General features: G+C 65.7%; 106 protein-coding genes and 1 pseudogene (1 of these 107 running past the window's edge). 56 read left to right on the top strand and 51 right to left on the bottom strand.

Going from position 1 to position 112,650, the window contains the following annotated elements:
• From BFD71_RS02995 to BFD71_RS02960, 8 genes are all read left to right on the top strand, one after another.
• Positions 1-599: the 3' end of a lactate permease LctP family transporter gene (locus BFD71_RS02995; protein WP_069261760.1), read on the top strand. 1,105 nt of this gene lie to the left of the window's left edge; only the last 599 of its 1,704 coding nucleotides appear in the window; the start codon falls outside the window, past its left edge; it ends in the stop codon at positions 597-599.
• 250 nt (positions 600-849) lie between these two features.
• Positions 850-3,663 (top strand): monovalent cation/H+ antiporter subunit A, encoded by a 2,814-nt coding sequence (locus BFD71_RS02990; protein WP_069261759.1) that lies wholly within the window; start codon positions 850-852, stop codon positions 3,661-3,663.
• Positions 3,663-4,016 (top strand): Na+/H+ antiporter subunit C, encoded by a 354-nt coding sequence (locus BFD71_RS02985; protein WP_069261758.1) that lies wholly within the window; start codon positions 3,663-3,665, stop codon positions 4,014-4,016. Before BFD71_RS02990 ends, BFD71_RS02985 begins: the two co-directional genes overlap by 1 nt.
• Positions 4,013-5,677, top strand: coding sequence for a monovalent cation/H+ antiporter subunit D (locus BFD71_RS02980; protein ID WP_069261757.1), 1,665 nt, complete (start codon positions 4,013-4,015; stop codon positions 5,675-5,677). The genes BFD71_RS02985 and BFD71_RS02980 overlap by 4 nt, the downstream gene beginning before the upstream one ends.
• Position 5,678: 1 nt before the next feature.
• Entirely contained in the window at positions 5,679-6,173 is a 495-nt protein-coding gene (locus BFD71_RS02975; RefSeq protein WP_069261756.1) for a Na+/H+ antiporter subunit E, read from the top strand.
• Positions 6,167-6,442 (top strand): K+/H+ antiporter subunit F, encoded by a 276-nt coding sequence (locus BFD71_RS02970; RefSeq protein WP_069261755.1) that lies wholly within the window; start codon positions 6,167-6,169, stop codon positions 6,440-6,442. Before BFD71_RS02975 ends, BFD71_RS02970 begins: the two co-directional genes overlap by 7 nt.
• A 9-nt stretch (positions 6,443-6,451) precedes the next feature.
• Positions 6,452-6,844, top strand: a complete 393-nt coding sequence (locus tag BFD71_RS02965; RefSeq protein ID WP_069261754.1) for a Na+/H+ antiporter subunit G — start codon at positions 6,452-6,454, stop codon at positions 6,842-6,844.
• 289 nt (positions 6,845-7,133) lie between these two features.
• Positions 7,134-7,925 (top strand): DUF4397 domain-containing protein, encoded by a 792-nt coding sequence (locus tag BFD71_RS02960; RefSeq protein WP_069261753.1) that lies wholly within the window; start codon positions 7,134-7,136, stop codon positions 7,923-7,925.
• Positions 7,926-7,977: 52 nt separating this feature from the next.
• Here the strand turns inward: BFD71_RS02960 and BFD71_RS02955 are convergent, their stop codons facing one another.
• Positions 7,978-8,886, bottom strand: a complete 909-nt coding sequence (locus BFD71_RS02955) for a LysR family transcriptional regulator (RefSeq protein ID WP_069261752.1) — start codon at positions 8,884-8,886, stop codon at positions 7,978-7,980.
• A 147-nt stretch (positions 8,887-9,033) separates the two neighbouring features.
• Here BFD71_RS02955 and BFD71_RS02950 point away from each other — a divergent pair, with 147 nt between their 5' ends.
• The 5 genes from BFD71_RS02950 to BFD71_RS02930 all read left to right on the top strand — a co-directional run bounded on the left by BFD71_RS02950 (position 9,034) and on the right by BFD71_RS02930 (position 17,158).
• On the top strand, positions 9,034-11,157 hold the full coding sequence (locus tag BFD71_RS02950) for a 3-hydroxyacyl-CoA dehydrogenase NAD-binding domain-containing protein (RefSeq protein WP_069261751.1): 2,124 nt from the start codon (positions 9,034-9,036) through the stop codon (positions 11,155-11,157).
• A 26-nt stretch (positions 11,158-11,183) separates the two neighbouring features.
• On the top strand, positions 11,184-12,380 hold the full coding sequence (locus BFD71_RS02945) for an acyl-CoA dehydrogenase family protein (RefSeq protein ID WP_069261750.1): 1,197 nt from the start codon (positions 11,184-11,186) through the stop codon (positions 12,378-12,380).
• A gap of 19 nt (positions 12,381-12,399) precedes the next feature.
• On the top strand, positions 12,400-13,536 hold the full coding sequence (locus tag BFD71_RS02940; protein WP_069261749.1) for an acyl-CoA dehydrogenase family protein: 1,137 nt from the start codon (positions 12,400-12,402) through the stop codon (positions 13,534-13,536).
• 57 nt (positions 13,537-13,593) lie between these two features.
• A complete protein-coding gene (locus BFD71_RS02935) occupies positions 13,594-14,808 on the top strand; it encodes a CaiB/BaiF CoA transferase family protein (RefSeq protein ID WP_069261748.1) in 1,215 nt (404 codons plus the stop codon).
• A gap of 271 nt (positions 14,809-15,079) precedes the next feature.
• Positions 15,080-17,158: a VTT domain-containing protein gene (locus BFD71_RS02930; RefSeq protein WP_069261747.1), complete on the top strand. Its 2,079-nt coding sequence runs from the start codon at positions 15,080-15,082 to the stop codon at positions 17,156-17,158.
• 16 nt (positions 17,159-17,174) lie between these two features.
• On the opposite strand, the gene BFD71_RS02925 is transcribed toward BFD71_RS02930, so the two are convergent.
• Positions 17,175-17,447, bottom strand: coding sequence for a hypothetical protein (locus tag BFD71_RS02925; protein ID WP_069261746.1), 273 nt, complete (start codon positions 17,445-17,447; stop codon positions 17,175-17,177).
• Positions 17,448-17,695: 248 nt separating this feature from the next.
• On the opposite strand from BFD71_RS02925, the gene BFD71_RS02920 reads away from it, so the two are divergent.
• A complete protein-coding gene (locus BFD71_RS02920) occupies positions 17,696-18,781 on the top strand; it encodes a Dyp-type peroxidase (protein WP_069261745.1) in 1,086 nt (361 codons plus the stop codon).
• On the top strand, positions 18,774-19,574 hold the full coding sequence (locus BFD71_RS02915; RefSeq protein WP_069261744.1) for a family 1 encapsulin nanocompartment shell protein: 801 nt from the start codon (positions 18,774-18,776) through the stop codon (positions 19,572-19,574). Before BFD71_RS02920 ends, BFD71_RS02915 begins: the two co-directional genes overlap by 8 nt.
• A gap of 98 nt (positions 19,575-19,672) precedes the next feature.
• On the opposite strand, the gene BFD71_RS02910 is transcribed toward BFD71_RS02915, so the two are convergent.
• Positions 19,673-21,934, bottom strand: coding sequence for a TonB-dependent receptor (locus tag BFD71_RS02910; RefSeq protein WP_069261743.1), 2,262 nt, complete (start codon positions 21,932-21,934; stop codon positions 19,673-19,675).
• A gap of 235 nt (positions 21,935-22,169) precedes the next feature.
• Here BFD71_RS02910 and ppnP point away from each other — a divergent pair, with 235 nt between their 5' ends.
• Positions 22,170-22,490 carry a pyrimidine/purine nucleoside phosphorylase gene (gene ppnP / locus BFD71_RS02905; protein ID WP_069261742.1) on the top strand — a complete coding sequence of 107 codons (321 nt, stop codon included), beginning with the start codon at positions 22,170-22,172 and terminating at the stop codon, positions 22,488-22,490.
• 274 nt (positions 22,491-22,764) lie between these two features.
• Positions 22,765-24,066, top strand: a complete 1,302-nt coding sequence (locus tag BFD71_RS02900) for a chloride channel protein (protein ID WP_069261741.1) — start codon at positions 22,765-22,767, stop codon at positions 24,064-24,066.
• Between the two features lie 4 nt (positions 24,067-24,070).
• On the opposite strand, the pseudogene BFD71_RS02895 reads toward BFD71_RS02900, so the two are convergent.
• From BFD71_RS02895 to BFD71_RS02880, 4 genes and pseudogenes are all read right to left on the bottom strand, one after another.
• Positions 24,071-25,218 (bottom strand): annotated as a pseudogene (locus BFD71_RS02895) (enoyl-CoA hydratase/isomerase family protein).
• A gap of 3 nt (positions 25,219-25,221) precedes the next feature.
• A complete protein-coding gene (locus BFD71_RS02890; RefSeq protein ID WP_069261740.1) occupies positions 25,222-26,007 on the bottom strand; it encodes an enoyl-CoA hydratase in 786 nt (261 codons plus the stop codon).
• A 19-nt stretch (positions 26,008-26,026) separates the two neighbouring features.
• The gene (locus tag BFD71_RS02885; protein ID WP_069261739.1) at positions 26,027-27,751 is read right to left on the bottom strand and encodes an AMP-binding protein; all 1,725 of its coding nucleotides are present in this window, start codon (positions 27,749-27,751) and stop codon (positions 26,027-26,029) included.
• A gap of 109 nt (positions 27,752-27,860) precedes the next feature.
• A complete protein-coding gene (locus tag BFD71_RS02880) occupies positions 27,861-28,994 on the bottom strand; it encodes an acyl-CoA dehydrogenase family protein (RefSeq protein WP_069261738.1) in 1,134 nt (377 codons plus the stop codon).
• 178 nt (positions 28,995-29,172) lie between these two features.
• Here BFD71_RS02880 and BFD71_RS02875 point away from each other — a divergent pair, with 178 nt between their 5' ends.
• From BFD71_RS02875 to BFD71_RS02865, 3 genes are all read left to right on the top strand, one after another.
• A complete protein-coding gene (locus BFD71_RS02875) occupies positions 29,173-30,231 on the top strand; it encodes an AraC family transcriptional regulator (RefSeq protein WP_069261737.1) in 1,059 nt (352 codons plus the stop codon).
• Between the two features lie 74 nt (positions 30,232-30,305).
• Positions 30,306-30,581: a DUF4148 domain-containing protein gene (locus tag BFD71_RS02870; RefSeq protein WP_069261736.1), complete on the top strand. Its 276-nt coding sequence runs from the start codon at positions 30,306-30,308 to the stop codon at positions 30,579-30,581.
• Positions 30,582-30,916: 335 nt separating this feature from the next.
• Positions 30,917-32,218, top strand: coding sequence for an NCS2 family permease (locus tag BFD71_RS02865; RefSeq protein ID WP_069261735.1), 1,302 nt, complete (start codon positions 30,917-30,919; stop codon positions 32,216-32,218).
• Between the two features lie 314 nt (positions 32,219-32,532).
• Here BFD71_RS02865 and BFD71_RS02860 read toward each other — a convergent pair whose 3' ends face one another.
• Together BFD71_RS02860 and BFD71_RS02855 are read right to left on the bottom strand one after the other, a co-directional pair.
• A complete protein-coding gene (locus tag BFD71_RS02860; protein WP_069261734.1) occupies positions 32,533-32,823 on the bottom strand; it encodes a DUF1488 domain-containing protein in 291 nt (96 codons plus the stop codon).
• Positions 32,824-33,167: 344 nt separating this feature from the next.
• Positions 33,168-33,389: a DUF2964 family protein gene (locus BFD71_RS02855; RefSeq protein ID WP_069261733.1), complete on the bottom strand. Its 222-nt coding sequence runs from the start codon at positions 33,387-33,389 to the stop codon at positions 33,168-33,170.
• Positions 33,390-33,633: 244 nt separating this feature from the next.
• On the opposite strand from BFD71_RS02855, the gene BFD71_RS02850 reads away from it, so the two are divergent.
• From BFD71_RS02850 to BFD71_RS02840, 3 genes are all read left to right on the top strand, one after another.
• Positions 33,634-35,604: a sigma-54-dependent Fis family transcriptional regulator gene (locus tag BFD71_RS02850; protein ID WP_069261732.1), complete on the top strand. Its 1,971-nt coding sequence runs from the start codon at positions 33,634-33,636 to the stop codon at positions 35,602-35,604.
• Between the two features lie 100 nt (positions 35,605-35,704).
• Positions 35,705-36,835, top strand: a complete 1,131-nt coding sequence (locus BFD71_RS02845) for a VIT1/CCC1 transporter family protein (RefSeq protein ID WP_069261731.1) — start codon at positions 35,705-35,707, stop codon at positions 36,833-36,835.
• Positions 36,832-37,158 (top strand): 2Fe-2S iron-sulfur cluster-binding protein, encoded by a 327-nt coding sequence (locus tag BFD71_RS02840; protein WP_069261730.1) that lies wholly within the window; start codon positions 36,832-36,834, stop codon positions 37,156-37,158. Before BFD71_RS02845 ends, BFD71_RS02840 begins: the two co-directional genes overlap by 4 nt.
• A gap of 84 nt (positions 37,159-37,242) precedes the next feature.
• Here the strand turns inward: BFD71_RS02840 and BFD71_RS02835 are convergent, their stop codons facing one another.
• On the bottom strand, positions 37,243-37,533 hold the full coding sequence (locus tag BFD71_RS02835; protein ID WP_069261729.1) for a DUF4148 domain-containing protein: 291 nt from the start codon (positions 37,531-37,533) through the stop codon (positions 37,243-37,245).
• Between the two features lie 388 nt (positions 37,534-37,921).
• On the opposite strand from BFD71_RS02835, the gene BFD71_RS02830 reads away from it, so the two are divergent.
• A complete protein-coding gene (locus BFD71_RS02830; protein ID WP_069261728.1) occupies positions 37,922-38,185 on the top strand; it encodes a DUF4148 domain-containing protein in 264 nt (87 codons plus the stop codon).
• A gap of 113 nt (positions 38,186-38,298) precedes the next feature.
• On the opposite strand, the gene BFD71_RS02825 is transcribed toward BFD71_RS02830, so the two are convergent.
• The 4 genes from BFD71_RS02825 to BFD71_RS02810 form a co-directional block, all read right to left on the bottom strand.
• Complete coding sequence (locus BFD71_RS02825) at positions 38,299-38,682, bottom strand: hypothetical protein (RefSeq protein WP_069261727.1); 384 nt, start codon at positions 38,680-38,682, stop codon at positions 38,299-38,301.
• Positions 38,683-38,809: 127 nt separating this feature from the next.
• A complete protein-coding gene (locus BFD71_RS02820) occupies positions 38,810-39,004 on the bottom strand; it encodes a YqaE/Pmp3 family membrane protein (protein WP_069261726.1) in 195 nt (64 codons plus the stop codon).
• Positions 39,005-39,049: 45 nt separating this feature from the next.
• Entirely contained in the window at positions 39,050-39,244 is a 195-nt protein-coding gene (locus BFD71_RS02815; RefSeq protein ID WP_069261725.1) for a DUF1653 domain-containing protein, read from the bottom strand.
• Positions 39,245-39,355: 111 nt separating this feature from the next.
• A complete protein-coding gene (locus BFD71_RS02810) occupies positions 39,356-40,024 on the bottom strand; it encodes a TetR/AcrR family transcriptional regulator (RefSeq protein ID WP_069261724.1) in 669 nt (222 codons plus the stop codon).
• A 79-nt stretch (positions 40,025-40,103) separates the two neighbouring features.
• Here BFD71_RS02810 and BFD71_RS02805 point away from each other — a divergent pair, with 79 nt between their 5' ends.
• Both BFD71_RS02805 and BFD71_RS02800 read left to right on the top strand, forming a co-directional pair.
• Positions 40,104-40,727, top strand: a complete 624-nt coding sequence (locus BFD71_RS02805) for a glutathione binding-like protein (protein WP_069261723.1) — start codon at positions 40,104-40,106, stop codon at positions 40,725-40,727.
• A 91-nt stretch (positions 40,728-40,818) separates the two neighbouring features.
• Positions 40,819-41,031: a hypothetical protein gene (locus BFD71_RS02800; protein ID WP_069261722.1), complete on the top strand. Its 213-nt coding sequence runs from the start codon at positions 40,819-40,821 to the stop codon at positions 41,029-41,031.
• Between the two features lie 16 nt (positions 41,032-41,047).
• Here the strand turns inward: BFD71_RS02800 and BFD71_RS02795 are convergent, their stop codons facing one another.
• Entirely contained in the window at positions 41,048-41,773 is a 726-nt protein-coding gene (locus BFD71_RS02795; RefSeq protein ID WP_069261721.1) for a GntR family transcriptional regulator, read from the bottom strand.
• A 216-nt stretch (positions 41,774-41,989) separates the two neighbouring features.
• Between BFD71_RS02795 and BFD71_RS02790 the strand changes: the two genes are divergently transcribed.
• The 10 genes from BFD71_RS02790 (at position 41,990) to BFD71_RS02745 (ending at position 51,460) form a co-directional block, all read left to right on the top strand.
• Positions 41,990-43,261, top strand: a complete 1,272-nt coding sequence (locus BFD71_RS02790; RefSeq protein ID WP_069261720.1) for a cyanate transporter — start codon at positions 41,990-41,992, stop codon at positions 43,259-43,261.
• 235 nt (positions 43,262-43,496) lie between these two features.
• On the top strand, positions 43,497-43,829 hold the full coding sequence (locus BFD71_RS02785) for a hypothetical protein (protein WP_141710545.1): 333 nt from the start codon (positions 43,497-43,499) through the stop codon (positions 43,827-43,829).
• Between the two features lie 411 nt (positions 43,830-44,240).
• Positions 44,241-44,927 (top strand): NADPH-dependent FMN reductase, encoded by a 687-nt coding sequence (locus BFD71_RS02780; RefSeq protein WP_069261718.1) that lies wholly within the window; start codon positions 44,241-44,243, stop codon positions 44,925-44,927.
• 356 nt (positions 44,928-45,283) lie between these two features.
• Positions 45,284-45,499 (top strand): transcriptional regulator, encoded by a 216-nt coding sequence (locus tag BFD71_RS02775; RefSeq protein WP_069261717.1) that lies wholly within the window; start codon positions 45,284-45,286, stop codon positions 45,497-45,499.
• A 62-nt stretch (positions 45,500-45,561) separates the two neighbouring features.
• Positions 45,562-46,512, top strand: coding sequence for a ferritin-like domain-containing protein (locus BFD71_RS02770; RefSeq protein WP_069261887.1), 951 nt, complete (start codon positions 45,562-45,564; stop codon positions 46,510-46,512).
• 33 nt (positions 46,513-46,545) lie between these two features.
• Positions 46,546-48,000 (top strand): indoleacetamide hydrolase, encoded by a 1,455-nt coding sequence (gene iaaH / locus BFD71_RS02765; protein WP_069261716.1) that lies wholly within the window; start codon positions 46,546-46,548, stop codon positions 47,998-48,000.
• A gap of 99 nt (positions 48,001-48,099) precedes the next feature.
• A complete protein-coding gene (locus BFD71_RS02760) occupies positions 48,100-48,393 on the top strand; it encodes a FeoA family protein (RefSeq protein ID WP_370684238.1) in 294 nt (97 codons plus the stop codon).
• On the top strand, positions 48,390-50,237 hold the full coding sequence (gene feoB / locus BFD71_RS02755) for a ferrous iron transporter B (RefSeq protein WP_069261714.1): 1,848 nt from the start codon (positions 48,390-48,392) through the stop codon (positions 50,235-50,237). The genes BFD71_RS02760 and feoB overlap by 4 nt, the downstream gene beginning before the upstream one ends.
• On the top strand, positions 50,234-50,536 hold the full coding sequence (locus BFD71_RS02750) for a DUF6587 family protein (protein WP_069261713.1): 303 nt from the start codon (positions 50,234-50,236) through the stop codon (positions 50,534-50,536). Before feoB ends, BFD71_RS02750 begins: the two co-directional genes overlap by 4 nt.
• A gap of 156 nt (positions 50,537-50,692) precedes the next feature.
• Positions 50,693-51,460, top strand: a complete 768-nt coding sequence (locus BFD71_RS02745; RefSeq protein ID WP_256094454.1) for a CDP-diacylglycerol diphosphatase — start codon at positions 50,693-50,695, stop codon at positions 51,458-51,460.
• 23 nt (positions 51,461-51,483) lie between these two features.
• Here the strand turns inward: BFD71_RS02745 and BFD71_RS02740 are convergent, their stop codons facing one another.
• Positions 51,484-51,990 carry a MarR family winged helix-turn-helix transcriptional regulator gene (locus tag BFD71_RS02740; protein ID WP_069261711.1) on the bottom strand — a complete coding sequence of 169 codons (507 nt, stop codon included), beginning with the start codon at positions 51,988-51,990 and terminating at the stop codon, positions 51,484-51,486.
• Between the two features lie 66 nt (positions 51,991-52,056).
• Between BFD71_RS02740 and BFD71_RS02735 the strand changes: the two genes are divergently transcribed.
• Both BFD71_RS02735 and BFD71_RS40250 read left to right on the top strand, forming a co-directional pair.
• Entirely contained in the window at positions 52,057-52,533 is a 477-nt protein-coding gene (locus BFD71_RS02735) for a carboxymuconolactone decarboxylase family protein (protein WP_069261710.1), read from the top strand.
• 257 nt (positions 52,534-52,790) lie between these two features.
• Positions 52,791-53,537, top strand: coding sequence for a hypothetical protein (locus BFD71_RS40250; RefSeq protein WP_141710544.1), 747 nt, complete (start codon positions 52,791-52,793; stop codon positions 53,535-53,537).
• A 90-nt stretch (positions 53,538-53,627) separates the two neighbouring features.
• Here BFD71_RS40250 and BFD71_RS02720 read toward each other — a convergent pair whose 3' ends face one another.
• From BFD71_RS02720 to galU, 3 genes are all read right to left on the bottom strand, one after another.
• A complete protein-coding gene (locus BFD71_RS02720) occupies positions 53,628-54,956 on the bottom strand; it encodes an ATP-binding protein (RefSeq protein WP_069261707.1) in 1,329 nt (442 codons plus the stop codon).
• A complete protein-coding gene (locus BFD71_RS02715; protein WP_028202613.1) occupies positions 54,953-55,690 on the bottom strand; it encodes a response regulator in 738 nt (245 codons plus the stop codon). Before BFD71_RS02715 ends, BFD71_RS02720 begins: the two co-directional genes overlap by 4 nt.
• A 178-nt stretch (positions 55,691-55,868) precedes the next feature.
• On the bottom strand, positions 55,869-56,813 hold the full coding sequence (gene galU, locus BFD71_RS02710; RefSeq protein ID WP_083245025.1) for a UTP--glucose-1-phosphate uridylyltransferase GalU: 945 nt from the start codon (positions 56,811-56,813) through the stop codon (positions 55,869-55,871).
• Positions 56,814-57,128: 315 nt separating this feature from the next.
• Between galU and BFD71_RS02705 the strand changes: the two genes are divergently transcribed.
• A complete protein-coding gene (locus BFD71_RS02705) occupies positions 57,129-57,974 on the top strand; it encodes a helix-turn-helix domain-containing protein (RefSeq protein WP_069261886.1) in 846 nt (281 codons plus the stop codon).
• 164 nt (positions 57,975-58,138) lie between these two features.
• Here the strand turns inward: BFD71_RS02705 and BFD71_RS02700 are convergent, their stop codons facing one another.
• From BFD71_RS02700 to BFD71_RS02685, 4 genes are read right to left on the bottom strand one after another with little or no spacing between them, the layout of a single operon-like run.
• Positions 58,139-60,148: an acetyl/propionyl/methylcrotonyl-CoA carboxylase subunit alpha gene (locus tag BFD71_RS02700; protein ID WP_069261706.1), complete on the bottom strand. Its 2,010-nt coding sequence runs from the start codon at positions 60,146-60,148 to the stop codon at positions 58,139-58,141.
• 33 nt (positions 60,149-60,181) lie between these two features.
• Entirely contained in the window at positions 60,182-60,970 is a 789-nt protein-coding gene (locus BFD71_RS02695) for an enoyl-CoA hydratase/isomerase family protein (protein WP_069261705.1), read from the bottom strand.
• 18 nt (positions 60,971-60,988) lie between these two features.
• A complete protein-coding gene (locus BFD71_RS02690) occupies positions 60,989-62,596 on the bottom strand; it encodes a carboxyl transferase domain-containing protein (protein ID WP_069261704.1) in 1,608 nt (535 codons plus the stop codon).
• A gap of 35 nt (positions 62,597-62,631) precedes the next feature.
• On the bottom strand, positions 62,632-63,813 hold the full coding sequence (locus BFD71_RS02685; RefSeq protein WP_069261703.1) for an isovaleryl-CoA dehydrogenase: 1,182 nt from the start codon (positions 63,811-63,813) through the stop codon (positions 62,632-62,634).
• Between the two features lie 194 nt (positions 63,814-64,007).
• Here BFD71_RS02685 and BFD71_RS02680 point away from each other — a divergent pair, with 194 nt between their 5' ends.
• Complete coding sequence (locus BFD71_RS02680; RefSeq protein ID WP_069261702.1) at positions 64,008-64,733, top strand: TetR/AcrR family transcriptional regulator; 726 nt, start codon at positions 64,008-64,010, stop codon at positions 64,731-64,733.
• Between the two features lie 21 nt (positions 64,734-64,754).
• Here the strand turns inward: BFD71_RS02680 and BFD71_RS41265 are convergent, their stop codons facing one another.
• Entirely contained in the window at positions 64,755-64,910 is a 156-nt protein-coding gene (locus tag BFD71_RS41265) for a hypothetical protein (RefSeq protein ID WP_176732809.1), read from the bottom strand.
• A gap of 331 nt (positions 64,911-65,241) precedes the next feature.
• On the opposite strand from BFD71_RS41265, the gene BFD71_RS02675 reads away from it, so the two are divergent.
• Together BFD71_RS02675 and BFD71_RS02670 are read left to right on the top strand one after the other, a co-directional pair.
• A complete protein-coding gene (locus BFD71_RS02675) occupies positions 65,242-65,631 on the top strand; it encodes a hypothetical protein (protein ID WP_069261701.1) in 390 nt (129 codons plus the stop codon).
• A 25-nt stretch (positions 65,632-65,656) separates the two neighbouring features.
• The gene (locus tag BFD71_RS02670; protein WP_069261700.1) at positions 65,657-66,205 is read left to right on the top strand and encodes a glycine zipper family protein; all 549 of its coding nucleotides are present in this window, start codon (positions 65,657-65,659) and stop codon (positions 66,203-66,205) included.
• 87 nt (positions 66,206-66,292) lie between these two features.
• On the opposite strand, the gene BFD71_RS02665 is transcribed toward BFD71_RS02670, so the two are convergent.
• Positions 66,293-69,466, bottom strand: coding sequence for a transglycosylase domain-containing protein (locus tag BFD71_RS02665; RefSeq protein ID WP_083245002.1), 3,174 nt, complete (start codon positions 69,464-69,466; stop codon positions 66,293-66,295).
• Positions 69,467-69,691: 225 nt separating this feature from the next.
• Here BFD71_RS02665 and BFD71_RS02660 point away from each other — a divergent pair, with 225 nt between their 5' ends.
• Both BFD71_RS02660 and BFD71_RS02655 read left to right on the top strand, forming a co-directional pair.
• Complete coding sequence (locus tag BFD71_RS02660) at positions 69,692-70,024, top strand: hypothetical protein (protein WP_069261699.1); 333 nt, start codon at positions 69,692-69,694, stop codon at positions 70,022-70,024.
• 219 nt (positions 70,025-70,243) lie between these two features.
• The gene (locus BFD71_RS02655) at positions 70,244-70,513 is read left to right on the top strand and encodes a hypothetical protein (protein WP_069261885.1); all 270 of its coding nucleotides are present in this window, start codon (positions 70,244-70,246) and stop codon (positions 70,511-70,513) included.
• A 108-nt stretch (positions 70,514-70,621) separates the two neighbouring features.
• Here the strand turns inward: BFD71_RS02655 and BFD71_RS02650 are convergent, their stop codons facing one another.
• Positions 70,622-71,356 (bottom strand): response regulator transcription factor, encoded by a 735-nt coding sequence (locus tag BFD71_RS02650; protein ID WP_069261698.1) that lies wholly within the window; start codon positions 71,354-71,356, stop codon positions 70,622-70,624.
• Between the two features lie 373 nt (positions 71,357-71,729).
• Between BFD71_RS02650 and BFD71_RS02645 the strand changes: the two genes are divergently transcribed.
• Positions 71,730-73,031 (top strand): MFS transporter, encoded by a 1,302-nt coding sequence (locus tag BFD71_RS02645; protein WP_069261697.1) that lies wholly within the window; start codon positions 71,730-71,732, stop codon positions 73,029-73,031.
• 127 nt (positions 73,032-73,158) lie between these two features.
• Positions 73,159-74,628 (top strand): MFS transporter, encoded by a 1,470-nt coding sequence (locus BFD71_RS02640; RefSeq protein ID WP_069261696.1) that lies wholly within the window; start codon positions 73,159-73,161, stop codon positions 74,626-74,628.
• Between the two features lie 25 nt (positions 74,629-74,653).
• On the opposite strand, the gene BFD71_RS02635 is transcribed toward BFD71_RS02640, so the two are convergent.
• From BFD71_RS02635 to BFD71_RS41260, 3 genes are all read right to left on the bottom strand, one after another.
• Positions 74,654-74,923 (bottom strand): hypothetical protein, encoded by a 270-nt coding sequence (locus BFD71_RS02635; RefSeq protein ID WP_069261695.1) that lies wholly within the window; start codon positions 74,921-74,923, stop codon positions 74,654-74,656.
• Positions 74,924-74,993: 70 nt separating this feature from the next.
• The gene (locus BFD71_RS02630) at positions 74,994-75,428 is read right to left on the bottom strand and encodes a DoxX family protein (RefSeq protein ID WP_069261694.1); all 435 of its coding nucleotides are present in this window, start codon (positions 75,426-75,428) and stop codon (positions 74,994-74,996) included.
• A 246-nt stretch (positions 75,429-75,674) separates the two neighbouring features.
• Complete coding sequence (locus tag BFD71_RS41260) at positions 75,675-75,836, bottom strand: hypothetical protein (RefSeq protein ID WP_165979491.1); 162 nt, start codon at positions 75,834-75,836, stop codon at positions 75,675-75,677.
• A 188-nt stretch (positions 75,837-76,024) separates the two neighbouring features.
• Here BFD71_RS41260 and BFD71_RS02625 point away from each other — a divergent pair, with 188 nt between their 5' ends.
• Positions 76,025-76,855: a helix-turn-helix domain-containing protein gene (locus BFD71_RS02625; protein ID WP_069261693.1), complete on the top strand. Its 831-nt coding sequence runs from the start codon at positions 76,025-76,027 to the stop codon at positions 76,853-76,855.
• 70 nt (positions 76,856-76,925) lie between these two features.
• Here BFD71_RS02625 and BFD71_RS02620 read toward each other — a convergent pair whose 3' ends face one another.
• Positions 76,926-77,387 carry a universal stress protein gene (locus BFD71_RS02620; protein ID WP_069261692.1) on the bottom strand — a complete coding sequence of 154 codons (462 nt, stop codon included), beginning with the start codon at positions 77,385-77,387 and terminating at the stop codon, positions 76,926-76,928.
• A 912-nt stretch (positions 77,388-78,299) separates the two neighbouring features.
• On the opposite strand from BFD71_RS02620, the gene flhD reads away from it, so the two are divergent.
• Positions 78,300-78,620 carry a flagellar transcriptional regulator FlhD gene (gene flhD / locus BFD71_RS02615; RefSeq protein WP_028202636.1) on the top strand — a complete coding sequence of 107 codons (321 nt, stop codon included), beginning with the start codon at positions 78,300-78,302 and terminating at the stop codon, positions 78,618-78,620.
• Positions 78,621-78,631: 11 nt separating this feature from the next.
• Positions 78,632-79,234 carry a flagellar transcriptional regulator FlhC gene (gene flhC / locus BFD71_RS02610; protein ID WP_069261691.1) on the top strand — a complete coding sequence of 201 codons (603 nt, stop codon included), beginning with the start codon at positions 78,632-78,634 and terminating at the stop codon, positions 79,232-79,234.
• A 161-nt stretch (positions 79,235-79,395) separates the two neighbouring features.
• On the opposite strand, the gene BFD71_RS02605 is transcribed toward flhC, so the two are convergent.
• From BFD71_RS02605 to BFD71_RS02565, 9 genes are all read right to left on the bottom strand, one after another.
• Entirely contained in the window at positions 79,396-80,721 is a 1,326-nt protein-coding gene (locus BFD71_RS02605; protein ID WP_069261690.1) for an Nramp family divalent metal transporter, read from the bottom strand.
• Positions 80,722-80,773: 52 nt separating this feature from the next.
• Positions 80,774-81,970, bottom strand: a complete 1,197-nt coding sequence (locus BFD71_RS02600; protein WP_370684237.1) for an acyl-CoA dehydrogenase family protein — start codon at positions 81,968-81,970, stop codon at positions 80,774-80,776.
• A gap of 78 nt (positions 81,971-82,048) precedes the next feature.
• Entirely contained in the window at positions 82,049-82,705 is a 657-nt protein-coding gene (locus BFD71_RS02595) for a methionine ABC transporter permease (RefSeq protein WP_069261688.1), read from the bottom strand.
• Positions 82,698-83,813, bottom strand: coding sequence for a methionine ABC transporter ATP-binding protein (locus BFD71_RS02590; protein ID WP_069261687.1), 1,116 nt, complete (start codon positions 83,811-83,813; stop codon positions 82,698-82,700). The genes BFD71_RS02595 and BFD71_RS02590 overlap by 8 nt, the downstream gene beginning before the upstream one ends.
• 33 nt (positions 83,814-83,846) lie before the next feature.
• Entirely contained in the window at positions 83,847-84,683 is an 837-nt protein-coding gene (locus tag BFD71_RS02585) for a MetQ/NlpA family ABC transporter substrate-binding protein (protein WP_069261686.1), read from the bottom strand.
• Positions 84,684-84,885: 202 nt separating this feature from the next.
• A complete protein-coding gene (locus BFD71_RS02580; protein ID WP_083245024.1) occupies positions 84,886-86,454 on the bottom strand; it encodes an efflux transporter outer membrane subunit in 1,569 nt (522 codons plus the stop codon).
• A gap of 23 nt (positions 86,455-86,477) precedes the next feature.
• Positions 86,478-89,663, bottom strand: coding sequence for an efflux RND transporter permease subunit (locus BFD71_RS02575; protein WP_069261685.1), 3,186 nt, complete (start codon positions 89,661-89,663; stop codon positions 86,478-86,480).
• A 103-nt stretch (positions 89,664-89,766) separates the two neighbouring features.
• Complete coding sequence (locus BFD71_RS02570; RefSeq protein WP_069261684.1) at positions 89,767-90,984, bottom strand: efflux RND transporter periplasmic adaptor subunit; 1,218 nt, start codon at positions 90,982-90,984, stop codon at positions 89,767-89,769.
• Between the two features lie 69 nt (positions 90,985-91,053).
• Entirely contained in the window at positions 91,054-91,947 is an 894-nt protein-coding gene (locus BFD71_RS02565) for an alpha/beta hydrolase (RefSeq protein WP_083245001.1), read from the bottom strand.
• A gap of 188 nt (positions 91,948-92,135) precedes the next feature.
• Between BFD71_RS02565 and BFD71_RS02560 the strand changes: the two genes are divergently transcribed.
• Positions 92,136-93,140 (top strand): LysR family transcriptional regulator, encoded by a 1,005-nt coding sequence (locus BFD71_RS02560; RefSeq protein WP_069261683.1) that lies wholly within the window; start codon positions 92,136-92,138, stop codon positions 93,138-93,140.
• A gap of 198 nt (positions 93,141-93,338) precedes the next feature.
• Positions 93,339-93,611: a DUF4148 domain-containing protein gene (locus BFD71_RS02555; protein ID WP_083245000.1), complete on the top strand. Its 273-nt coding sequence runs from the start codon at positions 93,339-93,341 to the stop codon at positions 93,609-93,611.
• Positions 93,612-93,813: 202 nt separating this feature from the next.
• On the opposite strand, the gene BFD71_RS02550 is transcribed toward BFD71_RS02555, so the two are convergent.
• The 4 genes from BFD71_RS02550 to BFD71_RS02535 all read right to left on the bottom strand — a co-directional run bounded on the left by BFD71_RS02550 (position 93,814) and on the right by BFD71_RS02535 (position 97,703).
• Entirely contained in the window at positions 93,814-94,719 is a 906-nt protein-coding gene (locus BFD71_RS02550; RefSeq protein ID WP_069261682.1) for a cation diffusion facilitator family transporter, read from the bottom strand.
• Between the two features lie 7 nt (positions 94,720-94,726).
• Complete coding sequence (gene selD / locus BFD71_RS02545) at positions 94,727-95,794, bottom strand: selenide, water dikinase SelD (RefSeq protein WP_069261681.1); 1,068 nt, start codon at positions 95,792-95,794, stop codon at positions 94,727-94,729.
• A gap of 95 nt (positions 95,795-95,889) precedes the next feature.
• Positions 95,890-96,672 carry an alpha/beta fold hydrolase gene (locus tag BFD71_RS02540; protein ID WP_069261680.1) on the bottom strand — a complete coding sequence of 261 codons (783 nt, stop codon included), beginning with the start codon at positions 96,670-96,672 and terminating at the stop codon, positions 95,890-95,892.
• Positions 96,669-97,703 (bottom strand): M14 family zinc carboxypeptidase, encoded by a 1,035-nt coding sequence (locus BFD71_RS02535; protein WP_069261679.1) that lies wholly within the window; start codon positions 97,701-97,703, stop codon positions 96,669-96,671. The genes BFD71_RS02540 and BFD71_RS02535 overlap by 4 nt, the downstream gene beginning before the upstream one ends.
• Positions 97,704-98,077: 374 nt before the next feature.
• Here BFD71_RS02535 and phnC point away from each other — a divergent pair, with 374 nt between their 5' ends.
• Genes phnC through phnE form a run of 3 tightly spaced genes read left to right on the top strand, consistent with a single transcriptional unit; the run spans position 98,078 to position 100,840 of the window.
• Positions 98,078-98,905, top strand: a complete 828-nt coding sequence (gene phnC / locus BFD71_RS02530; protein ID WP_069261678.1) for a phosphonate ABC transporter ATP-binding protein — start codon at positions 98,078-98,080, stop codon at positions 98,903-98,905.
• Positions 98,906-98,963: 58 nt separating this feature from the next.
• A complete protein-coding gene (phnD, locus tag BFD71_RS02525) occupies positions 98,964-99,950 on the top strand; it encodes a phosphonate ABC transporter substrate-binding protein (RefSeq protein ID WP_069261677.1) in 987 nt (328 codons plus the stop codon).
• A gap of 8 nt (positions 99,951-99,958) precedes the next feature.
• Positions 99,959-100,840 carry a phosphonate ABC transporter, permease protein PhnE gene (phnE, locus tag BFD71_RS02520; protein ID WP_083245023.1) on the top strand — a complete coding sequence of 294 codons (882 nt, stop codon included), beginning with the start codon at positions 99,959-99,961 and terminating at the stop codon, positions 100,838-100,840.
• Between the two features lie 98 nt (positions 100,841-100,938).
• Here the strand turns inward: phnE and BFD71_RS41255 are convergent, their stop codons facing one another.
• Positions 100,939-101,103, bottom strand: a complete 165-nt coding sequence (locus BFD71_RS41255; protein WP_176732807.1) for a hypothetical protein — start codon at positions 101,101-101,103, stop codon at positions 100,939-100,941.
• On the bottom strand, positions 101,100-102,716 hold the full coding sequence (gene pdxR, locus BFD71_RS02515) for a MocR-like pyridoxine biosynthesis transcription factor PdxR (protein WP_069261676.1): 1,617 nt from the start codon (positions 102,714-102,716) through the stop codon (positions 101,100-101,102). The genes BFD71_RS41255 and pdxR overlap by 4 nt, the downstream gene beginning before the upstream one ends.
• A gap of 127 nt (positions 102,717-102,843) precedes the next feature.
• On the opposite strand from pdxR, the gene gabT reads away from it, so the two are divergent.
• Both gabT and gabD read left to right on the top strand, forming a co-directional pair.
• Positions 102,844-104,136 (top strand): 4-aminobutyrate--2-oxoglutarate transaminase, encoded by a 1,293-nt coding sequence (gene gabT / locus BFD71_RS02510; RefSeq protein WP_069261675.1) that lies wholly within the window; start codon positions 102,844-102,846, stop codon positions 104,134-104,136.
• A 115-nt stretch (positions 104,137-104,251) separates the two neighbouring features.
• The gene (gabD, locus tag BFD71_RS02505) at positions 104,252-105,703 is read left to right on the top strand and encodes an NADP-dependent succinate-semialdehyde dehydrogenase (protein ID WP_069261674.1); all 1,452 of its coding nucleotides are present in this window, start codon (positions 104,252-104,254) and stop codon (positions 105,701-105,703) included.
• Between the two features lie 87 nt (positions 105,704-105,790).
• On the opposite strand, the gene BFD71_RS02500 is transcribed toward gabD, so the two are convergent.
• The 6 genes from BFD71_RS02500 to cyoA all read right to left on the bottom strand — a co-directional run bounded on the left by BFD71_RS02500 (position 105,791) and on the right by cyoA (position 112,041).
• A complete protein-coding gene (locus BFD71_RS02500; protein WP_141710543.1) occupies positions 105,791-106,408 on the bottom strand; it encodes a hypothetical protein in 618 nt (205 codons plus the stop codon).
• A 294-nt stretch (positions 106,409-106,702) separates the two neighbouring features.
• Entirely contained in the window at positions 106,703-107,905 is a 1,203-nt protein-coding gene (pcaF, locus tag BFD71_RS02495) for a 3-oxoadipyl-CoA thiolase (protein WP_069261673.1), read from the bottom strand.
• A 295-nt stretch (positions 107,906-108,200) separates the two neighbouring features.
• Positions 108,201-108,521: a cytochrome o ubiquinol oxidase subunit IV gene (cyoD, locus tag BFD71_RS02490; RefSeq protein WP_069261672.1), complete on the bottom strand. Its 321-nt coding sequence runs from the start codon at positions 108,519-108,521 to the stop codon at positions 108,201-108,203.
• Complete coding sequence (gene cyoC / locus BFD71_RS02485; protein ID WP_069261671.1) at positions 108,522-109,133, bottom strand: cytochrome o ubiquinol oxidase subunit III; 612 nt, start codon at positions 109,131-109,133, stop codon at positions 108,522-108,524. It lies immediately after the preceding gene.
• Positions 109,133-111,142 carry a cytochrome o ubiquinol oxidase subunit I gene (gene cyoB / locus BFD71_RS02480; RefSeq protein WP_069261670.1) on the bottom strand — a complete coding sequence of 670 codons (2,010 nt, stop codon included), beginning with the start codon at positions 111,140-111,142 and terminating at the stop codon, positions 109,133-109,135. Before cyoB ends, cyoC begins: the two co-directional genes overlap by 1 nt.
• A 5-nt stretch (positions 111,143-111,147) precedes the next feature.
• Entirely contained in the window at positions 111,148-112,041 is an 894-nt protein-coding gene (cyoA, locus tag BFD71_RS02475; RefSeq protein WP_069261669.1) for a ubiquinol oxidase subunit II, read from the bottom strand.
• Positions 112,042-112,650: the final 609 nt, after the last annotated feature.

The raw sequence follows: 112,650 nt of genomic DNA, 5'->3' as shown, positions 1-112,650 counted from the left end.
TCGCGTCGCCCAAGCCGTACGAAGCCGTGTTCAAGCTCGACTGGCTCTCGGCCGTAGGCACCGCGATCATGATCACCGCGATCCTCTCCGCGATCCTGCTGCGCATGAAGCCGCGCACCGCCGTGGCCGCGTTCTTCGAGACCCTCGGTGAACTGCGCCGCCCCGTGCTGTCCATCGGTCTCGTGCTCGCCTTCGCATTCGTCGCGAACTACTCGGGCATGTCGTCCACGCTGGCGCTCGCGCTTGCGGGCACGGGCGCCGCCTTCCCGTTCTTCTCGCCGTTCCTTGGCTGGCTCGGCGTGTTCCTCACGGGCTCCGATACGTCGTCGAACGCGCTGTTCTGCTCGCTGCAGCACACCACGGCGCACCAGATCAACGTTTCGGACACGCTGCTCGTCGCGGCCAACACCTCGGGCGGCGTGAGCGGCAAGATGATTTCGCCGCAGTCGATCGCGGTGGCCTGCGCGGCAACCGGCCTCGTCGGCAAGGAATCGTCGCTGTTCCGCTTCACCGTGCGTCATAGCCTGTTCTTCGCGGCTGTCGTGGGCGTGGTGACGCTGATTCAGGCGTATGTGCTGACCGGCATGATTCCGCAGTGATGGCGGAGTTGGCGGTGCAACGCGCCGTAACAAAGTGATGAGGGCCGTCGCCCGCGCGCGCGGGCGACGAACGTGCCCGTGAAGATCGTCGACGAGCCCCGAGGCCGGAGGACCTGACGCACGGTCATTTCCTGTGGCACCCCGTGGCCGCCTCGATGCCACATGAATGAACTCCGTCCCCGTTTGCGGCTATGATCGTGAACTGCGGCGCGGCGACTCGGCGCCCTGTCGGACCCACGGGGAGTGTCGAATGGCAATGGGGTGGCTCGTCGTATTACCGTTCGTCGCCGCAGCGCTCGTCGCGTTCGCGGGGCCGCTCGCCGGACGCTGGGCGTCCCCCTGCGGCACGTGGATCGCATTCGCGGCCGCGCTCTTCGGCCTGGGACTGCTGGGCAGCGAACGTGTAGGCATGGCCACCCATGGCGTACTGCACTGGCAGGCCGACTGGATCCCGCAGCTCGGCCTCTCGTTCGCGCTGCGCCTGGACGGTCTTTCGTTCATGTTTGCGCTGCTCGTGCTCGCAATCGGCCTGCTCGTTTTTATCTACGCACGCTACTACCTCGCGGGCAGCGAATCGCTGCCGCGCCTTTACGCGCTGCTGCTGCTCTTCATGGGCGCGATGCTCGGCGTGGTGCTGTCGGACAACCTGCTGCTGCTCGTGATCTTCTGGGAACTCACGAGCATCGTGTCGTTCCTGCTGATCGGCTTCTGGCCTTCGCGCCCCGAAGCACGGCGCGGCGCGCGCATGGCGCTCACCATCACGGGCGCGGGCGGTCTCGCGCTGCTGGCCGCCGTGCTGCTGCTTGGCCATGTCTGCGGCAGCTACGACCTCGATGTCGTGCTCGCGCATGCGGGTCTCGTACAGCGCAATCCGCTGTATCCCGCAATTCTCCTGCTCGTGCTTTTCGCGGCCTGCACGAAGTCGGCGCAGTTCCCGTTCCACTTCTGGCTGCCGCATGCGATGTCGGCACCCACGCCCGTTTCCGCATACCTGCATTCGGCGACCATGGTGAAGGCGGGCATCTTCCTCATCGCGCGCTTTTACCCCGTGCTCGAAGGCACCGACTGGTTCTTCTACGTGACGAGCCTGATCGGCCTCGTCACGCTCACGGGCGGTGCGGCCATGGCGCTCGTGCAGCGCGATCTCAAGGGACTGCTCGCGTATTCCACCATCAGCCATCTCGGGCTCATCGTGCTGCTGTTCGGCCTCGACACGCAGCTCTCCACCGTCGCCGCGCTCTTTCACACCTTCAATCACGCGGTGTTCAAGGCTTCGCTCTTCATGGCGGCGGGCATCATCGACCATGAGACGGGCACGCGCGACCTGGGCCGCCTGCGTGGCTTGCGCCGCTTCATGCCGCATACCGCCGCGCTAGCCGCCGTGGCATCGCTCGCCATGGCGGGCGTTCCGCTGCTCAACGGCTTCCTCTCGAAGGAGATGTTCTTCGGCGAAACGCTCGCACAAGGACTCCTCGGCGACTTCAACTGGATCATCCCCGCGCTCGCCGTCATCGCGGCGGGGCTCTCGGTCGCGTATTCGCTGCGCTTCGTGTGGGGCGTGTTCTTCGACGGAGAAACCCCGCACGACCTTCCACACTACCCGCCGCACGAACCGCCGCGTTTCATGAAGCTGCCCGTCGAGATTCTCGTCGTCATCTGTCTGCTCGTGGGCCTCGTGCCGGAGCAGACCATCGGCAGGATGCTCGAGTCCGCGGCATGGTTCGCGCTGGGCGGCAGCGTGCCCACGTACAGCCTGAGCTTGTGGCACGGCATCAATCTGCCGCTCCTGATGAGCTGCGTGTCGTTCGTGGGCGGCGCGCTGCTGTTCTTCTATCGCCGCGACGCGTTCCGCCATCATCGTTCGGTGCTCTCCGAAATGAACGCGAGCGAAGGCTTCGACCGCTTCGTGCAGCAGCTCGAAAAAGCCGCGGGCATCGTGGTCGATCTCTTCGAAACGCGCTCGCTGCCGGCGTATCTCGCGTGGATGATCGCGGCGATGCTGATCGTGCCGGGCTCGGCGCTCCTCGCGCTTACCTCGCTGGACGGCGCATACCGCTCGGCGCCGCTCGATGCGATGACGCTCGTCGGCCTCGTGCTGATGGCGTTGATGGCGGCAGGCGTCGTGCTCGTGCGCGCCAATACGCTCTATGCGCTCGTGATGCTGAGCACCTGCGGGTTGCTCGTCACGCTCGCGTTCGTGCGTTTTTCCGCGCCAGACCTCGCGCTCACGCAAATTTCAGTGGAAGTGGTCACGGTGCTGCTTCTCGTGCTCGCCATCTACTTTTTGCCTGTCGTGCAGCGCGCGCAGGAGCCTCCAGCCGCACGTACCCGCAACGCGGTGCTCGCACTCGCGGGCGGCGCGCTGATCGGCGCCGTGGCGTATGCCGTGATGACGCGCGCCCCCATCGGTGGCGTCGGCCAGTTCTTTCTCGCGAACGCGCTGCCGGGCAGCGGCGGCCACAACGTCGTGAACGTGATCCTCGTGGATTTCCGCGGCTTCGACACGATGGTCGAGATCAGCGTGCTGGTGGTGGCAGGGCTCGCCGTCAAGGCGCTGCTGCGCGGCCTGCGCCTGAAATCGCCCGATACGGGCCCGGGCGGCCTGCCGTGGTCTTCGCAGTCGCATCCGCTGCTGCTCGCCATTCTCGCGCGCCTCATGCTGCCGCTCACCCTGCTCGTTGCCGTGTTCATCTTTCTGCGTGGCCACAATCTGCCAGGCGGCGGCTTCATCGCCTCGCTCGTGATCTCCATTGCGCTGCTGCTGCAATACGTGGCGAGCGGCGTGCTGTGGACCGAGTCGCGCATCCGCATCAACTACCGCGGGCTCGCGGGCCTCGGCATTCTCGTCGCGGCCGCGACGGGCGTAGGCGCGATCGTGCTCGGCCACCCGTTCCTCACCAGCGCGTTCGGCCATCTGCACGTGCCGCTGATCGGCGAAATCGAACTAAGTACGGCCATGCTGTTCGACCTCGGCGTGCTCGGCGCCGTGGTCGGCACGACGCTCACGATCGTCTCGCACCTCGGCGTGCGCGACAAGGACATGCAATCCGTGGAGAAAAGCTGATGGAAGCCGCCTTCGCCATTACGCTCGGCGTGCTCTGCGCGAGCGGCCTCTACCTGCTGCTGTGCGCGCGCGTGCTGCCGGTGATCCTCGGCATCACGCTGTTCTCGTATGCGATCAACCTGTTCCTGCTCGCGATGGGCCGGCTCTCCACCGGCAAGCCGCCCGTGATCACGCCGGGGGCACAGTACGCGGACCCGGTGCCGCAGGCACTCGTGCTCACTGCGATCGTGATCGGCTTCGCCATGACGGCCTTCACGGTCGTGCTCGCGCTGCGCGCGCTCGCGATCGACGGCACCGACCACGTGGACGGCGACAACCCGCAGCGCAGCCGCCTGGAGATGCGCAGCGAATGAATCACGCTCTCATCCTTCCCATCCTGATTCCGCTGTTCGCGGCCGGCGCGATCGTCGCGCTGCCGCTGCGCGCGAAGCGCCTGCAGCGTGCGATCAACGTGTTTGCCACGCTCGCGCTGCTGCCCATCGCGGCGGCGCTCGCCGAATTCGCGGCGCAAGGACAGATTGCCGGCTATGCACTCGGCGCGTGGCCCGCGCCGTTCGGCATCGTGTTGCAGATCGACCGGCTCGGCGCACTCATGCTCGTGCTGACCGCGCTGCTCGCGTGTTGCTGCCTGCTCGGCACCACGAGCGCCGATGTCCGGCGCGGGCGCTACTATCGCGCGCTCGTGCAGTTCGAGCTGATGGGCCTGAACGGCGCGTTTCTCGCCGGCGATCTCTTCAACCTGTTCGTCTTCTTCGAGCTGCTGCTGATCGCCTCCTACGCGCTGCTGCTGCATGGCGGCGGCCGCCGCCGCGTGCGCAATGGCCTGCACTACATGCTGTTGAACCTCGTGGGCTCGTCGTTCTTCCTGATCGCACTGGGCGTGCTGTACGGCCTCACGGGCACGCTCAACATGGCCGATGCGGGCGAGCGGCTTGCGCATCTGGACCCCGCGTCGCTGCCCCTCGCGCAGTTCGCGGGCGCGACGCTCATGCTCGTATTCGGCCTGAAGGCCGCCGTCTTCCCCATGTCGTTCTGGTTGCCACAGGCGTATCGAAGCGCAATCGGGCCCGTGGCCGCGCTGTTCGCGATCATGACCAAGGTGGGCATCTACGCGATGCTTCGCTGCGACGCGCTCGTGTTCGGCGCGGCGGGCGGCGTACTCGACGCGTTCCTGCATCAATGGGCGTGGTGGCTCGCCATTGCGACGATCGTCTATGGCGCGCTCGGCGCGCTCGCGGTATCGAGCCTCAAGACCACGACCGGTTTTCTCGTGCTGGTCTCGGTCGGCCTGCTGATTGCGGCTGTCACGCTGCAGACCGTGCTCGCCTGGAGCGCGCTGCTGTACTACCTCATCAGCACGACGCTATGCACGGGTGCGCTGTTCATGCTCGCCGATACCCTGGAGTCCGAGCCAGGCGATCCGGCGGCCGTGCCCGCTGCAACCGAAACACGCGAGCCCGCCTCGCTGGAATCGCTCGACGACGCCACCGCGCCCGCCATCCCACCCGAAGCAGACAGCGAGCCGATCGCAACGGCTCCCAAGGCAACGGCCCCTGAAAAAGCCCCGAAGCCCTGGCCTTCGAACCTCGCCGGTGTGCTCTATCTCGCGGCAGCCGTTGGCGCCGTCGGCCTGCCGCCGCTCTCGGGTTTTCTCGGCAAGGCCATGGTGCTCGCCGCCACGCCGCTTGCGCAGGCCGTCGTGCTCTGGCCCGCCGTGCTGGTCGCGGGGCTGCTGTCGATCGTCGCGCTCAGCCGTACAGGCACACGCCTGTTGTGGGCGATACCCGCTGCACGCGCCTACGACGGCGCACCCGCCACCGCGCCGCGCGGCAGCCGCGCAAAGCTCGCCGCGTGTGCGCTGCTGCTCGCGGGCGTGGTGGCGGCAACGGTGTTTGCCGGCCCCCTCAAGCAGTATCTCGACGCCGCCGCCGCGCAGTTGCTCGACCGCACAGCCTACGTTCACGCGATCCTGCCCGCACAGGCCGCGCAAACGTCACAGGGCGCAGGAAGCTGACATGCTCAAGAGGCTCTTTCCACACCCCTGGCTCACCGTCGTGCTGCTCGTATGCTGGGTCTTGCTGATGAACGACGTGTCGCCGGGCAACCTGCTCCTTGGCTTCGTGCTCGGGACCGCCATCGCCTACCGCGTGGGCGAAGGGCTGTGGCTCGCGCCCGTGCGCTTCGGCAGACCGTGGCTGCTCGTACGGCTCTTCGGGCATGTGCTCTACGACATCCTCGTGGCGAATCTCGAAGTCGCATTGCTCGTGCTTGGCCCCACGAAGCGCCTGCGCCCCGCCTTCATCGACGTGCCGCTCGACAGCACCCACGAAATCGCGCTCTCGGCGCTCATCAGCATCGTCTCGCTGAGCCCCGGCACGCTGTGCGCCGAGCTTTCCGACGACCGCAGGCGCCTCGTCGTGCACGTGCTCGATCTCGAAGACGAAGCCGCGCTCGTCGCCTTGATCAAGTCCCGTTACGAAGCGCCCCTCATGGAGATCTTCGCATGCTAGCCATCGTCATTCCGGTTTCGTTCGCGATCCTCGGGCTCGCGTTCCTGCTCACGCTCGTGCGCCTCGTGCGCGGGCCTTCGCTGCCCGACCGGCTCGTTGCGCTCGACACGCTCAATATCAACGCGATCGCGCTCATCGTCGTCTACGGCATCATGCTGCGTTCGACGGTCTTCTTCGAAATCGCGCTGCTCATCGCGGTCATGGGGTTCGTGGCAACCGTCGCGTTCACGAAGTACCTGCAGCGCGGCGACATCATCGAACTGAACTAGGGCTTCGCCATGCAAACCGTCATCGAAGCGATTGTCTGCTTGCTGCTCCTGCTCGGCAGCGCATTCACGTTGATCGGCGCGATCGGCCTCGCACGCCTGCCCGACTTCTACATGCGCCTGCACGGGCCGACCAAATCGACCACGCTCGGCGTAGGCGGCGTCGTGCTCGCTTCCGTTGTGTACTTCAGTACGCACAACAATTTCGCGAGCCTGCACGAAGTGCTGATTCCGGCGTTCCTGTTTCTCACCGCGCCCATCAGCGCACATATGCTCTCCAAGGCCGGGATTCAGCAACGCGTCGCCGTTTCGTCCGTCACACGCGGACGGCCGGATGCCGCCGGCGCAAGTGCAGTCGGCAAGCAAGACGCGAACCCGGACAACAATTCTGCGCAGGACGCTTGAATATCGGCGCGGATCTTCGCGCCGCCGGTAAAAGCTGCCATCGAACGTCGCAAAAGTCGGGCGCGCCACGCTTCATCCGCGCGCCGCCCCCATCGCTCTCCTCTCCTCATCCCGTTGCGCGCGCATGCATCGCGTCGAATCCCCACGCACGGCACACCAATTGCTGATCGTGATCGCCCCTATGCAGCATCGCGCCGGCGTCCCGGCTCGCGCAGGGGCGCGATAACAACGCGCGGCCGCAATCGAGGCCGTACACCGTGCAGCTCGAACGAAACGAATGAGGTCAACAATGAAGACGATACGCACCCTGCTCGCGTTTGCGAGCGCGGCAGCCCTGCTCACGGCATGCGGCGGCGGCAGCAGCAGCAACGACGTCGGCAAGGAAATCGGCGTGCAGAACCCCGAGATACATTTCGTGCATGCGCTCCCCGGCGGCCCGAATGTCGATTTTCTGGTGAATGGCAGCGCCCTGCAGACGAACATCGCGTACAAGCAGGTCACGAACTTCGCCAACATCAACACCGGCAACACCAACGTCTCGTATGCAAGCACGGGCACGACCACGCCGATTGCAAGCGGCGCCTTCGCCGACGTGGCGAAGGGTCACGAGTACACCGTGCTCGCGTTGCCCGCGCTCACGGGCGGCGACATCGGCCTGATCGACGATCCGTTCGACAAGGGCCTGCTTTCCAGCAGCGCACGCCTGCGCGCGTTCAACGCCACCGTCAATGCGCAGAATCTCGACATCTACATCGTTGCGCCCGGCACGGATATCAACGCCGTGCAGCCGACCTTGCCGGCCGTGGGCTACAAGAACGCCGTGCCCGCAAGCGGACAGGACTCGATCTATATGAACGGCGGCAACTACGTGGCGATCGTCACGGCAGCGGGCAGCAAGACGGCGATCTACGAGTCGTCCTCTTTCAACCTCGCGAACAATGCGGACTGGCTCATTACGACCGTGCCGATCTCGGGTACGCTCTCGCAGCTCCTGCCGGGCCAGATTCATCTGCTCGTCGCGCAAGGCGGCAACACCTCGCAGCCCGCCGTGGAGTACAGCAACACGCTCACGGGCCAGTAGTCGGTTGCGCATGCACCCGGCGCGGCGAGTGGCGGCGTGCTGCCTGCGCCGCTCACGCGGCCGCGCCGCGCCCGGTTTTGCGGGCCTCGCCCAGCACGTAATCGATGAAGGTGGCCGCCGCCCGCGTGTGGTGGCGGTTCGGCATATAGAGCATGTACATATGCGTGCCGAATATGCTCAAACGCCACGCGTCGAGCGACGTGACGGCAGCGCCCTGGCGAATGTCGTCGTGCATCACGTAGTCGGGCACGATGCCCACGCCGAGTCCCGCGAGAATCGACTGGCGCAGAAATAGAAAGTTTTCCGAAATGATCGAGGGTTCGAGCAGCACTTCGTGCCGGTCCTCGTTTAGATAACCCGCAAGGCGCAATTGCCGCCCCACCACCGTTGCCGTGATGACGGGCGCACGCGCCAGATCCTCGAGCGTTTGCGGCATGCCGTGCTGTTCGGCCCACGCCGTACAGGCACATGCGATGTACTTCACCGGCCCCATGTCGCGCGCCACGAGATTCTGCGGCGGCTCGTGCATCACGCGCACGGCAATATCGACTTCGTCGCGCAGCAGGTCTTCCACGCGGTTTTCGAACATCACGTCGAGCACGATGCCGGGGTACATCCGCTTGAACTGGATGAGCCAGTCCGACATCACGAGCTGCCCGTAGCCGCTCGGCACCGAAAGCCGCACGCGCCCCTGCAGGCTCTGGCCGAGGGTGGAAACCGATTCGCGCGCGGCGAGCAGCGCGTTCTGGATCGCGCGGCCGTGCTCGTAGAGCTTCAAGCCGATTTCGGTCGGCTCGACACGGCGCGTGGTGCGACGCACGAGCTGCAGGCCGATCGACTTCTCCAGATGGTTGAGGTGGTAGCTGACGTTCGCGCGGCTCATCTTGAGCCGGCGCGCCGCCTCGCTGAGGTTGCCCGCGTCGAGAATTTCGACGAGCAGGGTTAGCGCATTGACGTCCATGGCACATCCACTGTCAAAAATACCTTGACAGTCTGTCAACGAGCGATGGGATTGTCAATTGCCCCTGTCACGCCGAGAATCGACGCGAACATGAAACATTGCCGTCTGGCCCGCCAGTCCGGCCCTCATTATGGAGACAGCATCGCCATGGCATCCGATCCCGTGAACGCCTCCCCCGTCACTCATGAACTGCGCGGCAAGGTGCTGCTCGTCACCGTGGACAATCCGCCCGTCAACGCGCTGGGCGTGGACGTGCGCCGCGGCCTCGCCGCCGCCATCGAGCATGCCGAGGCAAACGACGCCGTGCAGGCCGTGCTGATCGTCGGCGCGGGGCGCAATTTCATTGCCGGCGCGGACATCCGCGAGTTCGGCAAGCCGCCGCAGCCGCCCGCGCTGCCCGACGTGTGCAACCGCATCGAGGCCTGCCACAAGCCGGTGATCGCCGCCATTCACGGCGCGGCGCTCGGCGGCGGCCTCGAAGTGGCGCTCGCGGCGCACTACCGGCTCGCCGTGGCGGGCGCGAAGCTCGGCCTGCCCGAGGTGCAGCTGGGCCTGCTGCCTGGTGCCGGCGGCACGCAACGCACGCCGCGCCTGATCGGCGCCGAAGCGGCGCTCTCGCTGATGCTGAGCGGCCGTCACGCGAGCGCGCAGGAAGCGCACAAGCTGGGCCTCGTCGACCGCGTGGGCGCGAGCGACGACATACTCGCCGAAGGCCTCGCCTACGCGCAGGAACTGCTCGCGGGTCACGCGCCGGTGCGACGCACGCGCGACGCCCAGGCGCTCGCCGATCGCGCCCAGGCGCAAGCCGCAATCGACGCCGCCCGCGCCGAAACCGCGAAGAAGTCGCGTGGCCTGTTCTCGCCGCTGAAGATCGTCGATTGCGTGCAGGCCGCGCTCGATCTGTCGTTCGACGAAGGGCTGCGCTTCGAGCGCAAGCAGTTCCTCGAATGCCTCGAAAGCCCCCAGCGCGCGGGTCTCGTGCACGCATTCTTCGCGGAGCGCGAAGTGCAGAAGGCCCCAGAAACGAAGAGCGCGAAGCCGCGCGCGATCGACACCGTCGGCGTGATCGGCGGCGGCACGATGGGCGCGGGCATTGCCGTGGCCGTGCTCGACGCGGGCCTGCCCGTGACGATGATCGAGCGCGACGACGCCTCGCTCGCGCGCGGCCGCGCCCATGTGGAAAAGGTCTACGACGGCCTCATCGCCAAGGGCCGCATGAAGCGCGAAGCGAAAGCGCAGATCCTCGCGCGCCTTAGCGGCAGCACCTCGTACGACGCGCTCGGGAACACCGATCTCGTCATCGAAGCCGTGTTCGAGGACATGGCCGTCAAGCAGGCCGTGTTCGCCGAACTCGACCGCGTGTGCAAGTCCGGCGCCGTGCTCGCGACCAACACCTCGTATCTCGACATCGACGCCATTGCGGCCAGCATCGAACGCCCGCAGGACGTGGTGGGCCTGCACTTCTTCTCGCCCGCCAACATCATGAAGCTGCTGGAAATCGTGGTGCCGAAGCAGGTGAGCGCCGATGTCGTGGCCACCGCGTTCGAGCTGGCGAAGAAGCTGCGCAAGGTGCCGGTGCGCGCCGGCGTGTGCGACGGCTTCATCGGCAACCGCATTCTCGCGGTGTTCCGCACGGCTGCGGATCATCTGATGGAAGACGGCGCTTCGCCCTATCAGATCGACAAGGCAGTGCGCGACTTCGGTTTTCCGATGGGCCCGTACCAGGTGGTCGATCTCGCGGGCGGCGACATCGGCTGGGCCACGCGCAAGCGCCGCGCCGCCACGCGCGACCCGAAGGCGCGCTACGTGCAGATCGCCGACCGCATCTGCGAGCGCGGCTGGTTCGGTCAGAAGACGGGCCGCGGCTTCTATCTCTACCCCGAAGGCGCACGCACGGGCACGCCCGATCCCGAAGTCGAGTCCATCATCCGCGCCGAGCGCGAGCGCGCCGGCATCGAACCGCGCAGCTTCAGCGACGAAGCCATCATGCGCCGCTACATGGCGGCGATGATCAACGAAGGCGCGAACGTCGTGCATGAAAAGATCGCCCTGCGCCCGCTCGATGTCGATGTCACGCTGCTTTACGGCTACGGCTTCCCGCGCTATCGCGGCGGCCCGATGAAGTACGCCGATACCGTGGGCCTCGCCAACGTGCTCGCCGATATCCGCGAGTATGCGAAGGCAGATCCGCTGTTCTGGCGTCCTTCGCCGCTGCTCGTCGAACTGGTCGAGCGCGGCGAGAATTTCGCGAGCCTCAATCAATCGGCCTGAATGTGCCCTGAAGGAGCTTTTCACACATGGACCTGAAATTCACCGCCGAAGAAGAGGCGTTTCGCAGCGAAGTGCTCGCATTCCTGAGCGAGCGCCTGCCACAGCGCCTCGCCAGCAAGGTGAGCAATGGGCGGCACCTCACGCGCGACGACATGGCGCAATGGCACGCCATCCTAAACGAAAAAGGCTGGCTCGCGAATCACTGGCCGCGGGAATACGGCGGCCCCGGCTGGAGCGCCGTGCAGAAGTTCATCTTCGAGAACGAATGCGCGATTGCGGGCGCGCCGCGCATCGTGCCGTTCGGCGTGAATATGCTCGGGCCCGTGCTCATCAAGTACGGCAGCGAAGCGCAACAACGCTACTGGCTGCCGCGCATTCTCGACGGGTCGGACTGGTGGTGCCAGGGCTATTCCGAACCGGGCGCGGGCTCGGACCTCGCCTCGCTGCGCACGACCGCCGTTCGCGACGGCGACCATTACGTGGTGAACGGCCAGAAGACGTGGACCACGCTCGGCCACTACGCGAACATGATTTTCTGCCTCGTGCGCACCGCCGCCGACGTGCGCAAGCAGGAAGGCATCAGCTTCGTGCTGATCGACATGAACACGCCGGGCATCGAGGTTCGCCCCATCGTCACGCTCGACGGCGAACATGAGGTTAACGAAGTGTTCTTCACCGACGTGCGCGTGCCGGTGGCGAACCTCGTTGGAGAAGAAAACCGCGGCTGGACCTACGCGAAATATCTGCTCACTTACGAGCGCACGAATATCGCCGGCGTGGGCTTTTCGGTGGCGGCGCTCGCTCGCCTGAAGCGCGCCGCGCAGAAGATCACGCGCAACGGCAAGCCGCTTGCAGAAGATCCGCAGTTTGCGGCGCGCATCGCAAAGGTCGAGATCGATCTGGAGAACATGAAGACGACCAACCTGCGCGTGATCGCTGCCGTGGCGGGCGGCGGCGTGCCCGGTGCGGAAAGCTCGATGCTCAAGATTCGCGGCACCGAGATCCGCCAGGAGATTTCCTCGCTGCTGCGCCGCGCGATGGGGCCGTATGCGGCGCCGTTCGTCGAAGAAGCGCTCGAAGAAGGGTATGCGGGCGAGGCAATCGGGCCCATTGAGGCCGCCAGCGCCGCCGCGCAGTACTTCAACAACCGCAAGCTGTCGATCTTTGGCGGCTCCAACGAAATTCAGAAGAACATCATCTCCAAGATGATTCTCGGTCTTTGAGATCTTTGAGAGGCACGCCATGGACTTCCAGCACACAGAAGACCGCCGCATGCTCGCGGATACGCTCAATCGTTTCATCACGGAGCAATACGATTTCAATACCCGCGATACAATCGCGCGCTCCGAAGAAGGCTTTAGCGCAGACATGTGGCAGCGCTTCGCCGAACTCGGCGTGATCGGCGCGCTGTTCGACGAGGCCGATGGCGGCTTTGGCGGCGCGGGCTTCGATGTCGCGGTGGTGTTCGAAGCGCTCGGGCGCGGACTCGTGGTCGAGCCGTTCCTCGACACGCTGATCGTCGGCCGCGCGCTCGCCCACGCGGGCAGCGAGGCGCAGCGCGCGCGCATCGCATCGTTCATCGATGGCTCGCAAATCGCCGCGCTCGCGCACGACGAGCCGGGTTCGCATTACGAGGACGCACGCGTGGCGACGCGCGCGGAGAAAAACGGCGATGGCTGGGTGCTGCAGGGCGCGAAGGGCGTCGTGCAGGTCGCCGAACATGCCGACGTGCTGCTCGTTTCGGCGCGTACTTCCGGCGATGCATTCGCCGAAGCAGGCATCTCCCTCTTCCTCGTGCCGCGCGACGCAGCGGGTGTGAGCCTGCGTGGCTACCGCAAGATCGACGGCGGCCGCGCAGCGGAAGTGGCGCTCGACAACGTGAAGGTGCATGCCGATGCGCTCGTCGGCGCGCAAGACAGCGGCTTCGCGACGCTCGAGCATGCGCGCGGTTACGGCATCGTCGCGCTCGCATCGGAAGCCGTGGGCGCAATGGAGATCGCGCGTGACTTCACGCTCGACTACCTGCGCACGCGCAAGCAGTTCGGTTTGCCCATCGGCAGCTTCCAGGCGCTGCAGCATCGCATGGCGGACGTGCTGCTCGAAATCGAGCAGGCGCGTTCGGCGGTCATCAACGCGGCAGCGGCGATCGACGCGCCGCGCGCGCAGCGCGAACGTGCGCTTTCGGCCGCCAAGTACACGATCGGGCGTATTGGCGCGCGCGTGGCCGAAGAAGCGATCCAGCTGCACGGCGGCATCGGCATGACGTGGGAATTGCCGCTCGCGCACTATGCAAAGCGGCTCGTGATGATCGATCATCAGCTTGGCGACGAGGATCATCATCTCGCGCGCTACATCGCATTGGGGCGTGAGGCGGCGTGAGCCATGAGGGGGCGACTGCATACAGTCGCCCCGACAACGAACCAGGAGTACCTGTTGATGCAGACGGACAAAAGCAGCTTGCCCCTGGCGGGCGTGCGCGTGCTCGATCTTTCGCGCGTGCTGGCCGGGCCGTGGAGCGCAATGGTGCTCGGCGATCTCGGCGCGGAAGTCGTCAAGATCGAGCATCCCGACCGCGGCGACGACACGCGCGACTGGGGCGTGCGCGTCGGCAAGACGGAGACTGCGTACTTCAACAGCGTGAATCGCAACAAGCGTTCGATCACGCTCGATCTGCAAACGCCCGAAGGCCAGCAGATCGTGCGCGAGCTGGCGAAAACCAGCGACATCGTCGTGCAGAACTTCAAGTTCGGCGGCGCGGAAAAGCTCGGGCTCGGCTATGAGCAGTTGAGCGCCGAGAATCCGCGTCTCATCTATTGCTCGATTTCGGGTTACGACCGCACGGGACCCGAAGCGACACGCCCCGGCTACGACCTCGTCGTGCAGGGCGAAACGGGCCTCATGGCGATGAACGGCGAAGCCCACCAGCCGCCGCTCAAATTCGGTGTAGCGGCCGTGGATCTTTTCACGGGCATGTATTCCGCACAGGCGATGCTCGCCGCGCTCTACGAGCGCGAGCGCACGGGTCGCGGGCGCCACATCGAGATGGCGCTGTTCGACTGCGGCCTCATGATTACCGCTTACTACGGCCTCGAAGCGCTGCTGATCGGCGAGGACCCGCCGCGTTACGGCAATGCGCACCCATCGATCGTGCCGTATGGCGTGTTCGATGCAGCCGATGGTCCGCTCGTCATCACCGTGGGCAATAACGCGCAGTTCGAGCGCTTTTGCCGCGAGGTGATCGAGCGCGCAGACCTCGCCGACGACGCGCGCTACAAGACCAACATCCTGCGCGGACAGAACCGCGAGACGCTCGTACCCGAACTCACGCGCGAACTGGGCAGCCGTCCGCGCAAGCTCCTGCTCGAACGGCTCGCGGGCGCGGGCATCCCGTGCGGCGAAGTGGCGGGCTTGCGCGAGGCGCTGCTGTCGCCACGCGCAACGCTTGGCGGGCTCGTCACGCACCAGCCGCATCCGCATACCGAAAGCGGCACGACGCCGGTACTCGCGCCGCCGTGGCGCTTCGACGGCGAGCGCCTGCCCGTGCGGCATGCGCCTCCGCAACTGGGCGAAGGCACGCAGGAGGTCTTGCACTCGATGCTCGGTTATTCGGCGGAACAACTGGCCGCGTTGAAGGAGAAGGGCGTTATCTGAACCTCGTCACGGCCGTACCCGGACTCGCTGGCGCAGCCTGCTATACGCCGCGCCCCCTTCCGCGTCGCCGCCGCGCGACGCGGCCGCCGCCTTCGCCCCCTCGCTTCGCCCCGCCCGGCCTCGTGTCGCACGTAGTTGCGCGCGCCCGGTTATATTGCGCCTGATGGTTCCGCACGCCGCTTGCGGCTAGTTGCGCACGGCCGGTGCGGACCGCCACCCGCCCGATCTCGCGCCCGTCCCGCGAGCCCCAGCAAACGAACCCGCCCCGCTCATGGAGCACGCCTACGATCATCTGCTGCACCTGCTCGCCGCGCACGCGACGTGGACGCTCGCCTTTGTCGTGGTCGCCGCTTTCCTCGAATCGCTCGCGTTCATCGGCACGTTCATTCCCGGCAGCACGGCGATGTTCATTGCCGGCGCGTTCGCCGCCACCGGCACGATCAACCTCGGCTGGCTCTTCGTCTGCGCGATTGTGGGCGCCGTGGCCGGCGACGGCGTCAGCTTCTGGATCGGCCATCGCTACCGCGGCTCGCTGGCCCAGATGTGGCCGTTCAGCCGCCACCCCGCCATTCTCGAGCGCGCACACGCCTACTTCGTGAGCCACGGCACGCGCAGCGTGATCCTCGCGCGCTTCATCGCGCCGCTGCGCGCCGTGGTGCCGATCGTCGCGGGCATGGCCGGCATGAAGCCCATGCGCTTCTTCATGATGAACGTGATTTCCGCGCTCGTCTGGGCGCCCGCGCATATCGTGCCGGGCGTCGTGTTCGGCGCCTCGCTCCAGCTCGCGGGCGCGGTGTCGTTCCGGCTGGTGGTCGTCATCGGCATCGTCGCGCTCGCGGTCTGGCTCATCTGGCGCTTCGTGCGCATGCTGCTACTGCACATCGACAACTGGGCCGGCGCGTCGCGCCGCAGCGCGGCGCAGTGGGCAGCGCAGCATCCCGGGCGCGCCTCGAAGCGCATCGCCCGCCTGCTCGACCCGGCGCAGCCCGCGCTCGGCCCCGTCATCGTGATCACGGGCCTCGTGCCGGTGTGCGCGGCCGTGTTTTCCTATGTGCTCGGCAACTTGCTGCGCGGCGCGCCGCTCGTGCAGATCGATCAGTCCGTGCGCCAGTTCCTGCAGTCGATCCGCACCACGTGGGCCGACGCGGCCCTCGCGCGCGTCGAAACGCTCGGCAGCACCTGGACGCTCGCGGCGCTCATCGCGACGGTGGGCATCTGGATGGTGCTGGAGCGACGTTGGCGCACCATCGCTTACTGGATGATTGCCGCGGCCGTTTCGCAGTTGCTCATCCTCATCCTGCGCTTCGTGATCCACCATACGTCGCCGGGCGGCGGCCAGGCCGTCGAGGCCTATGTGTTCCCGAGCGACCGCGTGTCGTCGATGGTGATCGTCTACGGCTTCGTGATGTTCCTGCTCGTGCGCCGCGCGAGCATGCTGGAGGCCGCGCTCGTCGCCGCGCTCGGCAACGGGATCATCGTGGCGGTGGCGTTCGCGGGGCTCTATTTCGACCGCTTCCTGTTCTCGGATGCCATCGGCGGCGCGGCCTTCGCCGCCATCTGGGTGGCGATCGTGGTGCTCACCTCGCTCTGGCGCTACCCCAAGCGGCCGCCGCAGCGCACCTATGTGCCGCCCATCGTGCTGCTCGTGCTGGTCGGCGCCGTCCTGCTGCAGACGGTGCCGGCCAGGCGCACGCCCGCGCCGCCCACGACCGCTGCGGCGCCGCCTGTCGTCCTCTCGCAAATGCAGTGGAGCGATTCGCTGTGGAGGACGTTTGCGTGCTATCGCTTCGACATGAAAGGCGCGCGCCGCGAGCCGATGACGATCCAGTGGGCAGCGAGCGCCGACGATCTGCGCACGGCGCTGCGTGACGCCGGCTGGGCCGAAGGTCCGCAAATCTCGGTGAGGAGCGTGCTATCGCTCGTCGCACCGAACGTGGATGTGATGTCGCTGCCGCTGCTGCCGAAGCTGAACAACGGCCTGCCCTCGCCGCTCGTGTTCGCCCGCGCGCGCCTCGACGGGAAGCCGAACGACGCGGGCGAGCCGGGCAGCCGCCGCGACGTGCTGCGTTTCTGGCCTTCGGGCTATGCGCTCGCGCCGCGGCGCAATGGAAACGGCACTGACGATGGCCATGCGAGCGACGGGGAGCCCACGCCGATCTGGGTCGGCTCGCTTGTCCATGAGCGGCTGCGGCGCGGGTCGTGGCCGTTCAACGTGGTCACGACCTATCCCGACGACGTCGCTGAACTCAGCGCCCCCGGCCAGCCGGCGGGCTGGCGTACGCTCGCGCTGCCGGGCGAGGTGAGCTGCGAAGGGCGGCCTGTGAAGCTGATCGTGCAGGGCGGCCGCTGAAAGGGAAATTGAAGGCTCAGGCCGTGCTCTCGGCCCAGCTCCCCGTCGCGTGGAAGCGGTCGATGCGCTTGCGGGCGTCGGCGTAGGCTGCGTCGAGCGCGGCGTCGGGACCGGTGTAGTTGCGCATCATGTCGTGAAAGCGCACGCTGCGCCCTTCGACATGGGCGTCCGCGCCGTGGCGGCAGATGTAGCCGCTGTAGTGGAACAGCGGCTCGGGCGCGCGCGGCCCGAACGCCGGAATCGGCAGCACCCAGATCTCGAAGCCTTCATGCTCGGTGTGGTCCCACATGCTGTGTCTCCTGTCGATCCGGAGTTAGCGCTTTAGCGCTTACTCCGGTCCCATGCAAAGCTGTCGACCCGGAGTTAGTGCTTCAGCGCTTACTCCGGCCTGCCCATCAGGGCACGTCGATATCACCGTGAATATCCTCGCACGGCACCCACTCGCCTGCAAACGGCCGTTTTCCCCGAGTTTGGCTAAACTATGCGGGCGCAGCAAAACCCGAACCGACTCTGGACTCACGAGCGATACCCCACATCATGACGCCGGCCTCTCTCACGCAGGAACCGCAGTCCGTCTCCAGCGCCGTCACGCGCAATGCCTTCTTCATCGTCGCGACCGTCAACGACGACGCCGCGAGCCGCGCCACCGTACGCGCCTGGTGCGCCGACGTCGCCAACCTCGTGCGCGCGGTCGGCAAGCGCGTGCCCGCCGGCAATCTGTCGTGCGTGGTCGGCTTTTCGTCCGACGCATGGGACAAGCTGTTCGGCGAGCCGCGCCCGGCCGGGCTGCACCCGTTCCGCGAATTCGGCACGGGCGAGCGCAAGGCCATCGCCACGCCCGGCGACATCCTGCTGCATATTCGCGCCGACGAAACCGACCTGTGCTTCGAGCTGGCCACCCAGCTCATGACGCGCCTGGAAGGCGCGGTCACGACCGTGGACGAAGTGCACGGCTTTCGCAACTTCGACATGCGCGCAATGATCGGCTTCGTCGACGGCACCGAGAATCCGACCGGCAACGAAGCCGTCCATTTCACGGTGATCGGCGAAAACGAAGATCCCGAATTCTGCGGCGGCAGCTACGTGCTCGTGCAGAAGTACATGCACGACATGAAAGGCTGGAACGCGCTTTCCGTGGAGGCGCAGGAGCACATCATCGGCCGCACCAAGCTCCAGGACATCGAACTGGACGAAGCCGTGAAGCCGAGCTGGTCGCACAGCTCGCTCACCACGCTCGAAGACGACGCGGGCAACGAGATCAAGATCTTGCGCGACAACATGCCGTTCGGCCGGCCCGGTTCGGCCGAATTCGGCACCTACTTCATCGGCTACGCGCGCTCGCCCGAGCCGATCGAACAGATGCTCGAAAACATGTTCGTCGGCCTGCCGCCCGGCAACTACGACCGGCTGCTCGACTTCAGCCGCGCCGTCACAGGGGGGCTCTTCTTCGTGCCGTCGCAGACGCTGCTCGAAGCGCTCGCCGAAGTCGACCCGGGCGCCGCGCCCACCATCGAGGTGAGCGCCGCCAACACATCAGAAACAGAAACCGAGTCTGCCGCCGCGCCCAGCGCGGACGGCTCGCTCGCCATCGGATCCCTCAAAGGAGCACCCCGGTATGAATAACCTCCATCGCGAGCTGGCGCCCATTTCCACGGCCGCGTGGTCGCAAATCGAAGAAGAAGTTGCGCGCACCTTCAAGCGCTCGCTCGCGGGCCGCCGCGTCGTGGACGTCGAGGGCCCCGGCGGCCCCGCGCTCGCGGCGGTCGGCACCGGCCACCAGAACGGCATCGAAGCGCCGCTCGAAGGCATCCGCGCGCGCCAGCGCGAAGTGAAGGCGATCGTGGAACTGCGCGTGCCGTTCGAGCTTTCGCGCGAAGCCATCGACGCCGTGGAGCGCGGCGCCGAAGACTCCGACTGGCAGCCGGCCAAGGACGCGGCCACGCGCCTCGCGTTCGCGGAAGACCGTGCGATTTTCGACGGCTACAAGGCCGCGCAGATCACCGGCATCCGCGAAGGCTCGTCGAACCCGATCCTGCCGATGCCCGCCGATATCGCCGATTACCCCACGGTCATCGCCAAGGCGCTCGAACAGTTGCGCCTGCAAGGCGTGGACGGCCCGTATGCGGTGCTGCTCGGCTCCGATGCGTACACGGCGGTGAGCGAAGCGAGCGACCAGGGTTATCCGATTCTCGAGCACATTCGCCGCCTCGTGAATGGCGAGATCATCTGGGCGCCGGCCATCGAGGGCGGCGCGATCCTGAGCACGCGTGGCGGCGATTTCGCGTTCCACCTCGGGCAGGACGTGTCGATTGGGTATTCGTCGCATGACGACAAGAGCGTGAAGCTGTATCTGCAGGAGAGTTTCACGTTCATGATGCTGACCTCCGAGGCTTCGGTGGCGGTGAAGCCGGAGTGAGCCTGCGCTGATTCTCGCAGGCCACGAAAAAGGGGCGTCTCCTCGCGAGCGCCCCTTTTTTCATGCCTCGCCGAAAGCGACGTTAGCGGCGCGCGCGATCACTGATAGAAGTTCACCGTCACCACCGCCGAGCGGCCCGGCGCCCAGGTTGCGTAGATCGGATATGCGCTCTGGTAGTACGCCTTGTCGAAGATGTTGTTCACGTTGAGCTGCAGATCGATTTTCTTCGACACACGCCACGTCGCCGCAGCATCGAAGCGCGCATAGCCCGGCGTCCACTTGCGCGACGTCGCCGAAACCGATGCATACGTCAGGCTCGAAACCGTTGCGCCCGCACCCACCGTGAGCTTTGGCAGCACGTCGTAGCTCGTCCACAGCGTGAAGTTGTGCTTGGGCACCATCACCATCGGCAAGCCGGAGAGCGTGGGGCTCGCCGGGCCGGCATCGGTCGTGATCGCATCGAGATACGAATAGCCGCCGAACACGGACCACTTGTTCGTCACGTTGCCCGCGAAACCGAACTCGAAGCCGCGCACGCGTTGCGAGCCCGCGTTGATCGTGCCGCCCAGGCCGTCGCTCACGCGCGCGTTCGTCTTGTCGGTCTGGAACAACGCGGTGGTGAGCGAGAGGCGCTGATCGAGCACGTCCCACTTCGCGCCCACTTCGATATTGCGCGAGCGCTCGGGCGCGAGGTCCTTGTTCGTAGCCGTGATCTGGTCCGTGCCGCCCCCGAGACCCGAATTCGAGCCCGGCGGATTCGCCGAGGTGCCGTACGACGCATAAAGGCTCAAGGTCGGCACCGGCTTGAACACGAGGCCGAACTGGTAGCTGAAGAGATTCGACGTGTTCGACAGATCGGCCACGCCCGCCTGCTGCGCGCTCACGTCGTAGCGGTCGAAACGCAAGCCCGCGTTGAAGATCCAGCGCTCGGAAAGCTGCACGCTGTCGAACATGTACGCCGAAGCGATATTCGTCTGCGTATGCGTGGCAGGTCCCGGGAAGCTCTTGTCGCCATTGAGGACGATGCTGCCCGTCCACGGGTTATTCGGGTTCCAGTTGTTGATCGACGCGCAGTTGTACGCAACCGAGCACGGGCCGCCCGAGCGGATGTTGTTGCCCGCCGAATCGGTCACGAGATAGCCCTCGTACAGGTCCTGCTCGTGGCTGAATTCCACGCCCGCCGTGAACGTGTGGCGCATGCCGTAGAGATCGAACTTGCCGTTCGCCTCGGTCTGGTTCGCGACGCTGTTGGTCGCGTACTTGCCGCTCTTGGCCTGCAGGCTGAGGATGTTCGAGGTCGCGTTCGTCAACTGCGGATTGGTCGCCACGTAGTCGAGCGTCGAGCGGCCGAACATCGTGGTGTTCTGGATCTTCCACGCGTCGTTGATGCGGTGCTCCACCTTCACTTCACCCGTGTCGGTCTGGCCGTAGCGGTAGTCGCGCGAGTTCAGGCCGTAGAACTGGCCGCGGTTGGACGACACCGGCGTGCCGCCCGTCGAGCGGAACGGCACGCTGAAGTCGGGCATGTCGTAGGTGTTCAGGTGGTAGTAGCTCACCGTGACCGTGGTCGGCGTATTCAGGCCGAACGCGATCGAGGGCGCCACGCCCCAGCGCTTGCTGTACACGTCGGTGCGACCGGCCTGGTCGGCGTCGTGGCCCATGGCGTTCAGGCGGAACGCCGTGGTGTCGTTGAGCGTCTGGTTCCAGTCGATGGTGGCGCGCCTGTAGCTATCGGTGCCAAGGCCCACGCTGCCGTTGATGAAGTTGTCGGCCTGCGGCGTTTTCGTCGTGATGTCGATGCTGCCGCCTACCGACCCGCGCCCGGCATACACCGAGTCCGGACCCTTGATGACGCTGATGTTCTGCACATCGAAGGTTTCGCGGTTCTGCACGCCCGAGTCGCGCATGCCGTCCACGAAGATCGAGTTGCGCGACTCGAAGCCGCGAATCACGGGCCGGTCCGCGGACGGATTCGCCGCCGCGTCGCCGCCCAGGAACGTGATGCCGGGCACCGTGCGCAGCGCGTCCTGGAACGTCGTGACGTTCTTCTGCTTGAGCACCTCTTCAGGAATCACCGTGATGGAGCGCGGCGTGTCGATGAGCGGCGCGGTGAACTTGTACGACCCGAGCGTTTTGGTCTGCATCTCGGAAGGCGCCGAAACGACCTTCACGGCGGGCAGCGTGCTTTCCGTGGCCGCAGTAGACGATGCGGGCGGTGCTGCCGCTGCACTCGCGGCGGGAGGACTATCGGCGGCGGGCGCGGTTTGCGCGTGAACGAGCGGCGATGCGAAGAAACCGGAGCAATAGAGCGCAGCGACGGAGGCGATGGCGCGCATCCGCGTCGGGAAATGGACGGACATGAGTAGGCGAGTTGGTCGGCGAATTATCGTAGTTGCAAATGCGCATGATTCTCATTTGTGATAGCGATTGTAATAACTGGTCATTTGTTTGTAAATATCCAATTCGCAAACCGAATGGCTGTACGGCGATGCCATCCGCCCGCCGCGCCCGACTGCCGGTATGATGGCGGCCTCGCCCCGGACGAGAAGTCGTCCCGGCGCCCGGTTCCATTCACGAAGACAGAGGAAGACCGCCATGACGGCAGCAGCACAATTCGACCAGGTTTCCGTAATCAAACGCGCCAACGTCTACTTCGACGGCAAGTGCGTGTCGCACACCGTGCTGTTCGCCGACGGCTCACGCAAGACGCTCGGCGTGATCCTGCCGGGCACGCTGAACTTCGGCACCGACGCCGCCGAACTGATGGAAGTGCAGGCCGGCCAGTGCCGCATCCGCCTCAAAGGCACCGACGAGTGGAAGACCTACGGCGCCGGCGAGTCTTTCTCCGTGCCGGGCAAGAGCCGTTTCGACATCGAAGTGGTCGAGACGCTCGACTACGTTTGCAGCTACCTGTAAGCGCTGCATCGATTCGAACGCCCGCCGCGTGACGCGCGGCGGGCGTTTTCGCTTTTGCCGAACCTTGGGGGGGACGTGCCGGGCGCGCTGAACGTGCTCGACGCGCCGCCCCCATGCCCTCGCTACAATGGGCACCAGCCCGTCGCCTGGCGACTCCCACGCCTGTCTTGCCGCCGTGTCATCCTTCCCGCACCAACCCGCGCCCCAACCCGCGCCGCGCCCGCGCGCCACCGCCGTTCGTCCGCCGCCACGCAGCCCGCTCGTCACGCTGGCGATGGTGACCGTGCTCACCGGCATCGGCGCGGGTCTCTCCGGCATGCTGCTCGCGCTGCTGCTGCATGCGATCCAGCACGTCGCCTACGGCTACGGCGCGGGGCACATCATCGGCGAGGAGAGCTTTCTGCAGGGTGTGACCGATACCGCGCCCTCGCGGCGCGTGGCGGTACTCGTGGCGTGCGGGCTGATCGCCGGAGGGGGATGGTGGGCGCTCTATCGCTACGCGCGCCCGCTCGTGAGCATCAGCGCAGCGATCAAGCCGGGCGGCAAGCGCATGCCCATTTTTGCGACCACCGTGCACGCGCTGCTGCAGATCGTGACCGTCGCGATGGGTTCGCCGCTCGGGCGCGAAGTCGCGCCGCGCGAGATCGGCGCCGCGTTTGCGAGCTGGCTCGCGAAGCGCACCGGCCTCACCGCCGCGGAGCGCCGCGTGATGATCGCGTGCGGCGCGGGCGCGGGGCTCGCGGCTGTCTACAACGTGCCGCTGGGCGGCGCGATGTTCGTACTCGAAGTGCTGCTCGGCACGTTCGGCTGGTCGGTGGCGGTGCCGGCGATCAGCACCTCGGCCATTGCGGCCGTGATCGCATGGATCGGTCTCGGCGACGCGCAGCAATACCACGTGCCCGCCTACGGCATCAATGCGCAGCTCGTGGTGTGGTCGGTGCTCTGCGGGCCGGTGTTCGGCGCAGCCGCGCACGGTTTCGCGCGCCTGACGAGCCGCGCGCGCGACGCCTCGCCCAAAGACTGGCGGCTGCCGCTCTACACTCTCGTCAATTTCGCGGGCATTGGCCTGCTGGCCATCTGGTTTCCGCAGTTGCCCGGCAACGGCAAGGGCGCGGCCGGCCTGAGCTTCGACGACAATCTCGGCATTGGCCTCGCGGCGACGCTGCTCGTGCTGCGCGTCTTCATCACGACGACCACGTTGCGCGCAGGCGCCAAGGGCGGCCTGCTCACGCCAGGGCTCGCGAACGGCGCGTTGCTCGCCATCGTGATCGCCGGGCTGGTGAACCATGTTTGGCCGGGTCTATCGCCGGGTGCATTTGCGATCGTCGGCGCGGGTGCGTTTCTCGCGTCCTCGATGCAGATGCCCGTCACCGCGACCGTGCTGATTCTCGAATTCACGCACGCGAATCACGATCTCGCGATCCCGCTGCTGCTCGCCGTGGCAGGTTCGGTCGCCACGCTGCGGCTGCTGACGCGTGCGCAGGGCCCCTCCCACGGCACGCCAGCAGTTGGCGCCGAACGTGAACTGCGCCTCGCCGCCCTGCGCGAGCCTTCGGCGCGCGAGTCTTCCGACTGAACCGTTATGCGCCGAGGTCCGCCAGCGGATGCGCCTCGCCGCGCCACGGCGACGCAAGAAAATGCTGCACGCGTTCAGGCCGCACCTCGACGAGCGTGGCGGGCGCCCAGCGCGGCTTGCGATCCTTGTCGACGAGATGCGCGCGCACGCCTTCGCAGAAGTCGCCTTCCTCGATCGCACGGCCAACGATGCCAAGCTCCATGCGGAAGCACTCGGCGAGCGTCATCTGGCGGCCTCGCAACAGCGCTTCGCGCGTGACTTCGAGCATCGTCGGCGAATAGTGCGTGAGCGCTTCGAGTGTGGCTTCGAGCCACGCTCGTTCGGCTTGCGCGTGTTCGCGTTCGAGGTCGGCGCGCAGCGATGCGACGATCTGCTCGACACGCAGACGGCGGTCGAAGTGCCGCACGATGAGCGGCGTGAAGGAAGCGAGCGCACCATCGTTAGCCTCGTGACACGGCGCGACGAATACTTCGCGCAACGAAGCATGCACATCGCCCGACCATTGCGCGGCGAGCAGACGCGCCTCGTAGCCATCGAGCCATTCGCCCGGCACACAGGCATCCGCAAGGCCGCAATGCAGCGCGTCCGCGCCGCTGAGCATTGCGCCGGTCAGGCCCACGTATAGCGCCATTTCCACCGGCATCTTCGCGAGGAAGTGCGTCGCGCCCACATCGGGCAAGAGCCCGATGCGCGTTTCCGGCATCGCGATCTTCGTGCGCGAAGTCGCCACCCGCAGCGCCGCCGCCTGGCCTGACCCATGCCGCCGCCCATCGTCACGCCGTCGAGCAGCGCGACGAGCGGCTTGGAAAACGTGTGCAACGCGTAGTCGAGGCGATATTCGTCGACGAAGAATCGTTGCCAGCCATTCGCGCCTTCGCGCGCTTTCTCGCGTGCGAGCCGATAGATCGCGCGCACGTCGCCGCCCGCGCAAAAACCTTTCGGGCCCGCACCTTCCAGCACGAGCGCGACGATGCCGTCGTCTGTGCGCACGCGTTCCAGCAGCACAGCCAGCTCGCGCACCATGGCGTGCGAAAGCGCATTGAGCGCAGCGGGCCGGTTGAGCGTGACGATCGCCACGCGATTGACCACGCGAAACAGCACGTCCTGTTCGGCTTCCGTTGCAGCCTGGGCGGAAGCGGGTGTTGCATTCATTGCCTAGTTCTCCGTTTCAATATGCCAGCGTGGCTTGCGCTTCTCCAGAAACGCGTTGACGCCCTCGCGCTGGTTGGGCGAATCGAACAGATCGACGAAGCGCTCGCGCTCGACGGCGAGCGCAGCGCTGCGCGGCACGCCGTTGCGCGCCTGATGGATCAGCGATTTGCTGAAGGTGACCGCCTGCGGGCTCAAGCCCGCCACGCGCGCGGCCATGGCGAGCGCGGCCTCGCGGGCGCCGCCGGTTGCGACGACTTCTTCCACGAGACCGATGCGCAGGGCCGTTTGCGCGTCCACGCGTTCGCCCGTGAGGATGATGCGCTTGGCCCAGCCTTCGCCCACGAGCCAGGGCAAGGTCTGCGTGCCGCAGCCGGAGGGCAGCAGCCCCACGGCAGGCTCGGGCAGCGCGAGTTGCGCATGCTCTTCGGCAATGCGGATATCGCACGCAAGCGCGCACTCCAGGCCGCCGCCCATGGCATAGCCGTTGATCGCCGCGATGACCACGGGCCGCGCCTTCTGCAGCGCCTCGAATGCCGCGCCGAACGCGCTCGCCGCCGTGCGTGCGACCTCGCGATCGCCACTGGCGAAGGCATTGAGGTCGGCGCCCGCGCTGAAGAACTTCGGACCGCTGCCGGTGATGACGACCGCGCGCACCTGCGGCTCGCGGTCGAACGCCTCGATGACCTGCTGCAGCTGACGCAAGCCGTCGACTGTAAAGGCATTCGCGGGCGGCCGCGAAAGCGTGAGCAGGGCCACCGCGCCCTCATGCGCGTACTCGAATTCGATCATTTCGGACTCCGTGTGGATATCAGCGCAGCTCGGGGAAATCTTCTTCCCAATACTCGTCGGGCTGACGCGCCGGTTCGGCGCTGCGCTCCATTTCGCGCCGGCGCAGCTCGACGCGGCGGATCTTGCCCGAGATGGTCTTGGGCAGGTCACTGAATTGCAGGCGGCGAATGCGCTTGTACGGCGCGAGCTTTTCACGCGAGAAGCGGAACACCTCGCGTGCGAGTTCGGGGCCTGCCTCAAAGCCCTGACGCACGATGACGAAGGCCTTCGGCACGGACAGGCGCAGCTCGTCCGGACTCGGCACGACCGCGGCCTCGGCAATCGCCTCGTGCTCGATCAGCACGCTCTCCAGTTCGAACGGGCTCAGGCGGTAGTCGGACGACTTGAACACGTCGTCGGCGCGGCCCACGTAGACGTAATAGCCGTCGTCGCGAAGCAAAGCGACATCGGACGTGTGGTAGTAGCCGTTGCGCATGGCGTATTCGCTCGCCTTTGCGTTGTTCGCGTAGCCCGTCATTAAGCCGAGCGGACGCTGCGCCGAATCTCGCCCAATCGGCAGCGCGATTTCGCCCTCGCTTGCGGGCTGATCGTCGGCATCGACGAGTTCCACGCGGTAGCCCGGCAGCGGCCGTCCCATCGAGCCCGCCACCACGGGCTGGCCCGGCGAATTGCCGATCTGGCAGGTCGTTTCGGTCTGGCCGTAGCCGTCGCGGATCGTAATGCCCCACGCGTGGCGCACGCGCTCGATGATCTCGGGATTGAGCGGCTCGCCCGCGCCCACGATCTCGCGCAGCTTCACTGCATAGGTTGCGAGCGGCTCCTGCACGAGCATGCGCCACACCGTGGGCGGCGCGCACAGCGTGGTCACACCGCATTGCACGATGGCGGCGAGCGTGTCTTTCGGCACGAAGCGCGCGTAGTTGTAGACGAACACGCAGGCCTGCGCGTTCCACGGTGCGAAGAAGCAACTCCACGCATGCTTGGCCCAGCCCGGCGAACTGATGTTCCAGTGGATGTCGCCGGGCATGAGGCCGATCCAGTACATCGTCGAAAGGTGGCCTACGGGGTAGCTCTCATGCGTGTGTTCGACGAGCTTGGGCTTCGAGGTCGTGCCCGAGGTGAAATAGAGCAGCAGCGGGTCGGCGGCGCGCGTCGGGCCGTCGGGTTCGAACGCGGGGCTCGCTTCGTACGCGCGCGAAAGGTCGATCCAGCCTTCGCACGCACCGGGCGCCGCGCCTACCGCAATGCGCTTCACGCTCGGGTCGAGCGCATCGAATTTGCCGAGTTCGGCGGCGTCCACGACGACGCAGCGCGCGCCGCCCGTTTCCACGCGTTCGCGCACGTCGTCGGGCGAGAGCTGCGTCGTGGCAGGCAGCACGATGGCGCCCAGCTTCATCGCCGCCAGCATCACGTCCCAGAGTTCGACGCGATTGGGCAGCATCAACAGCAAGCGGTCGCCTCGCGTCACACCCTGCTCGCGCAAAAAATTCGCCATGCGCGACGAACGCTCCGACATCTGCGCGAACGAATAACGCGTGCCGCCGTCCGCGAGGTCGTCGACGATCCAGAGCGCCGGGTTGTCGTTGCCGCGCGCCATCACGTCGAAGTAGTCGAGCGCCCAGTTGAACGTGTCGAGCTTCGGCCACGCGAATTCGTCGTACGCGCGTGCGTAGTCGGTGCGATGACGCAGCAGCAGCTCGCGTGCGTCGATGAAGGCCTGCGCGGAAGGGGTGAACCCGGTCATCGTCGTCTCCTGTCGAGCCGGAGTTGGTGCAAAGCACTTACTCCGGTCCCATGCATAGCTATGGCGCATAAGCGCTCGCTTTTTATTGCTTCGTCTTCCTCACTTCACTTCAAAGCTGCCGTGCAATCACCATCCTCTGCACTTCGCTCGTGCCTTCGTAAATCTGCGTGATGCGTGCATCGCGGTAGTGACGCTCCACCGGATAGTCGTTCAGGAAGCCGTAGCCACCGTGAATCTGAATCGCGTGCGAGCACACTTCCTCGGCCATTTCGGAAGCATAAAGCTTGGCCTGTGATGCCTCGGAAAGACACGGCTTGCCAAGCGTACGCAGCCGCGCTGCATGATGCACGAGATGACGCGCGGCGTTGATGCGCGTATGCATGTCAGCAAGCAGGTTGGCCACGCTCTGATGCTTGATGATGGGCTCGCCGAACTGCACGCGTTCGTGCGCATAGGCACGCGCCGCATCGAAGGCCGCGCGCGCGATCCCCAGCGCCTGCGCCGCAATGCCAATGCGTCCGCCTTCGAGGTTCGCAAGCGCGATCTTCAGCCCTTCGCCGCGCTGGCCAAGCAGGTTCGCTTCGGGAATCGCACAGTCGACGAGCGAGATCGGGCACGTGTCCGACGCGCGGATGCCCATCTTTTTCTCGAGCGGCCCGACGTTGAAGCCCGGCGTTTCGGTCGGCACGATGAACGCGGAAATGCCGCGCTTGCCGGCGTCGGGATCGGTCACGGCGAACACGATGGCAATGTTCGCGCGCGAGCCGTTGGTCACGAACTGCTTGTTGCCGTTGAGCACCCACTTGCCGTCGCGCAGCTCGGCGCGCGTGCGCAGGTTGCTCGCCTCGGAGCCTGCCTGCGGCTCGGTGAGGCAAAACGCGCCGATCAGCTCGCCGCTCGCGAGCTTGCCGAGCCAGCGGTCCTTCTGCGCGTCGGTGCCGAACTGCAGGATCGGCCCGCAGCCCACCGAGTTGTGCACGCTCACGAGCGTCGCGCACGAGGCGCAGCCGGCCGCGATCTCTTCCATGGCGAGCGCGTAGGCCACGTAATCGGTGTACGAGCCGCCCTGCTCCTGCGGCACGATCATGCCGAGAAAGCCCAGTTCACCCAGTTGCTTGACGACCTCGTCGGGCAGCTTGCCGTCGCGATCCCATTGCGCCGCATTCGGCGCCAATTGCCCGCTCGCAAAGTCGCGCGCGGCGTCGCGAATCATGCGCTGATCGTCGGTATAGAACTCGTCCATGTGTGTCCCCTTCCTGTGTCTCTTGCGCTTGCCTTCCACTTTGGCGCGATGCGGCCCCGGCGGCAAGGCTTACGAAAAGTGTAGGCACGCGAGCGGCCGTATTCGATGCCCGCCACGCTCAAACTCGCTGATCGGATTTACCATGTCGACTGCGATCAACCCCTTGGGAGGCGGTTCTATGCAACCGGCGAGAACCCAGACACTGAGCGAAAAAGGCACGATCTCGATGAGCCTCGTGAACGAGACGCTGGCGCTGGCGCGCGCGGGCGGCCTCGAAACCGCACCACTCACGGATGCCGCCGGCATCGCGCCGGCCGTGCTGCTCGCGCCCGGCGCGCGCGTGAGTGCGGCGCAATACGGCCAGTTGTGGTCGGGCATCGCGCGCGCGCTCGACGACGAATTCTTCGGCCAGGATTCGCACGCGATGAAAAGCGGCAGCTTCATCGCCATGACGCACTCGGCGCTCGGCGCCAGCACGGGCCGCCAGGCGCTGCAGCGCGCCGTGCACTTCATGCGGCTCGTGCTCGACGATCTGTCGGGCGAGATCGACTTCGACGCCACGCGCGTGCGCGTCACGCTCTCGCACCGCGCGGGCAAACCCACGCCCACCCTGTTCGCGTACGCGACCTGGTTCATCCTCGTCTACGGGCTCGTGTGCTGGCTCGTGGGGCGGCGCATTCCGCTTCTCGCGGCGCGCTTTCGCTGCCCGCAGCCCGCCGCCGCGCACGAATACCAGCTCATGCTCTGCGACGACATGGCATTCGATCAGCCGGCCACATGGTTCGAATTCGCGCCCGGTTTTCTCGAACTGCCCGTGATCCAGACCGCCAGCTCGGCGCGGGCGTTTCTGCGCAACGCGCCCGGCAACTTCGTCGTGAAGTATCGAAATCCGGGCTCGTTCGCGGCGCGCGTGCGACGCGCGCTGCGCGCCCTGCCCGTCGCCGCGTGGCCCGATGCCGACGCCATCGCGCAGCAGCTGAACGTGGCGCCCGCCACGCTGCGCCGGCGGCTGAGCCAGGAAGGCCACAGCTGCCAGTCGATCAAGGACGAATTGCGCCGCGACCTGGCGATCGCGGCGCTGCAGGAGCCGGGCCGCCCGGTCGCCGATGTCGCCGCCGCTGTGGGGTTCGCGGAGCCGAGCGCGTTCCATCGGGCGTTCCGCAAATGGACCGGACAGCGCCCGACCGACTACCGCACGGCAAGCAACCGCCAAGACGCTTCGAAGCACCGCGGGTAGCCCTCGATCCCCCTTTGAGTTAATGAGATAGCGCCTATACTTTTAGGGTTATCCCTAATACGAAAGGCCTTGCCATGAACTCCCTTCCGCGTGTGACGCTCGGCGTCCTCGCCGCAGCGTGCTGCTTCGCGTCGGCTGCGGCGGTGGCCCAACCGTACGATCCCTCGCAACCGCTGACTCGCGCCCAGGTCCGGGCGGATCTGATCGAATGGCGGCAGGCGGGCTACGATCCGCTCGACTGGATCGACTACCCGGAAAACGCGCAACGCGCGGGCGCGATCGTCGCGCAACGGCGTGCGGCGCGCGGCGGCGCCGGATATGGCGCTCCCGCCGGTCAAATGCAGCAGTAATCGCTTGATTGCAGGACAGGCCGCAGTAACCCGGCACCAGGCGAAGCAACGCCCGGCGCCTGTGAGCGGTCGTGTCCATTTCCTCCCGCCACGGGCGCGATTCGCCGCGCCTTCTCACGCTTGCTACCGCAACGCGCGCTGTTGTACCCGTTCCACGCTCACGACGGCTTTTCTGCGCTCGACGGACAATTGTTTACAATCGCGCCCGTAGCCGCGCGCTGCGGCATGCGCGCGTGTGCATGGGCACGTCAAGGACCTGCCTGCGCCGACTACACGCAAGACACCACACCAACAAGCAGCGAACAACCCGCTCGACTCTCAAGGGCCCGATCTTCATGGACGCCATCAAACGCTATTTCGGTTTCGAAGAAGCAGGCACCAACCTGCGCACCGAAGTGCTCGCCGGTATCACGACTTTCCTCACGATGGCTTACATCATTTTCGTGAATCCGGCCATTCTCGGCGACGCCGGCATGCCGAAGGAAAGCGTATTCGTCGCGACCTGCCTCGTCGCGGCGCTCGCCTCGCTCGTCATGGGCCTCTACGCGAACTACCCGATCGCGCTCGCGCCCGGCATGGGCCTGAACGCGTATTTCGCCTATACGGTCGTGAAGGGCATGGGCTTCACGTGGCAGGCCGCGCTCGGCGCGGTGTTCATCTCCGGGTGCCTGTTCTTCATCGTCACGCTGCTGCGCGTACGCGAGGCCATCGTCAATGGCATTCCGCATTCGATCCGCGTGTCGATCACGGCGGGTATCGGTCTGTTCCTCGCGATCATCTCGCTGAAGACCTCGGGCGTGGTGGTCGGCAGCCCGGCCACACTCGTCGAGCTCGGCAACCTGCACGATCCGCACACGATCCTCGCGATCATCGGCTTCTTCGCGATCGTCACGCTCGACGTGCTGAAGGTGCGCGGTGCGATCCTGATCGGCATCGTGGGCGTCACGATTCTCTCGTTCTTCTTCGGCGGCAACCAGTTCCACGGCATCTTCTCGCCGCCGCCGTCGATCATGCCGACTTTCGCACAGCTCGACATCAAGGCGGCGCTCTCCACGGGCGTGCTCAACGTGGTGCTCGTGTTCTTCCTCGTCGAGCTGTTCGATGCGACCGGCACGCTGATGGGCGTGGCCAACCGCGCTGGCCTGCTCGTGCACGGCAAGATGCACCGCCTGAACCGCGCGCTGCTCGCGGATAGCACCGCGATTCTCGCGGGCTCGGTTCTCGGCACCTCGTCGACCACGGCGTATATCGAAAGCGCCTCGGGCGTGCAGGCGGGTGGCCGCACCGGCATGACCGCACTCACCGTGGCCGTGCTGTTCCTCGCGTGCCTGTTCGTCGCGCCGCTCGCGGGCGTCGTGCCGGGCTACGCCACGGCGCCGGCGCTACTCTACGTCTCGTGCCTGATGCTGCGCGAACTCGCCGATCTGCCCTGGGACGACGCCACCGAAGTCGTGCCCGCCGCTCTCACGGCGCTTGCCATGCCGTTCACCTACTCGATCGCCAACGGCGTGGCGTTCGGCTTCATCTCGTATGCGGGCCTGAAGCTCCTCACGGGCCGTGTGCGCGACGTGAAACTGATCGTGTGGATCATCGCCGCCGTGTTCCTGTTCCGGTTCTTCTATCTCGGCAACGCGTAAAAGCAAAAGGGTGGCTTCGCGCCACCCTTTTTGTCTTGATACGCCGCTGCCGCCCCCTCAGCATCAAACTTCCCAGCCGCATCACTGCCCCGCACGGCACGTGCTTCTTATCATAGGGAGCTATCGTCAGATTCCCTGCACACAGGAGCCGCCGCGTGGCAACGTACTCCGCCGCATCCGAACGCTACACGAAACCCGCCATCTTCTAGCGGCAACGCGGCAACCGCGTAAACGAACGCCGCGCCCCAACGGGCGCGGCAAGCAAACTCAGCTGAACGGAAAGCGCCCGCGTCCTGCGGGCGCTTTTTTCTCGACTACGCGTTGGCGTGCGCCTGCACGAAACGCACGTAGCCGCTGCGCAGCACGAGACACTGCGCACGTGTTTCGGAGAGCAAACGGCGCGCGCAGGCCTCGATGCGGTCGCGATGATGGTCGAACGCGCTGAGCATGTCTTCGGCGCGCGGCGAAGCCGCCCCGAAGTGATCTTCCAGCGCCGCCGCCGTGATCAGACACTCCACCCGCTCGCCATCGATCATCGCCGGAAACGCCAAGGTCAGGTCTGGGCCCGAGTACTCGGGCACCTCTTTCGGAAACATGATCTGCATGGGGGTCGCCTTTGGTGGAGGGTGAAAAGGCCGCGTTCAACCGCCTTCGGGCTGCCCCAACCTGGTGCCTGAGAACACCCGATCCGGCTCGCGCGGATCAACACCAACCCTTGCAAACTACACGTTCGCGCAGGTTGATTTGATTCACTTTAGACGACTTCCTGCCGCCCGCAAGGTCGACGTTGTCACATGCCTGAAATAGCCGGCGGCGGCGGCGTCCGAGCCCTGTTTTCGCGGGTGCGGCAAGCGCGTGCGCCGTTGCGCGCAAAGATACTCTCCTCCCGGCCCTGCGCCAACGCGCTGCGCCGGTTGCCGCATCGCACCATGCGCGCCACCCGGGCGCGTCAGGATTCGCGATGCCGGTGCTGTTCGAGAGATTCGAGGTCTTTCGGGTGCAGGGTGAGCATCACCACGAACGCGACGACCCCAAGAGCCACGGTCACCATTCCGGAGAGCACGACGTTGTCTTCGTCGAAGATCAATCCGTCAATCGCATACCCGAGGCCAAAGAGCGCAACGAACGTGGCGAGCACCGCCACCACGATCCTCAATTCGCCGTGCACCATGACGAACTCCGCTATTCAGCGGGGGCGCGACGCAAATGCGCCCTCACCTTCATCATGGCACTCGCGCCAGTAAACTCAAGACGCAGTTGAGGCGGCGCCCGCGCGGCTGAAACCGCTGCCTTCAACCCGGCTTCAACCCGAATTGGCAGCCGCCGCGTTTCCTGTACCATGAACTGCCCCAGAGGCCCCGCTCGCGCACCCATGTTGCGTCGCAGCGTAGCGCCCAAAACGACTGGAGACACGAGTGACCCGACGCCCCGTCACGCCGCACGACGCGGCCCGCGCGGACGCCATCGCGCAGGCTCACGCGCGCTCGCGCGCACTCGGACTGCGCGCCACTGAAGCGCCCGACTTCGACGCGCTCGCCGCCGCCGACCTGCGCGAACTGATCGACACGAACCGCACGCTCTATCACCAGGCGCGTCCCGTCATGGACGCCTTGCACGCGCAGATCGTCGATACGCAGAGCATGGTGCTGCTTACCGATCGCAACGGCGTGATCCTCCATAGCTGCGCCGACAGCGACTTCGTCGAGAAAGCACAGCGCGTCGCGCTGCGCCCGGGCGTTTCGTGGGCCGAGCAGCATCGCGGCACGAATGCCATCGGCACGGCGCTCGTCGAAGGCCAACCGACCACGGTGCATGCGGGCGAGCACTTTCTGCGCGCCAATCACATCCTCACCTGCTCGTGTGCGCCGATCGCGGATCCGTATGGGCGCACGCTTGGCGCGCTCGACGTGAGCGGCGAGTCGCGCGGTTTTCACAAGCACACGCTCGCGCTCGTGCGCATGTCGGCGCAGATGATCGAGAACCATCTGTTCAACACCGAATTCGCCGATGCCATCCGGCTCCAGTTTCATGCGCGCGCCGAATTCATTGGTACGCTCTACGAAGGATTGGCCGCATTCTCGGCCGACGGCACGCTGCTCTGCGCGAACCGCAGCGCCCTGTTCCAGTTCGGCGCACCGCTCGCCGAACTGCAGCAGCGCGAGTTCGCGGCGCTCTTCGGTCAGCCGTTCGCGGCGTTCATGCAGCAGATCATGCGCGCGAGCGGCGAGCCGCTCGCGCTCGCACTGCCAAGCGGCGTGCGCGTGATCGCGCGCGCCACGCCCGGCGCGGCCATGTCGGGCGTCCCTACGTTCGCGCGCAGCGCCGCAGCCGACACGTCCCGCTCGCCCTTCACGCCCGCGCCCTCCCAGGCGAAAGCGCCCAACGCCGCCGACTCCGCGCCGCAGCCCACGCTCGCCGACCTCGACACCGGCGACGCGCGGCTCGCCGCCGCCCTGCAGCGCGTGGCGCGCGTGCGCGGCCGCGACATTCCGGTGCTCGTGCTCGGCCGCACGGGCACCGGCAAGGAATGGCTCGCGCGGGCGCTGCATCGCGATTCGCCGCGCCGCGACGGGCCGTTCGTCGCGCTCAACTGCGCCGCCCTGCCCGACACGCTGATCGAAGCGGAGCTGTTCGGCTACGAGGACGGCGCGTTCACGGGAGCGAAGCGCCGCGGTAGCGCCGGCAAGATCGCGCAGGCGCATGGCGGCACCCTCTTTCTCGACGAGATCGGCGACATGCCGCTCGCGCAACAGGTGCGGCTCATGCGCGTGTTGCAGGAGCGCGCCGTCGTGCCGCTCGGCGGTACGCGCGCGGTGCCGGTGGATTTGCGCATCGTCTGCGCGACGCACCGCGACCTGCGCGCGATGATCGCCGAAGGCACGTTCCGCGAGGATCTCTACTACCGCATCAACGGCCTCGTCGTCACGCTGCCGGCGCTGGCCGAGCGCACCGACCTCGACCCGCTTGTCGCCCGCATGCTCGAGATTGTGCGGCGCGAGGTGCCGGGCGCGCCCGCGCGTCTGACACCGGCCGTTCGGGCGTGCTTCGCGCGCTGCCGCTGGCCGGGCAATCTGCGTCAGCTCGCGAGCGCGCTGCGCACGGCGGCGATCATGGCCGAAGGCGAAGACGCCATCGACATGGAGCATCTGCCCGAAGACCTCATGCACGATTGCGATCCCGCGAGTGACTGCGCGCAGCCGTGCGCCGATGCCTCGACGGAAGACCAGGCGAGCGACACGGAACGCGAGCCCGCGCGCCTCTCCGTCTGGCAGTCGCGGCTCATCGAGGAGACCCTCGCGCGCCACAGCGGCAATGTATCGGCGGCGGCTCGCGAACTCGGGCTCGCGCGCAACACGGTCTACCGGCATCTGCGTCAGCGCCGCTGAGCGTACCGGCCCGACAGGAGCAAGGCGGGCGTCGACGCGCGGCTTCTGGCCGTTGCCGCGCCAGGGTAAGCTTGGCAGATAACTTCCCGCACCGCGCGCCATGGCCTCCGCTCAGGAAATCAACCGCTTCCGGCGCAATCTCGCCGACGAACTCGACAGCGCCGCCGTCTACGACACGCTATCCGCGGTCGAGAAAGACGACGAGCGCCGCCGCATCTTCGCCGATCTCGCGGCCTCCGAGCGCGAGCACGCGAGCGTCTGGCGCGAGAAGCTCGCGGCCAACGGCGTCACGCCCCGGCCGCATCGGCGCAGCGCGAAAACCCGCCTGCTGCAAACGCTCACGCGCACGTTCGGCCCTTCACTCGTGCTGCCCACCGTCGCCGCTGCCGAGTACGCCGACCGCGACCGCTACGCGCACGAGCCCGGCGCCGAGAAGCTTTCGGCCCAGGAGCAGCAGCACGCGGCCATCGTGCAGGCGATTGCCGCGAAGAAGCGCGAGCCCGAACACGGCCACGGCGAAGCGATCGGCGCGGCCGAGTCGTGGCACAAGGGCGCGATGGCGGGCAACGACCTGCGTGCGGCGGTGCTGGGGGCGAACGACGGGCTCGTCTCGAACTTCTGCCTGATCATGGGCGTGGCGGGCGCGGGCAGCGTCAATCGCACGATTTTGCTCACGGGGCTGGCGGGCCTCGTGGCGGGCGCCTGCTCGATGGCGCTCGGCGAATGGCTCTCGGTGACCAACGCGCGCGAGCTTGCGCGCACGCAGCTTGCGAAGGAAGCCGACGAACTCGAACACACGCCGGACGCCGAGCGTCACGAGCTTGCGCTCATCTATCAGGCGAAGGGCGTCGATCCTGAAGAAGCGCGCCGCGTGGCCGCCCAGATCATGCGCAACAAGGACGAGGCGCTCAATACGTTGGCGCGTGAGGAGCTTGGCATCGATCCGAAGGAGTTGGGCGGCAATCCGTGGTCGGCCGCCGCCGTCTCGTTTTGCCTCTTCTCGCTCGGCGCGGCGTTTCCAACTGCCCCTTTCCTGTGGGCGCACGGCGTCACGGCCATCGCGCAGTCGGTGGCGCTGAGCGCGTGCGGGCTCGCCCTCGTCGGCGTGTTCACGTCGCTCTTCAACGGGCGCAGCGCGACGTTTTCGGCGTTCCGGCAGATCGTGATCGGACTCGCCGCGGCGGCGTTCACGGCCGGCGCGGGGCGGCTGCTCGGAGTGTCGCTTTCATGAGCGACGTGAACCGCGAAAGCTTGCAGGAGGGCCCGCCGCACGTGCCCGTGGTCCGCGTGGAGCCGCTCGGGCGCAGCTTCGAAGCGCCGCCCGAGCTGACCTTGCTGGAAGCGGCGGCGTTCGAAGGCATCCGTTTGCCGCGCATGTGCCGCAACGGCACCTGCCGCGCCTGCCTGTGTCGCGTAGTGAGCGGCGACGTGAGCTTCACGATCGAGTGGCCCGGATTGAGCCGCGAGGAAAAAGCCGAGGGCTATGTGCTGACCTGCGTGGCCGTCGCGCGCACGGATCTCGTGCTCGACGTGCCGGAGGCGGAAGCCATGTAGCGGCAACAAAACGCCGCGCCCAAATGCGAAACGGCCCGCGAAGCGAATTCGCGGGCCGTTTTTATCTGCTGACTGCCGAAAGACTTACTGGCCGCCGAAGTAGACCGATTGCGGACCGGTGCGAGCCGCTTCCGACACATAGCGAGCGCCGGCAACCGACGTCGAGTTGCTCACGCCGCCGAACGAGCCGTCGGTCTGGGCGACTGGCGCGGCCGCCTGCGGGGCGACTGCCGCCTGATTGCGGCTCGTTTGCTGGAATTCGACGAGTTGCTGGCGCACTTGCTCGCGGGTCAGACCTTGATCGGCCTGGGCAAAAGCGGCCAGCGGAGCAGCCATTGCAACGGTAAGGGCAACAGCCTTGAGAAGCGACTTCATGATGACAACCTCCGGAATTATTTAGCATCGATGCGCAACGACGGTGCATACCCTGTCGTGCTCGGCCGGCTCGCTGCGATTCGCCGCATCGGCTGGCTGTGAGTGGATTCTAGGCAAGCGCCACAGCCGGATACAGACCGTTTCGGGCGAATTGGAATTACGGATTTCGCAATAATCCGGCGAGATTTCAGGGCCGGATAATCCGCGGCCGTCCGGCCTTATTGCAAGCACGTCGCGCAACCTTCAGGAGATTCCGAACCCGATTGTTGCCGCCAGAAGAACACTGAATTCGCTTTCCAGGTATTTACCCTTACCCTCCGACCACATAGATTGACCAGATGGGCCCCGCCGATGCGATGGCTCCCCACAAAAACATCGGAGGTTAGTCATGAATTCGTTTCTGAAGGCAGCTGTGCTTGCCGCCATCGTCGCCGTGCCCGCCGCTGCGTTCGCGCAGGCACAACCCCAGCAACAACCCGTGACCCGCGCCGAAGTTCGCGCCGATCTCGCGCAACTGCGCGCCGCCGGCTACGATCCGAGCGACTGGATGCACTATCCGGAAAACATTCAGGCTGCCGAAGCCAAGGTCGCAGCGCAGCGCGCGACGGCTTACGGCCCTTCGACGAACGGAACGTCCCAGTCGAGCCAGTAAGTTTCGCGACAACCCCGGCTGTGACGCCGGGTTCTCGTGCAAAGCATCAGGCCCGCCCTCGTGAGAGTGGCGGGCCTGATTCGTTTTGAAGCGATTTTCCGACTCGGCGTGGATCAACGGCCGCCCGGTCCGCCGCCACCGTGACCGCCACCGCCGTGGCCTCCGCCACCATGACCGCCGCCGGGGCCGCCTCCATGACTACCGCCCGGCGGCCCCCAAGGTCCGCCGTGACCGCCACCGTGACCAACCGGGCCGCCCCCGTGCCAACCACCGCCGCCGCCGTGCCAGTCGCCGCCGTGATAATCGCGACCGCCGCCACCGTCCCAGACGCCGATATTCACGCTGCCATATGTGGGCGCATAGCCCGGCGCGTAGCCGCTGTAATAGCCGGTGGAGTACGGCTGGCCATAGCCGCCGTAACCATAGTCGTAGCCCGGGGCCACCGCACACCCGGCGAGGAGCGCGATGGCGCCCACCGTGAGAACGAACTTGAACATAGCTGACTCTCCTTTCTATTTGTAAGAAAGAAAAATCAGCGTTAAGTTCTTATTGAATTGTGAGCACGCGTTAGCGTTGTAACGCGCAACGCGCCTCCGAACGGCGCGTAGACGCCCGCTCAGGGATTTAACCGCGGCGGCCGAGCGCGTCCTCTATTTTCCGGTCGGTCTTGAACTGGCTGAGTGAATACACGGCCCAGATCGCGGCCGGAATCCAGCCGATCAGCGTGACCTGCAGGATCAGGCAGACGATGCCCGCAATCGGACGCCCAATGGTGAAGAACAGGAGCCAGGGCAGAATCAGCGCAATCAGTAAACGCATTCGGCGAAACCCTCAAGAGCGTGGAAGAGACGAGTGTGAAAAGAATCAGTTGACGGGCGCGAAGCGCGGCACGAGTCCGCCTTCATACTCGACGAGTTCGAAGAACACGGTGGAGGGTCGCGTCCAGATCGTACCGTTCGCCGCGCGATACACGATCATCGTGACGGAAGGATCCGATTCGAGCGTCGCCTCGCAAACCAGTTCGTAAATGCCACCCTTGTAGTGCCTGTAGCGCACCATCGTGTTCCCCTCTTCGAGTGCGCAAGCCGTCCCTGCGCGACTGCGCCAGTGTAGCAAGGGAAAGCGGCGTGCGGACCCGTCTGGAGGACGCCGGCAACGTTCAGCGTGACATCACTTCGCGCGGCGCCGCGCCGCACGCGCATCGGCCGCCGTCGGCGCTTCGCCGCAGATCAGCGCGACGCCCGCCACCGCCATGGCGCGCAGCGAGGCCCGCGAATCGCCGGCCCGCGCGCGCAGCGCCATGCTATGCAAGAACGCCGAGGCGAGGCGCGCGAGCATCGGCGCGCTGGCGTCGGGCGGCAGTTCGCCTTGCGCGAGCGCCCCCCGCAGGCGCCGCTCGAAGGCCTTATCGAATGTGCGCAATCCAGCGGCAAGACGCTCGCGCACCGCCTCGTCGTTGACGGCTTCCACCGCCGCCGTGCCGATCAGCAGGCAGCCGCGCGCCGCGTCGTGCGCAGGCAAATACCAGCCGAGCGCGCCGTCGAATACGCGCATCAGCGCCTCGCGCAGCGGCACTGCGCTGTCAAGCGCGGACTCCATCGCCGTGCGCCCCGCTTCCACGTAACGCTCCATAGTCTGCAGATAGAGCGCGTGCTTGTCGCCGAATGCGCCATAGAGGCTCGGCCGGTTCATGCCGGTCGCCTCGCTCAAGTCGTCGAGCGAAGTGCCTGCGTAGCCGTTGCGCCAGAACGTATCGCGCGCGCGGGCGAGCGCCTCGTGCGGATCGTAGGCGCGCGGCCGCCCGCGCGGGCGGCTATCTTTTTTTGTACTGGATTGCATAGAAATATTGGATCGGCGATTTTTGTTCACTATAGTACAAAAATTCAAAAAAGCCCGAAGCCCGCAAAGGAGGAAGACGATGGAACTGTATTTCGCCCCGCTGGCGTGCTCGCTCGCCACGCGCATCGCGCTCTACGAGGCAGGCGCGCAGGCCCGCTACATCCAGGTCGATACGCTCACGAAGCAGCTCGCCGAAGGCGGTGACTTCTTCGCCGTCAACGCACTCGGTCAGGTGCCGGTGCTGCGCGAGGACGACGGCTGGACGCTCACCGAAAACTCGGCGGTGCTGCCGTGGGTGGCCGACCGTTTTCCCGAAGCGCGGCTCGCACCGCCAGCGGGCACACGCGAGCGCGCGCGCCTGCAACAATGGCTAGGCTTCATCGGCACCGAACTGCACAAGGCCGTGTTCGTGCCGCTGCTCGGCAAGGACGTGGACGAGGCCGTCAAGGAATACGCGCGCGGCAAGATCCCGCGCCGCTTTGACTTGCTCGCGCAGCATCTCGAATCGCGCACCTTCCTGCTCGACGAATTCAGCGTGGCGGACGCCTATCTCGTGACCGTGCTGAACTGGGCGCCGTACGTGGGCATCGATGTATCGCAATGGGAGGCCGTCGCGACCTACGCGCAACGCGTGCGCGAGCGGCCCGCCGTTGCGAGAGCCTTCGCCGAAGAGTACGAGATATTCAAGCGCACGCGGCACTGAGGCGCGCTTTACCGGGCATTTTTTCTCGCCCGGCAAGCGTTTTTTTGTCGTGCGATAACGTTGCGGTCGCCACATTCGCCGGAGCCGCACCATGGCCACGCTCGAAGCCTTGCGCATCGTCCTCGACGACCCGCATACGCCCGAAATCATCCGCAACCACGTTATCGACTCGTTGCAGTACGCGCTGCGCAATCATGGCCAGGTATTCGCCGCGAAAGAGATTGAATGGCTCGCCACGTGGGACGATGCGCGCATTCCGCTCGCGGCTTCGAAGGAGTTGCGCCGACGCGTAGACCAGGGCTGACGTTTGCCCCTTGCTTTCAGCCGTTCGTGAGATCCGCGAACACCGTCTTGAGATCGCGTCCGGCGCGCGCACGTGCCTGCTGCACCACCCGCTCCTCCAACTCGCCCAGATGCGCACGCATCGTGGCGAGCGCGGCCGCGAGGTCCCCCGCCTCGAGCGCCTCGATGATCTGCGCGTGCTCGTCGGGTGCGCACATCGACGCCTTCGACGGATCGAACAGGGCCTTGTAAAGCTCCGTTTTCGCGACCAGTTGCGCCAGCGCTTCGACGAGCGCGGCGCCGCCCGCCTGCTCGGACAGCAGCAGATGGAACTGCCCCGCAAGGCGTACCGCTTCGTCCACGCGCGCCTCGCGCAACGCCTTCTTCTCGCTGCGCACGTGAGCCGCGAGCTTGCGCCGCATCGCGGCGTCGAGCGTGCCGCACAGACTCACCATCACGCCCGCTTCGGCCACCTGGCGCGCGCGGTACACCGCGCGGATGTCGTCCTCCGAGGGCGACGGCACGAACGCGCCGCGATTGGGTTCGAGCACGAGCTTGCCCTCGTAGCCGAGGCGCGCCAGCACTTTGCGCAACGCGCCGCGCGTGCAGCCGAACGCCGCCGCGAGTTCGCGCTCCACCAGTTGCTGGCCCGGCGCGAGCTTGCCTTCGAGCAACGCGGAAGAAATCGACGCATAGACACGCGCTTCGATATCGGACGGTTCGTCGGTATCGCGGGGCGGAACGTGGCGGGAGGATTGAGCCATGGGCAGGCGCGCTAGCTGGGTCGGGTCGATGGGTCAGGTCGCATTGTAGCGAGCGGCATGGCGAGGCGATACAGACCTGCGCCCATACTCGATCGCCCATGCCGGGCATAGCGGGTCGAGCCAGATTGTTGACAATTATTGTGTATAATGGTCAACCGTTCAGGTGCAAAAAGGTTGACCGCATTGAACCCTCAAACCCGCTCCAATCAATCGCGGATGCGCTCCGGCGAGTCGGCCAGCGTGCTTGCGTGGTATGCCGCGATCGTCGCGATCGGCCTGAATCTGCGGCCGCTGCTCACCTCGATTAGCCCGCTCATGACGACCATTCGCAACGACACCGGCCTGAGCTTCTACGGCGCTTCGCTGCTCACGAGCCTGCCTGTCGTCGCGATGGGCCTCGGCGCGTTCGGCGCAGGCCTGCTCGCGCGCCGCCTCGGCGAGACGCGCGGCGTCGCGCTCGGGCTCGTGGCGATTGCGGCGGCATGCGCGGCCCGCGCGTTCGCCGCCAGCGGCGGCGCGCTCATGCTCACGGCGGCCGCGGCCGGCGCGGGCGTCGCGGCCATCCAGGCGCTGCTGCCTGCCGTCATGAAGCAACGCTTCGCCGCGCGGGTGCCGCTCGCAATGGGACTGTTCTCGGCGTCGATCATGGGCGGCGGCGGGCTGGGCGCGAGCCTGAGCCCGCTCGTCGCACGCCTCAGCGGTTCGTGGCATGTGGGACTTGCCGTCTGGGCATTGCCGGCGCTGGCCGCGCTCGCGATCTGGGGCGTGTTGAACGGCGGGTCCGGAGCAGGTCGGCACGCGCAGCACGCCGCCACCGCACCCTCGCAGGCGCATGCCGACACGGCAACGGCGCCAGTCTGGCGCAAGCGCCGGGCGTGGACGCTCGGGCTGCATTTCGGGCTCGTCAACGGGGGTTATACGAGTCTCGTCGCGTGGCTGCCCGCCGACTATCAGCAGCACGGCGCGAGCGTCGAAGCGAGCGGCTCGCTGCTCGCGGCGATGACGGTGTTCCAGGCCGCCAGCGCGCTGCTCCTGCCGCTCGCCGCGGCGGCGTTCACGGACAGGCGTCCGTGGCTCGTTCTGGGCCTGTGCGGCCAGCTCGTCGGTGTGATCGGCCTCGCCGCGTGGCCCGAGGCCGCGCCGCTGCTGTGGGTCGCGGCGGCGGGCGCGGGGCTCGGCGGCACGTTCTCGGTCACGCTCGTCACGGCGCTCGACCATTGCGCGGATCACCGCCTTGCCGCGCGCCTCGTCGCCTTCGTCCAGGGTCTGGGCTTCGTGATCGCCGCGCTCGCCCCCATCGTGGCCGGCCGCGTGCGCGACCTCACGGGCGGCTTTACGGGCGCGTGGATCATGCTCGCCGTATCGATCAGCGCGATGATCGTGCTCACGCTCGCGTTCTCGCCGCGCAGCTACGGGCGCTGGCTCGGCGTCCACGGGCCGGCCGCGGAGCGAGCGATCGCACGAAACCGGGCGGCGCTCGACGCCTGAACCGCCCGCAAACGCCAGACTGAGCGCCGGCGCAAGCCTCGTAAGGCCGCGGCGCGCCCATGCAACACATCGCCCGCAGCACGTCGTGAAACGTTTGCATAAGCGCCTGTATGAATGTACAGTGCGTGGCAGCCGGCCGTTCGTGCCGCCCGGTCGCCGTACCGGGTTACGCCGCCCCATCGCGCCCCGGCGCATGGCGCGGCCCCGGCCTGTACATCGAAACGGAGAACACGACGTGCGATTCTTCATCACGGGGACCTTGCTGGGCGTCCTCGCGTCCACCGCGATCGCCGGGGAACACTACATCGAGATCTGGAATCCGCCGGAAGCGCGCACGCCCTCGGCGCATGCGAGCAATGCCGGCAAGAAGGCGCATCACGGCACGAAGCACAAGCTGGCCTCCACCGACAAACTCACCACTCGCAAGGTCGCCGAACCGGCCGTGCGCGCTCCCGCGCCCACGCTGCCGGCCACGCCGGGCACCCCCGCGCGCACCGCGCCGGGCAACGGGACCCTGCCGGAAATTCCGCCGCAAATCGGCCCCGACGGCAACGTCCTCACGGTTTGAGCTAGCGCGTAGCCGCAGTCAGCGGCGCAAAACACGACCTACAGTGCGGCACGCAGCTGCCGCGATCGTGGCCTCGAAGACCTCGAAGCGCCGCCCGTTCCCGTCTCCAGAAAAAAAACAGCCCCGTCACCGGAGAAGTGCGGGGCCGAATCCCATGTCAAGGAGATGTCATGGAGGAGACGGCTTCATCTTAGCCACGGCCCGCTGCGCGTCCAACCAATGGTTTCGCATATGCATTTCGGGCGCATGGCGCCGCGCAACGTAGCGCCGCCGGCATATGGATAGAACAAAAAGTCGTTTCGCGCCGCTCGGCGCGATCTCTAAGATGACCCTTTCCAGGCCTGCAGGCTTCGTGGCGGCGTCACCCGATCACCCACGAGCCAGGTCTCATCGCATTTCAGGGAGCCCCCCTTGAGCATTTCCGATTCGCAACGCCGCCCGCTCGTGGTGGGCATCGGCGGCACGACGCGCGCCGCCTCGTCGACCGAGCGCGCGCTCGCTTTCGCGCTGCGCGGCGCCGAAGACGCCGGCGCGCGCACGCAGTTGTTCGGCGGCACGTTCCTGCACACGCTGCCGCACTACGCGCCCGAAGACCCCGTGCGAACCGACGCCCAGCTCGAGCTGATCGAAGCCGTGCGCGCCGCCGATGCCGTCATCATCGCGACGCCCGGCTATCACGGCGGCGTATCCGGGCTCGTGAAGAACGCGCTCGACACGCTCGAAGAACTGCGTGCCGACAACCGCCCATACCTGGACGGCCGCGCAGTGGGCTGCATCGTCACGGCCTATGGCTGGCAGGCCGCGGGCTCGGTGCTGACCTCGCTGCGCTCGATCGTGCACGCGCTGCGCGGCTGGCCGACACCGTTCGGCGCGGGCATCAACACGCTGGAGACACGCTTCGAGAGCGCGCAGCAGTGCTCCGACGCCAAGGTCGCCGAACAGCTCGCAACGGTCGGCCGCCAGGCGGCGCAGTTCGCGCTCGCGTTCGGCGGCCAGGAACATCGTGCGGCGCCGCCGGCGAGCGCGTTGAACAGCGTCGGCGGCGCGCAGGCCGCCAACGCGCCGCGCACCGAAAAACGTCTGAGCCTCGCGGTCTGACACGCTGCCCGACCTCTGCCGCCTGGCCGCCCGCCCGCGCGTCGAACGTGCGGGGCGGGAAACGTTCCCTAACCCACATTGCCGGCGTCGCGCGGCGCAGATCACGTGCGCCATCCCACAGACGCTGCATTTCGTCCGGTCCACATTGAAGCCGGATTCACCCCTCGCCTCATCCGGATCATCCTGCTGACCCTCCAGGCCACACGTGATTTGCTTGCGACGAATGAATGGTTCCATCGACATACGGCGGCTCATACGCTGGTCCGTGTCGGTACCGTGAGTGGACAGCAAAACACACGCGCCACTGAAAACGAGAACCCGAGCAAATCAGCAGAAGATCAGCAGGAAGCGCGGCCATGAACACTTCATTACGCTACAAAGGCTACGTCGTCGCCCCCAGCGCGCGGCAGCTCCCGAACGGCCTTTTCGCCGCCAATCTCACCATTGGCACGCAGCCGGGCGCGCAGCATTCGTTCGACGAACTCGATTACTTCTTCGACGAAAGGCACGCGCTCGCCTACGCCTGCCGCTGGGCGCGCATGTGGATCGAGCAGCAGCGCCGCTGCGCGTGAGGGCGCATGCTTCCTTACGGTTGTGACAGAATAGGAGTCATACCCCTTCCCGTTAGATGCTCATGTCCGAAACCCTGACGCATCCGGACGAAGGCGCAGCCTTCATCTCCGAGCAGGACGCCGCGCTGCGGCGCTGGACTCACGGCACGCCAGGGCCCATCAAGATCGGATCGGACGAACATCGCAAGATGTTCTGCCGCATGCTGCTCGACACCCACGACCCCTACCGCCCCGCCGTGCTCGACTGGCCGAAGCTCGAGCCCGATGCGCTCGGCCGCCTCACATCGCTGCCGATCTGGGACATGGCGGTGCAGACCGAAGGCCGCGCCTCGATCCGCGTGCTGACTTACGCGCAAACCCTCAGCGACCCGCTACTGCGCGAAGCAATCGAAATGGACGCGGCCGAGGAAGCGCGCCACAAGGTCGTACTCTCGAATCTCGTGCAGGCCTACGGCATCGAACTTGCGCCTGAACCCGAATACCTGCCGCCCAAAAAGGCGGAATGGGCGTGGATGTTCACCGGCTATAGCGAGTGCATCGACAGCTTCTTCGCGTTCGGCCTGTTTCGCTCGGCGCAGCGCTCGGGCTTTTTCCCGCCAGACCTCGTCGAAACCTTCGAACCGGTGATCCAGGAAGAGGCGCGCCACATCCTCTTCTTCGTCAACTGGGTGGCGTGGTATCGCGAGACCATGCCCTCGTGGCGCAGGCCGTGGCACACCGTGCGCGTCGCCGCCATCTGGTTCATGCTGGTATGGGAGCGGCTCGCGATCGCACGAGGCATCGACGCCAGCGGCAATACGCGCGACTCGAATTTTCTGCCCGCGAACCGCGAGGTACTGGGCGACGCGCTCGAACCGCGCGAGATGATCGAACTCTGCCTCGAAGAAAACGACGCGCGCATGAGCGGCTACGACGCGCGCCTCTTGCGGCCGACGCTCGTGCCCACGCTCGCACGCTTCGCGCTGCGCCTCTTGAAGAAGTCGCGCCGCAACGTAAAACGCACGCGTTGTTAGCATGGCTGTATAGCCGCACGAGGAGAACGCTGCATGACCTGGACTGTCGACCAGCAACTGGAACTGAGCGCAACGCAAGCCGTCGAGGCCATCCAGGCCGGACAACTGAAGGCCGCCGACTACGTCGCCACGCTGCTGGCGCGCGCGCAGGCGCTCTCCAACCTCAACGCCCTAACCGTGCTCGACGTGGAAGGCGCGCTCGCCACCGCGCAGCGCATCGACTCGCTCGGCGCCAGCGAGCGCGCTCGTCTGCCGCTCGCCGGGCTGCCCGTAGTCGTCAAGGACAACATCAATACGCGCGGCCTGCAGACCTCGGCGGGCACGCCAGCGCTCGAAGGCTTCGTGCCCGCGCGTCACGCGCCTTCGGTGCAGCGCCTCGTCGATGCCGGCGCGATCCTGCTCGGCAAGGCCAACATGCACGAGCTGGCGTTCGGCATCACCAGCACGAATCTCGCGCCGCATGCGGGGCCCGTACGCAACCCCTGGGACCCCGAACGAATTCCCGGCGGCTCCTCCGGCGGCACGGCGGCCGCCATTGCGGCACGCATCGTGCCCGCCGGACTCGGCACCGACACCGGCGGCTCCACGCGCATACCGGCCGCGCTATGCGGCATTGTCGGCCTGCGCCCGAGCGTGGGCGACGGCGGCACGCAACGCCGCTATCACGACCCGCAGGCCGTCGTGCCGATCAGCCATACGCGCGATACGGTCGGGCCGATGGGGCGCACGGTTGCCGATGTCGCGCTGCTCGACGCCGTGATTACCGGGCACGGGCCGCTCTCGCCGGCCGCCGTGACGAATCTGCGCATTGGCCTGCCCGCGCCGCTGTGGGAAGGCCTCGAAGCCGCGCTCGAAGACGTGGCGCGCGCCGCGCTCGCGAAGCTCGAAGCCGCAGGCGTCACGTTCGTACCGGTCGAAATGAGCGAGCTGCTCGCGCTGAACGACCGCGTGAGCTATGCGATCGCGCTGCACGAGCCCATCGACGATCTCACAGCATGGCTCGTTGCGAACCACGCACCGGCACAAACCGTGGCCGAAGTCGCCGTGCGCATTGCGAGTCCCGATGTGCGCGCGGCCTACGACGCCGTGCTCGCCGACGCGCGCGGCGGCGACTATCACAGCGCAATGACGGTGTGGCGGCCGCGTCTGCAGCAGCTCTATGCGCAGACTTTCGCGGCCAGCGGACTCGACGCGCTGCTCTTTCCTACGACGCGGCTCGCCGCCGTGCCGATCGACGAGCTGAATGGATCGTCTCGCGTGTCGATCGACGGCGCGGCGCCGATCGACGAGATGGAGGCGTATCTGCGCAACACCGATCCCGCGAGCAATGCCGGCATTCCAGGTCTCGCGCTGCCCGTGGGTCTTGTCGACGCGCGCTTGCCCGTCGGGCTCGAACTCGACGGACCGGTCGGCGGCGACCGCAGGCTGCTCGCGATCGGTCTCGCATTCGAAGCGATTCTCGGGACGCTGCCTGCGCCGGAAATTTGAGCGCACACGGCACCGCTACCCCGCCTCGGCCGCGGGTTCCCCGCCCGCATCGACGGAGCCGAGGCGCATTTACCGCCACAATGCCGGCGCTGCGCTACAATGAGAACGGTTCTCATTCGTTATAAGCAAGCCCCCCCAACTATGCGTCTGACCGACCTGTCCAAAGGAGCGACCGCCCTCGTGGAGCGTGTCGAGGATATCCGTGCCCCCGACCCGATCGCGAAGCGTCTGCGCGACCTCGGCTTTGTTCCCGGCGAGCCCGTGCGCGTGGTTGCACGCGCACCCTGGGGCGCGGACCCGCTGCTCGTGCAGATCGGCTCGACCCGCTTTGCATTGCGCCGCGCCGAAGCGCAGCGCGTGAGCGTGACGACGGACGGGGAGGCCGCGCAATGAGCCTGGCTCCGGTTACGCCGCTGCGCGTGGCGCTCGTCGGCAATCCCAACTGCGGCAAGACCGCGCTCTTCAATCTGCTGACCGGCGCGCGCCAGAAGGTCGCCAATTACGCGGGCGTGACGGTCGAGCGCAAGGAAGGGCGCTTCGCCACGCCCTCGGGCCGCAAGGTGCAACTGCTCGATCTGCCGGGCGCTTACAGCCTCGACTCGACAAGCCCCGACGAGCGCGTGACGCACGACGTGCTGCTCGGCCGCTACCCGGGCGAGGCCGCGCCGGATCTCATCGTCTGCGTGGCCGATGCGACGAATCTGCGCCTGCATCTGCGCTTCGTGCTTGAAGTACAGCGCATGGGGCGCCCGATGGTGCTGGCGCTGAACATGATGGACGCCGCAAAGCGCCGCGGCGTCGAGGTAAATGTGGGCGAGCTTGCGCGCCAGCTCGGCATGCCCGTGGTCGAAACCGTGGCCGTGCGGCGCGGCGGCGCGCAAGCGCTCATCGAGCTGATCGACCACACGACGCCTGAAAAACCGCAGGCGCAAGCAGCAGCGGCGGCCGACGACCTGCACGGCACGGTGCGCGCCATCCTCGCGAGCGCCGTGACGATGCCGCGCGCCACCGACGCGCGCGACGACGCCATCGACCGCTTCGCACTGCACCCCGTGCTCGGCCCGCTGATCCTCTCGTTCGTGATGTTCCTCGTGTTCCAGGCCGTGTATTCGCTCGGCAAGCCGCTCACCGATGCCATCGGCGACGGCTTCACCTGGCTCGGCGCGGCCGCCGGTACGGCACTGCCCGACGGCCCGCTGCGCAGCCTCGTGACGGACGCGCTGTTCGGCGGCGTCGGCACCGTGCTCGGCTTTTTGCCCGAGATCCTGGTGCTGTTCTTCTTCATCCTCGTACTGGAGGAGTCGGGCTATCTGCCGCGCGCGGCCTTCCTGCTCGATCGCATGATGGTAGCGGTGGGGCTCACCGGGCGCTCGTTCATTCCGCTACTGTCGAGCTTCGCGTGCGCGATTCCCGGCGTGATGGGCACGCGCAGCATCTCCGACCCGCGCGACCGGCTCGCCACGATCCTCGTCGCGCCGCTCATGACGTGCTCGGCGCGCTTGCCAGTGTATGCGCTGCTGATCGGCGCCTTCATTCCGCACCGCATGATGTTCGGCGTATTCAACATGCAGGGCCTGGTGCTCTTCGCGCTTTACGCCGCCGGCATTGCCGGCGCGATGGCGGTGGGCTGGGTCATGAAGAAACTCCGCCGCGACCACCGTGAACACGCGCTGCTGATGGAGTTGCCCTCGTACCGGCTGCCGCGCCCACGCGACGTCGCCATCGGCCTGTGGGAGCGCGGCGCGATCTTCCTCAAGCGCCTGACGGGCATCATCCTCGCGCTCACGGTGCTGATGTGGTTCATCTCCACGTTCCCCTCGCCGCCCGCCGGCGCAACACTGCCCGCCATCGATTACTCCATCGCCGGCTATCTTGGCCGCGCGCTGCAATGGCCGTTCGCGCCGCTCGGCTTCAACTGGCAAATGAGCCTTTCGCTGATCCCCGCGTTCGCCGCGCGCGAAACGGCGGTGGCCGCGCTCGCCACCGTGTACTCCGTGGCGGGCGGCGACGCGGACACCGCCGCGCTCGGCCACACGCTCGCGCAGAACTTCTCGCTCGCCAGCGCCCTCTCGCTGATGGTGTGGTTCGCATTCGCGCCGCAATGCATGTCCACGCTCGCCGTGATTCGCCGCGAAACGCGCTCGTGGCGCGCCGTCGTGGTCTCGTTCGGCTACATGTTCGTCGTGGCCTATGCGGCCTCGTTCGTCACGTATCAGGTCGCGAGGCACTTCGTATGAGCACCGGACTCGTCGCGCAATATGCGGTGATCGCGCTGCTCGTGACCGCGAGCTTCGTCTATACGCTGCGCAAGCTTGCACCGAAAACGACCACGCGCGTGCAGGCCGCGGTGACCGCAAAACTGTTGCGCCCGCAACGTAATGCATTCGCGCAGCGCCTCGGGCGTTTCGTGCAGCCCAAAGGCGCAACCGGCGATTGCGGCGGCGGCTGCGGCACCTGCGGCACGTGCGGACCGACGCCTGCGGCAACGGACGCCTCGAACGCGCAACCGGTCACGTTTCATCCGCGCCGCAAATAAGGCTCGGCAACCGCGCACAAGCGACTGTCACGGGCATTGCGCTACACTGCGCGCAGCCGTTGCGCCGCAACGCGTGCAGACTTCGCAGCGCGGCGCGTTTGATCGACTCAACCCAGACACTTCGTGCCGATGCGATCCCTGCGCCTAGCCCCTTTCATGCGGATGTCCCGGCTTGCCGTCGCCACGGCGGCGGTCGTTGCGCTCGCCGCCACCGGCGCGTGCGTGCGCCTCTCCGCGGTCGACTCCAACGGTCTCTGGCAAGTCGTCGGCGGCCAGTGCGTGCCGAATATGCGCGACAAGGGCAAGCCCGGCCCCTGCACCACCGTCGACTTCCAGAAGCGCTATGCCGTGCTCAAGGACATCGCAGGGCGTGCGCAGTATCTGGTGATTCCCACCGACCGCGTGGCCGGCATCGAGAGCCCCGAGATTCTCTACGGCGGCGCGCCTGAGTACTGGGTCGGCGCATGGGGCGCGGGACGTTTCGTGGAAGCGAAGCTCGGCATGCCGCTCGCCGGCAACCAGCTCGGCCTCGAGATCAACTCCTCGGAGCGCCGCACGCAGAACCAACTGCATATCCACGTCGATTGCATGCGCCCCGACATCACCAAAGCGCTCGCGCCGTATGCCGACATCGCGCCGGGCACGTGGCGCTGGACCACGCTCGACGGATCGCGCTACCGCGTCACGCGTGTGACGAGCCTCTCGGACAACAACAATCCTTTTCGCGTGGTCGAGCGCGATCTCGGCCCGCAACAGACCATGGCCGTGCAGACGATACTCGTGACGGGCGCCGGCCCCGATGCAAAGCACGACGGCTGGCTCGTCGTGAACAGCGGGCTCGATGTCGGTGGCGGGACCGGCACGGCGGAAGGCCTGCTCGACCATTCGTGCAGCCTCGCGCAAGCGAAGAGTGCTTCGCAGTAACGCGCGGTGGAGCGCGGCTGCATTCAGCCCACGTCATCCTCGCGCGCGACGCTCACCAGCCAGCGGCGTATCACCTGTTCTTCTTCGGCCGTGAAGCCCGCGGCCATGCGCGCCTCCAGCTTCTTCACGCGCGTGCGGCACTGCCTGAGCAGCGCTTCGCCCTCATCGGTCACGTCGATCTGCTGAATGCGCCCATGCACAGCGTGCGGGCGACGCACGATCGCGCCACCGCGCTCCAGATTCGCGACGATCACGCTCACCGTTTGCGGCGTGAGCGCCGCGAGCCTTGCGAGATCGGCGCCCGAAACGCCGGGGTAGGCGGCCAGCATGGTCAACACGACGAATTGCGGCGGCGTAATGCCGAGATCGTCGAGTGCGCGTTCCATGCGCAAACGGTGCGCCGCGCCCGCCTGGCGCAGCAGGTAGCCGAAATAGCCCGCCTCGCCGCGCTTGCCCTCGCCGACCGCCGGAATAGCGCTCGTGGGTTCGCCCCTTTCCGAAACCGGGTCTTTCTTCACTGTCTTGCGCATGATGTCAGAGTTCGAATATGATGTTCGTGCTCTGATATTAACGCCCAGACTTCGCGAGGTCCAGTCATGTCCAGCACGTCTATCCGCATTGCTTACGAAACCTTCGCGCGCGACGCCGCGCCGGTGGCCGCCGCGCTCTCCGCCATGAGCAAGGCGGTCGATGCCTCGGGGCTCGAAAAGCCGCTCACCGAGCTGCTGAAAATCCGCGCCTCGCAAATCAACGGCTGTGCGTTCTGCATTCAGTACCACCTCAACATTGCGCGCGAGAAAGCCGTGCCGCGCGTCAAGCTCGATCTCGTGGCCGCATGGCACGAGGCGCCGGAATACTTCAGTGAACGTGAACGCGCCGCGCTGGCTTACACGGAAGCGCTGACCGCGAAGCTCCATGACGGTGTGAGCGACGTGCTCTACGAGGACGTGGCGCGCCAGTTTCCCGGCGAGCAGATGGCATTCTTGACCGCCGCCGTGGCGAATATCAATGCGTGGAACCGCATTGCGGTAGCGCTGCGCTTCGCGCCGCCGGTGCGCGACGCAGCAGCCTGAGGAAAGGAAAAGTAAGGATGGCACTAATTCCTTACCTGAACTCTTTCCTCGAATTACAAAGCCGCCCCCCGCGGCGAAAGACGACATACGATTGCGCCGACTGAGTGGCCTGACCAGCCGTCTCGGTCGGGCATCGACCATATCGCACATTCACCGGGGGGTTAAACATGTCGATAAGCGCGTTATCCAGCTCAAACTCACTGTATTCGACCTGGGCTGCTTACCAGGCGGAAGGGCAATCCACGAGCACCAGCCAGATGTCGGGCATGCCCATGGCTTCGGACGCCTCGTCGGACTCGAACAACGTCAATCCGCTTGCCGCCGCCATCGCCTCGGCGCTCTCGTCGCTCGGCTTCACCACGGACAGCACGGCCACCGCGTCCGCGAGCGGCACCGGTTCTGATTCCTCGTCCAGTTCCACCGGTTCGACGTCGAGCACATCGTCCACGTCGCCCGATGCGCTTGCCGCCGCGCTCCAGCAATTCCTCGGCGCGCTGTTTCAGGTCGCCGCGCAACAGAGCGGCGTCACCACGACGGCCACGGGCGATAGCAGCGACAGCAGCAGCGCGGTTTCGTCGGCAAGCGCAACGTCTGCGACTACGGCTTCCAACTCCAGCACGTCGTCCACATCGAGCGATTCGAGCACGACGACCACTGCCGCAGCGATGATGCCCCCGCCGCCGCCTCCGCCGCCCTCGTCGGCAGGCGGTTACGGCAGCGATCTCGCTTCGGCGATCTCGAACCTCGCGCAGTCGCTCTCGTCGGCTTCGAGCAGCACGTCCTCCGATTCGAGCACGGCAAGCAGTTCGTCGAGCAGCAGCAGTTCGGACAGCGAATTGACGTCTGACTTCCAGAACCTTTTGACGGCAATGGGCGCCTCATCGAGCAGTTCGTCGAGCGGCTCGACGTCCGAGCTTCAGCAATTCTTCACGACGCTCGCGAGCAACCTGCAGCAGCAGGGCTCGGGCGCCGCGAGCGGCCTGTTCGTCAGCACGACGGCCTGACCACGACGTCCACGAGCGCCCGCTCTTTCAAGCGTCGGCACGTTTGCGCGCCGGTCCGCGAGGGCTCGGCGCGTTTTTTGTTGTGGCGTATCAGCCGTGAGCGACAGGAAAGCTGAGCTGCACGAGCAGGCCGCCATCGGGGTGGTTTTTGACGTCGCATTGGCCGCCGCTATCGCGCACGAGCCGCGCGACGATGGCCAGCCCGAGGCCGCAGTGGCCTTCGCCGCCGCGCGCCGCATTCAGGCGTACGAACGGCCTCATCGCGGCGGGAATGCGCTCGGGCTCGATGCCGGCGCCGTGATCGCGTACGCGTATCAGGAACGATCCGTCTTCGATCGCCGTCGAGATTTCGATTGGCGGCGCGCCATACTCGAGTGCGTTATCGACGAGATTCGTGACGAGCCGGTCCAGCGAGACCTGGGGCAGCTTGAACCGCGAACCGGCACGCAGATCGAGCACGAACAGCGGCCCGTTGCCGCCCTCGATTTCGTCAGGATTGCCAAACTGGCTTTGCAGAAAACCATCGACGCTCAATAGCCTGCCCGCGTCGGGCGACTGCTGTGCGAACTCCAGAAACTGCTGGACGATGTGGGTGAGCGAATCGACGTCGCGCAGCATGCCGTTGCGCTCCGCCTCCTCTGCCATCAGGGTCGCGCGCAGCTTGAGCCGCGTGAGTGGCGTCTTCAGATCGTGCGCGATGCCGCTCAGCATCACCACGCGATCGTCTTCGGCCTCGTTCACGCAGCGCATCATGTCGTTGAACGACGCGCTCACGTCGCGCAGTTCGCGCGGCCCCTTGCCTTCGAGCGGCGCGATGCGCTCGCCCGTGCCGAACCGGCGCGCCGCCTGGGCGAGGCTCGCGAGCGGCTTCTGGATCTGCCAGGCAGCGAGGAACGACAGCGTGAGCGCCGCCAGCAGCATCGAAATCCCTTCGATGACAAAGCGCGGCGGCGGCGGAATATCGACCGGCACAACGACCCAGGACGTGCTGCCCGGAAAGCGCACCCACAGCTGCGGCGGGCGCCCGTCATCCACGGCGAACTGCGTGCCGGGCGGCAATTGTTCGCGCAGATGGCGCGTCAAGTCGACCAGCGGCCTGCGCGTCGGTTCGTGCAAGTGAACGTCCTTGGGCACGTTCCACACCGGCACGCGGTGCACGCGCAACACGTCGCTCAGATCGCGGTCCTTCGGCGGCTCGAGCGAACTGCCGAGATGCACCGGGGGCGGCACCGTGCCGCCCCCGACGTGCTCTTCGCTCGCCACGCGTAGCGCGAGCAGGACGCCACGCGCAAAGCCATCGACTTCATGGCGCGGCGGCTGGCGGGCAAGCAGCAAAAACCAGCCCAGCTGCATGGAAAGCAAAACCGCGGCCGAGAGCAATGCCATGCGCCCGAACAGCGTATTCAACGGACTTCTCACTGAATTGCTGCGCCGTGCGCCTCCGAATAATTCGCCGGATCCGGCACGAATACATAGCCCTTGCCGCGCACTGTCTGGATATGACGCGGATTCGACGGATCGGCCTCGATCACGCGGCGCAGGCGCCAGATCGGTACGTCGAGGCTGCGTTCGTGGAATTCGCGCTCGTCGCGATGCACGATATCGTGGATCAGCGTGCGCGAAAGCACTTTGTAGGGATGTGTGGCGAATACCTTCAGCAACGCGAATTCGCTCTCCCTCAGCGGGATTTGCGTGTCGCCGCAGGAGAGCGTGCGCATCGTGAAGTCGAGTTCGAAGTCGCCGAACCGGTAGCGCCGGCGTGCCTCAGGCGCGCTCGCGGTGGACGGGCCGCGCCGCCGCAGGATGTTCTGGATCCGCACGAGCAGTTCGTGCGGATCGAAGGGCTTCGGCAAATAGTCGTCCGCCCCCAGCGAGAGCCCGCGAATGCGATCGCTCACGGCGCCGCGCGCAGTGACGAAAATGACGGGAATGTCGTCGCCGGCCGCGCGCAAGGCGGCAATGGCTTCGAGGCCGTCGGTCTCCGGCATCATGATGTCCAGCACCACAATGGACGGTCGTTCGCGCTCGAGGCGGCGCTGGAGGTGGACGCCGTCGTGCAGCACGGCGGTATCGAAGTTATGCGAGCGCAAGAAGCGGCTCAGCAGATCGCGCACGACGGGATCGTCGTCGACAATGAGGACGCTGGGGTTCATGCCGCGATTTTAAAGCAGTGCGACGGGCGGAACCTTGCACGGTTTCTTACCAATCCTTTCCTTGCATCGCCTTGAAAAGGGTGGCATCGTTAGAACCCGCCCGGTCAAAGCGATGTCATGCTATCGAGGCTGCCCGTTCACGGGTAACGTTCAACTCTCCTACGCAAACGGCATGGCTTCAATGTGCGAGCCCGGGCGCGACCGGCGCCGGTTGGCTCAGCATCGAACCCGCTGCCCACGCGCCCAGTTGCGCCGCGCCCATGCGCTCGCGCAGCCACGCATCGAAGGTTTCCTGCAATTCCGCATGCCGCAGGGCGAAGTCCACCGTCGCCTGCACATAGCCGAGCTTGGTGCCGCAGTCGTAGCGCTTGCCAACGAACTCATAGGCCAGCACCTGCTCCTCTTCACGCATCGAGTGAATGGCGGGCGTGAGCTCGATCTCGCCGTTGGCATCGGGTTTCAGCGCGCGCAAATAGTGGAAGATGCTCGGCATGAGCACGTAACGTCCGGCCACGCCGAAGCTCGACGGCGCCAGTTCGGGCGTCGGCTTTTCAATGATGCGGCTCACGCTGATCACGCGCTCGTCCCAATGCCGGCCGTCGATCACGCCATGACTCGTCGACTCCCACGACTCGAATTCTTCCACCGCAAGAACCGAGGAATCGTAATGGCTGAAGATATGGACCATTTGCGCGAGAACCGGAGGCTTGCCGTCGAGCAGATCGTCGGCGAGCACGACCGCAAACGGTTCGTCGCCAATCAGCTTTTCCGCGCAAAGCACGGCGTGCCCGAGACCGAGCGGTTCGGCTTGCCGGACATAGACGCACTCCACATTGGCCGGCTTGATGCTCTGCACGAGTTCGACGAGATTCTGCCGGCCGCGCGCCCTAAGCACGTGTTCGACCTCGTAGGACCTGTCGAAGTGATCTTCGATGACGCGCTTTCCGCGGCCCGTCACAAAGATAAGCTCGGTAATGCCTGCACCGATGGCCTCTTCAACGGCATATTGAATGAGCGGTTTGTCGATGACCGGCAGCATTTCCTTCGGGCTCGCCTTCGTTGCCGGCAGAAAGCTCGTATCGATTCCGGCCACCGGGAACACAGCTTTACGAACACCAAGCATGATGACCTCACCTGTCTGGTAGAGGGGCGGTACGGCCATGGTGAAGGGAGCGGGATTTGCCTTCCGACCCCGGATCCCACCATGTAGCGAATCCGCTCCGCGACGCGTTCCCAGGGTTCGGCCTGAAAGGTCGGCCGAAGAGATAACCTAATCATCGCACTGTTTTTGCGCGAAGTGCGCGCGAGTGAAGGCGGCCGCACGCGGCGCGTGCACTGCCTGCGCAACTCGGCGATTACATCGCATGTAATTGGTGAGTCGCGCATGAGCGCCTATCCTCCACTGATGATCGAGTCCGCATCCAACCTGGGAGAACCGATGAACCCCACGCGCCCCGACCTGAACGCACCGCAAAGCGAACTCGGCACCCTGCTGCGCTATTGGCGGGATGCGCGCGGCATGAGCCAACTCGATTTGTCGCTGGACGCGGGGATCTCCCAGCGGCAAATCAGTTTCATTGAAAGCGGACGCAGCGTACCGGGCCGCGACACGCTGCTGACCCTTGCGCAGACGCTCGACGTGCCTTTGCGCGAACGCAACGCCTTGTTGCTCGCCGCCGGCTACGCGCCCGTCTATTCGGATGCGCCGTGGAATGCGCAGGAAATGCAGCATGTCGTGCGGGCGCTCGAGCGGGTCATTCGCCAACACGATCCGTTTCCGGCCATCGTCATGGACCGGCACTGGAACGTGCTGATGTCCAACGACGCCGCGCCGCGCTTCTTCGGCCACTTCTTCGATATGGCCGCGCACCCAGCCCCACGCAACTTGCTGCGTTTGATGTTCGATCCTCGGGGCATGCGCCCATTCCTCGCGGATTGGGAGAACGTTTCGCGAAGCCTTCTGCAACGCGTGTATCGCGAAGCGGTCGGCCGCGTGATCGACGACGAAACACGCACGCTGCTGGACGAATTGCTCGCGTTCCCCGGCGTGCCGGGCGACTGGAAAGCGCATCATGGATCGGGCGGCACGCCCACCATGCCGGTCATTCCGCTCAGTTTCATCGACGACGGCAGTGTGCTGCGCTATTTCTCGATGGTGACGAGCGTGGGCACGCCGCAAAACATCGCCGCCCAGGAATTGCGCCTCGAATGCATGTTCCCCGCCGACGACGCCACCGAAGCGCGACATCGAGAGCTGCTCGCCGCTCATGCGAAGGAACACTGAGCGGTTCTCGTCCGCAATGCGCGAAAAAAAGGGCGCTCCGCTTTAGCAGAGCGCCCCAGGGCAAAACTCTCACATCGTCCTGCGGCTACAGGGGAGGCCGGAAGGAACTGCCTGGCCCTGCAAGTCAAACCGCTTCAAGCGGGTTAAAGCGGGTTAAAGCGGCATCAAGCAGCCTCGAGCACGAGCAATTGCGCGCCGTCGGCCACCTGGTCGCCTACGCCATACAAGACTTCGGTGACCTTGCCAGCCGCAGGGGCGCCGATGGTGTGTTCCATCTTCATCGCCTCCATGACGATGAGCGGTGCGCCCTTCTCGACGACGGCGCCCGGTTCCACCAGCACGGCGATCACCTTGCCCGGCATGGGTGCGGTCAGACGGCCCTCGCCGTGCTCCGCGTCGGCCGCATGCGCGAGCAGGTTCTGCCACTCGAACGCCATCGCCGTGCCGAGACAGAACACATGAAACACATCGCCGTCGATGAATACGCGACCCGTCACGCGCTTGTCGCCGATGGTCGCCCCGTATTCGTCCACGCCCTCGCCGCGCCACCACGTGTAGCGCGCCGCGTGCCCCGCATAGGCGAGGGTTTCCTCGCCACCGTCATGCGTATGGGCCACCGTGAATGCGGTATCGCTTTCGACGTCGCGCCAGGAGAGCGATTGCGCAAAACCGCTATTCAGGCGCCAGTGCGAAAGCGCGTGCCACGGTGACGCGCCATGCGCCGCGCCGCCCTCACGGCCCAGCAGCGCCGCACACGCGAGCGCGAGCGCTTCGCGAACCGGCTTCTGCTGCGGCGAGAACAACGCGTCATGGTTACGCTCGATCAGGCCTGTGTCGAGATCGGCGCTTGCGAATGGCTCACAGGTCACGAGCCGCTGCAGAAACTCGACGTTCGTATGCGGCCCCACCACCTCGCACGCTTCGAGCGCACGCTTCATACGCGCAAGCGCGTCCTCGCGCGTGGCGCCGTGTACGATCAGCTTCGCGACCATCGGATCGTAGAACGGCGTGATGGTGTCGCCTTCGCGCACGCCGCTGTCGATGCGCACGCTCGCGCGCTGGCCCGCGTCGCCGAGCCGGAACTCGACGCCCTCCGGCATGCGCAGATGCTTGAGCGTGCCCGTGGACGGCAGGAAGCCGCGCGCCGGATTTTCCGCGTAAATGCGCGCTTCGAGTGCGTGGCCCGTGATCGAAAGCTGCGACTGCCCGAGCGGCAGCGGCTCGCCCGCCGCCACGCGCAACTGCCATTCGACGAGATCGAGGCCCGTGATCATCTCCGTTACGGGGTGCTCGACCTGCAGGCGCGTATTCATCTCCATGAAGTAGAAGTCGGCGCCCGTCATAATGAATTCGACGGTGCCCGCGCCTTCGTAATGCACTGCGCGCGCCGCGGCCACGGCCGCCTCGCCCATGGCGCGGCGCACGCCGTCTTCGAGACCCGGCGCGGGCGCCTCTTCAAGCACTTTCTGGTGACGGCGCTGCACTGAGCAGTCGCGGTCGAACAGGTAGACGGCGCCGCCATGTTTGTCGGCGAACACCTGAACTTCGACGTGACGCGGCCGCGTGAGGTACTTCTCGATCAGCACGCGGTCGTTGCCGAAGCTGCTGGCCGCCTCGCGCTTGCACGAGGCGAGCGCCGCCGCGAAGTCCTCGCTGCGCTCGACCACACGCATGCCCTTGCCGCCGCCGCCCGCGCTCGCCTTGAGCAGCACGGGGTAGCCCATTGCATCGGCTTCGCGCTGGAGGAGCGCGGGGTCCTGGTCGTCGCCGTGGTAGCCCGGCACGAGCGGCACGGCCGCCGCATGCATCAGCGCCTTCGCGGCCGCTTTCGAGCCCATGGCGGCGATCGCCTCGACCGGCGGCCCGATAAAGACGATGCCGGCCGCTTCGCACGCGCGGGCAAAGTCTTCGTTCTCCGAAAGAAAACCGTAGCCGGGGTGAATCGCTTGCGCACCCGTGGCGCGCGCGGCGTCGATGATGCGCTCATAGCGCAAATAGCTTTGTGCCGCGGCCGCTTCGCCGATATGCACGGCTTCGTCGCAGGCCGCGACGTGCTTGGCGTTCGCGTCGGCGTCCGAGTACACGGCCACGCTCTTTATGCCAAGCCGCCTGCACGTCGCCGCAACCCGGCACGCAATTTCGCCGCGGTTGGCGATCAGGATTTTGTTGAACATGTGCTGTCCTCGCTTCGTTTCCTGCTTCTTGCCTTATTGATCGCGCCAGCGCGGCGTGCGCTTTTCAAGGAACGCCGACACGCCGTCGCGCCCCTCCTCGCTCGCGCGAATACGCGCGATGCGAACGGCGGTGTCTTCGATCAGGGCGTCGTCGATCGTCTGGCCGGCGATGTCCTGCACGAGCTGCTTGCACTCGCGCACGGCATTCGGGCTGTTCGCACAGAGCGTTTCGGTGATGCGTTGCACGGTGGCGTCGAGGGCTTCGGCGCTCACGGCCTCGCTCACGAGGCCGAGCCGCTGCGCGGTGGCGCAGTCGAAGGCTTCGGCCGTGACGAAGTAGCGGCGCGAAGCCTGCTCGCCCAGCGCGCGGATCACATAAGGCGCGATCGTGGCGGGCATCAGGCCGAGGCGCGCTTCGGAAAGGCAGAAGTGCGCGGTCTCCACGGCCACCACGATGTCCGCCGCACACACGAGGCCCATGCCGCCCGCGTAGGCGTCGCCATGCACGCGTGCGACGACCGGCTTCGGGCAGCGGTAGACAGCCGAGAGCATCTGCGCGAGACGCATGGCGTCCGCGCGATTCTCCGCGTCGGAGTAGCCGGCCATCTTGCGCATCCAGTTCAGGTCCGCGCCTGCGCAAAAGGCCTTGCCGTTGCCGGCGAGCACGATCGCGCGCACATCGTCGCGCGCGCCGAGCGCGGTGAACGCAGCCGTGACGTCCGCGATCATCGCTTCGTTGAACGCGTTGCGCACCTCAGGACGATTGAGCGTGACAGTCGCCACGTGTCCGACGACTTCTACGGTGAGCGTTTCGTATTGCATTGTCTGGTCCTCAATGCATCACATGCGGAACACGCCGAAGCGCGTCTCTTCGATCGGCGCGTTCATCGTGGCGGAAAGGCCCAGGCCGAGCACGTCGCGCGTTTGCGCCGGGTCGATCACACCGTCGTCCCACAGGCGTGCGCTCGCGTAATACGGATGGCCCTGCAGTTCGTACTGGTCGCGAATCGGCTGCTTGAACGCATTTTCCTCTTCGGCGCTCCACGTGCCGCCCTTCGCTTCGATGCCGTCGCGGCGCACCGTGGCGAGCACCGATGCGGCCTGCTCGCCGCCCATCACCGAAATGCGCGCGTTCGGCCACATCCACAGGAAGCGCGGCGAATACGCGCGGCCGCACATGCCGTAGTTGCCCGCGCCGAACGAACCGCCAATGATGACCGTGAATTTCGGCACCTTGGCCGTGGCCACTGCCGTCACCATCTTCGCGCCGTTGCGCGCAATGCCCTCGTTTTCGTACTTGCGGCCCACCATGAAGCCCGTGATGTTCTGCAGGAACACCAGCGGAATCTTGCGCTGGCAGCACAGCTCGATGAAGTGCGTGCCCTTCAGTGCCGATTCGGAAAACAGAATGCCGTTGTTCGCGATGATGCCGACCGGGTGGCCCCAGATGTGCGCAAAGCCCGTCACGAGCGTGGTGCCGTAGCGCGCCTTGAATTCGTCGAAAGCCGAGTCGTCGACGATGCGGGCGATCACCTCGCGCACGTCGAAGGGCTTGCGCGTATCCACGGGAATCACGCCGTAGAGGCTTTTCGCGTCGAAGCGCGGCGGCAGCGGCTCGCGCAGCACCACGGGCGGCGTTTTCGTGCGGTTCAGATTGCCGACGATCGAACGCGCAATGGCCAACGCATGCGCATCGTTCTGCGCGAGATGGTCGACCACGCCGGAAAGGCGCGTATGGACATCGCCGCCGCCCAGGTCTTCGGCGCTCACTTCCTCGCCCGTCGCCGCCTTCACGAGCGGCGGGCCGCCGAGGAAAATCGTGCCCTGGTTCTTCACGATGATCGACTCGTCGCTCATGGCCGGCACATACGCGCCGCCCGCCGTGCACGAGCCCATCACCACCGCAATCTGCGGAATACCCTGCGCAGATAGATTCGCCTGGTTGTAAAAGATGCGGCCGAAGTGATCGCGGTCCGGAAACACCTCGTCCTGATTCGGCAGGTTCGCCCCGCCCGAATCGACGAGATACACGCAGGGCAGGTTGTTTTCCTGGGCGATTTCCTGCGCGCGCACGTGCTTCTTCACCGTGACCGGATAGTACGTGCCGCCCTTTACCGTGGCGTCGTTGCAGACAATCACGCATTCCTGCCCCGCAATGCGCCCGATGCCCGTGATGATGCCCGCGCCCGGCGCGTCGTCGTTGTACATGCCGTAGGCCGCGAGCTGCGAGAACTCCAGAAACGGCGTGCCCGGATCGACCAGTTGCGCGATGCGATCGCGCGGCAGCAGCTTGCCGCGCGAGAGGTGCTTGTCGCGCGCGGCCTCGCCGCCGCCCAGCGCAAGCTTCTGGATCTTCTCGCGCAGGTCCGCGACGAGCGCTTCGAGTGCCGCGGTATTGGCCTTGAAGTCGTCCGAACGCGGATTGAGCTTCGATTCGATGACCGGCATCCCGTCCTCCCTTCGTTACCGTGAGTTGCTTAGGATTACATGGTTTCCGCGAACAGCTCGCGGCCGATCAACATGCGGCGAATCTCGCTCGTGCCCGCGCCGATTTCGTAGAGCTTCGCGTCGCGCCAGAGACGTCCGACCGGATACTCGTTGATATAGCCATTGCCGCCCAGAATCTGGATCGCTTCGCCGGCCATCCACGTTGCCTTTTCTGCGGTGTAGAGAATCACGCCCGCGCAGTCCTTGCGCACCTGGCGCACGTGGTCCCGGCCAAGCGTGTCGAGCTGGCGGCCCACCGCGTAGAGATAGGCGCGGCACGCCTGGTAGGTCGTATAGAGGTCTGCGACCTTGCCCTGGATGAGCTGGAATTCGCCGATGGCCTGACCGAACTGCTTGCGATCGTGGATGTACGGCACGACCGCGTCCATGACCGCGGCCATGATGCCGGTGGGGCCGCCCGCCAGCACGGCGCGCTCGTAGTCGAGGCCGCTCATCAGCACTTTCACGCCGCCGTTGAGCTGGCCGAGGATGTTCTCTTCCGGCACTTCCACGTCCTGGAACACCAGTTCGCCAGTGTGTGAACCGCGCATGCCGAGCTTGTCGAGCTTCTGCGCAACCGAAAAGCCCTTCATGCCCTTCTCGACGATGAACGCCGTAATGCCGCGCGAACCCGCTTCAGGATCGGTTTTCGCGTAGACGACCAGCGTGTCGCAATCCGGGCCGTTGGTGATCCACATCTTCGTGCCGTTGAGCACGTAGCGGTCGCCCTTCTTTTCGGCGCGCAGCCTCATGCTCACGACGTCCGAGCCGGCGTTGGGCTCGCTCATGGCGAGTGCGCCGACGTGCTCGCCGGAAACGAGCTTCGGCAGATATTTGCGCTTTTGCGCCTCGGTGCCGTTGCGGTGGATCTGGTTCACGCACAGGTTCGAATGCGCGCCGTACGAAAGGCCGACCGATGCGGACGCGCGCGAGATTTCCTCCATCGCGACCATGTGCGCCGTGTAGCCCATATTCGCGCCGCCGTATTCCTCGGAAACCGTCATGCCGAGCACGCCCAGGTCGCCGAACTTGCGCCAGAGGTCCATTGGGAACTGGTCGGTGCGGTCGATTTCGCCCGCGCGCGGCGCGATTTCCTTCGCCGCGAAGCCAGCGATGCTGTCGCGCAGCATTTCGACTTCCTCGCCAAGCGGGAACTGCAAACCGGGTACGTTGCTCATGTGTGTCTCCAGGGAATCTCGAACCGGGCGTAGCTTCGCCCCATGGACGCACATTTCACGCCAGATTTACGTTAACGTCAATAGATATTTCTGAGTGACGCTCAAGTTTTCATGGCGACGAAATTTCCCTGTCTGGCGGCGTTTTTTTCGCGGATAATCGATTCCATCCTGACGTAAATTGAATCAAGCTCAATATGGAAGCCGTTGCCCGGAAAGCCGTCCTGCCCGCGTCGCGCCGCCAGCCGGCGGGGCGCAAGTCGCAGCAGCGTGTGCGCGAGATCCTGCAGGCGGGGCGCGAAGTGTTCTCGGAAAAAGGGTACGCACGCGCCACCACGGCCGAGATCGCCCAGCGCCTTGGTGTGTCCGAGGCGACGGTGTTCAGCTACTTCCGGGGCAAACGGGAGCTGTGCGCGCGCGTGATCGGCGACTGGTATGACGAATCGATCGCCGCGATCGAAGGCGGCCTGCCGCGCGACGGCACCGTGCGCCAGCAGTTTGCATTCATCGTGCGCATGCATCTGCAGTTGATGCTGGAGAGCGGCACCGGTATCTGCGAACTGGTGCTCTCGGAAGGCCGCACGCGGCACCACGATCTGAGCGAAGCGCTCGTGGAAATGCAGCGCCGCTACACGGCGCCGCTCATGCGCGTGCTGGCGCGCGGCCAGGAAAGCGGACAGATCCGCAACGACCTGCCGCTGCGGCTACTGCGTTCGCTGGTATTCGGGCCCATGGAGCATGTGCTGTGGGACGCGACGCTCGCCAACCGCCGCACGGACATCGACGCTACGGCAGAACGCCTCGTAGACGCACTCTGGTCCGCGCTGCAGCCGCCCAACCTCGAACTCGCCGCGCTCGCGCAGTTCAGCCAGGACGTGGGCGAAGCCGTGCGCCGGCTCGAGCGCGAACGCGCCGCGCGCTAGGCGGCGCGCCCTGGCGGTCGATCAGACGGTCGCCCCCTCGGCCACGCGCGCGCAGAGCGAAGCGGGGTCGAGCAGCATCAGCGTGCCCTTGCCCGGCGGTGCATAGCCGCCAGCGTCAGGTCGCGGCCCACGACACGAGCAGCGAAGTCGCGACATGACAGCAAAATGTCTATTCATGTCGGATTCCTTATTAATTGCGAGACCACGGCGGCGTGCGATAACGGCGAAGTGCGAAGAGTCGATATCGATCTATCCAATTATTACAGCCCGTCGACGCGCGCTCGCGCCTCATTGCACGCTTTTCTGTGAAATATGGAGCGCGATGCGAGCCGTTGCGCGCCGTACGCACTACGGCCACCCTTCGCGCCCCATCAGCCCCGAGCCTTCTGTAACAACTCGAAAAATCGGTGCAACTCGCGTAATTGCATTGGTTCCCGCAATGTCTTAGCGTTCGATAATCGGCTGGCGCGCGCCGTTGCTCCGGCCTGCCCGTTTCTGGAGATCGTGTGTGAGAAGGTCGAAACTGTTTCTCGGGGCCGCTGCGGCCGCGCTTCTCAGCGTGTGCGGCGTAGCACAGGCGGCGCGTGTCGGCGTGTATTTCGGCGCCGGCGTGCCGTATTACTACCCGGTCGCGCCCGCGCCCTACTATTACGCGCCGGCGCCCGTCATCGTCGCGCCGCCGCCGCAGGCGCCCGATTACATCGAGCAGGGGCAGGCCCCCGCGATGGACCCGCAGCAAGGCCCCGTCAACGCCGCGCCTGGCGATGCAGCGGGCGACCAGCAGGCGAACGCCGACACCTGGTATTACTGCGACGAGTCGAAAACCTACTATCCGTATGTAAAGCAGTGTTCGTCGGGCTGGCGCGCGGTTCCCGCCCAGCCGGCGCCGTCGAACTAAAAACCTTGAAAATATCGAGCCGCACATGAAATACACGTATCTCGCGCTACTCGCCACAGCGGGGCTGCTGAGCGCATGCGCCGTGACGCCCACGGGGCCGAGCGTGATGGCCCTGCCTGGCACGGGCAAGACTTTCGATCAGTTCCGTGCCGACGACGCGAACTGCCGCCAGTTCGCTTTCCAGCAGGTAGGCGGCGTCACATCGAACCAGGCGGCAACCGGTGCCGGCGTGGGCAGCGCCGTGGTCGGTACGGCGCTCGGCGCTGCCGCGGGCGCCGCATTTGGCGGCGGCCACGGCGCGGCCATCGGCGCGGGCGCGGGCCTGCTCGCGGGCAGCGCGGTGGGCATGGGCAACGCACAGGGTTCCGCATGGGACGTGCAGCGCCGCTACGACTACGCTTATCTGCAATGCATGTACGCCACCGGCAACCGCATCCCGGCGCCCGGCAACATGACGATGTCGCAGCCTCAGCAGTTCCAGGCGCCTCAGCAGCAGTTCCAGACAGCGCCGCAACCGCGTTATTTGCCGCCGCCCCCGCCGGGGTCGCCGCCTCCGCCGCCGAGCGGATACTGAAGCGGATATAGACCGCATTAGGAAGAACGCGAGGCTGACGCAATTGCGCCAGCCTCGCGTTTTGCTTTGGATTCCGAATAAGCTGAATCAGTGCGCGTCGTCGAATTCGAGCGCGTTGCCGTTCCACACCACACGGCGCATTTCGCCCGACTGCGGGTCGATGAGCGTCATCTGCTGCGCGGCGTGGACGGGATCGGGCTTCTCACGGCGGTCCGTCGCCGAGCTGGATTCGAGCAGCGGCTGCAACACCGGCGCGAGCGACTTCAGCAGTTGCACGGACAGCGCACTCGTGAACGTATAGCGCGCCGCGTACGGCTCATGCACCCATGCCGTAAGCGTGCCGTAGAAGCGGTTGCCGATCACGAACACGAAGGTCGCGCTCCGGTTCACCTTGCGCGATTCGATGAGCCGCGCGCCCGGCGCGTACACGTTGAAGCGCTGGTCGCCGGTTCCCGTCTTGCCGTAGACCGGCAGCGTCTTGCCGTCGGGGAGCGACATACCGTCGGCGAGGCGCTTGGCCGTGCCGCCCTCCACCACGGACGTCAGCAACTCGCGCACCACTTGAGAAATTTCCGGTGAGATCAGCGCTTGCGGCTGCGCGGACGCATGAACGAAGTGCGTCTCGTAAGGCGTGCCGCGCGCGAAGTCGAGCGATTCGAAGCTATGCGTCGGCAGCTTTTCGCCATTGCTCGAAATCAGGCCGATAAGCTGCGCGAGCGCTGCGGGGCGGTCGCCCGAAGCACCGATTGCCGCGCCATAAGAAGGCGTAATGTTGTCGAACGGATAACCGACCGCGCGCCAGGACTTGCCGATCGCGTCATACGCGCGCAGCTCGATCATGTGGCGAATGCGCCGGTTCTGGGTCGCGTGATACTTCGTCTTGAAGAGCCAGCTGTAGGTGTAAAGGCGCGTGTCGCGGCTCTCCTGCTGGACCTGCGCAAGCGTTGCATCCGGGTGCAGGCGCATGTAATTCAGCAGCCACAATTCGAGCGGATGAATGCCCGCGATATAGCCGCGGTCGTTGAGGTTGAATTTGTCGACGGCGTACTTGTCGTAGTAGCGCGCAAGGTCTTCGTCATCGAGCCATTGGAACTTCGTGTTCTTGAGTTGCGCGCGCATCTGTGCATCGAACCACGGCAGTTTGCCGTCGGGTTTCACGCTGCGCAGCACGGTCGCAATGCGCGCCGGGCCCTTGCGCGTGTGCTGCAGCAAGATCGCGAGCGCTTCGTCGTTGCTCTTGCCCGCGTAGCGCGTGTAGAAGCGCTTCATGTAGACCTGGCTCTCACCATCGGCAAACTGCGTGAGAAAACGCGTGCGCACGACAGGATCGTCGAGCCATTGCGCGGGCGGCCCCGAAGTCTGGATCATCTCGTAGTGAACGATGTCGCGCATGAGCCGCACGAACACCAGATTCACGGAATGCTGGAACGCGCGATGCACAGTCAGAATCTGCGCGTTGTCGCTCGACTCGAAATTGTTGAAGCTCTGCGCGCCGCCGCCGGTGTAGAACGTCTCGCCGGGACTGGCCGAGTACTTGCGCTCAACGGCCGCTTCCAGCATGGAATGCAGCGAGCGGTCGGAGGTCTTCGAGAGATAGTCGATCGCCCAGCGCGTGAGCGCGTCGCTCGGATCGACTTGCGGCAGCATCGCGCGCAACGACTTTGTGTCGTCGGCCGCGTAGCGCGCGTGCAGCGCGCTCACGATCTGCAGATACGTCACGAGCGTGCGCAGCTTCGCCGTCGACCCCAGATTCAGGCGCGCGCCCGAATTGATGTCGAACGGCTGGTTCACGCTGTCCGTTTGCACGCGCACGAGGTTCTCACCGCTGCTGCGCTCGAACAGCGTGAAGCTATAGGCGATCTTCGAAGGATCGTCGGACGGGCGCAGCATCTCGAAGCCGACCAGACCCGCCTGGCGCGCGCCGTCCTTCGTCGCGGCGTCGGCGAGGCGGTCGCTCACGGCCTGCTGCACGCTGTCGACGAGCGTGGCCGTGGCGGTCAGATCGAGGCGGTCGAGGTCGTAAAGCGTCTTCAGCCCCAGCGCCTGCATGAGCTGGGTGCGCAGCGTCAGCACCGCCTTGCGCTCCACGAAGGAAACCGGCACACGCTGCGACGGCTTCGAGCGGTCGAGCGTAAGCTGCGTGCCGAGCGCGGCGTCGCGCAGCGCCGGCGTAATCACGCCGCCGGCGCCGAGCAGGCGGATATAGCTGTCGGTCAGCTTCGCGAGCGCCTCGTTGTTCTTTTGCAGGAAATACGAAGGCGCGCGCTGGGCGATCAGCAGCGAGAGCACCTGGCGGAACGCCAGCGCCTGCGCGTCGAGCGTCTCAGGCGTCAGCGGCGCGCGCAGGATGCGATTGACTTCGCGGAAGTCGCGGCCATACCAGGCGGCGAGGCCGTCGCCGAGACCGTTGACTTCGCCCACGCCCGGCTTGGCGGAGAGCGGCACCGAATTCAGGTAGCGCACGAGAATCTGCTGGCGCGCGGGCATCGTCTGCGGGCCGTCCAGATACGCGCGCAGCGAAGCGGACGCGATCTGGCGCAGCTTCTCCGGCGGCGTGGAGGTGCGACCGCCCGTCGAGTGCCGGAACTTCTCGATCTGCGTGGCGAGCGTGCTGCCGCCCGGCGTTTGCTGATGCTGGTTCACGAGGCGCGCACCCTGGTCGACGAGCGCCCGGCTAAAGCGCCCCCAGTCGATGGCTGGGTTGCGGTTCGGCTGGTCCTGGGCGAGCAGGTATTTGTCTTCGATGAAAAGCAGCGAGTCGCGCACCACGGCCGGCACCGCGTCGAAATTCTCGTACGCGCGCTGCGGATAACGCGTATGGAAAAGCGTCGCACCGGAAGCGTCGCGCAGCACGATGCCGGCCTGGTCCTTTTCTTCGAATGGCAGGAAAAGCCCCTGGTCGGCGACGGCGATCATGCGATCTGAATCGCGCGCCTGCGCGGCGATCGCGAAACCGCGTTCCGCAAGCCGGTTCTCGAAGGTGGGCAGCTGCGCATAACCGAGCCGCACGTCGTACGGCCCGTTCGTGGTGGGAAAGCGGATGTTGTGGCTCGGCCCGTTCTCGACCGTAAAGCCGATGTCGCGCGTGAGTTCGGAGAGATAGCGCGCCTGCAGGCGCGACGTGTCGATTTCGATCTGAACGATGCGCGCGATGATGACGAGGGCGGCCAGAAACGCGACGACGAATCCCCACTTGACCCACCTGAAGAGTGAGCCAGCGCCAGCGGCGCGAACAGGAAAGCGTACCGATGGGCGGTTCATGCGTATTCTCCTGACGTCACGTCAGATTTCCAGACGGCACCCCTTAAATAGTCTATCTCGCTCCGTAGGTTCTTGCGCGCCAGTATGTAGGGCTTCGCACGCACGTCGCACTGCCGCAACACGGATGCCCGGCGCGTGACAGTTTTGCGGCATGTTGCGCCCACGCCGTGGCACGGGACATGCTCCCGATATAATGATTGGCTACTTCGTTGGATACCGGGAAATATGAAGAAGCTTGCCGTGCCCCTTGCCCTTTCGCTCGCGCTCGGCGCGTGCGCGTGGTTTCAGAGCAACCCGGACGCCGGTCAGCCGGTCATCGATTCCACAACCAACCGGTCGGTCCAGGACGTCATCTCGTGCCTGACCGTCGAAGCCTCGCGTCACGGCGCCAGCTTCACCACCTCGCCGCTGCCGCAAGGCCAGATGCTCGAGTTCGGCGACTCGAACGTCATCAAGGTTCGCACCGATAACGGCGCGACGACCTACCGTTATTACGCCGGCAAACGCCACGCCTCGAACCTGTGGATCGAAGGCGCGAGTAAAACCTGCGCGCCTTGAACATTTGACAGGCCGTTTTTGCCGGGTCGCTTTGCGCGGCGCTTCGCCGCGCCTTCGCGCCCTTTCAATTACAGCCTTTTACATCGCTACGCGCCGTGTAGCGCGATGACACATTTTCGCCGGGCGTTTTAAGAATCGCTTAAGTCTTCGTCCGCATCATCGCTTCACCCAAAAGAAACGAGCGCTGCAGGAGGTTCCGTGAAACAGCAAGACCCGCAAATCCAGGCGACAAACCAGGTCGACAGCGAGGCCGCGCCCGGCGCGAAGCCCGCTCGCCGCACCTTGTTGCGCCGGTTGCTGAGCCACCACGAGCTTGCGACCCTCCTGTTGCTGCTGCATGCGCCGATCGACGCGCACGCCAAACCGGAGATTCCGATGCTCAAGGAAGCCGGCCTCGTCGAGCAGGTCCAGGACGACGCCGGTGACCCGCGCATCCGCCTGACGAAGGAAGGCAACGCTGTGCTGCAAGGACTCGGCCTCGCGCGCTGAGGTTGCCGCGCGCTGGCGCGTAACGCACCAGCCAAAAAAGACGGCGGCACGCCATGCGTGCCGCCGTCTTTTTTTATCGAACGACAGAATGATTCGCCGCGCTACCCCTCAAGCCGACTCGAGCCCCGCGCCTTCGGCGGCGAGCGCCTCACTTTCATCCTGCAGGCACAACAGCCGGTAGCCGCTCTTGTACACCGGCTGCAGCCGAAACCCGTTCGGCGTGTCGATCTCCAGCACCAGACGCAGCCGCGACACGTGGCTGTCGATCGTGCGGGTCAAGGTCTGCAACTCGCGCCCCCACACCATCGCGTAAATGTGATCGCGCGAGAGCATGCGCCCGATATTCGAGAAGAACAGCGCAGCCAGCCGGTATTGCGTGGTCGAAAGCAGCACAGGCTTGCCGTGCACGCTGACCGCCTGATGCCGCAAGTCGAAGCGATAGGGGCCGGCGTCGATCGTCAGGTTCTCGAACCGGTCGGGAAACGCGCGGCGCAGGAGCGCGTTCACGCGAGCGCGCAGTACCGAAGGGCAAACCGGCAGGCACACGTAGTCGTCGGCGCCGATAGAAAACGCTCGCACCACGTTCTCGTCGGAGGCGTCCTCCGAGACGAACAGCACCGGAAGCTGGCTGCCGTTCACGGCCCGCAAGGTTCTCAGCAGCTCGGCGCCGGCGATCTGCGAGCCCTGCCAGTCGAGCAGGAGCATATCGACCGTCGATGCGGCCAAGGTCCTGGCAAGCAGGAGTGCGTCGCTGGACGCAACGCAGGCGTGACCGCATTGCGTCAGCACGCGCTCGAGCTGCTGGCGATGGTCAGCGTCGAGCTGGAGGATCGCGATGCGCATGGTGGGGGCCCCTGATGGATCGATGATGAAACCGGGCAATTTTGTGGATATGTGCAAAATCTGCCCATCGGACGAGTCCGAATTCCAGAACGCTTCGCCGTTTTCCCACAGCGGCGCGGGAGCGTCCTGACGGGCCGCGCATCGGGCAGCTCCCAGGCTTCCTGTAGAATCGCGCACTGGCCTGAAGTCGTCGCACGTCCGCCCACCCTCGCGGACGCGCTGTTGCCGTGCCCCACCCCTGCGCCCGCCTATCCGACGACCGCCGCCCCCGCGCCACGCGCGCACCAGGCAAATTCTGGCCATCCCCGACGTCCACGCGTTCCGCACGCGCTACATACAACGTCGTACATAACAACACCCTGGTTTTTCGGAAATGCAAGCAACAGAAATTGGCGTGCGCACGCCTGCCGCTGCGCGCGCGCTCACCCGCAGCGACTACAAGACGCTCGGGCTCGCCGCACTCGGCGGCGCCCTCGAGTTCTACGACTTCATCATCTTCGTATTCTTCGCGCCGGCTATCGGCCAGTTGTTCTTCCCCGCAACGATTCCGGACTGGCTGCGCCAGTTGCAGACTTTCGGCATCTTCGCGGCGGGCTACTTGGCGCGGCCGCTCGGCGGCATCGTCATGGCGCACTTCGGCGACCTGCTCGGCCGCAAGCGCATGTTCACGCTCTCCGTGCTGCTGATGGCGCTGCCCACGCTCGCCATGGGCTGCCTGCCCACCTACGCGACGATCGGCGTGCTCGCTCCCGTGCTGCTGCTCGCGCTGCGCGTGCTGCAAGGCGCGGCCGTGGGCGGCGAGGTGCCGGGCGCGTGGGTGTTCGTCTCCGAGCACGTGCCGCGCCGCCATATCGGCTATGCATGCGGCACGCTCACGGCGGGCCTCACGTTCGGCATCCTGCTCGGCTCGCTGATCGCCGCGGCGGTCAATCATCACTACGCCCCGGGCGACATCGCCGCGTATGCCTGGCGCATTCCGTTCCTGATTGGCGGGCTGTTCGGCATGTTCTCGGTGTATCTGCGCCAGTGGCTGCACGAAACGCCGGTGTTCGCGGAGATGAAGGCGCGCAAGTCGCTCGCCGACGAAATCCCGCTCAAGGCCGTGCTGCGCGACCACGGCCGCGCCGTGATCGTCTCGATGCTGCTCACGTGGATGCTTTCGGCCGCCATCGTCGTCGTGATCCTGATGACGCCGCCGCTCCTGCAGAAGCAGTTCCATCTCGACGCCACCACGTCGCTGCTCGCGAACTGCCTGGCGACGCTCTTCCTCACGGTGGGCTGCGTGAGCGCGGGCGCGCTCGCGGACCGCTTCGGCGCGCGCCGCGTGCTGGCCATCGGCGGCATCGCTCTCGCGATCGCCTACTACACGATGTTCCGCCAGATCGCCGTGGACAGCTCGATGCTCATGCCGCTCTATGCGCTTTGCGGGCTGCTGGTCGGCACGATCGGCGCGGTGCCCTATGTGATGGTGAACGCGTTTCCGCCAGTGGTGCGCTTCTCGGGCATCTCGTTCTCGTACAACGTGGCGTACGCCGTGTTCGGCGGCCTCACGCCGATCGTCGTCGCGCTGCTGATGAAGTCCGCGCCGCTCGCGCCCACCTACTACGTGGCCGCGATCTGCGTGCTCGGTGCGATCACGACGCTGTTCTTCAAGGACGCGCATCAGGAGCAGTAAGTGCGCCCCAGTGTGCACTTACTGCGCACTGGGCGGCCGCCCTTGATCAGACACCATTTTTTCGCAGGCTTCGACGATTCACCTCGCGCTGAAACGTCGAAGCCTGCGAGCGCCCTACCATGGGCGCATGAATACCTCACACCCCACCCCAGTCCACTTCACGCCCGCGCTCACGCGTATCGTCGCGACCGTCAGCGTCGGGTTCGTCGTCACGCAGCTCGACGTGACCATCGTCAATATTGCGCTCGCGCGCATCGCAACCGATCTCCATGCGAACGTCGCGGGCCTGCAATGGATCGTCGACGCCTATACGCTCGCCTTCGCCGTGCTGATGCTCTCGGGCGGCGTGCTGGGCGACCGCTACGGCGCACGCCGCCTCTACGCCATCGGGCTCGTGGTGTTCGCCCTCGCCTCGCTGGCCTGCGGGCTCGCGGCCAATCCGGTCATGCTGATTGCCGCCCGCGCGCTGCAGGGCGCGGGCGCGGCGGCCATGCTGCCCAATTCGCTCGCGCTGCTCAACGAAGCGTGCCGCCACGACCGGGCGCTCAGGGCGCGTGCAGTGGGTTTCTGGACCGCCGCCGGCGCCATCTCGATCGCCGCCGGCCCGGTGGCGGGCGGCCTGCTGATCGCGGCGTTCGGCTGGCGCAGCATTTTCCTCGTGAACCTGCCGCTGTGCGCGGCCGGCCTCTGGGCCACGTTCGCCTGGATTCCCGCGCCGCGCCGTCATACGCACGATGCCAGCGCTGCCGGCGCGCCCGCCGTGCGCAGCCTCGACGTGCGCGGCCAGCTGCTCGCCATCGTGGCGCTCACGGCCTTTACCGGCGCCGTGATCGAATGGCGGCCGCTCGGCTTCACGCACTGGGCCGTGGCGGGCGGCTTTGCGCTCGCGCTCGTGGCGGGTCTAGCGTTCGTCTCGCTCGAAACGCGCGCACACGACCCCATGGTGCCGCTCGCCATGCTGCGCAACCGCACGTTCAGCGCGGCGGTGCTGTTCGGTATCTGCGTGAATCTCACCTATTACGGCACCGTGTTCGTGCTCGCGCTCTATCTGCAGCATGCGCGGGGCGAGACGCCGTTGCAGGCGGGACTCGCGTTCATTCCGCTCACCGCCGGCTTCCTGCTCTCGAACATCGTGAGCGGCCATGTGGTAGCGCATTACGGCACGCGCCGGCCGATGATCATCGGCGCGCTGATTGCGGGTGCCGGCTACGCATTGCTGGTCAGCGTGGATGCCGCGACGCCGCTCGCCTTCATGTTGCTCGCCTTCCTGCTGATTCCTTCCGGCATGGGCCTCGCCGTGCCGGCGATGACCACGGCCGTGCTCTCCTCGGTGGAGCCGGCGCGTGCGGGGACGGCCTCGGCGCTGCTCAATACGGCGCGTCAGGCGGGCGGTGCAGTGGGGGTGGCGGCGTTCGGCGCGCTTGCGGGCGGGGCGGGCGCGGCGCAGGTGGTGGCCGGCCTGCGTGCGGAAACCGCGGTCTCGACGGCGCTCCTGCTCACGGCGGCCGGGTTGGCCTGGTTCGTGAGAACCGAACCGGCGCATGCGGACGTGCGCCGCATCGCGCCGGCGCGCGTGAACGAACCGGAATCTCGCTGATTCGACAGCGAACTGGCGTGCCGAACTACAGCGACGCCTCCTGGATCGCACCGGAGTCGATCGCGCGGGCGATCAAACCATCGTTCTGCGCCTTACGGATGGCGTGAGCGATCAGCTGGTCGGGCTCCTCGAGCTCAGCCTTGAGCGCGCCGATGAGGCCGGTGGCGTCGAGAATCACCAGCGTCTTCGCGGTATCCGCCTCACTGATGAACACGCGCCGCGTGCCGTCTTCCGCAAGGCTCGCGCAGAACTGCCCGGTCTTGCCTGCCACGTTGAAGTCGAAGTTCTGTATCAAGGCCTGCTCCCTCTACACCCGGTTGCCCGGTGGTTGCAATTCGACACTCGCGCTTCGCCACGCGAGGGCGTCAGCCTCGCAGGCCGCCGCCGCGCGGCGCGCGCAGACCATCAATGGAAGCACGTCCCGCGCCCGTCACGGCCAGCAGCAGGAAACCGCCCGCGATCGCCACGTTCTTCCAGAAATGAATGACCGCGTCCTGTTGCGCCGCGGCCTCAGTCATGTTCCAGAAGTCGTGGCCGAGTATCGCCGTCACGATAGCGTACACGGCCAGCAGGAACGCAACCGCGCGCGTGCGCACGCCCAGCACGATCGCAATGCCGCCGAGCAGTTCGACGGCGGTTGCCGCGATCGCGCCATACGAGGCATACGGCACGCCCTTCGAATGCAGGTAGCCGACAAACCCCGCGTATCCCAGCAGCTTCATGGCACCGCCCCAGAGAAACAGAATGGCGAGCGCGATGCGGGCGATGAAGATGATGAAGGAATCGGCGGGACGGGTCATGGAGGGCTCCGGTATGCAGTATCGGAATGACCGCGGAGCGCACGCTCAGTTCCCTCGACATGAGGCGGCAATGGCAGACGAGCCGGCACGCGCAAAGGCCGCACTGCGTGCCGGAGCGAAACGAACTAACTCGGGAGTTGATTCGGAATGCTATGGAATTTGCCCGCCGCGCCTTGCCGCGATCCGTACGCGATGTACTCGGGCAAACGCCGGGCAAACGCGCAAACCGACGCGGCGCTGGCACGCTCAATGCTTGTGATGCATGCCGTGCGGCCGATGCGCGTCGAGCCAGCGAGTCAGGCGCGCTTCGAGCGTGCCTCTGCTGCGGCGCGACACGGCCCACATAGCCGCACATACCAGCAACATGACGCCTGGTCCGAGCAGATAAGCAGCAACGGTTTCCCTCATGGCAGTCTCCTCTGCGCGACGCCACAGTCCGTGAGAATTTTTATTCTAGGCGATAGCGCGGCGCACGGTAAACGTCGTCCACGAATGCAGCAGGGGCGTAAACCCGAGGTTTTCATATATCCGTTGCCGGCCGCTTCTTTACCTCAGACGTAATCGCCTTGTTCTCGCGTTTGGCTAGAATCGGCAGCATGAACACACTCGCTTCCCTCCTCCCCGCCGCGCCGTCCGGCGCCGGGCGCCCCAGCGTCGGCGAGATGCTGCGCGACTGGCGCACGCGCCGGCGCATGAGCCAGTTGCTGCTCGCGACCGAAGCCGAGATTTCGACGCGCCATCTGAGCTTCGTCGAATCGGGCCGCGCGCTGCCGAGCCGCGAGATGGTCATGCATCTGGCCGAGCAGCTCGATGTGCCGCTGCGCGAGCGCAATGCGCTGCTCGTGGCGGCGGGCTATGCGCCGCTCTATCGCGAGCGCGCGCTCGACGACCCGCAACTCGCCGCCGCGCGCGAGGCAGTCGATCTGGTGCTGCGCGGTCACGAACCGTATCCCGCCGTGGCCGTGGACCGCCACTGGAATATCGTCGCGACGAACGGCGCGCTCGCGCCGCTCATCGGCGACGCTTCGCCTGCGCTGCTCGCTGCGCCCATCAACGCGCTGCGTCTATCGCTGCATCCCGAGGGCATGGCGCCGCGCATCGTCAACTGGCACGCGTGGCGAACGCATCTGCTCACGCGCCTGCAACGTCAGATCGACGCGAGCGGCGACCCCGCGCTCGCCGCGCTGCACGAGGAACTCGCGGCGTATCCGCCGCCGCCGGGCGTCGCGAACGTGAGCGCCGAGCCGTTCGCGCATCACATTGCCGTGCCGCTGCGCGTGCGCACCGTGCTTGGGGAACTGGCGTTCTATAGCACGACCACCGTGTTCGGCACGCCGGTCGACATCACGCTATCCGAGCTAGCGATCGAAGCGTTCTTTCCCGCCGATCCGCAGACCGCTCAGGCATTGCGCGACCGGGCGCCGTGACGCGCGGTCGGCGGCTGCGCCGGGTGCCCCCGATAGCACGTCCGGCGCGGGAGGGCGTGGCGGCGGCGGCTCAGGCCGCCGCTTTCGCGGGCTCCGGGTCCGCCGCGGTAACGACCAGCACGCTACACGACACGCGGTCGAGCAGCAGGCGGTCGTCGCGCCCATCCCACCAGCGCTTGAGCGGCCCGCGCCGGTGGTGCGCCACCACGATGAGATCGGGCTGGAGTTCCTCGCAGTAGCTTGCGATCACGTCTATCGGCCGGCCCACCACGAAGTGCCCCGTCGCCACGAGCCCCTTGTCCTCCAGGCACGCCACCCCGTCACGCAGAATCTCGCGCGCCGCTTCTTCCGCGGCTTCGAACGGCACGGCGGACGCGATGTCCGTCCCCCATTGCAGCGGCGCCTGGTCGAGCACGGCCAGCAAATGCGTTTGCGCGTGGCATTCGCGTGCAAGGTCGGCACCCTCACGCAAAGCCCGGCGGCCTTCGCGCGTTGCGTCGTAACACAGCAGAATCCTGTTGAACGAGGCCATGATCCCTCCCCCGATGATTCCCGGTGCCGGGCGGGCGAACGCGCCGTACCCGCAATGCCGCTTTATTTATTTTTAGTTATATCACGTTATGATATAACCAGCACATCGACAGTCGTTGTATACGGTATAGGAGGCGCGATGGTTATCGACAACGACTTTGAAATCGCCGGGCCGCTCGTCGCCCGCGTATCGTCGGCGCGCGGGTCGGTCGGGTCGGTCTGTTACTGCCCCGCGCCCTCAACGAAGCAGGGCCCTGGCTGACCTGAAGCGGCAAAAGAACCGCCCCACCCGGATTGCGCGTCGACCGTCGATCGCAAACGTTTCACAAGTGCGATCTTCGCGCAATATCCAGTCTGCATATATTCCGGAAACCAACGGTGCATCCCACCGTCTGCACTCGTAACATCCTGGTTACACATTGCCCTGTTACAGGTCGCCGGGGTCGAAACATCTGTTACAAACTCAATAGTCATAGGTATTAATCGAAAGAGCCGTATTTTTTACCTGTCAACCCAACTCCTTTCTAAACGTTTATTCCACCGGGCGGCCGATTTTTGTCCTTCGATGATTCGTTGCGCACGCAGCGGCGCGTTGGCGAAAACCCTGATAAACCAAGGTGCTACGGCCAGTTTTGGCACCCCGATCAGTGTCACGACGGCTTGTCGCCACCCGGCTTTCAAATTGCAGCAAAACTTACCGAAAATAATTTACAACAGTACGATTATTTTTGATCCGAGGGATTGATTTCTGAGATAAGCCCTCATACAATTCCCTCCAAGGTTGTTACGAGATGTAACAACCTGTATCAAAGAGTCAGATCGAGCCAACGAGCGAAGATCGACCACAAGATCAGAAAAGATACAACGGCGAAAAAGCCGGGGGGTTAAATTCGGGGCTTCGGAAACTAGAGAAATGGACCGTAGCAGCGAGACGCTGGAATCTATCCGCGAAATTAATTTGTCGTATCTGATGCTCGCACAGCGCATGCTGCGCGAGGACAAACCAGTCGGCATGTTCCGACTGGGACTGTCGTCGGAACTGGCCGATCTGCTTGGCGCTCTGTCGCTCGCGCAGATCGTCAGGTTGGCCTCTTCCGACCAACTTCTCTGTTTTTTCCGCTTCGACGATCATGCAATGTTGTCCGCGCTCACGCAGACTTCGAAGCATGCCGACGTGGCGGCTACCCATGCGGCCATCCTGCTTGCGGGACAGCCGGCTGGTCAATTCGCCTGAGGGTGACGTCCATGACTACGCGGCGCAGCCTCACCGAAGACGCTCAGGAAGTATTCCGCGCGATCGCACTGATCGAGCTGGGCGCGCGCATGCAGGTGCTCGAAAGCGAACTCACGCTCTCGCGCGACCGCATGATCCGCCTGTATCGCGAGATCCGTGGCGTATCGCCGCCCAAAGGTATGCTGCCGTTCTCGGCGGACTGGTACATGACGTGGCTGGCCAACATCCACGCCTCGCTGTTCTATAACACGTACCTGTTCCTCAAGAACGAAGCGCGTTGCTCGCATCTCGACGCGCTCACCAAGGGGTTCCGGCTGTATCTGGAACACTGCCGCCACAGCGGGGCCGAGCCGGCGCTCGACCTCACGCGTGCGTGGACCCTGGTGCGGTTTTTCGATGCCGATATTCTGCAGTTGACGCCTTGCTGCCGTTGCGGCGGTAAATTCGTCGCGCATCGCCACGACCTTCAGCACAACGTCGTGTGCGGCGCATGCCAGCCTCCTTCGCGAGCCGGCAAGACGAAAAAGGCGGCTGCAGCGCGACGGGGCGCCGAGCAGACCGAGAGCGACCTTCCGGCAGTGGTAACGTCGGATGGCATTGCCGAGGCTGCGTAAGCGTAGGAGAGCAGATCCGGACTAACCGGACGCGAGACCAAGACGCGAACCCGTCCGGTGCCTGAGCGCACCGGACGGCGAAGCGCTTTCCGATTGCCGCTTTTGCTTGCCGCCTCTGCTTGCCGCCTCTATGGCGCGCGCCTGTTACACCTTTCCCTTCTTTAGTTTCCGCTGAACGTCTGCCAGACGAGCCACAGGTTCGCCGCCGAGATCACGACGAACAGGAACCACGCCAGCAACCGCGTGGGGAGCCGGTTCACGAACTCGCCCATCAGCGCACGATCGTTCGTCATGCGAATGAGCGGCCAGAGCGCGAACGGCAGTTGCAGACTCAGCACCACCTGGCTTGCGACCAGCAGCTTGCCCACCGCGCCGTTGCCGAGCAGCGCGACGCCCGCTAAGGCGGGGATCAACGCGAGCACGCGCGTAATGAGCCGCCGCTGGTAGCACGGAATTTTCATTCGCAGGAAGCCTTCCATGATGACCTGGCCCGCCACGGTGCCCGTGAACGTCGAGCTTTGCCCGGAGGCAAGCAGCGTGATCGCGAACAGCACCGCCGCCGCGCCCGTACCGACGATCGGTGCGAGCAGCTTGTAGGCCTGTTCGATATCGGTGACCTGGGTGTGCCCGTTGGCGTGAAAGGCTGCCGCGGCCAGAATCAGGATGGCCGCGTTGATGAGTAGCGCGATCAGCAGCGAGACGATCGTGTCGAGGCGCGACAGGCCGATGGCCTGAGCGAGGCTCGCACGGTCGCGCTTGACGGCGCGCGTCTGCACGATCGACGAATGCAGGTAGAGGTTGTGCGGCATGATGGTCGCGCCGAGAATGCCGATCGCCAGATACAGCGGCTCCGCCGAGGAAATCGCGTGCCACGACGGCACCGCGCCCGCGAATACCGACGGCCAGTGCGGCTTCACGAGCGCGAGCTGGATCACGTAGCCCAAGCCTATCGTGGCGATGAGCCCGGCCATGATCGCCTCGAGCGAGCGGAAGTTCTTGCCCTTCAAGCCCAGCACGATGAGCGTGTCGAACGCCGTGAGCACCACGCCCACCATCAGCGAGCAGCCCAGCAGCAGGTGGAACGCGAGCGCGCCGCCCAGCACCTCGGCGAGATCGCAGGCGATGATCGAAAGCTCGGCGAGCACCCACTGGCCGAGCGCCACGGGCCTTGAATAGCGCTCGCGCGAAAGCTCCGCGAGATCGCGTTGCGTGACGATGCCAAGACGCATGGAAAGGCATTGCAGCGCGATCGCCGCGAGGCTCGAGAGGACGACCACGAACAACAGGCTGTAACCGAAGCGCGAGCCCGCCTCGATGTCGGTGGCCCAGTTGCCCGGGTCCATGTAGCCGATCGACACCAGCAGGCCAGGACCGGCGAATTGCCAGAACTTCTTCCAGAACGGCGCGCGCGGCGAAACCTCGATACTGCCCTGCACTTCGGAAGGGCAAAACGGCGCCGTTGCCGTGGTCGGTAGTCGGAACTCCAACGGTTCGATCCTCAAGGGTTGACGCGTCGCGGCACGTGCCGCGATCGAGCCCTCAAGTGTACAGCGTCGGCTGCGGCACTTCTCTCAAGAGCGTATAGCGACCCACGTCGCGCAGACGGTAGTCGAGCGGATCGTGCAGCGTATGCACGCGCGCATTGCGCCAGAAACGGTCGAGCGCGAGCGCCGCGCCCGTGGCGCGTGCGCCGCACGCCTCGAAAAGCTGCTCGCCGCCCTGGAGCGCGGCGCGGTGCGCGACGATCTTCGCCTCCGAAATCGCCAGCGAGACGCCGGCGCGCGTGGCCGCGCTCAACGCCTCGCCTTCGTCCCACGCGGCGTCGAGCAGCGCGCCCGCACGATCGGCCAGCACCGCCGCCGCGAGCGACTGCACGCGCATTTCGCCGAAGCGCTGCTGCAGGAACGGGTCGTCGGACACGTGCTGCACGCCCGAATTGACCCACGGGCGGCCGTTCGCGAGCACGTAGGCGCGCGCCTCTTCGAGCGCGCCTTCGGCGAGCCCCACGAAGAGATTCGTCAGCACGCCTTGCGAGACCAGTGTGCGCAGCGTGGCGCGCGGTGTGTCGGGGCGCTGCAATACTTCGGCGGCGCGGACCTCCACGTTCTCGAAAGACACGGTGCCGCTATCGGTCTGACGCTGGCCGATCGGGTCCCAGTCGTCGTGCACCGTGATCCCGGCGCGCGTGGTGGGCACGACCGCGAACACCGGACTGCCCGTGGCGGGATCGTGCGCGCTCACGGTCATCATCTGCGAACCGTAGGTGCCCGAGCAGAATCCTTTCCTGCCATGCAGACGCCAGCCGCCTTCCCTGTCCGGTTGCGCGACGAGCCGTGTGTCGATGGGATTCACGGCATTGCCCCACCACCAGCGATGCTCGACGGTGCCTTGCAGCCAGTTCGTGCGCTGCGCGGCGCTGCCCCACAATGCGACGCTCGCTATTTGCAAACACTGGAACCCGAGCAGATGCGCAAGCGCGCTGTCGACGCGCGCGAGCGCGCGGATCGCCGCGTAGATGTCGCTCCAGCGCACGCCGTCCTGGCCGAACTGCCCGCCGAATTCGCGCGGCACAGCGAGCGTGAGCAGCCCGGCGTCGGCAATGCGCTGCTTTTCGGCGGCTGCGTGACCGCCTGCGAGATCGCGTTGCGCGGCGTTCGCGCGCAGCGCTTCGAGCAGCGCGGCGAAACGCGCGTCCTGTTCCTGCCCGCGTGGGCGCTGTGCCTCGTTCATACCCATAGTTCCCGAATGTGATGCCCGAAAAACGAAGCGCGCAGCAAGGGCGCTGCGCGCGTCATGTCGAACGGCTTGCGCCGCTCAGTTTCGCCGCAAAAGACGCCGCACCAGCGCGTCGCCCGTGAACTGCACCGCCGCGACGATCGCGATCAGCAGCACGATCACGGTGACCATGACCGTCGTGTCGAAGCGCTGATAGCCGTAGCGTATCGCGAGATCGCCGAGACCACCCGCGCCGACGGCGCCCGCCATCGCCGAGGAGCCGATCATGGCCACCACGGTGATCGTGAAGCCGCCGAGCATGCCGGGCAGCGCCTCGGGCAGCAGCACATGCCATACGATGTGGCGGCGCTGTGCGCCCATGGCCTGGGCCGCCTCGATCAAACCGCGATCGACTTCGCGCAAGCTCACTTCGGCCACGCGCGCGAAGAACGGAATGGCGGCGATGGAAAGCGGCACCACGGCGGCCCACACGCCGATGGTCGTACCCACAAGGAAGCGCGTAAGCGGCAGCAGCGCGACTAGCAGGATGATGAAAGGCGTGGAGCGGAACGCATTGACGAGCGCGCCCAGCGTGGTGTTGAGCGCGGGTCGCTCCAGAATGCCGCCGCGCGCGGTCGTGACGAGCAGCAGCGCGATCGGAATACCGATCAGGAGTGCGAATATCGCCGAAACGCCGACCATCAGCAACGTGTCGCGTATGCCTTCGAGGAGCTCGGTGATCCACACGTCAGACATAGCCCAGCACCTCCACGCGGCTCGCATGACCACGCGCCCGCTCAGCGAGCGACGCGGCCTCGGCGGCGTTGTGCACCGGCGCGGAAACGACTAGCCGCCCTTGCGCACGCCCCTGGATACGCTCGATACCGCCATGCACGAAGCGCACGCCCTGCGCGCCGAACGCCTGCGCGAGCGTGGCGAGGTCGGGCTCTTGCGCCTCGTCGCCGGTGAAGCGCACGTCGAACAGCGCGTGCGCGCCCACTTGCGGCGCAGCGTGGATACGCGCCGCCAGGTCGTCGGGCAACTCGTGGCCGGGCGTGTGCAGGAGCGCGCGCGTCGCTTCGTGCCGCGGATCGCCGAACACGCGCCACACGGGCCCCTGTTCCACCACCTCGCCGCGCTCGATCACCGCGACCGTGTCGCAAACGTCGCGGATCACCTCCATCTCGTGCGTAATGAGCACGATGGTGACGCCGAGCCGCCGGTTGATATCGCGCAGCAGCGCAAGAATGGCGCGCGTGGTTTCCGGGTCGAGCGCCGAAGTCGCCTCGTCGCAGAGCAGGATGTCGGGCTCGTGCACGAGCGCGCGTGCAATACCCACGCGCTGCTTCTGGCCGCCGGAAAGGCGCGCGGGCCACGCGTCGCGTCGTTCGCTCAAGCCGACGAGATCGAGCAGCACGTTCACGCGCGCCTCGATGTCGGCCTTCGGCACACCCGCAATTTTCAGCGGCAGTGCGATGTTGTCGTGCACGGTCTTGGCGGAAAGCAGATTGAAGTGCTGGAACACCATGCCGATGCGCCGCCGTAGCGCCACCAGGGCGCGCTCGTCGAGTGCGCCCACGTCGACGCCGTTCACTCGCACGCCGCCGCTCGTGGGCTTTTCGAGACCGTTCACGAGCCGCAGCAGCGTGGACTTGCCCGCGCCGCTGCGCCCGATGATGCCGAACACTTCGCCGCGCGCCACCTGCAAGTCGACGCCCGCGAGCGCCGCCGGCGCGCCTGGCGCGTAGGTCTTGCCCACGTTTTCGAACACCACCGCAGGCAGCGATGCATCGGCATTGCCCTGCGCCTCACCCGCCGCGGGCCCCGCCTCGATAAAGCGCGCCGCTCCGAACCATTTCATCATCGCTGCTCTCCTCGTGCGTAGATTGCGCGCGCTTTACCAGGCGACCGCGTAGAGGTTGCCGAAGGCTTTGTCGAGCTCCTTGCGCACGGCCGGCGAATGCTGGTAGATGTCGATGAACTTGCGAATGCGCGGATCGTTCACGCTCTCGGGCCGCACGACGAACTGGATCGCAAACGCCTTGTTCTCCACGCCGTCGAAGAGCAGCGCACTGTTCGGATCGGTAGTGCCCGCGAGCTTGATGAAGCTCGGGTAGCCCTGTGCGAGATCGACGTCGTCGAGCGAGCGCGCGAGTTGCGACGCTTCGAGTTGCACGATCTTGAGGTGTTTGGGATTCGAGACGATGTCGAGCGTCGTGGCGCGATAGTCCACGCCCGGCTTGAGCTTGATGAGGCCCGCGCGCTGCAGCAGCAGGAGGCCGCGGCCGCCGTTCACGGGATCGTTCGCGATCGCGACCGTCGCGCCATCCTTCAGGTCTTCGAAGCGTTTCACCTTCTTCGAATACAGGCCGATCTTCATGATCGTGCCCGGCGCGATGGCGACGAACTTGTAGCCGCCCTGCTGTTCGGCGTTTTCCAGAAACGGCTTGTGCTGGAAGTAGTTGGCGTCGATATCCTTGTTCGCCAGCGCGGCGTTGGGCGTGTTCCAGTCGGTGAATTCGATGATCTTCACGTCCACGCCCTGCGCCTTCGCCTCGCGCGCCGCTTCCTGGAGCGCGGGCGTTTGTGGCGTGGTGGCAATGCCGATTTTGAGCGTAGCGGTGTCGGCGTGCGCGTCGAGCGCCGCCGCCGCAAGCGACACGGCGATTGCCGTCAGCAGGCCGAAGCGCTGGAAAAAGGAAGGGCGCCCCACGGCGCGCACGGCACGGATCATCGCGTTCCTCGATGGAAGTTGGACTTCGTTCAGTGAGGAGCGACGCGATGAGGGCCCATCGCGTTGGCTCCAGATGGGTCCAGACGATGATAGGGGGGCGGCGGGGCCGGGTCTACGAAGCGATTGCGCAAAGGAAATCGCCGCCTGCGATATGCACAGGCGGCGAGCGTTGCGGCTAATTATGCGGGGGGTAAGGCGCGGCTTAACGCGCCGCGAGCGGCGCCGGCGGAGGCGGCGTACCGTCGCCGGGCTTCGCGTCGCCCCAGCCGCCGCCGAGCGCGCGGATCAGGTTGACCGTCGCCACGGCCTGCGAACCCTGCAGATGGCTGGCCTGCAACTGCGACACGAGCACCGTCCGTTCGCTGTCGATCACGTTCAGATAGCTGACCTCGCCTTCCTCGTACTGCGTGCGCGAAAGCTGCGCCGACTGCCGCGAAGCGCTCACCGCGTCGTTCTGCTCGCGGATCTGGTCGTCGAGCAGGCGCAGGTCGGAGAGATTGTCCTCGACCTCGCGGAAGGCCACGAGCACCTGCTGGCGGTATTGCGCAACATCTTCTTCATACTTGCCGCGCGACTGGGCGAGATTCGCCTTGCGCCGGCCGCCGTCGAACAGCGGCAGCGTGAGCGCCGTACCCGCGAGCGGCCCGAGCAGGAACGCGCGGCTCGACCACATGAACAGGTCGCCGAGCGTGGCCGACTCGAAGCCCGCTGCACCCGTGATGTTGAGCTGCGGGAAGAACGCCGACTTCGCGAGCCCCACGCGTGCGTTCGCGGCCGCCATGGCGCGCTCGGCGGCGGCCACGTCGGGGCGGCGCTCCAGCAGCGTGGAGGGCAAACCCGGCGGCACCTGCACGACGACCGGTGCGAGCGGCGTTTCGGGGAACGTGAAGTCCGCGGGCGCCTTGCCGAGCAGGATCGCGAGGCTGTGCTCCGAAGCCGCGCGCTGACGCGCGACGCCCACCGCGTCGGCGCGTGCGCTCGCGAGTTCGTTGCGCGCCTGAGCCACGTCCAGCGCGCTGATGTCGCCTTCCTTGAAGCGGCGATCGACGAGCTTGAGCGCGTCTTCGCGCAGCGCCACCGTGCGACGGTACAGATCGACGTCGGAGTCGAACTGGCGCAGCTGGAAGTAGTTCTGCGCGACATCGGCCTGCAAGGCGAGCTGCACCGAGAGGAACAGGGCTTCGCTTTGCTGGGCGTCCGCCTGCGCCGCGTGAACGTTCGAACTCACACGGCCGAACAAGTCGACTTCATAGCTTGCCGTAGCCTGTGCGCGCCACAGCGTTTGAGCGGGCACATTGTAATTTTGCGGGTAATACAGCGAAGCCGGCGAGGCGCGCTGATACGTCGGGCCGAAGCCCGCATCGATCGACGGGAACCACGAGGCGCGCGCAGCCTGTGTCACGGCGCGCGCCTGCTGCACGCGCGCGGCCGCCGCCTTGAGGTCCTGGTTCGCTTCCAGCGCCTGCTGCTCGAGCTTGTCGAGTGTCGGGTCGCCGAACACCGTCCACCATTCGCCGCGATGGGTGCCGTCGGCGGGCTGCGCCGGCGTCCACGTGCCCACATCGTGCGGATTCGTGCTCTGCGTTTGCTGCGGCGCTTCCTTGTAGGCCGCGGGCACGGCAGCGTCGGGCACCTTGTAGGTCGGCTCGACCGAGCATGCCGCGAGCCAGGCAAAGAGCGCGACGCTCGCCGCGATTCGTGTGATACGCGCGAGATGCCCGCCTCCCGGCGCGGCATTCGCGCGATAGCGCAAGATGGATTCGTTAGTCATGTTGTTCATTTTCCCTTGTCGCCTTACGCGTCGACCATCGATTGCGGCTTGCGCGCATTGTCCTTCTGCGCGACGTGAATCTTGCCGCCCGCGAGTGTGCGCAGCACCACGTAGAACACCGGCGTCAGCAACAGGCCGAATGCGGTCACGCCGAGCATGCCGAAGAACACGGCCACGCCCATCGCGTGACGCATTTCCGAACCCGCGCCGCTGGAGAGCACGAGCGGCACCACGCCCATGATGAACGCGATGGACGTCATCAGGATCGGGCGCAGACGCAAGCGGCTCGCCTCGATGGCAGCGGTAAGCGGCGTGTGTCCGTCATGCTCCAGCTCGCGCGCAAACTCGACGATCAGAATCGCGTTCTTCGAAGCGAGTCCCACCAGCACCATCAGGCCGATCTGCGTGAAGATGTTGTTGTCGCCCTGCGTGAGCCACACGCCCGTGAGTGCACACAGCACGCTCATCGGCACGATCAGGATCACCGCGAGCGGCAGTGTCAGGCTCTCATAGAGCGCCGCCAGCACGAGGAACACGAGCAGCACGCTGATCGGGAACACCCAGATGCCCGCATTGCCCGCCAGCACCTGCTGGTAGGTGAGGTCGGTCCATTCGAACTTCACGCCGCGCGGCAGCACTTCAGCCGCAATGCGTTCCGCCGCCGCCTGTGCCTGGCCCGACGAATAACCGGGCGCCGGGCCGCCGTTGATGTCGGCAGCGGTGTAGCCGTTGTAGCGCACCACCATCTCGGGGCCGTACGTGGGCGTCACCGTGACGAGCGACGAGAGCGGCACCATCTCGCCCGCGGCGTTGCGCGTCTTCAGTTGCAGAATATCGTCGGCGCGCTGGCGGAACGGCGCATCGGCCTGCACGCGCACCTGATACACGCGTCCGAAGCGGTTGAAGTCGTTCACGTAGAGCGAACCCAGATAGATCTGCATCGTGTCGAACACGTCGGTGACCGGAACGCCGAGCTGCTTCGCCTTCGTGCGGTCGAGATCGACGTTCAGCTGCGGTACGTTGATCTGATAGTTCGTGAACGTCGGGCCCAGCTCCGGCGTTTGCGCCGCGCGCTTGACGAAGTCCTGGGTCGCGCGGTTGAGCGCCTCATAGCCGAGCGCACCATGGTCCTCCAGCTGCAACTTGAAGCCGCCCAGCGTACCGAGGCCGAGCACCGGCGGCGGCGGGAACACGGCGATGAACGAATCCTTGATGCTGGCGTACTGCTGGTTCAGCGCACCCGCAATCGCACCGGCCGACAGCGCCTTGCCCTTGCGGTCCTTGAACGGCTTGAGCGTGACGAACACAATGCCCGCGCTCGAACTATTCGTGAAGCCGTTCACCGACAGGCCGGGGAACGCCACGGCGCTTTCCACGCCGGGCTGTTTGAGCGCAATGGCGCTCATGTCGCGAATCACGTTCTCGGTGCGGTCGAGCGCGGCGCCGTTGGGCAGTTGCGCGAACGCGATCAGATACTCCTTGTCCTGCGCGGGCACGAAGCCGCCCGGCACGATACGCGCCATCAGCACCGTGGCGGCGATCAGCACCACATAGACCGCGAGCATCGCGCCCTTGTGGCGCAGCACGCCGTTCACGCCGCGCCCATAGCTTTCCGAGCCGCGATGAAACACCCGGTTGAAGCGGCGGAAAAAGCCGCCCAGCACGAGGTTCATGCTACGCGTGAGCCAGTCTTCCTTCTCGCCGTGACCACGCAGCAGCAGCGCCGAAAGTGCGGGCGAAAGCGTGAGCGAGTTGAACGCCGAGATCACCGTGGAAATCGCGATGGTCATCGCGAACTGCTTGTAGAACTGGCCCGTGAGACCACTCATGAACGCGAGCGGCACGAACACGGCCACGAGCGTGAGCGCAATGGCGATGATCGGCCCGCTCACTTCCTGCATGGCCTTGTAGGTCGCATCGCGCGCGGATAACCCACTGGCGATATTGCGCTCCACGTTTTCGACGACCACGATCGCGTCGTCAACCACGATGCCGATGGCGAGCACCATCCCGAACAGCGATAGCGCGTTGATCGAGAACCCAAACGCAAGCAGCAAGGAGAACGTCCCGACGATCGAGACCGGCACTGCGATCAACGGAATGATCGAGGCACGCCACGTTTGCAGGAACACGATCACCACGATCACCACGAGCGCGATCGCTTCGAGCAGCGTATGTACGACGGCTTCGATACTGGAGCGCACGAACTGCGTGGGGTCGTAGACAATCTTGTAATCCACGCCCGCGGGCATGTCCTGCTTGAGCTCCTTCATCGCCGCGCGCACCTGGTCCGAAATCGCGAGCGAGTTCGCCCCCGGCGCCTGGTTGATGGCGAGCGCTACGGCCGGCTTGTTGTCGAGCAGCGAACGCAGGCCATATTCGGAGGCCGCCAGTTCGATACGCGCGATATCGCGCAGGTACGTCACGCCGCCATCGGGATTCGTCTTGACGATGATGTTGCCGAACTCGCTTTCCGTGCGCAGACGGCCCTGGGCATTCACGTTGAGCTGGAACGGCGTGCCAGGCACGCTAGGCGAGGCGCCGATCACGCCGGCCGCCACCTGCACGTTCTGCTCGCGAATCGCGTTGACCACGTCGTTCGCGGTGAGATTGCGCTGTGCCACCTTCTGCGGATCGAGCCAGATGCGCATGGCGTAGTCGCCCGAGCCCCACAGCTGCACCTCGCCCACGCCCTGGATGTTCGAGAGTCGGTCCTTCACGTTGAGCAGCGCGTAGTTGCGCAGGTACGTCATGTCGTACCGGTTGTCCGGCGAGATCAGGTGCACCACCATCGTGAGCGTGGGGGAGCTCTTGATGGTCGTGATGCCGAGGCGCTGCACGTCTTCCGGCAGGCGCGGCAGCGCCTGGTTCACGCGGTTCTGCACGAGCTGCGTGGCCTTGTCCGGGTCGGTGCCGAGGCGAAACGTGACCGTGAGCGTGAGATTGCCGTCGCTATTGGCTTGCGACTGCATGTACAGCATGTTCTCGACGCCGTTGATCTGCTCTTCGAGCGGCGCGGCGACGGCCTCGGCGATCACCTTCGGGTTCGCACCCGGATACTGCGCGTGGACCACCACCGAAGGCGGCACGACCTCGGGATACTCGGAGATCGGCAACTGGAACAGCGCGATCACGCCGGCCAGCAGGATCAGCACGGACAGCACGCCCGCGAAGATCGGCCGGTCGATGAAGAATTTCGATATGTTCATGGGTTGCTCTTGTTCATGACGCTCAATTTGACGCGAAGCTTCCTGCTTAGTCATCCTGACGGAAGCACAGGCGCAGGCCGCGATTGCCTACGCCCGCCGCTCGTCAGGACGTTTTCGCTGCCTTGGCGCCGGGGTTCGCTGCCGTGCTGGACGAATCGGCGTCGGGGTCGCCATTCATCGGCACCATGTGCGAGCGCACGGCTTCACCGGGGCGCACGCGCTGCGTGCCGTTCACCACCACGTGGTCGCCCGCCTTCAGGCCGCCCAGAATCACGCGCAGGTTGCCCTGCTGGCCGCCCGTTTGCACCGTGCGGTAGGCGATCTTGCCGCTGTTATCGACGACGTAAACAAACTTCTTGTCCTGGTCGGTGCCGATGGCGGCGTCGTCCACGAGCAGCGCCGGGTGCGGGGCGCTGCCGCTCACCTTGATGCGTGCGTAAAGCCCCGGCACCAGCGCGCCGTCGGCGTTGTCGAAGCGCGCGCGCACGCGGATGGTGCCCGACGTGGTGTCGAGACGGTTGTCCACCGACTCGATCGTGCCCGTGCGCGAATAGCCCGATTCGTTCGCCAGACCCAGTTCCACAGGCACCTTCGAGCCGTTCTTCATGTGGCTGATGTAGTCGAGATAGGTCTGCTCGTCGGCGTCGAATTCGGCGTAGATGGGCGAAACGGAAACGAGCGTCGTGAGCGGCGCGGCGCTTGCCCCTGCCGATACGACGTTGCCCACCGTGATCTCGGCGCGCGACACACGTCCGGCAACCGGCGCGACGATGCGCGTGTAACCCAGGTTGATCTGCGCGGCTTCGAGGGCGGCCTGCGCGGCCTTGAGATTCGCGTTCGCTTCGCGCGAGGCGTTCTGCTTCTCGTCGTAATCGCGCTTGGCGATGGCGTTATCGCCAATCAGACGCTGAGCGCGCTCCCAGTCGCTTTGCGCGTAGCCCGTGCGCGCCTGCGCGGCGGCAAGCTGCGCAGCGGCCTGATCGACGGCCGCCTGGTACGGGCGCGGGTCGATCACGAACAGGGTCTCGCCCTGCTTCACGAGCGCGCCGTCACGGAAGTTCACGGAGACGATCGTGCCGGAAACCTGCGGACGTATCTCCACTTTCTCGACGGCGGCCATGCGGCCCGAGTAGGTCTGCCAGTCGGTGATCGTGCGATTGAGCACGGGTGCGACGTCGACCTCGGGTGCGGGCGGCGCTTCAGCGGCAACGGCAGGGTGCGAGTCGAGGCGGATGGCACCGAGGGTGCCGAGGCCCGCGACCACCAGCACGCCAATGACCGCTAGCGCGATACGGGTTCGGGATTGCGAAAAAAGTGACATGTCGGACTCCAGAAATAATGGTTGATTGTTCTTCACTGGTTCGGCAGCACCGCCGCAAGGGTGCTTCGTCTATGACGCCCCCGCGTCGAAGCAACATTGGAAAAACCGTACGGCTTCGCTGAGCGCGGCCGGATGCGCCGCGAGATTCGCGTGCGAGACGCTCGGGTAGCGCACCACCTGGGTGCGCACGCCCGCGTCGATCAGGCGGCTCGCGTACTTCTCCGCTTCGATGTGCAGCACGTCGTTCTGTGCGGTCACGATGAGCGTGGGCGGCAAGCCGCCAAGACGCAGCGATTCGAGCGGCGCCGCGTACGGATGCATGCGCTGCGTCGCATCGGGCAGATACGCGCGATAACACGCCGCGCATTCGCTTGCCGTGATATCGGAGCCCAGGCGCGCCTCGTCGCCAAGACGCGTGAGGCTCGGATCGAGCATCGGCGCAAACAATGCCTGCGCCGCGAGTTTCACGTCGCCGCGATCGCGGCCCATGAAGGCGAGCACGTTGGCGATCTGGCCGCCCGCGTCGTGGCCCGCCGCGATCACGCGCTTCGGGTTGCCGCCGAACGCGCGGGCCCGCGTAAGCGCCCACAGCGCCGCGCGATGCGCATCTTCGGGGGCGGCGGGAAACGGGTGCCTGGGCGCGAGCGAATACCCGACGCTCACCACGAGCGCTGGTAAGCGTTCTGCGAGAAACCGCCCCACCGCATCCGCTTCCTCGATGGACCCGCGCACAAAGCCGCCGCCGTGGAAATACAGCAACACCGGCAGACCATTCGCGGCTTCGGGACGGTACAGCCGCAGCGGAATCTGCTGGGCGTAGCCTTCGATTGCCACGTCGGTCGTGAGCACCGCGCGCACCTTGCCAGGCTTGGCGGACGCGGTAGCAGGCAAGGCCGCGGGCACTTCGGCCAGCGGCGCTTCCTCCGCGGAGGTCCAAGACGTTGGGCGTTTAAAGACATCCATGTCAAATCGGCGCAATGCGCGAGAGTAGATTCGAATGAGGCGAATTGTGGGTTCGGCAGACTTGCAAATAAATGCCTATAATCCGGCAACACAATTCGGCGCACCTGAACAATCTGTCTCCTCTTTCTGCGCGGGCGTTAGTTTCGAACGCCGCGCGCCGTGCGACCGAAGCTTTTTGGAGAGTGGCAATGGACCGCCTTCAGGCCATGCAGGTGTTCACCCGCGTCGTCGATACCAACAGCTTCACGCGTGCTGCCGAAACGCTCGACATGCCGCGCGCGTCGGTCACGACGATCATTCAGAATCTCGAAGCGTTTCTCGGCGTGCGCCTCATGCACCGCACCACGCGCCGTCTGTCGCTCACGCCCGATGGCGCCGCGTACTACGAGCGCTGCGTGCGCATTCTCGCGGACGTCGAGGAAACGGAAACCACATTCCAGGATCGCAACCGCAAACCGCACGGCAAGCTGCGCATCGACATGCCCGGCTCGATCGGGCGGCTCATCGTGATTCCGTCGCTGTGCGAATTCCACGGGCGCTATCCGGACATCGACCTGCAACTCGGGCTATCCGATCGCCCCGTGGACTTGCTGCAGGAAGGCGTGGACTGCGTGGTGCGCGTGGGCGCGCTGCAGGATTCGTCGCTGGTCGCGCGGCGCATCGGCATTTTCGAAGGCGTGTCGTGCGCGGCGCCGTCGTATCTGGAGCGCCACGGCATGCCGCAGACGCTCGAAGAACTGGCCGAGCATCGCGCCGTGAATTACTTCTCGTCGCGTACGGGGCGCGTGATGGACTGGGCGTTTCTCGTCGACGGCAAGGAAGTGGAGGTCAAGCTCAAGAGCATGGTCTCGGTAAACGACGCGGACGCTTATGTGACCTGCGGCATCGAAGGCTTCGGCCTGATCCAGGGGCCGCGCTACATGGTGCTGCCGCACCTGAAGTCGGGTGCGCTCGTCGAGGTCCTGCCCGATTACAAGCCGCTGCCCATGCCGATTTCGGCCGTCTATCCGCACAGCCGCCATCTGTCACCCAAAGTGCGCGTGTTCGTGGACTGGATCGCCGAGGTGTTCGACCGCTGCCCGCTGCTGAGCGGCCGCGCCTCGCTCGACAAGGCCTGCACGATGCGCACGCTCGAAGAGCGCGAAAACGCGCCAGCGCTCGAAACGCCTGTCATTTCGGAATGGGCCGCATAAGCTCAGCGGCGTAACGCCGTCGCGCTGCGCCAACCCTCGAAGCCGCGCCCGCAGAGGCTTTCGCGGGCGCGGCGCAGCGATTGTTCCGGATTTTCGACAATTGCTTTCGCGTTCCGGCCGTTTATCGCAAACGGCTGCGCAACTACATTTGCTCCTGTCGCCGCGACCCACGTGGCACCGGTACAAAAGGAGCAGATCATGAAACGCACTCTCGCAACTGCCATTGGCGCCACGCTCGTCCTCTCGCTCGCCGCAAGCGCCTCGGTCTTCGCCCAGGACAACAGCGCGCCGAAAACCCGCGCTGAAGTGAAGGCGGAAATTGCCGCCGCGTATCGCGACGGCACGCTGCCCTCGCTTAACAAGACGAGCTATCCCGAGCAAAGCCTGATCGGCCGCACGCAAGCGCAACGCATCGCGCTGCAGGAAAGCCGCGCGAACCGCGCCCAGCGCGTCGCGCAGGCGGGCGAATAAGCCCGCAAGACGCACCGGCATTTCGATTGCAAGACAAAAAACGTAGGAGTCCAATATGAATCCGACCGTACCTTCCGAACTCGAGCAGTGGGACAACACCACGCCCGTGTGGACGCCGTTTCGGCACTGAAATGTAAAGCGCGCGTGAAGATGTGACTCGTGTGCAAGGGCCCGGCGGTTTTGCAACCGCCGGGCCCTTGCATTACCGGTTCACGAAATCCGGCTCGAAAAACACCCAGCGCACAAGAGGAAAGCGCGCCTGCAGGTCGGCTTCGATCTCGTTGATCGCCTCGACCATGGTGCGGCTGTGGTCGTACTCGAGCATTTCGCACTGCACCGCCACCATCACCTCCTTGCCCCATTGCAGGGTAATGAGGCTGATGATGCTTTGAATTTCGGGCCGCGCGCGCAGGAACGATTCGATATCGCGCCGCATTTCCGGGCCGGCCGATTCGCCGACGATCATCGACTTCACTTCACGCGCGATGAACCACGCAATCAGCATGAGCAAAATGCCCACGCCGATCGAGCCGCACGCATCCCATACCGGATTGCCCGTGATGACCGTGAGCAGCACGGCGGCGAACGCAATGGCGAGACCCGCCAGCGCCGCGATGTCTTCACCCGCCACGACGAGCAGGTCGGAATCGCGCGTTTCGCGCGCCCAGCGCCACAGCGATTTCGTGGGCGCGCCCTTGCGAATTTCACGCATCGCGCCATAAAGCGAAAACGCTTCGAGCACCACGGAAATGCCGAGCACGACGAGCGCCACATAGACGAATCGCAACGGCTCGCGCGCGATCAGCCGATGCACGCCCTCGTAGACCGAGAACGCGCCGCCCACGAAAAACAGCAGCAGCGCCACGAGCAGCGAATAGAAGTTGATCGCGCGGCCCGTGCCCATGGGATGCAGCGGCGTGGGCGGCTCGCGCGACTGGCGCAGGCCGATCAGCAAAAGCAGTTGATTGCCGCAGTCGGCCGTGGAGTGAATCGCCTCCGCGAACATCGATCCCGAGCCCGTGAACGCCGCGGCAGCGTACTTGCAGACCGCTATGCCGAAGTTCGCAGCGAGCGCGTAGAAGATGGCTTTAGGCGATTCTCCGCTCATACGGTCCTCATGCGACGTCCACGCGCGCCGGGCCTTCGCTCAGTTCGCCGATCACACGAGCGTCGCCAAAGCCTTCCGTGCGGAAGATCGCCAGCACGTCGTCCACGTTTTCCGGCGCGCAGGCCACGAGCAGGCCGCCCGAGGTTTGCGGGTCGGTGAGCAGCGTGCGCGCGCTTTCGGGCAGGCTGGGCGCGAGCGTGACGGCGTCGCCGTACGAGGCCCAGTTGCGGCCCGACGCGCCCGTGTACACGCCGTCGTCGACGAACTTCTGCACGCCCGGCAGCCACGGCAGGTCGGCGTAGTGCACGCGCGCGGTGAGATTCGCGCCGCGCGCGATCTCGAGCGTGTGGCCGAGCAGGCCGAAGCCCGTCACGTCGGTCATGGCGTGCACGCCCGGTAGTTCCGCCAGCGTTGCGCCCGGCTTGTTGAGCAGGGTCGCGGCGGCGACCATCGCCTTGTAGCCCGCGTCGCCGAGAATTTCCTTCTTGAGCGCGGCGGAAAGTACGCCCACGCCGAGCGGCTTGCCGAGCACGAGGACGTCGCCAGCTTTTGCCGATGCGTTGCGCTTCACGCGCGAGGGATGCACGACGCCGAGCGCCGCGAGGCCGTAAATGGGCTCCACGGAGTCGATCGAATGGCCGCCCGCCACGGGAATGCCCGCCGCCGCGCACACATCCTCGCCTCCGCGCAGCACCTGCGCGATCACATCGTGCGGCAGCACGTTGATCGGCATACCCACGAGTGCCAGCGCGAGGATCGGCTTGCCGCCCATGGCGTAGACATCCGAAAGCGCATTGGTCGCGGCGATGCGGCCGAAGTCGTACGGATCGTCGACGATCGGCATGAAAAAGTCCGTCGTCGCGACGATGGCCTGCTCGTCGTTGAGCTTGTAGACGGCGGCGTCGTCGGCGGTCTCGGTGCCGACCAGCAGGTTCGGAAACGCGGTGGTGAGCGGCGTGCTGCGGGCGAGCAGCGCGGAAAGCACGCCCGGCGCGATCTTGCAGCCGCAGCCGCCGCCGTGCGAAAGGCTCGTGAGGCGCGGCACGGCGGCGCCAATGGCGGGTTTGTCGTTCATGTCTGGAAATCGTCCTGAAAGTGCCGGATGAGTTTTCGTATTATGGGGCAATCGCCGGACTGGCGATGCGGGCGGCGCACGCGCCGCGGCACCGCTCAGCCGCGCCCGGCGGCCTGGCCCGCCGCGTTCCCGGCGACGTCGCCCGCGTGGAGCGTATCGACGAGCCATTGCGGATCGTCGTGCGGCAGATCGTGCCCCGCCCAGGGATGCGGCACGTGCGGCGCGCCCCAGGCCCGCGCGAGCCGCGCGGAGCAAACGGGGTTCACGAGCCGGTCGCCGCGCGACGACACCACCAGCACCGCGCAGCGCGGCACGGCGCGCGCCTTGAAGCGTGCGGCGGCGGCCAGCTGGCGCAGCGCGTTCGCGCGGCTCACTTGGGCGCTTGCGCGGATCGCGCGCCACGTTTCGAGGTCGGCAGCGAGCGTGTCGCGGCGCGCACAGGTGAGCCCGTAGATCAGCGTCTCGGCAATGCCGCCGGTGTCGCCGCCATCCCAATGCTGCGCCACGCGCACGAGTGCGGCCCACGCCGACGGCCGCAAGCGCTCGTCTACGCGGCTGAACGGCCGCATGCTCGTGTTCACGAGCACGAGCCGCCCAATTTCGTCGGGGTAGCGCAGCGCCCACGCCGTCGCCACCATGCCGCCCAGCGACATCGCCAGCACGCGGTATGGCGGGCGCGCCCCGTACCGCTGCGCCTGGGCGCGCAGCGTGTCCACGTAGTCGTCCACCGCGAGCGGCGAGCGTTCGTGCACCGCCGTGCCGTTGCCCGGCAGGTCGATGGGCAGCACGCCGTCGCGAGCCGCAAGCAGCGTGGCGAACGCGCCCCAGTGGCGCGATTCGCGCGTGAGGCCGCGCAGCAGGATCCACGGTTCGCTCATGTGCCCGGCTTGCGATACCAGTGCCCGATCGCGCTTTTCAGCACCTCATCGCGGATCACACCCTCGGGCAGCCAGCGCTGCGAGGAATACGCGGCGCGCGTGAGAAACTCGAACAGATTCGCGTGGCGCCGCAACACACGCGCGGTGCGATGCTGCAAGAGCGGATTGAACATGCCCTGGCGCGAAAAGATCTGACGCGGGTTCTTCTTGATCCACAACCACGAGCCCAATTCAAGCGTGAGCGGCAGGAAGATGTTGCTGTCGGGCGCGCGATCGTATGCGCAATCCCACAAGTCGCCGTGCAGCAAATACTGGTGACTCTGCGGCTCGAAGGTGTAGCCGTGATGCGGATGCGCGCGCTCGAACATCGTCTTGAGTACGTACATTTCGGGCAGATGGCGGATGAGACGGCGCGTACGTGCGTACGGAAACCAGATGCTGTCGGTCCAGCCGTAACCGGAATGGCAGTCGAGCGCGAAGGAAAGCGGGCGCCGCGTGAGTTCTTCGTCGACGATCTTCAGGAGCGCCTGCGCCTCGATCTCCATGGCCGCGCCGCGCCGCCCCCGATACCACGGCAGCCACGAGCCGACGCGCTGGCCGCCCGCGAGAAAGGGCACGCGCTCGTCGGCGTCCTGCGGCGCGTTGCGCATGAGGTCGACGCCGTTCGGATTTGCACGCGTGGCGAGCCACATGCCGCCGGGATTGAGAATCGGCGCGAAGACGATGCGCACGGACTCGAGTTGGCGCAGGAGCAGTTCGTCCCAGGCAAGACGCCCCACGAGCGCGCGCATGTAGTCGAGCACGAGCTGCGAGCCAATGCGCTCGAGCCCATGGATGCCCCCGAAAAAACCAATGCCGGGCGCGGCCGGGTCGCGCGAGCCGATGGCCGCCACGTAGAGAGGAAACGTGCGGCCGCGCACCTCGACTTCGCCCTCGCTGCGAATGTCGAGCCAGCGTGCGCCGGCATCGAGGATCATCTTGAGATCCTCGTATTCCTCGAAGCTGTCGGGTAGGAAGCTCAGTGCCTGCATATGGCGCCGGGTTTCGTCGCTTGTTTGGATGGGGCCGCCTAGGTGGGGCCGCCCAGGTAGGGCCGCCCAGGTCGCGCCGCCGCGTGCGGCCGCTTTGTCTACAACTGGCCTTCCGAGTGCCGCCCCTGTCGACAATGAGTCAGCAATAAGTCAGTAAAACCAGGGACAGCACGTACGTTGCCCATCAATATAGCCGCTTCCCGCGGTATTGAGCGTGACAGATGTTTGGCGTCATGTCCCTGTCACATCCCTCGCGATTTTTTCGCGGCTAGAAGGCCGCAAGACATGTAGTCGTCTAGACGTCGCGACACCTTCACTCAACCGTCACAGTCCCTTCCTAGAATGAGCCCTCGACTACACAGCGACGGATTGTTATGGACGCCATACGCATCGAACGCCTCTCGAAAAGCTTCGACAGCGGCCGCAAGGCACTCGACGAAATCAACCTGCGCGTAGGCGTTGGCGAAATGGTCGCGCTGATCGGCGCATCGGGCTCGGGCAAATCGACCCTGCTCCGCCATATTGCGGGCTTCACGGCTTCCGACCCGCAGCCTTCGCGCATCGAGATTCTTGGTCGTCCTATTCAGCAGGACGGCCGCATCGTGCGCGAAGTGCGCCGCATTCGCCGCGATATCGGCTTCGTGTTTCAGCAGTTCAATCTCGTGCATCGCCTCACGGTCGAAACGAATGTGCTGATCGGCGCGCTGTCGCGGCTGCCGTTGTGGCGACGCCTCACGGGCCGCTTTCCGCGCGCCGAACGCGAGCTGATGCTGGCCGCGCTCGGCGAGGTCGGCATCGCACACAAGGCCGCCGAGCGCGCTTCGAACCTCTCGGGCGGCCAGCAGCAGCGCGCGGCGCTCGCCCGCGCACTCGTGCAGCGCGCGCGCCTGATTCTCGCCGACGAACCCATCGCCTCGCTCGACCCCGCATCGTCGCGCCGCGTGATGGACATGATGCGCATGCTCAATCGCGATCACGGCTTGACGGTGGTCGTCTCGCTGCATCAGGTGGATATCGCCATGGAGTACTGCCCGCGCACCATCGCGCTGCGCGACGGGCGCGTGGTGTACGACGGCGCATCGTCGGCGCTCACGCCCGCGCTGCTGCAACAGCTTTATGGCAACGCCGCGCGCGAGTTGCTCGAACCCGATGCTGCGCCGTCCGCGGCAACGTGCTTCGGCGCGCAGCCTCGCGCGGCCTGATCACGCAACTCAACCTTTTTCCAACCCGCAACGTTTTTACTCACCACGGACCGCCCCAATGAACCTGTTCCGCTCCATGCTCTCCTGGTGCGCCGCCGGCGCCGTCGCGTGTGCCTCGCTCGGCAGCGCGGCCGCTCACGCGGAAGATCTCAGCTTCGGCATCATCTCGACCGACTCGTCGGCGGTGCTCAAGCAACGCTGGCAACCGTTCATCGACGACCTGAACAAGCAGACCGGCCTGCACGTGAATGCGTTCTTTGCTACGGACTACTCGGGCATCATCGAAGCCATGCGCTTCAACAAGGTGCAGATCGGCTACTTCGGCAACGCTTCGGCCATGGAAGCCGTGGACCGCTCGAATGGCGAGATCTTCGCGAAGGTGCTCTACGCGAACGGCGATGCCGGCTACAAGTCGGTGCTCATCACCAACGTGAACAGCCGTGTGAAGTCGATCGACGATGTGTTCAAGAATACCAAGGATCTGACGCTCGGCTGGGGCGACCCCAATTCGACTTCGGGCACGCTGATTCCGGGCTATTACCTCTTCGCGAAGCACGGCGTTTCGGTGAACGCGACGAACTTCAAGACCGTGCTGCCTTCGAGCCACGAAGCGAACCTGCTCGCCGTGGTGAACAACAAGGTGGACATCGCCACCAACAACACCATCGAGCTTTCCACGCTGCAACAGAAGCACCCGGACCGCTTTGCCCAGGTGCGCGTGCTGTGGACCTCGCCGCTCATTCCGTCCGATCCGCTCGTGTATCGCAAGGATCTGCCTGAGGCCACCAAGCAGAAGCTGCGCGACTTCTTCTACCACTACGCCAAGACCGATCCGCGCGAGCAGAAGATCATGGCCGATATCACCGGCTACGCAGGCTTCGCGCCCGCCACCGACGCGCAGCTCCTGCCGATCCGCCAGGTCGCGCTGTTCCAGCAGAAAGAGAAGATCGCCGCCGACACGCATCTCTCCGACGACGACCGCAAGAGCCAGATCGCGGCCATCGACGCGAAGATCGGCGCGCTCGCCGCACCTGCGAAGCAGTAATGGGCGCGATGGATTTCGACAGCTCACGCGCCGTGCCGCAGGCAGAAGTCGCAAGGCCCGCTGCCGGGCCGGCGGCGACGCCGAACGTCGCCGCCGCGCCGCAAGCGGCCGCCCTGGCGGCGCGCGGCCTCACAGGCAAGCGCAGCTGGTCCTCGCTCGCGCTTTGGGCCATCGTGTTCGTGCTCCTCGGCGTGGCGTGGCGCGGCGCCGACATGCGCCCGCTCGACCTCTTCTCCGACTCAGCGAATATGAGCACGTTCGCGCGCGGCTTCTTCCCGCCGGACTTTACGGAATGGCGCACGTATGCCCAGGAGATGTGGGTCACGATCGCGGTGGCGCTGTGGGGCACGGCACTCGCCATCGTCTGCGCAGTGCCGTTCGGGCTCATGTCGGCGCACAATCTCGCGCCCGCGTGGGTGCTGCATCCCGTGCGCCGTTTGATGGACGCGTGCCGCGCCATCAACGAGATGGTGTTCGCGATGCTCTTCATCGTAGCCGTGGGCCTCGGGCCGTTCGCCGGTGTGCTCGCCTTGTGGGTGCACACGACAGGCGTGCTCGCGAAGCTCTTCGCGGAAGCGGTGGAAGCCATCGACCCACGCCCCGTGGAAGGCGTGCGCGCGACGGGCGCCTCGCCGCTCGACGAGATCATCTACGGCGTGCTGCCCCAGGTCATGCCGCTGTGGATCTCGTATGCGCTCTACCGCTTCGAGTCGAATGTGCGCTCGGCGATGGTGGTGGGCATGGTGGGCGCGGGCGGCATCGGCGTCGTGCTGTATGAGGAAATCCGCTCGTTCGATTATCAGCAGACCAGCGCCGTGCTCATCATGGTGATCGTCGTGGTCACGGCCATCGATCTGATCTCCGCAAGACTGCGTGCGCGCGTGACCTGACGCGCTCCCTCGAAAGCCGCGCGAGCCGAATAGAAACACAACGACGGCTCGTGCGGCTTTTCCCTATTTCTGGCGGCCATACGCCTACGCTGGAATAATCACACGATTGCGGCCGCAACGACCCGCGCTTCGCCGTGCTGATCGGCTGGCTCTTCATGAACGAGAAGCTCACGGCGCGCCGCATGGTGGCTCGCGCTCGTGACTTGCGGGGCGGTGCTGATCCGGCTGTGATTGGCCTGCGCCGCAGCGACCGCTTCGCTCATACGAACGCGGGCAACGTCGTATCGATCGCCTCGGCGAGCGTGTCGAACGCCGGTGCAATCTCCTCGTCGGGCACGCAGGCGTAGCCGATCAGCAAGCCCGGATTCGCACGCTCGCGCGACGAGTAATACCCCGAAAGCGGCCGCACCACGATATTGCGCGCGAGCGCGGCTTCGGCCACGGCGCGGTCGTCGCTGCCTTCGGGCAACTGCATCACGACGTGCAGGCCCGCGTCGCCGCCCATCGCGGGCAACGCGTCGCCGTAGCGGCGCGCAACGGCGTCCAGCAGCACCTGGCGGCGCTGGCCGTAAAGCGCGCGCATCTTGCGGATATGCGAGGTGAAATGGCCTTCGGCGATGAACTCTGCGAGCACAGCCTGCTGCAGCAATTGCCCCTCGCGATACAGTTCGGCGCTCGCGGTCGCGAAGCTTTCCGCCAGCGCTTCCGGCGCAACGAGATAACCCACGCGCAGGCCCGGAAACAGCGTCTTGCCGAAGCTGCCCACGTAGATCACCTGCCCCGCCGTATCGAGCCCCTGCAACGACGCAAGCGGACGGCTGCCGTAACGGAACTCGCTGTCGTAGTCGTCCTCGATGATCCAGCACTGATGCTGGCGCGCGTACTCGAGCAACATGCGCCGGCGTGCGAGGCTCATCACCATGCCGAGCGGGTACTGGTGCGAAGGCGTGACGAGCATGAGCCGCGGCGGCGGCGCGGCGAAGTCGCCGGCCGACGGGTTGAGCCCTTCGCTGTCCACGGCGATCGGCCGCGTGTTGAGGCCCGAGACATGCAGCACGCTGCGTACGCCCCAGTAGCACGGGTCTTCGGTCCAGATGGTGTCGCCGGGATCGGAGAGCAGACGCACGGCCAGGTCGATGGACTGATGAATACCCGTCGTGATGATGATCTGCTCCGGCGAGCAGCGCACCGAGCGCGAAGTGCGCAGGTAGTCGGCCAGTACGTGGCGAAGCAGCGCGAGGCCGCCGCCGGGTGCGTAGGTCAGCAGGTCCGGGCGCAGACTGCGCCAGTACTTGTTGTGCAGACGCGTCCATACGCGCGCCGGGAAGCGGGAGACATCGGGCACGCCGGGCATGAACGCGCCGCCCTGGCGCTTCGAGACGCCCGCGCTGGTAATCAGGCGCGTGCCGCGTGCCGAGAGGGCGCGCGCCGTGGACCGTTGCGTCTGAGTGGCGGCTTCCATTCCGCTTGTCGACGCGGCTCCGGGCGCCGCCGCGGCGCTCTCGCTGTTAGTTGCGACTTTCCCCGCAGGTAGCGCGGCTCCTGAAGCGCCTCCATTTGTCCGCGTCTGCATAGAGCCAATTTCAGTCGCCCCCACGATTTCGTCGGGCGACGTGTCCGCCACGAAAGTGCCGCGCCCGGTCGCCGATGTGACATAGCCTTCGAGCACCAATTGTTCGTAGACCTGCGTCACGGTATTGCGTGCAATTCCCAGCTCGGCCGCCAGCAGCCGCGACGACGGCACCCGCGCCCCGGCCGGCAGTTCGCGCGAGAGGATCGCCTGCTGCAGCAGCTTGTGCAGCTGCCGGTACACCGGCTGGGCGCTTCCGCGGTCGAGCCGTTGCGCGAGCCAATCGGACAGAACACTCGCACGCATCGAAATTGGCTCCTAAAGATTGCACTGAATGGCTCTGAAATTTAGAGCCAAACGTGAGTATAGTCGCGACATGGACTGCTTGCCGGTCCGCCAACCAACTTCAGAACTGACACCGATTCCACAGGAGATGAACGTGAGCAAGAACGCCGATCTGCAAAGCCGCAAGAACGCCATTACCCCGCGCGGCGTGGGCGTGATGTGCGACTTCTACGCCGAGCGCGCCGAAAACGCCGAGCTGTGGGACGTGGAAGGCCGCCGCTTCATCGACTTTGCCGCCGGTATCGCCGTGTGCAACACGGGCCACCGCCATCCGAAGATCGTCGCCGCCATCAAGGCGCAGCTCGACCAGTTCACGCACACGGCTTACCAAATCGTGCCGTACGAGTCGTACGTCTCGCTGGCCGAAAAGGTCGCCCAGCGCGCGCCGGGCAGCTTCGCCAAGAAGGCCGCCTTCTTCACGACGGGCGCCGAAGCCGTCGAAAACGCCGTCAAGATCGCACGTGCCCATACGGGCCGTCCGGGCGTGATCGCCTTCGCGGGCGGCTTCCACGGCCGCACGATGATGGGCATGGCGCTCACGGGCAAGGTCGCCCCTTACAAGCTCGCGTTCGGCCCGTTCCCGGCCGACGTGTACCACGCCCCCTACCCGAACTCGGTCCACGGCATCAGCACGGCCGACTCGCTCAAGCACATCGAGATGCTGTTCAAGGCCGACATCGATCCGAAGCGCGTCGCCGCGATCATCTTCGAACCGGTGCAGGGCGAAGGGGGCTTCTATCAGGCGCCGGCCGATTTCGTGCGCGGGCTGCGCAAGATCTGCGACACGCACGGCATCCTGCTGATCGCCGACGAAGTGCAAACGGGCTTCGCGCGCACCGGCAAGCTGTTCGCGATGGAACACTACGACGTCACGCCGGACCTCATGACGATCGCCAAGAGCCTGGCAGGCGGCATGCCCCTCTCGGGCGTGGTGGGCCGCGCGGAAGTGATGGACGCGGCGGCGCCTGGCGGCCTCGGCGGCACGTACGCGGGCAACCCGCTGGCTGTGGCATCGGCGCACGCGGTGATCGAGATCATCGAAGAGGAAAAGCTCTGCGAGCGCGCGACGAAACTCGGCGACAAGCTCAAGGCCAGACTCAACGCGATGAAGGCCGACGTGCCGCAGATCGCCGACGTGCGCGGCCCCGGCGCGATGAACGCCGTTGAGTTCTGCAAGCCGGGCACGAGCGAAGCCGACGCCGACTTCACGAAGCGCGTGCAAACGGCAGCCCTGAATCGCGGTCTGCTGCTGCTCGTGTGCGGTGTGTATTCGAACGTCGTGCGTTTCCTGTTCCCGCTGACGATCCAGGACGCCGTGTTCGACGAAGCGCTCGCGATCCTCGAAGAGTCGGTCAAGGAAGCCGTGGGCGTGCCAGCGTAAGCCTCCACCACATGCTGGCCCGCGAGCAGCGGGCCATCCGCGAAACGGCACACCGGCGCTTGCCGCTGTGCCGTTCGTCGTTCTAAATGAATCGAAGTCAGTCCGGAGTGCAAGCATGAATCTGAAAGACGCATCGCTGCTGCAAACCAGCGCCTTTATCAACGGCGAATGGCAAGGCGCCGAAGACGGCGCCACGTTCGAAGTCAAGAACCCCGCTACCGGCACGGTGATCGGCACGGTGCCGCGCATGGGCGCCGCCGAAACGCGCCGCGCGATTTCCGCCGCGAACGCCGCATGGCCCGCATGGCGCGCGAAGACCGCGAAGGAGCGCAGTGTCATCCTGCGCAAGTGGCACGACCTGATGATGGAAAACGCCGACGACCTGGCGCTCATCCTCACCACGGAACAAGGCAAGCCGCTCGCCGAGGCGAAGGGCGAGATCGGCTATGCCGCGTCGTTCCTCGAATGGTTCGCGGAGGAAGGCAAGCGTATTTATGGCGACACGATCCCCACGCCCGCCAACGACAAGCGCATCGTCGTGACGAAGGAACCCGTAGGCGTGTGCGCCGCGATCACGCCGTGGAATTTCCCCGCCGCGATGATCACCCGCAAGGTCGGCCCCGCGCTCGCGGCAGGCTGCCCGATCGTGCTCAAGCCCGCCGAAGCCACGCCGTTCTCGGCACTCGCGCTGGCTGTGCTGGCCGAGCGTGCGGGCGTCCCGCGCGGCGTGTTCAGCGTCGTGACGGGCGACCCGAAGGCGATCGGCGGCGAGCTCACGAGCAACCCGACCGTGCGCAAGCTCTCCTTCACGGGCTCGACGCCGGTTGGCCGCCTGCTCATGAGCCAGTGCGCCTCGACGGTCAAGAAGGTCTCGCTGGAACTGGGCGGCAACGCGCCGTTCATCGTGTTCGAAGACGCCGATCTCGATGCGGCCGTCGCCGGCGCCATCGCCTCGAAGTATCGCAACAGCGGCCAGACCTGCGTATGCACGAACCGCTTCTACGTGCACGACGCCGTGTACGACGCGTTCGCGGCCAAACTGCGCGACGCGGTGGAAAAACTCAAGGTCGGCCTCGGCACGGAGGCCGGCGTGACGCAAGGCCCGCTCATCAACGAAGCGGCCGTGCTGAAGGTGGAATCGCATATCGAAGATGCGCTCGCGAAAGGCGCTCAGGTGACCACGGGCGGCAAGCGCCACGCACTCGGCCACGGCTTTTTCGAGCCGACCATCCTCACCGGCGTCACGCCCGCGATGAAGGTCGCGCGCGACGAAACCTTCGGGCCGCTCGCACCGCTGTTCCGCTTCTCGTCCGATGACGAAGTGATCAGGATGGCGAACGATACCGAATTCGGTCTCGCCGCTTACTTCTACAGCCGCGACATCGGCCGCGTGTGGCGCGTGGCCGAAGCGCTCGAATACGGCATGGTGGGCATCAACACTGGCCTGATCTCGAATGAAGTCGCGCCGTTTGGCGGCGTGAAGCAGTCAGGCCTCGGCCGCGAAGGCTCGCACTACGGCGTGGACGACTACGTGGTGATCAAGTACATGTGCATGGCGGGCATGTAACGACCAGCGAAAACGGGCGCCTTCCGAGGCGCCCGTTCGGATCGCAAAAGGAAGCCGGCGCCGCAATGCGCCGGCTTTTTTACATGCTTACTGCGTGGCGGCAACCGGCGTCACCTGCGTCGCATAAGCGGAAACGAACACGGCGTGAACCGTGTCGCCGACCTTCAGGGTCTTGAGGTCGATATCGGGGGTAGCTTGCAGCGTGACGGTCTGATAAGCGCCGCGCAGCGTCACTTCGCGCTTCTTCGCGTTGATGTGCTGCACCGTGGCCTGAACTTCGACCTGGCGCGCGGCGTCGTAGCCCGACGACGCGGGCAGATAGACATTCGTATCCACACGCTTGCGAATATCCTTGTCCTTTCCCGTTACTTTGTCGGCCGTCATGAGGAGCGCGTTCTTGTAGAGCGCGTCGACAGTGTCGCCCACGTGGAGCTGGTCGAAGTTGCTGACCTGCGGGCTAAGCGCGATATCGACGTCATTGCCGCGCGGCCCGCGCAACGTGACGACGCGCGCAGCGCGATCGATGCCGACGATCTTCGCGTGGATATGCACCGGCTCCGCGTTGGCAATCGCTTGCTGCGCCGCGCTGGCGAGCGCGCTTTGCCCCTGCGGCGCCGAAGCCGCCGCGTCGTTTTGCGCAAACGCCCCCTGCGAGAGGCCAACGCCCACCACCCATGCCGCCGCCAGAATCGCTGCCTTCGTCATTCACATTCTCCTCGTCAAACGGGTTTGAAATGATTGCCGTATTCGCATCGGCGTGTGGTGCCGAAGTGCGGCCGATTCTACGCGCGGCTTTTAGAACGCGGACGTTGCCTGCCCGGAAGCGGGTCAACTTACCGCAACCCAATACGGCTAATTGCCGAGGGGTTTGCTGAGGCTCAAATTCCCGTGCGATTACGGGGTGAAATGGATCGCGCAATTGTTGCGCAGCGCGAAATTTCTAACGAAAAAGCCGCGGATCAAATCGACCCGCGGCTTTCAATTCAGGGCGACGAAAAATCAGACGCGCTCGATAGCGATCGCAATCCCCTGCCCCACGCCGATACACATCGTGCAAAGCGCAAAGCGCCCTTGCGTGCGATGGAGCTGATACGTGGCGGTCGTCACGAGACGTGCGCCGCTCATCCCGAGCGGATGCCCAAGCGCGATCGCGCCGCCGTTCGGGTTGACGCGAGGATCATCATCGGCGACGCCGAGCATGCGCAGCACGGCGAGGCCTTGCGAAGCAAACGCTTCGTTCAACTCGATCACATCGAACTGGTCGATGGTCATGTTCAGACGCGCGAGGAGCTTCTGCGTAGCGGGCGCGGGACCGATACCCATCACGCGCGGCGCGACGCCAGCCGTTGCGATACCGAGCACGCGCGCACGCGGCACGAGCCCGAAACGCTTCGCGTTTTCCTCGTTGGCGAGGAGCAGCGCGCAAGCCCCGTCATTCACGCCCGAAGCATTGCCTGCCGTCACCGAGCCATCCGGGCGCACGACGCCCTTGAGCTTGGCCAGCGCTTCGAGGCTCGTTTCACGCGGATGCTCGTCGCGCGAGAAAACAATCGGATCACCCTTCTTCTGGGCAATCGTCACCGCGACGATCTCCTGCGCAAGCGTGCCATCCGCCTGTGCGCGAGCCGCCTTCTGCTGGCTGCGAACCGCGAACGCATCCTGATCGGCGCGGCTCACGTTGTAGTCGACCGCGACGTTTTCGCCCGTTTCCGGCATCGAATCCACACCGTACTGCTGCTTCATCAGCGGATTGACGAAGCGCCAGCCAATCGTCGTGTCGTAAATCGCGGCGTCGCGAGCGAAGGCACTCGTCGACTTGCCCATGACGAACGGCGCGCGGCTCATGCTTTCCACACCGCCCGCAATCATCAGCCCCGTTTCGCCCGACTTGAGCGCGCGCGCGGCAATGCCCACGGCGTCCATGCCGGAGCCGCACAGGCGGTTCACCGTCGAGCCCGGCACGGCCTGCGGCAAGCCCGCCAGCAGCGAGGACATGCGCGCGACGTTACGGTTGTCCTCGCCCGCCTGGTTCGCGCAGCCGTAGATGACGTCATCGATCGCCGTCCAGTCCACGTCCTTGTTGCGCTCCATCAGCGCCTTGAGCGGCACGGCGCCGAGGTCGTCGGCGCGAACCTGGGCAAGGGCGCCCGCGTAGCGGCCGATAGGTGTGCGAACCGCGTCGCAGATGAATGCTTCCGTCATGTGAGTCTCCTTTCGATCGCACGCACTTGATGCGATCCCATGCAAGATGATTGAGATTGACGGACTGCGCGGGCGAAAATGGGAGATCGAGCGCGCACGTCCTCGTGCGATTTGTTCGAGTGCCGAACCGATGATCGTTAATCGAACAATTTGACGGCCATAATAGGCGCGTCCTGGGACGAGTGTCAAGCACGCGGACCTGGCTCCAAAAACGAAAAAGCCGCACAGGACGGTTGGCCCGTGCGGCTTTTGCGAGTTCAGGCGGGCGCGAGGCGCCAGCCAGTGAGGCGAACGCTTAACGCGACATCATGAGCGCGCCGACATTGTGCATGACCCAGATCGTGCCGAAGATCAGGAACGCGGCGGCCAGCACCGTGTACGCCAGCGACAGGACGTTCCAGCCCTGCCCCGGCGACGTGTTCAAATGCAGGAAGAACACGAGGTGCACGACCACCTGCACGAAGGCGAGCACCGCGATCACGATCAAGGCCGCGGAGGCATCGAGCGTGCCGTGCAGGACAACGCCGAATGCACCCGCGGTAAGCAGCACCGAAAGAATGAAGCCCGCCACATAGCTGCCGAGGCTGCCGTGCGACTCTGCATGAGATTGAGCCATTTAGAGCACGCTCCCGAGATAGACGAAAGTAAACACGCAGATCCACACCACGTCGAGAAAGTGCCAGAAGAGGCTCAGGCACGTGAGGCGGCGGATTTCCTGCTCGCCCAGCTCCCGTGCGCGAACCACCTGGATCATCATCACGAGCATCCACAGCAGGCCGAAGAACACGTGCAGTCCGTGCGTGGCGACCAGCGTGAAGAACGACGACAGGAACGCGCTGCGCTGCGGGCCGGCGCCTTCTGCGATCAGGTGCGAAAACTCGCGCAGTTCGAGCACGAGGAACGACGCACCCAGAATGAAGGTGACGGCGAGCCAGCCGAGCACCACGCCGTTCTTGCGCTGATGCGCGCCGAGCATCGCGAACCCGTACGTGATGCTCGAAAACAGCAGCACGGCCGTTTCGAGCGCCACGCCCTGAATATCGAACAGGTCCTTGCCCGTGGGGCCGCCCGCAAACTGCTGGCTCAACACGCCGAACGTGGCGAACAGCGCCGCGAACAGCAGGCAGTCGGTCATCAGGTAGACCCAGAAGCCGAATACCGAGTGCGACTGCGGGTGATCGTGCTGATCGAGTTCGGCAAGGGTTGCCGCATTGGTTTTCTGTAACATCAGACTGCCTCCTCGGCGACCAGGTCGCGCTTGGCCACGGCGGCGCCGGTGCCAAAGCGGCTTTCTTCGATCTCGCGGACCTTCGCGGCCGGAATGTAGTAACCGTCGTTGTTGCCAAAGCTCTTGAGGATGACCGTCAGCACGACGCCGATGAACCCGAGCACCGCAAGCCACGTGATGTGCCACACGGCCGCGAAACCCAGCACGAGGCTGAACATGCCGATGAAGAGGCCCGCCGACGTGTTCGACGGCATGTGGATGTCGCTGTATTTCGCGGCGAGGCCCGGAGCGCGGCCCGCTTCCTTCATGTGCGCGAAAGCGTCGATGTCGTCCACGTGCGGAATGACCGCGAAGTTATAGACCGCTGGCGGCGACGACGTTGCCCATTCGAGCGTGCGGCCGTCCCACGGATCGCCGGTCACGTCCTTGCATTCGGCCTTGTTGCGGTTCACGAAGGCCATGACCCACAGCAGGACCTGGAACACGACGCCGACCGCGATGATCGCAGAGCCAATCGCGGCGACCACGAAGTACGGATGCCATTCGGGCACATCGTAGTGGTTGGTACGACGCGTTGCGCCCATGAAGCCGAGCACGTAGAGCGGCACGAAGGCCACGTAGAAGCCGACGAACCAGCACCAGAACGACGCCTTGCCGAGCTTTTCGCTGGGCTTCAGGCCGAACACCTTCGGGAACCAGTACTGCAGGCCCGCGAGGTAGCCGAACACCACGCCGCCGATAATCGCGTTGTGGAAGTGAGCGACCAGGAAGAGCGAGTTGTGGAGCACGAAGTCCGCGCCCGGAATCGCGAGCATCACGCCGGTCATGCCGGCGATCGAGAACGTCACCATGAAGCCGACGGTCCAGAGCACGGGCGCGGTGAAGTGCACACGGCCGCGATACATCGTGAAGAGCCAGTTGAAGATCTTCACGCCGGTGGGAATGGCGATGATCATCGTCGCGATACCGAAGAACGCGTTGACGTCGGCGCCCGCACCCATCGTGAAGAAGTGGTGCGCCCACACGAGGAACGCCAGCACCATGATCGCGCACGAGGCGTAGACCATCGTCTTGTAGCCGAACAGCGGCTTCTTGCAGAACGTGGCCATCACTTCCGAATAGATGCCGAACGCAGGCAGCACGAGGATGTACACCTCGGGGTGGCCCCACGCCCAGATCAGGTTCAGATACAGCATGGCGTTGCCGCCCAGCTCGTTCGTGAAGAAGTGCGTGCCCACGTAGCGGTCGAGGCCGAGCAGCGCCACCGCGATCGTGAGGATCGGGAACGTGGCCATGATGAGCACGTTCGAGCACAGCGCGGTCCACGTGAACACTGGCATCTTCATGAGCGTCATGCCGGGCGCGCGCATCTTGACGATCGTGACGAAGAAGTTCACGGCCGTGATCAGCGTGCCGACACCGGAAAGCTGCACTGCCCAGATGTAGTAGTCCACCCCCACGTCTGGACTGAACTGCAGTTCAGAGAGCGGCGGATACGCGAGCCAGCCCACCTTCGCGAACTCGCCGACCACGAGCGAAATGTTGACGAGGATCGCGCTGATCGCCGTCATCCAGAACGAGAGCGAGTTCAGGAACGGGAACGCCACGTCGCGCGCGCCGATCTGCAGGGGCACGACGAGGTTGAAGAAGCCGACCATGAGCGCCATCGCCATGAAGAAGATCATGATGACGCCGTGCGCCGTGAAGATCTGGTCGAAGTGATGCGGCGGGAGATAGCCGGGCGAGTCGAACGCCATGGCCTGCTGGATACGCATCATGACCGCGTCGGCGAAGCCGCGCACGAGCATGAGCACCGCCACGATCATGTACATCACGCCGATGCGTTTGTGGTCCACGCTCGTGAGCCACTCGGTCCAGATGTACTTCCACTTGCCGGTCACGGTGACGAGACCGAGCACGCCAACGACGATCAGCGCCATGAACGCCGCCGCGCCCATGATGATGGGCTGATCGAACGGGATCGCCTCTAATGTGAGTTTTCCGAACATGCTGCTTACCCCTTGGTCACGCAGGACGGGTCGAAATTCGTGACGTGCCCGTTGTTGTACTTCGCGATGATGTTATTGAAGAGCTTCGGGTCGACGGTCGAGAAGTACTGCACCGGCGCCTTCTCCCGCGGCTTCGCGACCGTTGCGTACTCGTCCATCGAAAGCTGGGTGGACGACGTCTTCACCTTCTGCACCCACGCGTCGAAGTCCTGCTGGCTCGTGGCGAGCGTGCGGAACTTCATGTCCGAGAAACCCTTGCCGCTGTAGTTGGACGAGAGCCCGTCGAAATCGCCCGCTTCGTCGGCGATCAGGTGCAGACGCGTTTGCATGCCCGCCATCGCGTAGACCTGGGTGCCCAGCTGCGGGATGAAGAACGAGTTCATCACAGCGTCCGACGTGATGCGGAAGTTGACCGGCGTCCCCACCGGCACGGCGAGCTGGTTCACCGAAGCAATGCCGAGGTCGGGGTAGATGAAGAGCCACTTCCAGTCGAGCGCGACGACTTCGACGTTGATGGGCTTCACGCTCGACTCCAGCGGCTTGTACGGGTCGAGTTCGTGCGAGGTGCGCCACGTGAGGATGGCGAGGAACAGGATGATCGCGGCCGGAATGGCCCAGACCACCACTTCGATTGCCGTGGAGTGGGCCCACTTCGGCGCGTAGGTCGCGTTGCGGTTCGAGGCGCGGTAGCGCCACGCGAACAGGAGCGTCAGGATGATGACGGGCACCACGACCAGCAGCATGGCCCATGTGGCCGTGAGGATGAGCGACTTCTCGGCCGCGCCCACGCTGCCCTTCGGGTCCAGCACGGCAAAATTGCCGCTGCACCCCGCAAGAGAAACGAGCAGCCCGCTGCCGAGGGGGATTAACCACCTTTTAAAGGCTTTTCTGTCTTTCATGTTTGCCTGTTCTTCCGTTGTCCACCAAAACGCGTAACACCAACACATTTGCATCGCAAATTCGCCACGCAAAAATGCACCCGTATCGTATTCAGCGCGATTCTACGGAAACCCCAATCTCAAAATTTGATCTTTGCTAAGGATTGGCCAGCGGGACAAAGCACGCCCAGGCAAGCGCGACGGAAAGCCGCAAATATCTTTCCAATAGCTTTCATCTCGCAAACGCCCGCCGCACAGTGGTTTCAGCGTGATTCCCCAGTGCGCGGGCAAGCGAGGATGGGCACCGGCGACACGCGCGGCGCGGTCGAAGAATCGTCAGAAAGTGTGCCGATTCATTCGAATTTCGACATGACTCTTATCTCGTTTTAATTTCAGGAATTGCCGATATTCAGACATAAACAATCGGCTCACAAATCAATCATTTTTCGACAAAATCCAATTGACTGAAATCAAATAACTGACGGCCAAATGATCTGATGTGCGCATTTGACGCATGTCACGCGACGCCGCACTATCGATGTTGACGCAGGCGCCATGCCCCGACAGTGAGCGGCCGCCCGACCTCGCCGCTTGTTGGCGAAACCGATCCCTTGGGTTATCTTGATAGGT

Origin of the sequence: Paraburkholderia nodosa (assembly GCF_001718195.1) — a bacterium.
GTDB classification, from domain to species: Bacteria; Pseudomonadota; Gammaproteobacteria; order Burkholderiales; family Burkholderiaceae; genus Paraburkholderia; species Paraburkholderia nodosa_A.
The sequence above is the reverse complement of the archived record's forward strand: the minus strand, read 5'-3'. Positions and strand labels throughout refer to the sequence as shown.

Bases quoted from the DNA above. Each gene is read 5' to 3' on its own strand.
- BFD71_RS02880 (WP_069261738.1), bottom strand. From the start codon at position 28,994: ATGGACGAGTTCTATACCGACGATCAGCGCATGATTCGCGACGCCGCG.
- BFD71_RS02540 (WP_069261680.1), bottom strand. From the start codon at position 96,672: ATGAGCGAACCGTGGATCCTGCTGCGCGGCCTCACGCGCGAATCGCGC.
- pcaF (WP_069261673.1), bottom strand. From the start codon at position 107,905: ATGACGGAAGCATTCATCTGCGACGCGGTTCGCACACCTATCGGCCGC.
- BFD71_RS02500 (WP_141710543.1), bottom strand. From the start codon at position 106,408: ATGACGAAGGCAGCGATTCTGGCGGCGGCATGGGTGGTGGGCGTTGGC.
- BFD71_RS02760 (WP_370684238.1), top strand. From the start codon at position 48,100: ATGAGAACGGTTCTCATTCGTTATAAGCAAGCCCCCCCAACTATGCGT.
- BFD71_RS02625 (WP_069261693.1), top strand. From the start codon at position 76,025: ATGAACACACTCGCTTCCCTCCTCCCCGCCGCGCCGTCCGGCGCCGGG.
- BFD71_RS02695 (WP_069261705.1), bottom strand. From the start codon at position 60,970: ATGCAATACGAAACGCTCACCGTAGAAGTCGTCGGACACGTGGCGACT.
- phnD (WP_069261677.1), top strand. From the start codon at position 98,964: ATGAACCTGTTCCGCTCCATGCTCTCCTGGTGCGCCGCCGGCGCCGTC.
- BFD71_RS02620 (WP_069261692.1), bottom strand. From the start codon at position 77,387: ATGGCCTCGTTCAACAGGATTCTGCTGTGTTACGACGCAACGCGCGAA.
- BFD71_RS02925 (WP_069261746.1), bottom strand. From the start codon at position 17,447: ATGTGGGACCACACCGAGCATGAAGGCTTCGAGATCTGGGTGCTGCCG.
- cyoA (WP_069261669.1), bottom strand. From the start codon at position 112,041: ATGAAAGACAGAAAAGCCTTTAAAAGGTGGTTAATCCCCCTCGGCAGC.
- BFD71_RS02560 (WP_069261683.1), top strand. From the start codon at position 92,136: ATGGACCGCCTTCAGGCCATGCAGGTGTTCACCCGCGTCGTCGATACC.
- BFD71_RS02535 (WP_069261679.1), bottom strand. From the start codon at position 97,703: ATGCAGGCACTGAGCTTCCTACCCGACAGCTTCGAGGAATACGAGGAT.
- BFD71_RS02875 (WP_069261737.1), top strand. From the start codon at position 29,173: ATGCAACCGGCGAGAACCCAGACACTGAGCGAAAAAGGCACGATCTCG.
- BFD71_RS02670 (WP_069261700.1), top strand. From the start codon at position 65,657: ATGAAATACACGTATCTCGCGCTACTCGCCACAGCGGGGCTGCTGAGC.
- galU (WP_083245025.1), bottom strand. From the start codon at position 56,813: ATGCTTGGTGTTCGTAAAGCTGTGTTCCCGGTGGCCGGAATCGATACG.
- BFD71_RS02715 (WP_028202613.1), bottom strand. From the start codon at position 55,690: ATGAACCCCAGCGTCCTCATTGTCGACGACGATCCCGTCGTGCGCGAT.
- BFD71_RS02795 (WP_069261721.1), bottom strand. From the start codon at position 41,773: ATGGCTCAATCCTCCCGCCACGTTCCGCCCCGCGATACCGACGAACCG.
- BFD71_RS02585 (WP_069261686.1), bottom strand. From the start codon at position 84,683: ATGATCCGTGCCGTGCGCGCCGTGGGGCGCCCTTCCTTTTTCCAGCGC.
- phnE (WP_083245023.1), top strand. From the start codon at position 99,959: ATGGATTTCGACAGCTCACGCGCCGTGCCGCAGGCAGAAGTCGCAAGG.
- iaaH (WP_069261716.1), top strand. From the start codon at position 46,546: ATGACCTGGACTGTCGACCAGCAACTGGAACTGAGCGCAACGCAAGCC.
- BFD71_RS02700 (WP_069261706.1), bottom strand. From the start codon at position 60,148: ATGTTCAACAAAATCCTGATCGCCAACCGCGGCGAAATTGCGTGCCGG.
- BFD71_RS02935 (WP_069261748.1), top strand. From the start codon at position 13,594: ATGCAGACGGACAAAAGCAGCTTGCCCCTGGCGGGCGTGCGCGTGCTC.
- BFD71_RS02870 (WP_069261736.1), top strand. From the start codon at position 30,306: ATGAACTCCCTTCCGCGTGTGACGCTCGGCGTCCTCGCCGCAGCGTGC.
- BFD71_RS02990 (WP_069261759.1), top strand. From the start codon at position 850: ATGGCAATGGGGTGGCTCGTCGTATTACCGTTCGTCGCCGCAGCGCTC.
- BFD71_RS41265 (WP_176732809.1), bottom strand. From the start codon at position 64,910: ATGAATAGACATTTTGCTGTCATGTCGCGACTTCGCTGCTCGTGTCGT.
- BFD71_RS02860 (WP_069261734.1), bottom strand. From the start codon at position 32,823: ATGCAGATCATGTTTCCGAAAGAGGTGCCCGAGTACTCGGGCCCAGAC.
- BFD71_RS02945 (WP_069261750.1), top strand. From the start codon at position 11,184: ATGGACCTGAAATTCACCGCCGAAGAAGAGGCGTTTCGCAGCGAAGTG.
- BFD71_RS02855 (WP_069261733.1), bottom strand. From the start codon at position 33,389: ATGGTGCACGGCGAATTGAGGATCGTGGTGGCGGTGCTCGCCACGTTC.
- feoB (WP_069261714.1), top strand. From the start codon at position 48,390: ATGAGCCTGGCTCCGGTTACGCCGCTGCGCGTGGCGCTCGTCGGCAAT.
- BFD71_RS02555 (WP_083245000.1), top strand. From the start codon at position 93,339: ATGAAACGCACTCTCGCAACTGCCATTGGCGCCACGCTCGTCCTCTCG.
- BFD71_RS02975 (WP_069261756.1), top strand. From the start codon at position 5,679: ATGCTCAAGAGGCTCTTTCCACACCCCTGGCTCACCGTCGTGCTGCTC.
- BFD71_RS02955 (WP_069261752.1), bottom strand. From the start codon at position 8,886: ATGGACGTCAATGCGCTAACCCTGCTCGTCGAAATTCTCGACGCGGGC.
- BFD71_RS02885 (WP_069261739.1), bottom strand. From the start codon at position 27,751: ATGACCGGGTTCACCCCTTCCGCGCAGGCCTTCATCGACGCACGCGAG.
- BFD71_RS02645 (WP_069261697.1), top strand. From the start codon at position 71,730: ATGCAAGCAACAGAAATTGGCGTGCGCACGCCTGCCGCTGCGCGCGCG.
- BFD71_RS02705 (WP_069261886.1), top strand. From the start codon at position 57,129: ATGAACCCCACGCGCCCCGACCTGAACGCACCGCAAAGCGAACTCGGC.
- BFD71_RS02640 (WP_069261696.1), top strand. From the start codon at position 73,159: ATGAATACCTCACACCCCACCCCAGTCCACTTCACGCCCGCGCTCACG.
- BFD71_RS02690 (WP_069261704.1), bottom strand. From the start codon at position 62,596: ATGCCGGTCATCGAATCGAAGCTCAATCCGCGTTCGGACGACTTCAAG.
- BFD71_RS02575 (WP_069261685.1), bottom strand. From the start codon at position 89,663: ATGAACATATCGAAATTCTTCATCGACCGGCCGATCTTCGCGGGCGTG.
- BFD71_RS02650 (WP_069261698.1), bottom strand. From the start codon at position 71,356: ATGCGCATCGCGATCCTCCAGCTCGACGCTGACCATCGCCAGCAGCTC.
- gabT (WP_069261675.1), top strand. From the start codon at position 102,844: ATGAACGTGAGCAAGAACGCCGATCTGCAAAGCCGCAAGAACGCCATT.
- BFD71_RS02685 (WP_069261703.1), bottom strand. From the start codon at position 63,813: ATGAGCAACGTACCCGGTTTGCAGTTCCCGCTTGGCGAGGAAGTCGAA.
- BFD71_RS40250 (WP_141710544.1), top strand. From the start codon at position 52,791: ATGTCGGGCATGCCCATGGCTTCGGACGCCTCGTCGGACTCGAACAAC.
- BFD71_RS02960 (WP_069261753.1), top strand. From the start codon at position 7,134: ATGAAGACGATACGCACCCTGCTCGCGTTTGCGAGCGCGGCAGCCCTG.
- BFD71_RS02920 (WP_069261745.1), top strand. From the start codon at position 17,696: ATGACGCCGGCCTCTCTCACGCAGGAACCGCAGTCCGTCTCCAGCGCC.
- BFD71_RS02865 (WP_069261735.1), top strand. From the start codon at position 30,917: ATGGACGCCATCAAACGCTATTTCGGTTTCGAAGAAGCAGGCACCAAC.
- BFD71_RS02665 (WP_083245002.1), bottom strand. From the start codon at position 69,466: ATGAACCGCCCATCGGTACGCTTTCCTGTTCGCGCCGCTGGCGCTGGC.
- BFD71_RS02770 (WP_069261887.1), top strand. From the start codon at position 45,562: ATGTCCGAAACCCTGACGCATCCGGACGAAGGCGCAGCCTTCATCTCC.
- BFD71_RS02900 (WP_069261741.1), top strand. From the start codon at position 22,765: ATGGTGACCGTGCTCACCGGCATCGGCGCGGGTCTCTCCGGCATGCTG.
- BFD71_RS02800 (WP_069261722.1), top strand. From the start codon at position 40,819: ATGGCCACGCTCGAAGCCTTGCGCATCGTCCTCGACGACCCGCATACG.
- BFD71_RS02580 (WP_083245024.1), bottom strand. From the start codon at position 86,454: ATGACTAACGAATCCATCTTGCGCTATCGCGCGAATGCCGCGCCGGGA.
- BFD71_RS02845 (WP_069261731.1), top strand. From the start codon at position 35,705: ATGGCCTCCGCTCAGGAAATCAACCGCTTCCGGCGCAATCTCGCCGAC.
- BFD71_RS02775 (WP_069261717.1), top strand. From the start codon at position 45,284: ATGAACACTTCATTACGCTACAAAGGCTACGTCGTCGCCCCCAGCGCG.
- BFD71_RS02595 (WP_069261688.1), bottom strand. From the start codon at position 82,705: ATGTCTGACGTGTGGATCACCGAGCTCCTCGAAGGCATACGCGACACG.
- BFD71_RS02825 (WP_069261727.1), bottom strand. From the start codon at position 38,682: ATGTTCAAGTTCGTTCTCACGGTGGGCGCCATCGCGCTCCTCGCCGGG.
- BFD71_RS02805 (WP_069261723.1), top strand. From the start codon at position 40,104: ATGGAACTGTATTTCGCCCCGCTGGCGTGCTCGCTCGCCACGCGCATC.
- BFD71_RS02940 (WP_069261749.1), top strand. From the start codon at position 12,400: ATGGACTTCCAGCACACAGAAGACCGCCGCATGCTCGCGGATACGCTC.
- BFD71_RS02790 (WP_069261720.1), top strand. From the start codon at position 41,990: ATGCGCTCCGGCGAGTCGGCCAGCGTGCTTGCGTGGTATGCCGCGATC.
- BFD71_RS02660 (WP_069261699.1), top strand. From the start codon at position 69,692: ATGAAGAAGCTTGCCGTGCCCCTTGCCCTTTCGCTCGCGCTCGGCGCG.
- BFD71_RS02745 (WP_256094454.1), top strand. From the start codon at position 50,693: ATGCGGATGTCCCGGCTTGCCGTCGCCACGGCGGCGGTCGTTGCGCTC.
- BFD71_RS02980 (WP_069261757.1), top strand. From the start codon at position 4,013: ATGAATCACGCTCTCATCCTTCCCATCCTGATTCCGCTGTTCGCGGCC.
- BFD71_RS02985 (WP_069261758.1), top strand. From the start codon at position 3,663: ATGGAAGCCGCCTTCGCCATTACGCTCGGCGTGCTCTGCGCGAGCGGC.
- BFD71_RS02600 (WP_370684237.1), bottom strand. From the start codon at position 81,970: ATGGGTATGAACGAGGCACAGCGCCCACGCGGGCAGGAACAGGACGCG.
- BFD71_RS02810 (WP_069261724.1), bottom strand. From the start codon at position 40,024: ATGCAATCCAGTACAAAAAAAGATAGCCGCCCGCGCGGGCGGCCGCGC.
- selD (WP_069261681.1), bottom strand. From the start codon at position 95,794: ATGAACGACAAACCCGCCATTGGCGCCGCCGTGCCGCGCCTCACGAGC.
- BFD71_RS02965 (WP_069261754.1), top strand. From the start codon at position 6,452: ATGCAAACCGTCATCGAAGCGATTGTCTGCTTGCTGCTCCTGCTCGGC.
- BFD71_RS02835 (WP_069261729.1), bottom strand. From the start codon at position 37,533: ATGAAGTCGCTTCTCAAGGCTGTTGCCCTTACCGTTGCAATGGCTGCT.
- BFD71_RS02915 (WP_069261744.1), top strand. From the start codon at position 18,774: ATGAATAACCTCCATCGCGAGCTGGCGCCCATTTCCACGGCCGCGTGG.
- BFD71_RS02590 (WP_069261687.1), bottom strand. From the start codon at position 83,813: ATGATGAAATGGTTCGGAGCGGCGCGCTTTATCGAGGCGGGGCCCGCG.
- BFD71_RS02970 (WP_069261755.1), top strand. From the start codon at position 6,167: ATGCTAGCCATCGTCATTCCGGTTTCGTTCGCGATCCTCGGGCTCGCG.
- phnC (WP_069261678.1), top strand. From the start codon at position 98,078: ATGGACGCCATACGCATCGAACGCCTCTCGAAAAGCTTCGACAGCGGC.
- pdxR (WP_069261676.1), bottom strand. From the start codon at position 102,716: ATGCGTGCGAGTGTTCTGTCCGATTGGCTCGCGCAACGGCTCGACCGC.
- BFD71_RS02680 (WP_069261702.1), top strand. From the start codon at position 64,008: ATGGAAGCCGTTGCCCGGAAAGCCGTCCTGCCCGCGTCGCGCCGCCAG.
- flhD (WP_028202636.1), top strand. From the start codon at position 78,300: ATGGACCGTAGCAGCGAGACGCTGGAATCTATCCGCGAAATTAATTTG.
- BFD71_RS02565 (WP_083245001.1), bottom strand. From the start codon at position 91,947: ATGGATGTCTTTAAACGCCCAACGTCTTGGACCTCCGCGGAGGAAGCG.
- BFD71_RS02570 (WP_069261684.1), bottom strand. From the start codon at position 90,984: ATGTCACTTTTTTCGCAATCCCGAACCCGTATCGCGCTAGCGGTCATT.
- BFD71_RS02950 (WP_069261751.1), top strand. From the start codon at position 9,034: ATGGCATCCGATCCCGTGAACGCCTCCCCCGTCACTCATGAACTGCGC.
- BFD71_RS41260 (WP_165979491.1), bottom strand. From the start codon at position 75,836: ATGAGGGAAACCGTTGCTGCTTATCTGCTCGGACCAGGCGTCATGTTG.
- BFD71_RS02830 (WP_069261728.1), top strand. From the start codon at position 37,922: ATGAATTCGTTTCTGAAGGCAGCTGTGCTTGCCGCCATCGTCGCCGTG.
- cyoD (WP_069261672.1), bottom strand. From the start codon at position 108,521: ATGGCTCAATCTCATGCAGAGTCGCACGGCAGCCTCGGCAGCTATGTG.
- flhC (WP_069261691.1), top strand. From the start codon at position 78,632: ATGACTACGCGGCGCAGCCTCACCGAAGACGCTCAGGAAGTATTCCGC.
- BFD71_RS02820 (WP_069261726.1), bottom strand. From the start codon at position 39,004: ATGCGTTTACTGATTGCGCTGATTCTGCCCTGGCTCCTGTTCTTCACC.
- gabD (WP_069261674.1), top strand. From the start codon at position 104,252: ATGAATCTGAAAGACGCATCGCTGCTGCAAACCAGCGCCTTTATCAAC.
- BFD71_RS02630 (WP_069261694.1), bottom strand. From the start codon at position 75,428: ATGACCCGTCCCGCCGATTCCTTCATCATCTTCATCGCCCGCATCGCG.
- BFD71_RS02815 (WP_069261725.1), bottom strand. From the start codon at position 39,244: ATGGTGCGCTACAGGCACTACAAGGGTGGCATTTACGAACTGGTTTGC.
- ppnP (WP_069261742.1), top strand. From the start codon at position 22,170: ATGACGGCAGCAGCACAATTCGACCAGGTTTCCGTAATCAAACGCGCC.
- BFD71_RS02890 (WP_069261740.1), bottom strand. From the start codon at position 26,007: ATGATCGAATTCGAGTACGCGCATGAGGGCGCGGTGGCCCTGCTCACG.
- cyoC (WP_069261671.1), bottom strand. From the start codon at position 109,133: ATGTTACAGAAAACCAATGCGGCAACCCTTGCCGAACTCGATCAGCAC.
- BFD71_RS02930 (WP_069261747.1), top strand. From the start codon at position 15,080: ATGGAGCACGCCTACGATCATCTGCTGCACCTGCTCGCCGCGCACGCG.
- BFD71_RS02840 (WP_069261730.1), top strand. From the start codon at position 36,832: ATGAGCGACGTGAACCGCGAAAGCTTGCAGGAGGGCCCGCCGCACGTG.
- BFD71_RS02750 (WP_069261713.1), top strand. From the start codon at position 50,234: ATGAGCACCGGACTCGTCGCGCAATATGCGGTGATCGCGCTGCTCGTG.
- BFD71_RS02735 (WP_069261710.1), top strand. From the start codon at position 52,057: ATGTCCAGCACGTCTATCCGCATTGCTTACGAAACCTTCGCGCGCGAC.
- BFD71_RS41255 (WP_176732807.1), bottom strand. From the start codon at position 101,103: ATGAGCGAAGCGGTCGCTGCGGCGCAGGCCAATCACAGCCGGATCAGC.
- cyoB (WP_069261670.1), bottom strand. From the start codon at position 111,142: ATGTTCGGAAAACTCACATTAGAGGCGATCCCGTTCGATCAGCCCATC.
- BFD71_RS02550 (WP_069261682.1), bottom strand. From the start codon at position 94,719: ATGAGCGGAGAATCGCCTAAAGCCATCTTCTACGCGCTCGCTGCGAAC.
- BFD71_RS02740 (WP_069261711.1), bottom strand. From the start codon at position 51,990: ATGCGCAAGACAGTGAAGAAAGACCCGGTTTCGGAAAGGGGCGAACCC.
- BFD71_RS02910 (WP_069261743.1), bottom strand. From the start codon at position 21,934: ATGTCCGTCCATTTCCCGACGCGGATGCGCGCCATCGCCTCCGTCGCT.